The sequence below is a fragment of the Pseudomonas sp. CFBP 8758 genome (assembly GCF_014841725.1).
GTDB lineage: Bacteria > Pseudomonadota > Gammaproteobacteria > Pseudomonadales > Pseudomonadaceae > Aquipseudomonas > Aquipseudomonas baltica.
The window spans coordinates 1-115,343 of record NZ_JACYUK010000010.1 but is presented as its reverse complement, the minus strand read 5'-3'; the positions used below and the strand labels follow the sequence as shown (position 1 = coordinate 115,343).

The 115,343-nt window shown below is 59.4% G+C and carries 90 protein-coding genes, 2 tRNA genes, 1 other RNA gene and 2 pseudogenes (1 of these 95 running past the window's edge); 35 read left to right on the top strand and 60 right to left on the bottom strand.

From position 1 onward, the window contains the following. The 10 genes from IFT75_RS19875 to IFT75_RS19830 form a co-directional block, all read left to right on the top strand. A protein-coding gene (locus IFT75_RS19875) for a sensor histidine kinase (protein ID WP_163007662.1) crosses the window boundary here: on the top strand, positions 1-2,738 show its 3' portion. It extends 217 nt beyond the left edge of the window; 2,738 of the gene's 2,955 nt are visible here — the last part of the coding sequence; its start codon lies beyond the left edge, outside the window; the stop codon is at positions 2,736-2,738. A gap of 22 nt (positions 2,739-2,760) precedes the next feature. Further along, on the top strand, positions 2,761-4,194 hold the full coding sequence (locus tag IFT75_RS19870) for a sigma-54-dependent transcriptional regulator (RefSeq protein WP_192056408.1): 1,434 nt from the start codon (positions 2,761-2,763) through the stop codon (positions 4,192-4,194). A 707-nt stretch (positions 4,195-4,901) separates the two neighbouring features. Continuing rightward, a complete protein-coding gene (locus tag IFT75_RS19865) occupies positions 4,902-6,281 on the top strand; it encodes a polynucleotide adenylyltransferase PcnB (RefSeq protein ID WP_163007663.1) in 1,380 nt (459 codons plus the stop codon). A 2-nt stretch (positions 6,282-6,283) separates the two neighbouring features. Continuing rightward, positions 6,284-6,760: a 2-amino-4-hydroxy-6-hydroxymethyldihydropteridine diphosphokinase gene (folK, locus tag IFT75_RS19860; protein WP_122480172.1), complete on the top strand. Its 477-nt coding sequence runs from the start codon at positions 6,284-6,286 to the stop codon at positions 6,758-6,760. Between the two features lie 200 nt (positions 6,761-6,960). Continuing rightward, positions 6,961-7,761, top strand: coding sequence for a 3-methyl-2-oxobutanoate hydroxymethyltransferase (gene panB / locus IFT75_RS19855; RefSeq protein WP_192056406.1), 801 nt, complete (start codon positions 6,961-6,963; stop codon positions 7,759-7,761). Beyond that, positions 7,758-8,627, top strand: coding sequence for a pantoate--beta-alanine ligase (gene panC / locus IFT75_RS19850; RefSeq protein ID WP_122480174.1), 870 nt, complete (start codon positions 7,758-7,760; stop codon positions 8,625-8,627). Before panB ends, panC begins: the two co-directional genes overlap by 4 nt. Positions 8,628-8,846: 219 nt before the next feature. Continuing rightward, a complete protein-coding gene (gene pgi, locus IFT75_RS19845) occupies positions 8,847-10,511 on the top strand; it encodes a glucose-6-phosphate isomerase (RefSeq protein WP_122480175.1) in 1,665 nt (554 codons plus the stop codon). A 110-nt stretch (positions 10,512-10,621) separates the two neighbouring features. Next, complete coding sequence (locus IFT75_RS19840) at positions 10,622-11,638, top strand: class I SAM-dependent rRNA methyltransferase (RefSeq protein WP_192056404.1); 1,017 nt, start codon at positions 10,622-10,624, stop codon at positions 11,636-11,638. 113 nt (positions 11,639-11,751) lie between these two features. Beyond that, positions 11,752-14,661, top strand: a complete 2,910-nt coding sequence (locus IFT75_RS19835) for a DUF748 domain-containing protein (protein ID WP_192056402.1) — start codon at positions 11,752-11,754, stop codon at positions 14,659-14,661. Continuing rightward, on the top strand, positions 14,658-14,963 hold the full coding sequence (locus IFT75_RS19830; RefSeq protein WP_122480178.1) for a DUF2845 domain-containing protein: 306 nt from the start codon (positions 14,658-14,660) through the stop codon (positions 14,961-14,963). Before IFT75_RS19835 ends, IFT75_RS19830 begins: the two co-directional genes overlap by 4 nt. 98 nt (positions 14,964-15,061) lie before the next feature. Here IFT75_RS19830 and IFT75_RS19825 read toward each other — a convergent pair whose 3' ends face one another. The 16 genes from IFT75_RS19825 to rlmE all read right to left on the bottom strand — a co-directional run bounded on the left by IFT75_RS19825 (position 15,062) and on the right by rlmE (position 31,139). Further along, entirely contained in the window at positions 15,062-15,412 is a 351-nt protein-coding gene (locus IFT75_RS19825; RefSeq protein ID WP_185795384.1) for a BON domain-containing protein, read from the bottom strand. Positions 15,413-15,732: 320 nt separating this feature from the next. Next, entirely contained in the window at positions 15,733-17,838 is a 2,106-nt protein-coding gene (gene pnp / locus IFT75_RS19820) for a polyribonucleotide nucleotidyltransferase (protein ID WP_122480180.1), read from the bottom strand. Positions 17,839-18,089: 251 nt separating this feature from the next. After that, positions 18,090-18,359 (bottom strand): 30S ribosomal protein S15, encoded by a 270-nt coding sequence (gene rpsO, locus IFT75_RS19815; RefSeq protein ID WP_043190760.1) that lies wholly within the window; start codon positions 18,357-18,359, stop codon positions 18,090-18,092. A 143-nt stretch (positions 18,360-18,502) separates the two neighbouring features. Then, on the bottom strand, positions 18,503-19,420 hold the full coding sequence (gene truB / locus IFT75_RS19810) for a tRNA pseudouridine(55) synthase TruB (protein WP_122480181.1): 918 nt from the start codon (positions 19,418-19,420) through the stop codon (positions 18,503-18,505). 5 nt (positions 19,421-19,425) lie between these two features. Then, positions 19,426-19,827 (bottom strand): 30S ribosome-binding factor RbfA, encoded by a 402-nt coding sequence (gene rbfA / locus IFT75_RS19805; protein WP_122480182.1) that lies wholly within the window; start codon positions 19,825-19,827, stop codon positions 19,426-19,428. A 111-nt stretch (positions 19,828-19,938) separates the two neighbouring features. Then, on the bottom strand, positions 19,939-22,458 hold the full coding sequence (gene infB, locus IFT75_RS19800) for a translation initiation factor IF-2 (RefSeq protein WP_122480183.1): 2,520 nt from the start codon (positions 22,456-22,458) through the stop codon (positions 19,939-19,941). Between the two features lie 26 nt (positions 22,459-22,484). Beyond that, positions 22,485-23,966 carry a transcription termination factor NusA gene (nusA, locus tag IFT75_RS19795; protein WP_122480184.1) on the bottom strand — a complete coding sequence of 494 codons (1,482 nt, stop codon included), beginning with the start codon at positions 23,964-23,966 and terminating at the stop codon, positions 22,485-22,487. A 59-nt stretch (positions 23,967-24,025) separates the two neighbouring features. Further along, complete coding sequence (gene rimP / locus IFT75_RS19790; protein ID WP_163007671.1) at positions 24,026-24,484, bottom strand: ribosome maturation factor RimP; 459 nt, start codon at positions 24,482-24,484, stop codon at positions 24,026-24,028. A gap of 131 nt (positions 24,485-24,615) precedes the next feature. Further along, positions 24,616-24,692: transfer RNA gene (locus IFT75_RS19785), tRNA-Met, on the bottom strand. A gap of 96 nt (positions 24,693-24,788) precedes the next feature. Then, positions 24,789-24,874: transfer RNA gene (locus IFT75_RS19780), tRNA-Leu, on the bottom strand. A gap of 54 nt (positions 24,875-24,928) precedes the next feature. Further along, entirely contained in the window at positions 24,929-25,315 is a 387-nt protein-coding gene (secG, locus tag IFT75_RS19775) for a preprotein translocase subunit SecG (protein WP_122480186.1), read from the bottom strand. Positions 25,316-25,319: 4 nt separating this feature from the next. Beyond that, complete coding sequence (gene tpiA / locus IFT75_RS19770) at positions 25,320-26,075, bottom strand: triose-phosphate isomerase (RefSeq protein WP_192056400.1); 756 nt, start codon at positions 26,073-26,075, stop codon at positions 25,320-25,322. A gap of 66 nt (positions 26,076-26,141) precedes the next feature. Then, positions 26,142-27,482: a phosphoglucosamine mutase gene (gene glmM, locus IFT75_RS19765; RefSeq protein ID WP_122480188.1), complete on the bottom strand. Its 1,341-nt coding sequence runs from the start codon at positions 27,480-27,482 to the stop codon at positions 26,142-26,144. Positions 27,483-27,498: 16 nt separating this feature from the next. After that, positions 27,499-28,350: a dihydropteroate synthase gene (folP, locus tag IFT75_RS19760; protein WP_192056398.1), complete on the bottom strand. Its 852-nt coding sequence runs from the start codon at positions 28,348-28,350 to the stop codon at positions 27,499-27,501. Between the two features lie 36 nt (positions 28,351-28,386). Beyond that, positions 28,387-30,297, bottom strand: a complete 1,911-nt coding sequence (ftsH, locus tag IFT75_RS19755) for an ATP-dependent zinc metalloprotease FtsH (protein ID WP_185795388.1) — start codon at positions 30,295-30,297, stop codon at positions 28,387-28,389. 197 nt (positions 30,298-30,494) lie between these two features. Beyond that, positions 30,495-31,139 carry a 23S rRNA (uridine(2552)-2'-O)-methyltransferase RlmE gene (rlmE, locus tag IFT75_RS19750; protein ID WP_185795389.1) on the bottom strand — a complete coding sequence of 215 codons (645 nt, stop codon included), beginning with the start codon at positions 31,137-31,139 and terminating at the stop codon, positions 30,495-30,497. A 100-nt stretch (positions 31,140-31,239) separates the two neighbouring features. On the opposite strand from rlmE, the gene IFT75_RS19745 reads away from it, so the two are divergent. Then, complete coding sequence (locus IFT75_RS19745; RefSeq protein ID WP_049858703.1) at positions 31,240-31,548, top strand: YhbY family RNA-binding protein; 309 nt, start codon at positions 31,240-31,242, stop codon at positions 31,546-31,548. A gap of 139 nt (positions 31,549-31,687) precedes the next feature. Here IFT75_RS19745 and greA read toward each other — a convergent pair whose 3' ends face one another. The 7 genes from greA to grpE form a co-directional block, all read right to left on the bottom strand. Next, positions 31,688-32,164, bottom strand: coding sequence for a transcription elongation factor GreA (gene greA, locus IFT75_RS19740; RefSeq protein WP_122480192.1), 477 nt, complete (start codon positions 32,162-32,164; stop codon positions 31,688-31,690). Continuing rightward, positions 32,161-35,382: a carbamoyl-phosphate synthase large subunit gene (gene carB / locus IFT75_RS19735; RefSeq protein ID WP_122714823.1), complete on the bottom strand. Its 3,222-nt coding sequence runs from the start codon at positions 35,380-35,382 to the stop codon at positions 32,161-32,163. Before carB ends, greA begins: the two co-directional genes overlap by 4 nt. 125 nt (positions 35,383-35,507) lie before the next feature. Next, positions 35,508-36,644, bottom strand: coding sequence for a glutamine-hydrolyzing carbamoyl-phosphate synthase small subunit (carA, locus tag IFT75_RS19730; protein ID WP_122480194.1), 1,137 nt, complete (start codon positions 36,642-36,644; stop codon positions 35,508-35,510). Between the two features lie 325 nt (positions 36,645-36,969). Beyond that, positions 36,970-37,773, bottom strand: coding sequence for a 4-hydroxy-tetrahydrodipicolinate reductase (gene dapB, locus IFT75_RS19725; RefSeq protein WP_122480195.1), 804 nt, complete (start codon positions 37,771-37,773; stop codon positions 36,970-36,972). Positions 37,774-37,790: 17 nt separating this feature from the next. Further along, positions 37,791-38,918 (bottom strand): molecular chaperone DnaJ, encoded by a 1,128-nt coding sequence (gene dnaJ / locus IFT75_RS19720; RefSeq protein ID WP_122480196.1) that lies wholly within the window; start codon positions 38,916-38,918, stop codon positions 37,791-37,793. Between the two features lie 187 nt (positions 38,919-39,105). After that, positions 39,106-41,025 carry a molecular chaperone DnaK gene (gene dnaK, locus IFT75_RS19715; protein WP_192056396.1) on the bottom strand — a complete coding sequence of 640 codons (1,920 nt, stop codon included), beginning with the start codon at positions 41,023-41,025 and terminating at the stop codon, positions 39,106-39,108. 116 nt (positions 41,026-41,141) lie between these two features. After that, entirely contained in the window at positions 41,142-41,708 is a 567-nt protein-coding gene (gene grpE / locus IFT75_RS19710) for a nucleotide exchange factor GrpE (RefSeq protein ID WP_122480198.1), read from the bottom strand. 228 nt (positions 41,709-41,936) lie between these two features. Between grpE and recN the strand changes: the two genes are divergently transcribed. Further along, a complete protein-coding gene (gene recN / locus IFT75_RS19705) occupies positions 41,937-43,610 on the top strand; it encodes a DNA repair protein RecN (protein WP_122480199.1) in 1,674 nt (557 codons plus the stop codon). 157 nt (positions 43,611-43,767) lie between these two features. Here the strand turns inward: recN and fur are convergent, their stop codons facing one another. Then, on the bottom strand, positions 43,768-44,172 hold the full coding sequence (fur, locus tag IFT75_RS19700) for a ferric iron uptake transcriptional regulator (protein ID WP_122480200.1): 405 nt from the start codon (positions 44,170-44,172) through the stop codon (positions 43,768-43,770). Positions 44,173-44,270: 98 nt separating this feature from the next. Here fur and IFT75_RS19695 point away from each other — a divergent pair, with 98 nt between their 5' ends. Next, positions 44,271-44,792 (top strand): outer membrane protein assembly factor BamE, encoded by a 522-nt coding sequence (locus tag IFT75_RS19695; protein ID WP_122480201.1) that lies wholly within the window; start codon positions 44,271-44,273, stop codon positions 44,790-44,792. Positions 44,793-44,853: 61 nt separating this feature from the next. Here IFT75_RS19695 and IFT75_RS19690 read toward each other — a convergent pair whose 3' ends face one another. Beyond that, a complete protein-coding gene (locus IFT75_RS19690; protein WP_185795391.1) occupies positions 44,854-45,165 on the bottom strand; it encodes an RnfH family protein in 312 nt (103 codons plus the stop codon). After that, positions 45,158-45,592, bottom strand: coding sequence for a type II toxin-antitoxin system RatA family toxin (locus IFT75_RS19685; protein WP_122480203.1), 435 nt, complete (start codon positions 45,590-45,592; stop codon positions 45,158-45,160). Before IFT75_RS19685 ends, IFT75_RS19690 begins: the two co-directional genes overlap by 8 nt. Before the next feature lie 257 nt (positions 45,593-45,849). Between IFT75_RS19685 and smpB the strand changes: the two genes are divergently transcribed. Then, complete coding sequence (gene smpB / locus IFT75_RS19680) at positions 45,850-46,332, top strand: SsrA-binding protein SmpB (RefSeq protein WP_043190812.1); 483 nt, start codon at positions 45,850-45,852, stop codon at positions 46,330-46,332. A gap of 45 nt (positions 46,333-46,377) precedes the next feature. Here the strand turns inward: smpB and IFT75_RS19675 are convergent, their stop codons facing one another. Continuing rightward, entirely contained in the window at positions 46,378-47,148 is a 771-nt protein-coding gene (locus IFT75_RS19675; protein ID WP_122714816.1) for a GntR family transcriptional regulator, read from the bottom strand. A 179-nt stretch (positions 47,149-47,327) separates the two neighbouring features. Here IFT75_RS19675 and IFT75_RS19670 point away from each other — a divergent pair, with 179 nt between their 5' ends. The 4 genes from IFT75_RS19670 to IFT75_RS19655 all read left to right on the top strand — a co-directional run bounded on the left by IFT75_RS19670 (position 47,328) and on the right by IFT75_RS19655 (position 51,430). Further along, complete coding sequence (locus IFT75_RS19670) at positions 47,328-49,028, top strand: lactate permease LctP family transporter (protein WP_192056394.1); 1,701 nt, start codon at positions 47,328-47,330, stop codon at positions 49,026-49,028. Positions 49,029-49,244: 216 nt separating this feature from the next. After that, a complete protein-coding gene (locus tag IFT75_RS19665) occupies positions 49,245-49,517 on the top strand; it encodes a hypothetical protein (RefSeq protein ID WP_122480206.1) in 273 nt (90 codons plus the stop codon). Positions 49,518-49,595: 78 nt separating this feature from the next. Continuing rightward, positions 49,596-49,988: a transfer-messenger RNA gene (gene ssrA, locus IFT75_RS19660) on the top strand. A gap of 185 nt (positions 49,989-50,173) precedes the next feature. Then, positions 50,174-51,430, top strand: a complete 1,257-nt coding sequence (locus tag IFT75_RS19655; RefSeq protein WP_192056392.1) for an integrase domain-containing protein — start codon at positions 50,174-50,176, stop codon at positions 51,428-51,430. Positions 51,431-52,014: 584 nt separating this feature from the next. On the opposite strand, the gene IFT75_RS19650 is transcribed toward IFT75_RS19655, so the two are convergent. Genes IFT75_RS19650 through IFT75_RS19630 form a run of 5 tightly spaced genes read right to left on the bottom strand, consistent with a single transcriptional unit; the run spans position 52,015 to position 61,513 of the window. Continuing rightward, positions 52,015-53,904: a hypothetical protein gene (locus IFT75_RS19650; RefSeq protein ID WP_192056390.1), complete on the bottom strand. Its 1,890-nt coding sequence runs from the start codon at positions 53,902-53,904 to the stop codon at positions 52,015-52,017. 5 nt (positions 53,905-53,909) lie between these two features. Continuing rightward, complete coding sequence (locus IFT75_RS19645; RefSeq protein WP_192056389.1) at positions 53,910-56,309, bottom strand: sensor histidine kinase; 2,400 nt, start codon at positions 56,307-56,309, stop codon at positions 53,910-53,912. Positions 56,310-56,351: 42 nt separating this feature from the next. Further along, positions 56,352-57,179, bottom strand: a complete 828-nt coding sequence (locus IFT75_RS19640; protein WP_192056387.1) for a phosphoadenosine phosphosulfate reductase family protein — start codon at positions 57,177-57,179, stop codon at positions 56,352-56,354. Then, positions 57,157-60,615 carry a hypothetical protein gene (locus IFT75_RS19635; RefSeq protein WP_192056385.1) on the bottom strand — a complete coding sequence of 1,153 codons (3,459 nt, stop codon included), beginning with the start codon at positions 60,613-60,615 and terminating at the stop codon, positions 57,157-57,159. The genes IFT75_RS19640 and IFT75_RS19635 overlap by 23 nt, the downstream gene beginning before the upstream one ends. After that, entirely contained in the window at positions 60,608-61,513 is a 906-nt protein-coding gene (locus IFT75_RS19630) for a DUF4007 family protein (RefSeq protein ID WP_192056383.1), read from the bottom strand. The genes IFT75_RS19635 and IFT75_RS19630 overlap by 8 nt, the downstream gene beginning before the upstream one ends. A gap of 471 nt (positions 61,514-61,984) precedes the next feature. Here IFT75_RS19630 and IFT75_RS19625 point away from each other — a divergent pair, with 471 nt between their 5' ends. Next, a complete protein-coding gene (locus IFT75_RS19625; protein ID WP_192056381.1) occupies positions 61,985-62,497 on the top strand; it encodes a hypothetical protein in 513 nt (170 codons plus the stop codon). Then, positions 62,494-63,102 (top strand): class I SAM-dependent methyltransferase, encoded by a 609-nt coding sequence (locus IFT75_RS19620; RefSeq protein WP_192056379.1) that lies wholly within the window; start codon positions 62,494-62,496, stop codon positions 63,100-63,102. Before IFT75_RS19625 ends, IFT75_RS19620 begins: the two co-directional genes overlap by 4 nt. 24 nt (positions 63,103-63,126) lie before the next feature. On the opposite strand, the gene IFT75_RS19615 is transcribed toward IFT75_RS19620, so the two are convergent. Next, a complete protein-coding gene (locus IFT75_RS19615; protein ID WP_192056378.1) occupies positions 63,127-63,555 on the bottom strand; it encodes an N-acetyltransferase in 429 nt (142 codons plus the stop codon). Between the two features lie 589 nt (positions 63,556-64,144). Between IFT75_RS19615 and IFT75_RS21455 the strand changes: the two genes are divergently transcribed. Continuing rightward, a complete protein-coding gene (locus tag IFT75_RS21455) occupies positions 64,145-64,474 on the top strand; it encodes a hypothetical protein (protein ID WP_244652799.1) in 330 nt (109 codons plus the stop codon). Here IFT75_RS21455 and IFT75_RS19610 read toward each other — a convergent pair. After that, positions 64,382-64,567, bottom strand: coding sequence for a hypothetical protein (locus IFT75_RS19610; protein WP_192056376.1), 186 nt, complete (start codon positions 64,565-64,567; stop codon positions 64,382-64,384). The genes IFT75_RS21455 and IFT75_RS19610 overlap by 93 nt on opposite strands. Here IFT75_RS19610 and IFT75_RS19605 point away from each other — a divergent pair. Beyond that, a complete protein-coding gene (locus IFT75_RS19605; protein ID WP_192056374.1) occupies positions 64,566-65,534 on the top strand; it encodes a DUF932 domain-containing protein in 969 nt (322 codons plus the stop codon). The two genes, IFT75_RS19610 and IFT75_RS19605, sit on opposite strands and share 2 nt — an antisense overlap. Before the next feature lie 81 nt (positions 65,535-65,615). Here the strand turns inward: IFT75_RS19605 and IFT75_RS19600 are convergent, their stop codons facing one another. Continuing rightward, positions 65,616-65,861: a helix-turn-helix domain-containing protein gene (locus IFT75_RS19600; protein WP_192056373.1), complete on the bottom strand. Its 246-nt coding sequence runs from the start codon at positions 65,859-65,861 to the stop codon at positions 65,616-65,618. A 124-nt stretch (positions 65,862-65,985) separates the two neighbouring features. Between IFT75_RS19600 and IFT75_RS19595 the strand changes: the two genes are divergently transcribed. Together IFT75_RS19595 and IFT75_RS19590 are read left to right on the top strand one after the other, a co-directional pair. Then, entirely contained in the window at positions 65,986-66,345 is a 360-nt protein-coding gene (locus tag IFT75_RS19595; RefSeq protein ID WP_192056371.1) for a hypothetical protein, read from the top strand. Between the two features lie 174 nt (positions 66,346-66,519). Beyond that, positions 66,520-67,131, top strand: coding sequence for a hypothetical protein (locus IFT75_RS19590; protein ID WP_244652798.1), 612 nt, complete (start codon positions 66,520-66,522; stop codon positions 67,129-67,131). 473 nt (positions 67,132-67,604) lie between these two features. Here the strand turns inward: IFT75_RS19590 and IFT75_RS19585 are convergent. The 4 genes and pseudogenes from IFT75_RS19585 to IFT75_RS19570 form a co-directional block, all read right to left on the bottom strand. Beyond that, positions 67,605-67,921 (bottom strand): annotated as a pseudogene (locus tag IFT75_RS19585) (integrase core domain-containing protein); the annotation flags it as partial. Positions 67,922-68,077: 156 nt separating this feature from the next. After that, positions 68,078-69,067 (bottom strand): YagK/YfjJ domain-containing protein, encoded by a 990-nt coding sequence (locus IFT75_RS19580; RefSeq protein WP_192056370.1) that lies wholly within the window; start codon positions 69,065-69,067, stop codon positions 68,078-68,080. A gap of 368 nt (positions 69,068-69,435) precedes the next feature. Beyond that, complete coding sequence (locus IFT75_RS19575) at positions 69,436-69,633, bottom strand: helix-turn-helix transcriptional regulator (protein ID WP_122425024.1); 198 nt, start codon at positions 69,631-69,633, stop codon at positions 69,436-69,438. Positions 69,634-69,694: 61 nt separating this feature from the next. After that, positions 69,695-71,062, bottom strand: a complete 1,368-nt coding sequence (locus IFT75_RS19570) for a hypothetical protein (protein WP_192056368.1) — start codon at positions 71,060-71,062, stop codon at positions 69,695-69,697. Between the two features lie 161 nt (positions 71,063-71,223). Between IFT75_RS19570 and IFT75_RS19565 the strand changes: the two genes are divergently transcribed. Continuing rightward, positions 71,224-71,895, top strand: coding sequence for a hypothetical protein (locus tag IFT75_RS19565; protein WP_192056367.1), 672 nt, complete (start codon positions 71,224-71,226; stop codon positions 71,893-71,895). Between the two features lie 334 nt (positions 71,896-72,229). Beyond that, positions 72,230-72,751, top strand: coding sequence for a GAF domain-containing protein (locus tag IFT75_RS19560; protein WP_192056365.1), 522 nt, complete (start codon positions 72,230-72,232; stop codon positions 72,749-72,751). Between the two features lie 4 nt (positions 72,752-72,755). On the opposite strand, the gene IFT75_RS21450 is transcribed toward IFT75_RS19560, so the two are convergent. Next, entirely contained in the window at positions 72,756-73,118 is a 363-nt protein-coding gene (locus IFT75_RS21450; protein ID WP_244652797.1) for a response regulator, read from the bottom strand. Further along, positions 73,115-74,272, bottom strand: a complete 1,158-nt coding sequence (locus IFT75_RS19555) for a PAS domain-containing sensor histidine kinase (RefSeq protein WP_342214390.1) — start codon at positions 74,270-74,272, stop codon at positions 73,115-73,117. Before IFT75_RS19555 ends, IFT75_RS21450 begins: the two co-directional genes overlap by 4 nt. Positions 74,273-75,935: 1,663 nt before the next feature. Here IFT75_RS19555 and IFT75_RS19550 point away from each other — a divergent pair. Together IFT75_RS19550 and IFT75_RS19545 are read left to right on the top strand one after the other, a co-directional pair. Next, positions 75,936-78,131, top strand: a complete 2,196-nt coding sequence (locus tag IFT75_RS19550; RefSeq protein WP_192056363.1) for a TonB-dependent receptor — start codon at positions 75,936-75,938, stop codon at positions 78,129-78,131. Between the two features lie 300 nt (positions 78,132-78,431). After that, positions 78,432-79,145, top strand: coding sequence for a hypothetical protein (locus tag IFT75_RS19545; RefSeq protein ID WP_192056361.1), 714 nt, complete (start codon positions 78,432-78,434; stop codon positions 79,143-79,145). Between the two features lie 74 nt (positions 79,146-79,219). Here IFT75_RS19545 and IFT75_RS19540 read toward each other — a convergent pair whose 3' ends face one another. Beyond that, positions 79,220-79,501, bottom strand: a complete 282-nt coding sequence (locus tag IFT75_RS19540; RefSeq protein WP_192056360.1) for a BrnA antitoxin family protein — start codon at positions 79,499-79,501, stop codon at positions 79,220-79,222. A 196-nt stretch (positions 79,502-79,697) separates the two neighbouring features. On the opposite strand from IFT75_RS19540, the gene IFT75_RS19535 reads away from it, so the two are divergent. Next, positions 79,698-80,267 carry an isochorismatase family protein gene (locus IFT75_RS19535; RefSeq protein WP_192056358.1) on the top strand — a complete coding sequence of 190 codons (570 nt, stop codon included), beginning with the start codon at positions 79,698-79,700 and terminating at the stop codon, positions 80,265-80,267. Here IFT75_RS19535 and IFT75_RS19530 read toward each other — a convergent pair. The 6 genes from IFT75_RS19530 to IFT75_RS19505 form a co-directional block, all read right to left on the bottom strand. Then, on the bottom strand, positions 80,180-81,277 hold the full coding sequence (locus IFT75_RS19530) for an ABC transporter ATP-binding protein (RefSeq protein WP_192056357.1): 1,098 nt from the start codon (positions 81,275-81,277) through the stop codon (positions 80,180-80,182). The genes IFT75_RS19535 and IFT75_RS19530 overlap by 88 nt on opposite strands. Then, positions 81,274-82,302, bottom strand: a complete 1,029-nt coding sequence (locus IFT75_RS19525; protein WP_192056355.1) for an ABC transporter ATP-binding protein — start codon at positions 82,300-82,302, stop codon at positions 81,274-81,276. Before IFT75_RS19525 ends, IFT75_RS19530 begins: the two co-directional genes overlap by 4 nt. Beyond that, the gene (locus tag IFT75_RS19520; RefSeq protein WP_122714788.1) at positions 82,299-83,186 is read right to left on the bottom strand and encodes an ABC transporter permease; all 888 of its coding nucleotides are present in this window, start codon (positions 83,184-83,186) and stop codon (positions 82,299-82,301) included. The genes IFT75_RS19525 and IFT75_RS19520 overlap by 4 nt, the downstream gene beginning before the upstream one ends. A 13-nt stretch (positions 83,187-83,199) precedes the next feature. Then, positions 83,200-84,150 (bottom strand): ABC transporter permease, encoded by a 951-nt coding sequence (locus tag IFT75_RS19515; RefSeq protein ID WP_122480235.1) that lies wholly within the window; start codon positions 84,148-84,150, stop codon positions 83,200-83,202. Between the two features lie 60 nt (positions 84,151-84,210). Next, positions 84,211-85,887 (bottom strand): peptide ABC transporter substrate-binding protein, encoded by a 1,677-nt coding sequence (locus IFT75_RS19510; RefSeq protein WP_192056354.1) that lies wholly within the window; start codon positions 85,885-85,887, stop codon positions 84,211-84,213. A gap of 121 nt (positions 85,888-86,008) precedes the next feature. Then, positions 86,009-87,343, bottom strand: a complete 1,335-nt coding sequence (locus IFT75_RS19505) for an NAD(P)/FAD-dependent oxidoreductase (RefSeq protein WP_192056352.1) — start codon at positions 87,341-87,343, stop codon at positions 86,009-86,011. Between the two features lie 138 nt (positions 87,344-87,481). On the opposite strand from IFT75_RS19505, the gene IFT75_RS19500 reads away from it, so the two are divergent. Further along, on the top strand, positions 87,482-88,285 hold the full coding sequence (locus IFT75_RS19500) for an IclR family transcriptional regulator (protein ID WP_192056350.1): 804 nt from the start codon (positions 87,482-87,484) through the stop codon (positions 88,283-88,285). Positions 88,286-88,296: 11 nt separating this feature from the next. Here the strand turns inward: IFT75_RS19500 and IFT75_RS19495 are convergent, their stop codons facing one another. After that, complete coding sequence (locus tag IFT75_RS19495; RefSeq protein ID WP_192056348.1) at positions 88,297-89,598, bottom strand: NAD(P)/FAD-dependent oxidoreductase; 1,302 nt, start codon at positions 89,596-89,598, stop codon at positions 88,297-88,299. Positions 89,599-90,063: 465 nt separating this feature from the next. On the opposite strand from IFT75_RS19495, the gene IFT75_RS19490 reads away from it, so the two are divergent. After that, on the top strand, positions 90,064-91,407 hold the full coding sequence (locus IFT75_RS19490; protein WP_213014972.1) for an MFS transporter: 1,344 nt from the start codon (positions 90,064-90,066) through the stop codon (positions 91,405-91,407). Between the two features lie 9 nt (positions 91,408-91,416). Here the strand turns inward: IFT75_RS19490 and IFT75_RS19485 are convergent, their stop codons facing one another. Continuing rightward, positions 91,417-92,376: a sensor domain-containing diguanylate cyclase gene (locus IFT75_RS19485; protein WP_192056346.1), complete on the bottom strand. Its 960-nt coding sequence runs from the start codon at positions 92,374-92,376 to the stop codon at positions 91,417-91,419. 3 nt (positions 92,377-92,379) lie between these two features. Further along, positions 92,380-93,378 carry a response regulator gene (locus tag IFT75_RS19480; protein WP_192056344.1) on the bottom strand — a complete coding sequence of 333 codons (999 nt, stop codon included), beginning with the start codon at positions 93,376-93,378 and terminating at the stop codon, positions 92,380-92,382. A 560-nt stretch (positions 93,379-93,938) separates the two neighbouring features. Between IFT75_RS19480 and IFT75_RS19475 the strand changes: the two genes are divergently transcribed. The 3 genes and pseudogenes from IFT75_RS19475 (at position 93,939) to IFT75_RS21695 (ending at position 97,635) form a co-directional block, all read left to right on the top strand. Further along, positions 93,939-95,525, top strand: coding sequence for an aldehyde dehydrogenase (NADP(+)) (locus tag IFT75_RS19475; RefSeq protein ID WP_192056342.1), 1,587 nt, complete (start codon positions 93,939-93,941; stop codon positions 95,523-95,525). Positions 95,526-95,718: 193 nt separating this feature from the next. Next, positions 95,719-96,780, top strand: a pseudogene (locus IFT75_RS21700) (methyl-accepting chemotaxis protein); the annotation flags it as partial. Further along, complete coding sequence (locus tag IFT75_RS21695) at positions 96,772-97,635, top strand: methyl-accepting chemotaxis protein (protein ID WP_446731006.1); 864 nt, start codon at positions 96,772-96,774, stop codon at positions 97,633-97,635. The pseudogene IFT75_RS21700 and the gene IFT75_RS21695, both read left to right, overlap by 9 nt. A gap of 104 nt (positions 97,636-97,739) precedes the next feature. Here the strand turns inward: IFT75_RS21695 and IFT75_RS19465 are convergent, their stop codons facing one another. The 6 genes from IFT75_RS19465 to IFT75_RS19440 all read right to left on the bottom strand — a co-directional run bounded on the left by IFT75_RS19465 (position 97,740) and on the right by IFT75_RS19440 (position 104,784). Continuing rightward, positions 97,740-99,158, bottom strand: a complete 1,419-nt coding sequence (locus tag IFT75_RS19465) for a hypothetical protein (RefSeq protein WP_192056338.1) — start codon at positions 99,156-99,158, stop codon at positions 97,740-97,742. A 76-nt stretch (positions 99,159-99,234) separates the two neighbouring features. Beyond that, on the bottom strand, positions 99,235-100,131 hold the full coding sequence (locus tag IFT75_RS19460) for a LysR family transcriptional regulator (RefSeq protein WP_122480246.1): 897 nt from the start codon (positions 100,129-100,131) through the stop codon (positions 99,235-99,237). Between the two features lie 69 nt (positions 100,132-100,200). Beyond that, positions 100,201-100,782, bottom strand: coding sequence for an NAD(P)H-dependent oxidoreductase (locus IFT75_RS19455; protein WP_122480247.1), 582 nt, complete (start codon positions 100,780-100,782; stop codon positions 100,201-100,203). 202 nt (positions 100,783-100,984) lie between these two features. After that, the gene (locus IFT75_RS19450) at positions 100,985-102,199 is read right to left on the bottom strand and encodes an aldose 1-epimerase family protein (RefSeq protein ID WP_192056336.1); all 1,215 of its coding nucleotides are present in this window, start codon (positions 102,197-102,199) and stop codon (positions 100,985-100,987) included. A gap of 158 nt (positions 102,200-102,357) precedes the next feature. Beyond that, positions 102,358-103,248 carry a 3-hydroxyisobutyrate dehydrogenase gene (gene mmsB / locus IFT75_RS19445; RefSeq protein WP_192056334.1) on the bottom strand — a complete coding sequence of 297 codons (891 nt, stop codon included), beginning with the start codon at positions 103,246-103,248 and terminating at the stop codon, positions 102,358-102,360. Positions 103,249-103,257: 9 nt separating this feature from the next. Then, positions 103,258-104,784 (bottom strand): CoA-acylating methylmalonate-semialdehyde dehydrogenase, encoded by a 1,527-nt coding sequence (locus IFT75_RS19440; RefSeq protein ID WP_192056332.1) that lies wholly within the window; start codon positions 104,782-104,784, stop codon positions 103,258-103,260. 100 nt (positions 104,785-104,884) lie between these two features. Between IFT75_RS19440 and IFT75_RS19435 the strand changes: the two genes are divergently transcribed. Beyond that, positions 104,885-105,820 (top strand): LysR family transcriptional regulator, encoded by a 936-nt coding sequence (locus IFT75_RS19435; RefSeq protein WP_192056330.1) that lies wholly within the window; start codon positions 104,885-104,887, stop codon positions 105,818-105,820. A gap of 28 nt (positions 105,821-105,848) precedes the next feature. Here IFT75_RS19435 and recD read toward each other — a convergent pair whose 3' ends face one another. Genes recD through recC form a run of 3 tightly spaced genes read right to left on the bottom strand, consistent with a single transcriptional unit; the run spans position 105,849 to position 115,098 of the window. Further along, positions 105,849-107,930 carry an exodeoxyribonuclease V subunit alpha gene (gene recD, locus IFT75_RS19430; protein WP_192056328.1) on the bottom strand — a complete coding sequence of 694 codons (2,082 nt, stop codon included), beginning with the start codon at positions 107,928-107,930 and terminating at the stop codon, positions 105,849-105,851. Further along, the gene (gene recB, locus IFT75_RS19425) at positions 107,927-111,622 is read right to left on the bottom strand and encodes an exodeoxyribonuclease V subunit beta (RefSeq protein ID WP_192056325.1); all 3,696 of its coding nucleotides are present in this window, start codon (positions 111,620-111,622) and stop codon (positions 107,927-107,929) included. Before recB ends, recD begins: the two co-directional genes overlap by 4 nt. Further along, the gene (recC, locus tag IFT75_RS19420; protein WP_192056323.1) at positions 111,619-115,098 is read right to left on the bottom strand and encodes an exodeoxyribonuclease V subunit gamma; all 3,480 of its coding nucleotides are present in this window, start codon (positions 115,096-115,098) and stop codon (positions 111,619-111,621) included. The genes recB and recC overlap by 4 nt, the downstream gene beginning before the upstream one ends. Positions 115,099-115,343 lie beyond the last annotated feature (245 nt).

The window sequence follows — 115,343 nt, the reverse complement described above, 5'->3', positions numbered from 1 at the left end:
CTTGCTACCTGGGGGTTTCCGGCGCGTTCCTGCTGGCGCCGGTGTTGTTGTATCCGATACTCAAGGTCACCCGTACCTACCAATTGTCGTCGTTGGCAGACCTTTTCGCGTTTCGTTTTCGCAGCACCTGGGCCGGCGCGCTGACCACGGTGTTCATGCTGGTCGGCGTACTGCCCCTGCTCGCGTTGCAGATCCAGGCGGTGGCCGACTCCATTGGCATCATGACTCGCGAACCGGTGCAGAACCACGTTGCGTTGAGTTTTTGCGTGCTGATCACTCTGTTCACGATCTTCTTCGGCTCACGCCACATCGCCACGCGCGAGAAGCATGAAGGCCTGGTGTTTGCCATCGCCTTCGAATCCGTGATCAAACTGATCGCCCTGGGCGGTATTGGCCTGTATGCCCTGTACGGGGTGTTCGACGGCCCGCACGATCTGGAGCAATGGCTGCTGCAGAACCAGACGGCCCTCGCTTCGCTGCATGCGCCGCTGCAAGAGGGACCCTGGCGCACGCTGCTGCTGGTGTTCTTCGCCTCGGCGATCGTCATGCCGCACATGTACCACATGGTCTTCACCGAAAACCTCAATCCGCGTGCGCTGGTCAGTGCCAGTTGGGGGCTGCCGCTGTTCCTGCTGCTGATGAGCCTGGCGGTGCCGCTGATCCTGTGGGCCGGCCTGCGCCTGGGCGCGACGACCAGCCCCGAGTTCTTCACCCTGGGCATCGGTATTGCCGCCAACAGCAAGTCACTGGCGCTGCTGGCTTATGTAGGCGGACTTTCCGCGTCCTGCGGGCTGATCATCGTCACCACCCTGGCGCTGTCGGGCATGATGCTCAACCATCTGGTGTTGCCGCTGTACCAGCCGCCGGCCGAAGGCAACATCTACCGCTGGCTGAAGTGGACACGCCGGGCGCTGATCGTCGCCATCATCATGGCCGGCTATGCCTTCTACCTGCTGCTGGGCGCCAAGCAGGACCTTGCACACCTGGGGATCGTCGCCTTTGTCGCCACGCTGCAGTTTCTGCCGGGCGTGCTGTCGGTGCTGTACTGGCCCACCGCCAATCGACGCGGATTCATCGCCGGCCTGCTGGCCGGCATGGCCGTCTGGCTGGTGACCATGCTGCTGCCGCTGATCGGCAACCTGCAAGGCTTCTACATCCCGCGCCTGAACATGATCTACGTGCTCGACGATACCAGCTGGCACATGGCAGCTATCGCTTCCCTGGCTGCCAACGTATTGCTGTTCACGCTGATCTCGCTGTTCACCGCTGCCAGCAGCGAAGAAGTCAGTGCTGCCGAAGCCTGTGCAGTGGATAACGTGCGCCGCCCGCAGCGGCGCGAACTGCATGCCGCGTCCCCCCAGGAGTTCGCCACGCAACTGGCCAAACCGTTGGGCGCCAAGGCCGCCCAGCGCGAGGTGGAACAGGCCCTGCGCGACCTCTACCTGCCCTTCGACGAGCGCAGGCCCTACGCATTGCGGCGCCTACGGGACCGGATCGAAGCCAATCTGTCCGGGCTGATGGGCCCCAGCGTGGCGCAGGACATGGTGGAAACGTTCCTGCCCTATAAGTCAGGCAGCGAGAACTATGTCACCGAGGACATCCATTTCATCGAAAGCCGGCTGGAAGACTATCACTCGCGCCTGACCGGCCTTGCCGCCGAGCTCGATGCCTTGCGCCGCTATCATCGACAGACCCTGCAGGAGCTGCCCATGGGCGTTTGCTCGCTGGCCAAGGACCAGGAGATCCTGATGTGGAACAAGGCCATGGAAGACCTGACCGGCGTGCCCGCGCAGCATGTGGTCGGCTCGCGCCTGGTAACCATCAGCCAGCCATGGCGCAGCCTGCTGATCGACTTCATCAACGTGCCCGACGAGCACCTGCACAAGCAACGCCTGGCCCTGGATGGGCAGACACGCTGGCTGAACCTGCACAAGGCCGCCATCGACGAGCCGCTCGCGCCCGGCAACAGCGGGCTGGTGGTGTTGGTCGAGGACCTGACCGAAACGCAGATGCTCGAAGACAAGCTGGTGCACTCCGAGCGGCTGGCGAGCATCGGCCGACTGGCGGCCGGGGTTGCCCACGAGATCGGCAACCCGATCACCGGCATCGCCTGCCTGGCGCAGAACCTGCGCGAGGAGCGCGAGGAAGACAGCGAGATCACCGAACTGAGCAGCCAGATTCTCGAGCAGACCAAGCGCGTGTCGCGCATCGTCCAGTCGCTGATGAGCTTTGCCCATGCCGGCGGCCACCAGCACAGTGACGAGCCGGTCAACCTGGCTCAGGTAGCGCAGGATGCCATCGGCCTGTTGGCGCTGAACAGGCGCAACTTCGAGATCCAGTTCTACAACCTGTGCGATCCGGAGCACTGGGCCGTGGGTGATCCACAACGCCTGGCCCAAGTGCTGATCAACCTGTTGTCCAACGCCCGGGATGCCTCTGTGGCCGGAGGCGCGGTGCGGGTCAAGACCGAAGCGTGCGAACACACCGTCGACCTCATCGTCGAGGACGAAGGCAGCGGTATTCCCAAGAACATCATGGATCGGTTATTCGAACCGTTCTTCACTACCAAGGACCCGGGCGAAGGAACCGGACTGGGGCTCGCTCTGGTCTATTCCATCGTTGAAGAGCATTATGGACAGATCACCATCGACAGCCCGGCCGATCCCCTGAGCCAGCGCGGTACCCGAATTCGGGTGACATTGCCGCGTCATGTCGAAGCGACGTCCGCTGTGAACTGAGACCGTCGAGAGAATTGAATCAATGCCGCATATTTTGATCGTCGAAGACGAAACCATCATTCGATCTGCCCTGCGTCGCCTGCTCGAACGCAACCAGTATCAGGTCAGTGAGGCCGGCTCCGTGCAGGAAGCGCAGGAGCGGTTCAGCATCGCATCGTTCGACCTGATCATCAGCGACCTGCGCCTGCCGGGTGCACCGGGCACCGAATTGATCAAGCTGGGCGAGGGCACCCCGGTGCTCATCATGACCAGCTATGCCAGCCTGCGCTCGGCAGTGGACTCGATGAAAATGGGCGCGGTCGACTATATCGCCAAGCCCTTCGACCACGATGAAATGCTCCAGGCCGCCGCACGTATCCTGCGCGATCGTCACAACGCACCCGCGGCAGCGGTGGAGCGCCCGGCGAACAAGGCCGGTGCGGAAAAACCCGCCGCGCAGAATGCCAATGGCGATATCGGTATCATTGGTTCCTGCCCGCCCATGCAGGACCTCTACAGCAAGATCCGCAAGGTCGCCCCGACCGATTCCAACGTACTGATCCAGGGTGAGTCCGGCACCGGCAAGGAGCTGGTGGCGCGGGCACTGCACAACCTGTCCCGGCGCGCGAAGGCACCGATGATCTCGGTGAACTGTGCGGCGATCCCGGAAACCCTGATCGAATCCGAACTGTTCGGTCACGAGAAAGGTGCCTTCACCGGCGCCAGCGCCGGGCGCGCCGGGCTGGTCGAGGCTGCCGATGGCGGAACGCTGTTTCTCGACGAGATCGGCGAGTTGCCTCTCGAGGCCCAGGCGCGCTTGCTCAGGGTTCTGCAGGAAGGCGAGATTCGCCGCGTAGGCTCGGTGCAGTCGCAGAAAGTCGACGTTCGCCTGATTGCCGCAACCCACCGGGACCTGAAAAGCCTGGCCAAGCTGGGACAGTTCCGCGAAGACCTCTACTACCGGCTGCACGTGATTGCCTTGAAGTTGCCCCCCCTGCGCGAGCGCGGCGCCGATGTCGGCGAAATTGCCAAGGCGTTCCTGATTCGCCAGAGCTCACGGATCGGGCGGACCGACCTGCGCTTTGCCGCCGATGCCGAACAGGCCATCCGCCAGTATTCCTGGCCCGGCAATGTGCGGGAACTGGAGAACGCCGTCGAGCGCTCGGTGATCCTGACCGAGAGCACCGAGATATCGGCCGAACTGCTGGGCATCGACATCGAACTCGCCGACCTGCAGGACACCGATGACTTCGTCGGCCTGCCATCTCAGCAGAACGGGGCGAACAACACGGCCCACGATCCTACCGAAGATCTTTCCCTGGAAGACTATTTCCAGCACTTCGTCCTGGAGCATCAAGACCACATGACCGAGACCGAATTGGCGCGCAAATTGGGCGTCAGTCGCAAGTGCCTGTGGGAGCGTCGTCAGCGCCTGGGTATTCCTCGGCGCAAGTCGAGCGTGGCCAGCGAAAGCTGATACGTTTCAGCTCTAGCCCGCGGGTTTGCGCGGGTTGACGGGTAGCCGTGACAAACTGTTACCCTAGGCCTGCGACGTAACAAGACACGGTTCCATCGGTAACGAATACAGGGTCAATTTCAGCCCTCGATCACCGCCCTCCTCCTCGCAAAGCCCCGTTCTTGAGGGGTTTGCAAAAGTTGGCATGGGACCTGCTATATCTCTGGTACAAGAACAACAACAAGCAAGCAAACTCATAACAAGAACAAGACGAATCGACTCACGCATAACAAGAACAACACGGCGGAGGCGCAGCTAACTGATTCTTTTGGAGAGGCGTTGTTTTTGGGGAAACCCGCAGCCAGGCAGAGAACTACAACAACTGCTTTGAAGCAGATGCCAGAACTGGTTGGATCACATTGATCATCACAGCACAGCGACCAAAGCAATCCGTTTGCTCTTGCTCCCGAATAGGGAGACACCCCCGAACCCAGGTTCGGTGGGCAGGGCACTCAACAAAAACAAAAAGCCCGACAAAAAACAAAAACAGAGCATGCAACTACTTCTTGGGGAGCTTCGGCTCCCCTTGTAGTTTCCGGCTTTTGTCCTGCCGCTTGTGCCGACCGGCGCAGCCTCCTACACCATCCCTCGACTAAATGCTAGAATCCCCGCCCATCATGCGGTCGTTCTTCGTATATGGCCGAAAATCCCTTCAAACAGTGCATCCCATGCTGAAGAAGCTGTTCAAGTCTTTGAATACTCCCGCGCGTCATCCGCAGCACCGGCGTACCACGCCCGAAGTGCTCAATGCTGGCCAACACTCGCTGCAGCGCAGCCAGTTCAGCCGCCACGCCGTGGGCATCGTCGAACGCCTGCAGACTGCTGGCTACCAGGCCTATCTTGTAGGCGGTTGCGTACGTGACCTCATGCTGGGCATCGTGCCCAAGGATTTCGACGTCGCTACCAGCGCCACGCCCGAACAGGTACGTGCCGAGTTTCGCAATGCGCGAGTGATTGGCCGACGCTTCAAGCTCGTGCACATCCATTTCGGCCGCGAGATCATCGAGGTCGCGACGTTCCGCGCCAATCACCCGGAAGAAGACGACGAACAGGACGTGCATCGCTCCTCGAGCAGCGAGAGCGGACGCATCCTGCGCGACAACGTCTACGGCACCCTGGAAGACGACGCCCAGCGCCGCGACCTGACCATCAATGCCCTGTACTACGATCCGGTCAGCGAACGCATCCTGGACTACGCCAATGGCGTACACGACGTGCGCAACCGTCTGATTCGCCTGATCGGTGATCCGACTCAGCGCTATCAGGAAGATCCGGTGCGCATGCTGCGGGCCGTACGCTTTGCCGCCAAGCTGGATTTCGGCATCGAGAAGCACACGGCTGCGCCGATTCGCGAGCTGGCGCCGATGCTGCGCGAGATACCGTCGGCACGCCTGTTCGAGGAAGTGCTCAAGCTGTTCCTGTCCGGCCATGCCGCCGACACGTTCGAGATGCTGGTCGACCTTCACCTGTTCGATTCGCTGTTTCCGGCGACCACGCAGGCGCTGGAAGACACGCCGACCTACACCCATACGTTGATCAGCGAGGCGCTGCGCAACACTGACCTGCGCATCAAACAGGGCAAGCCAGTGACGCCGGCCTTTCTGTTCGCCGCCCTGCTCTGGCCGGCGTTGCCGGCACGCGTACTGCGCCTGCAGAGCCGTGGCATGCCACCGATCCCGGCAATGCAGGAGGCGGCCCATGAGCTGGTTGCCGAGCAATGTCAGCGTGTCGCCATTCCCAAGCGCTTCACCATCCCTATTCGCGAGATCTGGGACATGCAGGAGCGCCTGCCGCGCCGCAGCGGCAAGCGTGCCGACCTGTTGCTCGACAATCCGCGCTTCCGCGCCGGCTACGACTTCCTGCTGCTTCGCGAAAAAGCCGGCGAAGAGACCGAAGGCCTGGGTGAGTGGTGGACCGACTATCAGGACTGCAACGACAGTCAGCGCCGCGAGATGATCGCGGACCTGGGCGGCAAGGATGAATCAGGTGCGCCACGCAAGCGTCGCCGCACCGGCACCAAGCGCAAGCGCGCCGAGGGCGACGAATAAGCATGGTGCGCGTGCACATCGGGCTGGGCAGCAATCTGGACAGCCCGCAACGGCAACTGCATGAGGCCCTGCAGGCCTTGGCCGCACTGCCGGACACCACGCTGGCAGCGGTTTCTTCGTTCTACACCAGCGATTCACTGCTGCCCGGCCAGCCCCGCTACAGCAATGCCGTAGCAGCCCTGGACACCGGGCTGGCGCCGCTGCCGCTGCTCGATGCGCTGCAGGCGATCGAGAACGAGCAGGGCCGCGAGCGTGCCGAGCGCTGGGGGCCGCGCACCCTGGACCTGGATATCATCACCTATGCCGACCGGGTGATCGACGAGCCTCGCTTGCAAGTGCCGCACTACCACCTTCAAGCCCGTGCATTCGTGCTGTATCCGCTGGCCGAAGTGGTTGACGAGGGCTTCATGCTGGCGGACGGCCGCAGCCTGCGCGAGCTGCTGGCTGCCTGCCCATTTGCAGGGCTGGAGAGGCTGTAGCGCAGGCAGGCCTCTTCGCAGGCTCTGTTCGCGTAGAAGCCGTCAACCCAATTGACTTCCCCGGTCGTGCTCACGACTATAGGCGGCCCGTTGCACCCCCGAGGTGCCAAACGGCGCGAAACCAACCTTTATGAGTGGGTTTCCAAACATCACGACAGATGATGTTGTGTCGACACAGCGCCAGCCCGAGGATACTTTTCATGCCCGAACTCACCCTGACCGCCCTGCAGAGCCTCAAGCTCAAGGGCGAAAAGATCACCATGCTGACCTGCTACGACGCGACGTTCGCCCACGCCGCCTGCGCGGCCGGCGTCGAAGTATTGTTGGTGGGGGATTCGCTGGGCATGGTGCTGCAGGGGCATGACAGTACCTTGCCGGTGACCGTGGCGGACATGGCCTACCATGTCGGCTGTGTGAAACGTGGCAATCAGGGGGCCTTCATCGTTGCCGACCTGCCGTTCATGGCTTATTCCACCTGCGAGCAAACCCTGGCCAACAGTGCACTGTTGATGCAGGCCGGGGCGCACATGGTCAAGCTCGAAGGCGCCGCCTGGCTCGCCGAATCGGTGCGCCTGCTGGCCGAGCGCGGTATTCCAGCCTGCGTCCACCTGGGGCTGACCCCGCAATCGGTGAACCTGCTGGGCGGCTACAAGGTGCAAGGGCGCCAGGACATCCAGGCACGCCAGATGCGTGCCGACGCCATCGCCTTGGAGCAGGCCGGAGCGGCCATGCTGCTGCTCGAATGCGTGCCCGTCGAGTTGGCTGCCGATATTGCCCAGGCAGTGAAAGTGCCGGTGATCGGCATTGGCGCCGGCAGTGCGGTCGACGGCCAGGTGCTGGTTCTGCACGACATGCTCGGGCTCTCCCTGAGCGGCCGCGTGCCGCGGTTCGTGAAAAACTTCATGGCCGGGCAGAGCGATATTCAAGGCGCACTGCGCGCCTACGTAGCCGCCGTCAAGGCGGTGGATTTCCCCGCACCTGAACATGGATTCGCCTCATGAACACCGTCAAGACCGTACGAGAACTGCGCGCCGCCGTGGCCCGTGCCCGTGGCGAAGGCAAGCGTATCGGCCTGGTGCCGACCATGGGCAACCTGCACAGCGGTCATGCCGCGCTGGTCGCCAAGGCTACCCAGCGTGTCGATTTCGTCGTGGCGAGTATCTTCGTCAACCCGTTGCAATTCGGCGCCGGCGAAGACCTGGACAAGTACCCGCGCACCCTGGCGGCCGATCAGGAACGGCTGGTGCAGGCGGGCTGCAGCCTGCTGTTCGCACCATCGGCAGCGGAAATGTACCCCGATGGCATGGCCGGGCAGACCCGAGTGAGCGTTCCGCAATTGTCAGAGGGCTTGTGCGGCAGCAGTCGTCCAGGCCATTTCGAAGGTGTGGCGACGGTGGTCAGCAAGCTGTTCAACATGGTCCAGCCGGACCTTGCCGTGTTTGGGCAGAAGGACTACCAGCAACTGGCCGTGATTCGCGCGCTGGTACGCGACCTCAATATGCCCATCCAGATCATCGGCGAGCCGACCGTGCGTGCCGAAGACGGCCTGGCGCTGTCTTCGCGCAATGGGTATCTGAGCCAGGAGCAGCGTGCCCAGGCACCTCTGCTGTATCAGGTGCTCAGCCAGGTCGCGGCGCAGATAAGCCAGGGCCGTCGCGATTACCCGCTGCTGCTGGACCATGCCAAGCAGGTCATTGCCCAAGCCGGCTTCGCTCCTGAATACCTGGAAATCCGGCATGCGGTGACCCTGCGTCCGGCCACCGCCGAAGACCGCGACCTGGTGATTCTGCTCGCGGCGAATCTGGGTACCACACGACTGATCGACAACCTGCACCTGGACCTCGATCACGACACTCAACACAGCTGAACCGCGACAGCCGGAAAGTCCCTCGCGCATCGTTCACTAGGCGCAGACAGAACGCGCGCGGCGGTTTAAGGTGGTGCAGCGTCCGAACCGTGCATTGGCAGCCGATCAGCGGCCCGCAACCACCCTGGCCGCCTGCTGGATCTTTCGATGCAGCAGGCACGCAACCGGCCGAGCGTTCCAATGTCCAAAGGCAGTTCAAGAAAAAGGAAATTTGCAGCGATGGCGTACTACCGAACCCCGCATGACGTGACCACCCTGCCCGCTTGGCAGGCGCTAACCCAGCACCGCGCTGCCATGCAAGACTTCAGCATGCGCGATGCCTTCAATGCCGACCCTCAGCGCTTCGAGCATTTCTCCCTGAGCGCCTGCGGGCTGTTCCTCGACTATTCGAAAAACCTGATCGACACGCAGACCCGCGATCTGCTGGTGCAACTGGCCAACGAAGTGGACCTGCAAGGCGCGATCAAGGCGATGTTTGCCGGCGAACTGCTGAACGCTTCCGAAGGCCGTCCGGCGTTGCACACCGCATTGCGCCGCCCGGTGGGCGACAAGCTCAATGTCAACGGTGTCAACGTGATGCCAGACGTGCACAAGGTGCTCAACCAGATCACCGAGCTGGTCACGCGCATCCATGACGGCCTGTGGCGTGGCTACACCGAGAAGCCGATCACCGACGTGGTGAACATCGGTATCGGTGGCTCCTTCCTCGGCCCGGAACTGGTGTCCGAAGCTTTGCTGCCGTATGCCCAGAAAGGCGTGCGCTGCCACTACCTGGCCAACATCGATGGCAGCGAATTCCACGAGCTGTCGGCCAAGCTGCGTGCCGAGACCACTCTGTTCATCGTTTCCTCGAAATCGTTCAGCACTCTGGAAACGCTGAAGAACGCCCAGGCTGCGCGTGGCTGGTACCTGGCCCAGGGCGGTTCGGAAGCCGAGCTTTACCGCCACTTCATCGCGGTGTCGAGCAACAATGCCGCAGCCGTCGAATTCGGGATCCGCGAAGAAAACATCTTCCCGATGTGGGACTGGGTCGGCGGGCGTTATTCGCTGTGGTCGGCCATCGGCTTGCCGATTGCCATGTCGATCGGCATGGCCAACTTCAAGGAGCTGCTGTCGGGCGCCTACACCATGGACCAGCACTTCCAATCGGCGCCGTTCGAACAGAACATGCCGGTGCTGCTGGCCTTGCTGGGGGTCTGGTACGGCAATTTCTGGGATGCCAAGAGCCACGCGATCCTGCCGTACGACCATTATTTGCGCAACATCACCAAACACCTGCAGCAGTTGGACATGGAGTCCAACGGCAAGAGCGTGCGCCAGGACGGCACGCCGGTGAACATCGATACCGGCCCGGTGATCTGGGGTGGCGTCGGCTGCAACGGCCAGCATGCCTATCACCAGTTGCTGCACCAAGGCACCCACATGATCCCGGCCGACTTCATCGTCCCGGTGGTGAGTTTCAATCCGGTCGCCGATCATCACCAGTGGCTGTTCGCCAACTGCCTGTCGCAGAGCCAGGCGCTGATGCTGGGCAAGAGCCGCAGCGAGTCCGAAGCCGAACTGCGCGAGCGCGGCATGGCCGAAGACGAGGTGCAGAAGCTGGCCCCGCACAAGGTCATTCCCGGCAACCGTCCGAGCAACACCTTGGTGGTCGAGCGCATCAGCCCGCGTCGCCTCGGCGCCCTGGTAGCCATGTATGAGCACAAGGTGTTCGTGCAGAGCGTGCTGTGGGGAATCAATGCTTTCGATCAGTGGGGCGTGGAACTGGGCAAGGAGCTGGGCAAGGGTGTCTACCAGCGCCTGATCGGTGAAAACGAATCGCTGGCCGAAGATGCCTCTACCCAGGGCCTGATCAACTATTTCCGCGGTCGTCATCGCGGCTGACCCTGAATATCCCGCGGCGCTGCAAGCCAGCGTCGCGGTGGTTCGATACCCCGTTGCACCGGGCAATTGATGTAGAATTGCCTCCCTTCTTTTTGCGTCAGGCTCCGTGCATGTCCGCTTTGATCCAGGCGCTGCGCGCCGCCCTCGACGTCCGCTCCTCGCTGCTCGAACAACTGCATGAACAGGGCACTGATTGCTATCGCCTGTTCCATGGCAGCCAGGAAGGCGCCGGTGGCTTGACCGTCGACCGCTACGGTCCGCAATTGCTCATCCAAAGCTTCCATCAGACGCTGACACGCGAAGATCTGCTGGCCCTGCACGGCGCCGTCGAGCAACACCTGCAGACGCCGCTGCTGCTGGTGTACAACGACCGTTCGCGGGGTAACTCGCGGATCGATCGGGAAGACACGGTGTATCGTGCCGAAGACGCGGCGCTGGCCGACATGATCGGACACGAATGGGGCTTGAATTATCGCGTGCGCGGACGGCATCCCGGGCAGGACCCGTTGCTGTTTCTCGACCTGCGCAACGCGCGCGGCTGGGTCAAGCGACACAGTGCTGGCAAAAGCGTATTGAACCTGTTCGCCTACACCTGCGGCGTGGGCCTGAGCGCAGCAGCAGGCGGCGCCCGCGAGGTGTGCAACCTGGATTTTGCCGAAGGCAACCTGGCAGTCGGCGCCGAGAACGGTGCACTGAACCCCGACCTTGCGCCCATGCAATTCATCCAGTCGGATTACTTTCCCGCCATCCGCCAACTGGCGGGCTTGCCCATCACCCCGCGTCGCGGGCAGAAGCTGCCAGCCTACCCGCGCCTGCAACAACGCCAGTACGATCTGGTCTTTCTGGACCCGCCCGCCTGGGCAAAGAGTGCGTTCGGTACGGTCGATCTGCTGCGCGACTACCAGAGTCTGCTCAAGCCCGCGATCCTGGCCACGGCCGACAGCGGTGTACTGGTCTGCTGTAACAATTTGGCTAAGGTCAGCCTCGACGACTGGCGTGATCAAGTGTTGCGCTGCGCCGAGAAAGCCGGGCGGCCGGTGCGTGAATGCTCGGTAATGGGCCCGGCGGCCGATTTTCCTTCCAGCGACGGCCAGCCGCCGTTGAAGACGCTGATCCTGAATTTCTAGTTTTCCTACAGCAACTGGTGAAAATTCCATGACTTACGCGGCCTGAGTCATAGGAACCGCATTGACGTGCCATACTCCAAGCACCTCCGATCACGTCAGATGGCCTCTTTTCCATGTCCAAAGGATTGAAACGCACCGCCGCCACGCTTGTGGCGCTGGTAGCGCTGTACGCTCTGCTCGGCTTCCTGATCCTGCCCGGCATCGCCCTGCGGGTTGCCAATCAGCAGCTGGCAGACTATTCCACTGTTCCTGCTCAGCTGCAGCGCCTGGAATTCAATCCGTTCAGCCTCGAGCTGACCCTGTGGGGGCTGAAGATCGGTGAACCCGGCCCGGAGCAGATCGGTTTCGAGCGGTTGTACGCCAATCTGCAATTGGACAGCCTGTGGACCGGCGCGCTGCATCTGGTTGCGGTGGAGCTGGAAAAGCCCCGCACCGAAGTGCTGTTCGACAAGACCGGCAAGCTCAACTTGAGCGGCTTGTTCAAGCTTCCCGCCAGCGACCCTGCTGCGCAGGACGCACCGTCCGAACCTTTCGCGTTGCGCATCGGCAGTATCAAACTGGTTGACGGCTATCTGCATTTCAAGGACTTGCGCCCAAGCCAGCCGATCGAGTTTCTCTACGACTCGATGAATCTGGAGCTGCAGAACCTCAGCACGCTACCGGACGATCATGCCGACATGACGCTGGTAGCCAACAGCCCCCAAGGCGGGCGTATCGACTGGCGCGGACGTATTGGCCTGAGCCCGGTGTCTTCCCAAGGCTCACTGAAGGTGACCGATGCGCAGATGAGCGTCTGGTGGCCGTACGTGCGTGACAGCGTGCCTTTGGCCCTGGAGAAGGGCGTGTTCACCCTCAGTGCCGAGTACAACCTGAACCTGGCCAAGCAGACCGAACTCACCTTGGACAAGGTGGCCCTCACCGTTGCGCCCTTCGCGATCGCCGCTCCCGATGGCCGTCCCTTGGTACGGCTCGAACGCCTTGAGGTCAGCGATACATCGGTGGATCTGGTCAAGCAGTTGGTCAGGGTTGGTCAGATACGCAGTCACGGCCTGGAAACCTGGGCCGCCCGCGAGGCGGATGGACAGCTCGACTGGCAAAAGCTGTTCGCCAGCCCGACGACGGCGCAGGTGCAGGCACAGACGCCGGCCGCCAGCAAGACGGCAGCCGCGTCAGCCAAGCCTTGGCAGGTGTTGCTCAAGGATGTGCAGTTGCGTGACTACCGGGTGCATCTGGCGGACCGTGTGCCGACCGACAACGTGGCGGTGGAGCTCGGGCCCCTCAACCTGGATCTGCGTGATTTCGACAGCCTCAACGGCGCTCCCTTCACCCTCAAGCTGGACACCGGGCTGGGCAAGCAAGGTCACTTGCAGGCCAGCGGCGAGGTCAGCCTGGCCCCGGTTGGCGCACGCCTGAAGGTCAGCACCCAGGACATCGACCTGCGTGTCGCGCAGGCCTACATCAGCCCGCTGATTCGCCTGGAACTGCGCAGCGGCATGCTCGACAGCGATCTCGCTGTGCAACTGAACAGCACTGAACCGCTGGCGATGACGGTGTCCGGCCGCGTCGAAATCGATCAGCTGCACACGCTCGATACGCTCAAGGAGCGCGATTTCGTCAAATGGCAGCACCTGACTCTCGACGGTCTCGACTACCGCCACGGCGATCGCCTGCAGATCGAGCGGGTGCAGCTGCAACAGCCCTACGCGCGCTTCATGATCAACGAGGACCGTACCACCAATATCGACGACCTGCTGATTCCGCAACCGCCGCAGCCCGCCAACTCGGTCAACTCGGGGAAACCCGCAGGTGCCGAAAAACCTCTCGGTATTCGCATCGGCTCCGTGGACATCGACAATGGCTCGGCCAACTTTGCCGACTTCAGCCTCACCCCGAACTTTGCCACGGCCGTTCAGCAACTCAACGGGCGCATAGGTACGATCGACAACCGTCAGGCCAAGCCGGCACGCATCGACATCCAGGGCAAGGTCGACCGCTATGCGCCGGTGACCATCGCCGGTGCGCTGAATCCGTTCGACCCGATGGCCAGCCTGGACATCACGACCAGCTTCAAACGCGTGGAGCTGACCACCCTGACGCCCTATTCGGGCAAGTTCGCCGGCTATCGCATCCGCAAGGGCCGTCTGAACCTCGACTTGCACTACCTGATCACCAAAGGCCAGCTCAAGGCAGAGAACAAGCTGCTGGTGGAACAGCTGCAACTGGGCGACAAGGTCGACAGCCCGGATGCGGTCGATCTGCCGCTGCGCCTGGCCATCGCGCTGCTCAAGGATTCCCAAGGCAGAATCGCCATCGAACTGCCGGTGAGCGGCGATCTGAACAGCCCGCAGTTCAGCGTCATGCCGATCGTCTGGCAGACCCTGCGCAACCTGATGGTTCGTGCCGCTCAGGCGCCGTTCAAGTTCATTGGTGGACTGGTCAGTGGCGGCGGCTCGGAAGACCTGAGCACCGTGTCGTTCCGCCCAGGTTCGGACGAATTGAGCGCAGAGGCCCAGGCGGCCCTGGTGAAGCTGGCGGCGGCCTTGAAGGAGCGCCCGACCCTGCGCCTGGAAATCGAAGGTACCAGCGCCCAGGCCAGCGACGGCCCGCTCATTGCGCAGCAACGCCTGGAGCGCGAATACCAAAGCACCTACTATAAAATGGCCCAGCGCCGTGGCGACAAAGTCCCCGCCACCGCAGCCGAGATGCAAGTGCCTGACGACGACAAGCCGGCAATGCTCGAAGCCATCTACCGTACCCGGCTCAAAGGTCAGCCACCGGTGGAATGGCAACAGCTGGAAAGCAAGGTTCGCACCGACAAGCTACGTGAAGCGGTGCTCAAGTCCTGGGCTTCGAACAATGCATTGCTGCGTCAGCTGGGGCAGGCCCGTGCAGGCAGCATCAAGGACTTTCTGGTCGACAAGGGCCAGTTGGCGGACGAGCGCGTGTACTTCATCGATGCAGCCCTGGGCCAGGCCGAAAAAGATGGGCGCATCATCACCCCCCTGCATCTGGATGCCGAATGAACAAATTGACTTGGATGACCTGCGTGCCATTGCTGCTGGCACTGTGCAATACAGCCAGCGCTGCCTCGACGATGCGCTGTGGCAACACCCTGGTGTCGCTGAACGATCGCACGGTTCAGGTAGAGCAGAAGTGTGGTGCGCCTGCCAGCAAGGCGCAGACAGGCTACGAACGCTCGGGGCCGATCAATCGACGCGTCGAACTGCCGATAGAAGAGTGGGTGTATGGACCTTCCAATGGCATGAGCCAATACCTGAAGTTCGTCGGCAGCAAACTGGTGCAGATCGAAAGCAGCCGCAACTAACGCATTATTCGAGCGCATGAACAACGCCCATAAAAAAAGCCCGGGCGCATGGCGCCGGGGCTCTCAGTGGCCACATCCCTGTGGCCTTCGCATGAAACTTACTCGGCTTTCAGGCCATCGGCGGAGACAGCTTTCACGCCCTTGATGGCCTTGGTGATACGTACGGCAGTAGCCTTCTGAGCGTCGGTCACAGCAACGGTCGACGACAGGGAAACCACACCTTTGTTGGTTTCGACCTTGATGTCGGTGCCTGGGATGCCTTTTTCGGTAACCAGATCGGATTTGACCTTGGTGGTGATCCAAGTGTCAGAGGTTGCTTCTTTGGCTTCAGTCACGTTACTAGCAGCAACAACCATTGGAGCCTGGGTGGACTGTTGAGCGAAAGCAGCGTTGGCCATGGTCAAGGTCAGCGCGGTAGCAGCAGCGGCAGCAATAGCGAACTTCTTCATACGAGTCACTCCTGTTTTTTGAAAGGTCTGCAGACGTTTAATGTCTTGGCTGCAGGTGACAAGTATATTGCAGACCTCATGCCAACCCACCAACACAGATAAAGTCCTTTATTATCAATCAGTTAAGATTCTTGCAAAAAAAGCCATTCGTGCAACTTGCACGTCTGCAGGTAATTTTGCGTGCAAGTTGCAAGTTCGCAAAAGTTCCCTGGCGTTTCTGAACGCCTTGAATGGGCACTTTGAACAAACCCCAGGCTACTGAGCAAACTCTAGTCGAAAAAAAAGAGCCCCGAAGGACTCTTTTTTTCAAGCCGGCGAGGTTAGGCGCCCGAAGCCTTTGCAGCAGCAACGTCCTTGATGGACAGCTTGATACGGCCGCGGTTGTCCACGTCCAGTACCAGTACTTCCACTTCTTCGCCTTCCTTGAGGATGTCGGTCACTTTCTCGACGCGCGCATCGCTGAGCATCGAAATGTGAACCAGACCGTCCTTGCCAGGCAGGATGTTGACGAAGGCACCGAAGTCAACGATGCGCTCGACCTTGCCCACGTAGATCTTGCCGATCTCGGCTTCTGCGGTGATACCCAGAACGCGCTGACGTGCTGCTTCAGCCGCTTCCTTGGATTCGCCGAAGATCTTGATCGAGCCGTCGTCTTCGATGTCGATCGAAGCCTTGGTTTCCTCGCAGATGGCGCGGATGGTGGCGCCACCCTTGCCGATCACGTCGCGGATCTTGTCGGTGTCGATCTTCATCGCGATCATGGTCGGCGCGTTTTCCGACAGCTCGGTACGCGAAGTGCCGATGATCTGGTTCATCTGACCGAGGATGTTCAGGCGCGCTTCCAGCGCCTGGCCCAGGGCGATTTCCATGATCTCTTCGGTGATACCGTTGATCTTGATGTCCATCTGCAGCGCGGTAACACCCTTGGCGGTACCGGCTACCTTGAAGTCCATGTCGCCGAGGTGGTCTTCGTCACCGAGGATGTCGGTGAGGATGGCGAACTTGTCGCCTTCCTTGACCAGGCCCATGGCGATACCGGCAACCGGCGCCTTCATCGGCACACCGGCGTCCATCAGTGCCAGGGAAGCACCGCAGACCGACGCCATGGAGCTGGAACCGTTGGACTCGGTGATTTCCGATACCACGCGGATGGTGTACGGGAACACGTCGGCGGCTGGCAGCATGGCCTGTACCGAACGACGGGCCAGACGGCCGTGGCCGATTTCACGACGACCCGCGCCGCCCATGCGACCACACTCGCCCACCGAGAACGGAGGGAAGTTGTAGTGCAGCATGAAGGGGTCTTTCTTCTCGCCTTCCAGGGTGTCCAGCAACTGAGCGTCGCGGGCAGTGCCCAGAGTCGCCACGACCAGCGCCTGGGTTTCACCGCGGGTGAACAGGGCCGAACCGTGGGTTTTCGGCAGAACACCGACTTCGATGTTCAGCGGGCGCACGGTCTTGGTGTCGCGACCGTCGATACGCGGCTTGCCGTTGACGATGTTTTCACGAACGGTGCGGTATTCGATCTCGCCGAAGATTTCCTTCACTTCGGCTGCGGTCGGCTTGCCTTCTTCGCCGGAGAACTTGGCGATCACCTGGTCACGCAACTCGCCCAGCTTGGCGTAGCGATCGGCCTTGACGGTGATGGTGTAGGCCTGGGAAACGGCATCGCCGAATTCGCCACGGATCGCGCCCAGCAGCTCGGTGTTCCAGGCTTTCGGGGTCCAGCTCCAGGTAGGCTTGGCGGCTTCTGCAGCCAGCTCGCCGACGGCCTTGATGACCGACTGGAACTCATCGTGGGCAAACAGCACGGCGCCCAACATCTGGTCTTCGGTCAGCTCTTTGGCTTCGGATTCAACCATCAGCACGGCGTCTTTGGTACCGGCCACGACCATGTCCAGGCTCGAAGCCTGCTGCTGCTCGTAGGTCGGGTTCAGCAGGTAGCCAGTGCTCTCGTGGAAGGCCACACGCGCAGCGCCGATCGGGCCGTCGAACGGAATGCCGGAAATAGCCAGGGCCGCCGAGGTACCGATCATCGCAGCGATGTCCGGATCGGTTTTCTTGCTGGTGGAAACGACGGTGCAGACGACCTGCACTTCGTTCATGAAGCCTTCGGGGAACAGCGGACGGATCGGGCGATCGATCAAACGCGAGGTCAGGGTTTCTTTCTCGGAAGGACGGCCTTCACGCTTGAAGAAACCACCGGGAATCTTGCCGGCAGCGTAGGTCTTTTCCTGGTAGTGCACGGACAGCGGGAAAAAGCCTTTGCCTGGATCGGCTTGCTTGGCACCTACCACGGTCACCAGTACGGTCACGTCGTTATCGACGGTGACCAGCACGGCGCCGGAGGCTTGACGGGCAATACGGCCCGTTTCGAGGGTTACGGTCGATTGACCGAATTGAAACGTCTTGATTACCGGGTTCACGGTTTCCTACCTTCTGTTGGCTCTTGGGGGAACTGGTTTCTTGCGAAATTCTTGGGCAGAGCGGGGAATCGGCCCCGTTGACCGTCCAGATACAACTTGAGGCTGGAAACCTGCCCGCCCCCGCGGAAAACCCGCTGGGGTACGACAGACAACCAACCTCAGGATTGCGCGTGGCGCCCTCGCAGGCCCGGGCTTGAGCCCAGGCCTGCGAACATGGCAAACCACGCTTGTCACCGCGTGTCGAGCCGCTATTAGCGACGCAGACCCAGACGACCGATCAGGGCGCTGTAACGGGTGACGTCCTTGCCCTTCAGGTAATCCAGCAGCTTGCGGCGCTGGTTGACCATACGGATCAGGCCACGACGCGAGTGGTGGTCCTTGCCGTTGGCCTTGAAGTGACCCTGCAGCTTGTTGATGTTGTGCGTCAGCAGTGCAACCTGCACTTCTGGCGAACCGGTATCACCAACGGCTTGCTGGTAGTCGGCAACGATTTGAGCTTTGTCTTCAACGCTAAGAGCCATGAGGCATCTCCACTATCAAGGGCACTGCATGCAGTGTCCAACAGGCCAGGGCAAAACCCTGTTTTCATGAGAAGAGGCGCGACCGTGCCTGTTGACAGCCGTCCTCGACCAGCCGCCACGAATACCGTGACGACCGGGATCGGTCATTCCGACCGAATCAAGCGACGTGGCGCAATGCGCCCGTCTTCGCTCACTTCACCGATTCCGATGAAGCGACCATTGTGATCCTGTACCCGCACCATGCCGAACTTGGGAGCTTCGGGAGCCCTCACCGGCTGGCCGTGGAGCCAGTAGAACGCGCTGTGCTCCGAAAACTGCAGCAGAGGCCAATCCTGCAGGCCGCTGTCCGATGGCAGCAGGAACCTGTCCACTGCCTCGTTACCGCCTTCGGCATGCACGGCTTCGAGCTCTTCGAGCGTGACCGTCTGCGCCAGGCTGAACGGGCCCGCTTGCGTGCGACGCAGTTCTGCAACGTACGCACCACACCCCAACGCCTCGCCGATGTCTTCGACCAGGGTCCGAATGTAGGTGCCTTTGCTGCAGTCCACGGCGAACCTTGCAGTGGTCTGCTCGCAGCCAAGCAATTGCAGCCGCGCAATAGTAACAGAACGCGGCTCGCGCTCCACTACTTCACCGGCACGCGCCAGCTTGTACAGTGGCTGCCCATCGCGCTTGAGCGCCGAGTACATCGGCGGTATCTGGCTGATCTGGCCACGGAAACGAGGCAATACCGCCTCGATGTCGGAGTGACCGACGGTCACCTCGCGGGTCTGCAGAACCTCGCCCTCGGCATCGGCCGTGGTCGTGGTCTTGCCCAGTTGCGCCAGGGTCTCGTAGCCTTTGTCGGATTCGAGCAGGTACTGGGAAAACTTGGTCGCCTCGCCAAAGCACAGCGGCAGCACACCGGTCGCCAATGGATCGAGACTGCCGGTATGACCGGCCTTCTCGGCATTGAGCAGCCAGCGCACTTTCTGCAGCGCGGCGTTGGAAGTGAACCCCAGTGGCTTGTCCAGCAGGATGATGCCACTGACATTGCGACGGATACGCTTGACCTGAGCCACCGGGATTACTCCTTGGTCTCTTTGGCCGACTCGTCCGCGTGATGCTGGCTGTCCTCGGCCACGGCACGCTCGATCAACGCCGACAGATGAGCGCCACGGCTCACGCTTTCGTCGTAGTGGAAGTGCAACTGCGGCACGCTGCGCAGCTTCATTTCCTTGGCCAACTGCATGCGCAGGAAACCGGCGGCCGAGTTCAACACCTTGATGCTCTGGGCGATGTCGGCAGCGCTGTCCTGGCCCATGACGGTGATGAAGATCTTGGCATGACCGACATCGCGGCTGACTTCGACCGCTGTGATGGTGACCAGGCCAACGCGTGGATCCTTAACTTCGCGACGGATCAGTTGCGCCAGCTCGCGCTGCATCTGATCGCCGATACGCTGGGTACGGCTGTATTCTTTTGCCATGTTTCATTACCTGTAACTAGAGCGGCAAACGCCCGATCAGGCTGGGCCGGATCGGGCGTTGCGTTTAGAACCGGCCCGGCGCTGGCCGGACAGGTTCCTGGAGGTCGCAGCTTAGAGAGTACGAGCCACTTGGACTTTCTCGAAGACTTCGATCTTGTCACCGACCTTGACGTCGTTGTAGCTCTTGACGCCGATACCGCATTCCATGCCGGCACGCACTTCGGACGCATCGTCCTTGAAGCGACGCAGCGATTCCAGCTCGCCTTCGAAGATCACGATGTCTTCGCGCAGTACACGGATCGGACGGTTGCGGAAGACCACACCCTCGATGACCATGCAGCCGGCGATTGCACCGAACTTCGGCGAACGGAACACGTCACGCACTTCGGCGATACCCAGGATGTTCTCGCGAACATCGCTGCCCAGCATACCGGTCAGGGCTTTCTTGACGTCTTCGATGATGTCGTAGATCACGTTGTAGTAACGCATATCCAGACCTTCCTGCTCGACGATCTTGCGCGCGCCGGCATCGGCCCGCACGTTGAAGCCGAACAGTACCGCTGTCGAAGCCAGCGCCAGGTTGGCATCGGATTCGGTGATACCACCGACGCCGCCACCGACCACACGCACTTGCACTTCGTCGTTGCCCAGGCCATTCAAGGCACCCTGCAACGCTTCCAGCGATCCACGGACGTCGGATTTGAGGACGATGTTGAGCGTCTTCTTCTCTTCCTGGCCCATGTTTTCGAAGATGTTTTCCAGCTTGCCGGCGTGAGCACGGGCCAGCTTGACTTCGCGGAACTTGCCTTGACGGAACAGAGCCACTTCACGGGCTTTCTTCTCATCGGCAACCACGCTCATCTCGTCGCCGGCATCCGGGGTACCATCAAGGCCCAGGATCTCGACCGGAATGGCCGGACCGGCTTCCTTGATCGGCTTGCCGTTCTCGTCGAGCATGGCACGTACACGGCCGTAGTTCGAACCGACCAGCACCATGTCGCCCTGACGCAGCGTACCGTCCTGAACCAGCACGGTGGCAACCGGGCCACGGCCCTTGTCCAGGCGCGATTCGACGACCACACCACGGCCAGGAGCCGATGGCGTTGCGGTCAGTTCCAGTACTTCAGCCTGCAGCAACACGGCTTCGAGCAATTCGTCGACGCCGGTACCCTGCTTGGCCGAAACCGGTACGAACGGGGTGTCGCCGCCCCACTCTTCCGAAGTCACACCGTGAACCGACAGCTCGCTGCGGATACGGTCCAGGTCGGCGCCCGGCTTGTCGATCTTGTTCACTGCAACCACCAGCGGCACGCCAGCGGCTTTCGCATGCTGAACGGCTTCGATGGTTTGCGGCATCACGCCGTCGTCCGCCGCGACCACCAGGATCACGATGTCCGTCGCCTTGGCACCACGGGCACGCATCGCGGTAAACGCGGCGTGGCCCGGGGTGTCGAGGAAGGTGACCATGCCGCGTTCGGTTTCGACGTGGTAGGCACCGATGTGCTGGGTGATACCGCCGGCTTCGCCTGCAGCAACCTTGGCACGACGAATGTAGTCGAGCAGCGAAGTCTTGCCGTGGTCGACGTGGCCCATGACGGTCACGACCGGTGCACGAGCGAACGCCTCACCCTCGAACTTCAGCGATTCGGCCAGGGAATCTTCCAGGGCGGTGTCGCTGACCAGGGTCACCTTGTGACCCAGCTCCTCGGCAACCAGCTGGGCAGTTTCCTGATCCAGCACCTGATTGATGGTGGCTGGCGTGCCCAGCTTGAACATGAACTTGATGATCTCGGCAGCCTTGACCGACATCTGTGCGGCCAGATCGCCAACAGAGATGGTCTCGCCAATTTTCACGTCACGCACCAGCGGGCCGGTAGGGCTCTGGAAACCGTGAGCGTTGCGCTTCTTCAGCTTGCCCTTGCCACGACCGCCACGACGGAAGCCATCGCTCTCTTCGTCGGTGGTACGCGGTGCGGCACGCGGCGTCGGAGCCTTTTCCTTGACGGTGGCACGGTGAGGCTGGTTCTTGCGCTCGCCATCACTGTTGCCACTGCCGCTGCGACGGTCGTCGTTGCGCGGCTTGTCGGGACGCCGAGGCTCTTCCTTCTTGCGCTCAGGCGCCGGTGCAGGTGCCGGGGCGACCGCAGCCACATCGACGCTTGGCGCCGAAGGAGCTTGGGTTGCGGCGGCAGGGGCGTCGGCCTGAGCGGTGCTGCCAGGCTGCTTGCGCGTTTCTTCGTCGGTACGCGAACGGGTGTCCTGCTCGACCTTCTGGCGGGCAGCATCATTCGCTGCGCGACGCTCGTCGAGCTCGCGCTTCTGCTCGGCCTGGATCTCTTCCGGGCTGCGCTGAACGAATACCTTCTTCTTGCGTACTTCTACGCTGATGCTCTTGCTACCGGCCACACGCAGGGTGCTTTGGGTCTTGCGCTGCAAGGTAATCTTGCGCGGTTCTTCCGCTTTCGCCTTGTGGCTGCTTTTCAAATGAGCCAGCAGAGCCTGCTTCTCATTGTCGGTCACAACTTGTCCGGCGTCGGTGTGCGGCAGACCTGCCTCACGCATCTGCTGAAGCAGGCGCTCTACCGGTGCGGCGACCTCTTGGGCCAATTCTTTCACCGTGACTTGCGTCATGCACTTCTCTCCTCAGGCCGCGCCAATTACTCGAACCAATGGGCTCGGGCGGCCATGATCAACTTGCCGGCACGATCTTGGTCAATGCCGTCGATGTCGAGCAGGTCGTCAATCGACTGCTCGGCCAGGTCTTCGCGGGTAACTACGCCGCGCACCGCCAGTTCCATCGCCAAATCCTTGTCCATACCCTCAAGCGAGAGCAGGTCTTCGGCCGGATGGGCGTCTGCCAGCTTTTCCTCTGTAGCGATGGCTTTGGTCAACAAACGATCCTTGGCCCGAGCGCGAAGCTCGTTGACGATGTCTTCGTCAAAGCCGTCGATGTTGAGCATCTCTTCCAACGGTACGTAGGCAATTTCTTCCAGGCTTGTGAAGCCTTCGTCGACCAGTACCTGGGCCAGCTCTTCATCGACTTCCAGCTCGTCGATGAAGTTGCGCAGGATGTCACCGGTTTCCGCTTGCTGCTTGGCCTGAATGTCCGACTCGGTCATCACGTTCAGTGTCCAGCCAGTCAACTGGCTGGCCAGACGCACGTTCTGCCCGCCACGGCCAATTGCCTGGGCCAGGTTGTCGGCACCCACGGCGATGTCCATGGCATGGGCGTCTTCGTCGACGATGATGGCCGCGACTTCCGCCGGGGACATGGCATTGATGACGAACTGTGCCGGGTTATCGTCCCAGAGGACGATGTCGACGCGCTCGCCGCCCAACTCGCCGGACACAGCCTGCACACGCGAACCGCGCATGCCGATACAGGCACCTTGCGGGTCGATGCGCTTGTCCTTGGAGCGAACGGCGATCTTGGCGCGCGAACCCGGATCACGGGATGCGGCCATGACTTCAATGAGGCCTTCAGCGATTTCCGGCACCTCGATGCGGAAAAGCTCGATGAGCATTTCCGGCGCGGTACGCGAAAGGATCAGTTGAGGACCCCGGTTTTCGGTACGAATTTCCTTGAGCAGCGCGCGCAGGCGCACACCGACACGGAAGGTTTCGCGCGAAATGATATCTTCCCGAGCCAGCAAGGCCTCGGCGTTGTTGCCCAGATCGACGATGACGTTGTCGCGGGTCACCTTCTTGACCGTGCCAGAGATGATCTCGCCCAGTCGTTCACGGTAAGCATCCACCACCTGGGCGCGCTCGGCCTCGCGAACTTTCTGCACGATCACCTGCTTGGCGGTCTGGGCAGCGATGCGACCGAACTCGATGGAGTCGATCTTCTCTTCGATGACATCACCCACCTTGGCTTCGGGGTGTGTCAGTACAACCTTGCTCGGCCAGGTTTCGATGGCCGGATCGTCCAGGTCGTCTTCTTCGACGACCGTCCAGCGACGGAAGGTTTCGTAGGAGCCGGTGTGGCGATTGATTTCCACACGAAGATCCACTTCGTCTTCGAAGCGTTTCTTGGTCGCGGTCGCCAGAGCAATCTCCAGCGCTTCGAATATTACGCCTGCCGGTACACCCTTTTCATTGGATACCGACTCAACAACCAGCAGTACTTCTTTGCTCATCGTACGCCTCGCCTTTCGCAAGCCATTGGATCCGCGGGACCCGCAGTATCTGGCACGTCTCAGTCAAAACTGGGAATGATATTGGCCTTGTCGATCGAATCGATCGGCAGCAGGAATTCGTGTTCGTCTACTCGAATCACGACATCCTGGTCCTCCACACCATGGAGAAGGCCCTGAAAGTTGCGTCGTCCTTCGAAAGGGGCGCGCAGCTTTATCTTTACTTGTGCTCCGGCGTACGCGGCAAACTGTTCGATGTTGAACAGCGGGCGTTCCATGCCTGGAGAAGAAACTTCAAGGGTGTATTCGACGGTGATTGGATCTTCAACGTCCAGTACACCACTGAGCTGGCGGCTGACAATGGCGCAATCGTCCACCAGCACTCCGCCCTCTTTATCGATATAGACACGCAAAAGTGAATGGCGGCCTTGAGCCGAAAACTCAATACCCCAGCATTCATAGCCAAGGGCCACGACCACCGGGGCCAACAAGGCCTGCAACTGTTCTAGCTTGCTCGACACCTGAACCCCCTCGTGCATGCTGTGCAAATAAAAAATGGGCGAAGCGCCCATCCCGGATACGCCGTTGAATACCGGCGCTAAGAACTGTCCAGCTAACAAAAAGCCCCTTTGAAAAGGGGCTTTGCTAAAACTGGTTGCGGGAGCTGGATTTGAACCAACGACCTTCGGGTTATGAGCCCGACGAGCTACCAGACTGCTCCATCCCGCGACAAAGCTGGGGCAAAAGTATACGACCGAACCCGTTTTGGGTCAATCCAAGCTTCCACCGACAAGAAAGCCCGCAACAGCGGGCTCTCCTGATAATTGGTACCGAGAAGGGGACTCGAACCCCTACACCCTATGGGCACAACCACCTCAAGGTTGCGTGTCTACCAATTCCACCACCTCGGCAATACAACGTGTGAAACCCTTACCGCTTTTGTAACCCTGACACTCTTGCGAGTATCACTTTTGCCCTTGAGCCTGAGGAACGTCGGTAGCAGGAGCTACGTCGGTCTTTTGCTCTTGGAGCACCGGAACATCATCTGCTGCCGGCTTCTGCCTAGGTGCTTCGATGACCGCTGGATCTGGCAAACCTACTTGAGTCAGCTGTTGAGCTTTCTCTTTAGCAAAGTAACCTAAACCCAGGCTGGTTATGAAGAAACAGGCGGCAAGTATAGCAGTAAACTTACTAAGAAAGGTAGAGGAACCTTGGCTTCCGAAGACAGTATTTGATGCCCCTGCCCCGAATGACGCGCCAGCGTCCGCACCTTTGCCCTGTTGCAGCAAAACCAGAGCGACAACGCTCAGTGCACCCAACAGATGAAGAACGACTACGACTGTTTCCAGCATTTTCTCAGTTTCCCGCGGCGCGACAGATCGCACCGAAATCATCTGCATTCAGGGAAGCACCACCAATGAGCCCCCCATCGATATCCGGCATGCCGAACAGTTCGGCCGCATTGGCCGCTTTGACGCTACCGCCGTACAACAGCCGCACAGCTTGTGCGACCTTGGCATCTTCTGCCGTCAACTGAGCCCGGATGGCGGCGTGCACATCCTGAGCCTGTTGCGGCGTGGCAGTCAGCCCGGTGCCAATGGCCCAGACCGGCTCGTAGGCAATCACCGCATGGGTGAAAGCTTCGATACCCAAGGCTGCAATGACGCTGCCCAGCTGACGACCTACAATTTCCAAAGTCTGACCGGCTTCGCGCTCTTCAAGGGTTTCCCCCATGCAAAGCACTGGCGTCAGGCCGGCCGCTTGCGCGGCGCGGAATTTCTCGATCAGTTGCTGCTCGCCTTCGCCGATGACCTGGCGACGCTCAGAGTGACCGATCAGAACCAGCGAACAACCGGCATCGACCAATTGGCTCGAGGCGGTTTCGCCGGTCAATGCACCTTGCTCGGCCTGAACCGCGCAGTTCTGCGCACCGACAGCGATATGGCTGCCCTGCAGACCCTCGACCACACGGTCGACGAACAACAGGGGCGGGAACACCGCAACCTCGACAGAGTCGGACAAGGACTGTTCGGACAGACCCTTGATCAGCTCGGCGACGCTGGCGCGGGTACCGTGCATTTTCCAGTTACCAGCTACCATGGGGCGACGCATGCTGTACCTCGTCGATCAAAGTGGGCGCAGATGTTACCCAACGCAACGTTCACTGGCAAGCCGTATTCAGGCGCAAACTTCACTCACCAGCCTGGCAAGCTCATCGGCGTAGCCACGCACGACTTTTTCGTCGTCGCCTTCGACCATTACCCGCACCAGCGGCTCGGTTCCGGACTTGCGCAACAGCACGCGCCCGCGACCACCCATGGCCTCGGTCACCCGCGCGCAGGCTTCCTTGACCGAGGGGTGCTCGACCGGATTGACGTCGCCGCCGGCAAAGCGCACGTTGACCAATACCTGAGGGCACTTGCGCAGCCCCTGACGGGCATGTGCGAGGGTTTCGTCACGGCGCTTGAGGGCCAGCAGCACCTGCAGCGCAGCGATGATCGCATCGCCCGTGGTGGTGTGATGGCAGCAGACGATGTGGCCCGAATTCTCGCCACCCAATTGCCAGTCACGCTCCTTGAGCTCGGCCATCACGTAGCGGTCGCCGACGCTGGCGCGAACGAACGGGATGGACAGGTCCTGGAAGGCCAGTTCCAGGCCCAGGTTGCTCATCAGGGTACCGACCACGCCGCCGTGCAGCTTGCCGCGCTCGTGGAGATCGCGGGCGATGATGAACAGCAAGTCGTCGCCATCAACGATGGCGCCCGTATGGTCGACCATCAATACGCGGTCACCGTCCCCATCGAAGGCGATGCCCAGGTCGGCATGGCCTATCAGCACGGCAGCCTGCAACGCTTCCATGTGGGTCGAGCCGCAGTTGTCGTTGATGTTCAGGCCATCGGGCGCGGCAGAAAGCACGGTGACCTGCGCACCCAGCTCGCGAAAGACATTGGGTGCGACCTTGTAGGTGGCGCCATGGGCACAATCGATCACCAGCTTGAGGCCAGCGAAGTCGGTGGTGGTGGGCACGCTGCTCTTGCAGAACTCGATGTAGCGGCCAGCAGCGTCGTTGATGCGCGAAACTTTGCCCAGCTTGCTGGACTCGGCCACCGTCATCGGCGCATCCATGAGCTCTTCGATCATCGACTCGACTTCGTCGGGCAGCTTGGTGCCCTGACCGGAGAAGAACTTGATGCCGTTGTCATCGTGCGGATTGTGCGATGCACTGATGACGATCCCGGCTTCGGCATGGAACGTACGCGTCAGGTAGGCAATGGCGGGCGTGGGCATCGGGCCGAGCAACAGGACGTCGGCGCCGGCCGCGGACAGGCCGGCCTCCAGCGCCGATTCGAACATGTAGCCAGAGATCCGCGTGTCCTTGCCGACCAGCACGCGGCAAGCACCCATCTTGCGGAACGCCATGCCGGCCGCCCAGCCCAGCTTGAGCATGAAATCAGGGGTAATCGGGTACTCGCCGACACGACCACGAATGCCGTCGGTGCCAAAATATTTCCTGCTCATAAGTACTCCGTAATTCTTATTCGGCCGCTTCAACGGCGGCGATCATCCGAACGACATCAATCGTTTCGGCCACATCGTGGACGCGCAAGATCTTCGCACCCTTGGTCATCGCCAAGGCCGCCAGGGCCAAGCTGCCATTGAGGCGTTCGGCCACTGGCTTGTTCAGGGCCAACCCGACCATGCTCTTGCGCGAAACACCTACCAGCAAGGGCCGCCCAAGCGCATGCAGCGCCTGCATATGCTTGAACAGGCTGAGGTTGTGCGCATGCGACTTGGCGAAACCGAAGCCTGGGTCGAGCAGTATACGCTCTGCAGGGATGCCGACCGAAGCACAGGCATGCATGCGTTCGGACAGAAAGCCCGCCACCTCGCCCAGCAGGTCGTCGTAGTGGGGATGGTCCTGCATGGTGCCGGGCTCGCCCACCATGTGCATCAGACACACCGGAAGGCCGGTGGCCGCAGCGGCGTCCAGCGCGCCGTCGCGGCGCAGCGCGCGCACGTCGTTGATCAAACCGGCGCCGAGCCGTGCACTTTCGCGCATGACTGCCGGCGTGGAGGTGTCCACCGAAATGATCACATCCAGCTCGCGGCTGATCGCCTCCACCAGAGGGGCTACACGCTCAAGCTCTTCCACCGCAGACACCGCTCGAGCGCCGGGGCGTGTCGATTCGCCACCGATGTCGATCAGGGTTGCGCCGGCATCGACCATCGCCTGCGCATGGCGCAAGGCCAGATCGCGCTGGTTGAAGCGGCCACCGTCGGAAAAGGAGTCGGGAGTGATATTGAGAATGCCCATGACATGCGTCTGGGCCAGATCGAGAACTCGGTTGCCGCAAGGCAACCGAGTGGGGTATTGCGAAGGGGTCATGTCAAACCTTAGGTATCGAGCGTTGAGGCGTCTGTATCAGACCTCGGCCGCTGGCCCACCGATGGGTGTTTCAGGACGTGGATCCGGGGCGATGGTAGTGCCCGACGAACCTGACCCACCGCCGGACCAATCGCGAGGCTCACGTGGTGTGCGGCCTGCCATGATGTCATCGATCTGATCGGCATCGATCGTCTCGTACTTCATCAGTGCGTCCGCCATTGCATCCAGCTTGTCACGGTTGTCCGTGAGGATCTGCCTGGCCGTGCCGTAGCACTGGTCGATGATGCTGCGCACTTCGGAGTCAATGACCTTGGCAGTCTCGCCCGACACTGCTGCCGCACCACCGCCGCCGCCACGACCCAGGTAACCCTGGTCTTCGTCTTCCGCATAGAGCAGCGGCCCGAGCTTCTCGGACAGGCCCCACTTGGTGACCATGTTCCGAGCGATCTGGCTGGCACGCATGATGTCGTTGGACGCACCGGTGGTAACGCCATCGAAGCCCAGCGTCATTTCCTCGGCAATGCGCCCCCCGTACAGCGAGCAGATCTGACTGATCAGGGCACGCTTGGAGAGGCTGTAGCGATCTTCCTCAGGCAGGAACATGGTCACACCCAGCGCGCGACCGCGCGGGATGATCGAGACCTTGTAGACCGGGTCGTGCTCGGGCACGACGCGACCAACGATGGCATGGCCCGCTTCATGGTAAGCCGTGTTCTGCTTCTCTTTCTCGGACATGACCATGTTTTTGCGCTCGGCGCCCATCATGATCTTGTCCTTGGCGAGCTCGAATTCCTTCATCTCGACAAGGCGCTTGCCATTGCGGGCAGCGAACAGCGACGCTTCGTTGACCAGGTTGGCCAGATCGGCACCGGAGAAACCCGGTGTACCGCGAGCGATGACCGCAGGGTTCACGTCGTCGCCCAAGGGCGCTTTCTTCATGTGAACCTTGAGGATCTGCTCGCGACCGCGGATGTCCGGCAGGCCCACCACGACCTGACGGTCGAAACGGCCAGGGCGCAGCAGCGCAGCGTCGAGCACGTCCGGACGGTTGGTCGCGGCAATGACGATGATGCCGTCATTCATTTCGAAGCCGTCCATTTCGACCAGCAACTGGTTGAGCGTCTGCTCGCGCTCGTCGTGACCACCGCCCATGCCGCCGCCACGATGGCGACCCACGGCATCGATTTCGTCGATGAAGATGATGCAAGGCGCGTGCTTCTTCGCCTGTTCGAACATGTCACGTACACGGCTCGCACCGACACCGACGAACATCTCGACGAAGTCCGAACCGGAAATGGTGAAGAACGGTACCTTGGCTTCGCCGGCAATGGCCTTGGCCAGCAGCGTCTTACCCGTACCGGGCGGGCCGACCATCAGCACACCGCGGGGAATGCGACCGCCCAGGCGCTGGAACTTGCCTGGATCGCGCAGGAACTCGACCAGCTCGCCGACTTCCTCCTTCGCTTCGTCGCAACCGGCCACGTCGGCCAGGGTGGTCTTGACCTGGTCTTCGGAGAGCAGGCGCGCCTTGCTCTTGCCGAAGCTCATCGGGCCGCCCTTGCCACCCGCCCCGCCCTGCATCTGGCGCATGAAGAACATGAACACCGCGATGATAACCAGGATCGGGAAGCTGGCCACCAGAAGCTGGGTCCAGATGCTTTGCTGTTCAGGCTGCTTGCCCTCGACCACGACCTTGTTGTCCACCAGGTCGCCGATCAGGCCGTTGTCCTGAATGGCGGGCCGGATGGTCTTGAAGGCATCGCCATCGGTACGCTTGCCGGTGATGACATAGCCATCCACGGCAACGCGCTCGACCTTGCCGTCCTTCACCTGCTGGATGAAGTCGGAATAGTTGAGGGTCTGCGGCTCATTGGGGCTGGAGAAGTTGTTCATGACCGTCACCAGGACGGCGGCGATGATCAACCACAGGATCAGATTCTTTGCCATATCGTTCAATTCGCTACCCTCTGAAGCCTGCTACCCGCAACCCGCGCAGGCGTGCTTCGCATGATGTTCACCGGCCAAACTTACTACATTGCCTACGGCTCCGCAGGCGGCGTCTGTAACCTTTTGTGAAACTTTGACTGCGTAATCTTCGTTTATGCTCAGCATGCCGCGCCATTTAATAAAAGCTATCGACAGCCTCAGACCTCATGGTCCGGCTTTTCCGCGCCCTTGAAACCACGGCCCAGCAAGTACTGCTCGCGTGAGCGGTCACGGGACGAGGAAGGCTTGCGCATCTGCACCTTGTCGAACATCTGCCGAACGGTCTTGTGATACACGTCGAAGCCTTCACCCTGGAAGACCTTGATCAGGAAATCACCGCCCGGACGCAGGACCCGGCTGGCCAGGTCGAGCGCCAGCTCGCAGAGGAACATTGCACGCGGCATGTCGACTGCGGCCAGTCCACTCATATTGGGGGCCATATCGGAAATCACAAGGTCGACCTGCGAATTACCGACGGCCTCGAGGATCTGCGCCAGCACTGCATCCTCGGTGAAGTCGCCCTGAATGAAGGTGACATCGGGGATGCTGTCCATTTCCAGGATATCGGACGCGATGAGTCGACCCTGGCCACCAATCAGACGACTGGTCACCTGGGACCATCCGCCAGGCGCGGCGCCCAGGTCGATGACACTCATGCCGGGGCGGATCAGGCGGTCGCGCTCCTGTATTTCCAGCAGCTTGTAGCTTGCACGCGAACGATACCCGTCTTTCTGCGCCATCTTGACGTAGGGATCGTTGAAGTGTTCTTTCAGCCAATTGAGGCTTGTCTTGGAACGGGCCACGGGGCACCTCGAATAACGGGTCGTGATTAACTGGGCGGAGCCGAGGGCGCTCGGGTAAACTGGCCGCCGCTTTTTACAAGATCAGATGAAGGGTCAGATTATGCCGCTCACTCAAGAGCAGAAGAAACAGTACAAATCGATTGGTCACCATCTGAAGCCGGTTTTGATGGTTGCCGACAATGGTTTGACTGAAGGTGTTTTAGCAGAATTCGAACGCGCCTTGAGCGATCACGAGCTGATCAAGATCAAACTCAACATCCTCGACCGCGAACAGCGCCTGCAAGCCGTTGCCGAATTGTGCAAGGTCGGCCGTGCCGATCTGGTCCAGGTCATCGGCAAGATGGCCCTGGTTTACCGCAAGAACCCGCAAGTGAACAAGCAACTGTCGAACGTGCATCGCTTTCGCTGATGCCCGGGCCGACCCTCGAGGTCGCGCCCTGCGCGCCGCCGAGGGGCCCGGCTGCCCTACCAACACCAGGCTAACGCCCAACAGCTGGTAGCACCACAGCTGCCAGATGGCGGCGCTCACGCGCCGCCACGGCAGTCGATCAAACGTGGGCGACTTCGACGATCTCGTACTCGATCACGCCGCCGGGGGTTTTCACCGTGACCACGTCGCCTTCTTCCTTGGCGATGAGAGCACGTGCGATGGGCGAGCCATGGGACAGCTTGCCACCCTTGATATCGGCTTCGTCCTCACCGACGATCTTGTACTTCACGCGCTCGTCGGTTTCGACATTGGCGATTTCCACGGTCGTGCCGAAAATCACCTTGCCGGTTTTCGGAATCGTGGTGACGTCGATTACCACGGCGTTCTGCAAACGCCCCTCGATGTCACGGATACGCGCCTCGACCATGCCCTGCTCTTCGCGGGCCGCATGGTATTCGGCGTTTTCCTTGAGGTCGCCCAGCTCGCGCGCCTCACCGATGGCCTGGCTCAGGCGCGGACGCTCGACCTTGCTGAGTTTTTCGTGTTCTTCCTCCAGGGCACGATGGCCCTGGACGGTCATTGGGTACTTGATCATGCGTTGAGTCCTGCGTGGAGATCCTGCAAACGGCGCACGGTCTTTTCAGGACCGAACTTGAGCGCTTCACAGATCGCTTCGCCAGCGGCAATGGTCGTGGTGCAGTAGATCTTGTGCTGCAAGGCGTTGCGACGGATCGAGTAAGAATCGGCGATCGACTGACGGCCTTCGGTGGTGTTGATGATCAAGGTGACTTCGTCGTTCTTGATCATGTCGACCACGTGCGGGCGACCTTCGGTCACCTTGTTGACGCGACGTACCTTCAAACCGGCTGCTTCGATGACGCGTGCGGTGCCTGCGGTGGCGACCACTTCGAAGCCCAGTGCGATCAGGTCGCGGGCCACGCCAGCCACCAGCGGCTTGTCGTCGTCACGCACGCTGATGAAGGCCGTGCCGCCGGTCGGCAGCACTTCGCTGGCGCCCATCTGCGCCTTGGCGAAGGCTTCGCCGAAGGTGTCGCCGACACCCATCACCTCACCCGTGGACTTCATTTCCGGGCCAAGGATCGGGTCGACGCCAGGGAACTTGGCGAACGGGAACACCGCTTCCTTGACGCTGTAGAAGTTGGGAATGATTTCCTTGGTGAAGCCGATTTCCTTCAGGGTCTTGCCGGCCATGACGCGCGCGGCAATCATCGCCAGCGAGGTGCCGATGCACTTGGACACGAACGGTACGGTACGCGAGGCACGCGGGTTGACTTCGATCACGTAGATCTTGTCGCCCTGCAGGGCCAGCTGCACGTTCATCAAGCCGATGACACCCAGTTCCAGGGCCATCTTCTTGACCTGCTCGCGCACTTCGTCCTGCACGTGGGCCGGCAGCGAGTACGGCGGCAGCGAGCACGCCGAGTCACCGGAGTGAACACCGGCCTGCTCGATGTGCTGCATGATCGCGCCGATGACCACGTCGGTGCCGTCGCACACTGCATCCACGTCCATCTCGATGGCGCAGTTGAGGAAATGGTCGAGCAGTACCGGGCTGTCGTTGGACACCTGTACGGCTTCACGCAGGTAGCGCTTGAGCTCGTCGAGTTCGTAGACGATCTCCATGGCGCGGCCGCCCAGCACGTACGACGGGCGCACGACCAGTGGGTAACCGATCACGCCAGCGGCGCGAATGGCTTCTTCTTCGCTGCGCACGGTCGCGTTCGGCGGCTGCAGCAGGTTCAGGCGCTGGACCATCTGCTGGAAACGCTCGCGGTCTTCGGCGCGGTCGATGGAATCAGGGCTGGTGCCGATGATCGGCACGCCGGCTTCTTCCAGGGCGCGGGCCAGTTTCAGCGGGGTCTGGCCGCCGTACTGGACGATGACGCCCTTGGGCTTCTCGACGCGCACGATTTCCAGCACGTCTTCGAGCGTCAATGGCTCGAAGTACAGGCGATCGGAGGTGTCGTAGTCTGTGGACACGGTCTCCGGGTTGCAGTTGACCATGATGGTCTCGTACCCGTCGGCGCGCAGGGCCAGGGCCGCGTGAACGCAGCAGTAGTCGAACTCGATGCCTTGGCCGATACGGTTCGGGCCACCGCCCAGGATCATGATCTTGTCGCGGTCGGTCGGGTTGGCCTCGCACTCTTCCTCGTACGTGGAGTACAGGTAGGCGGTGTCGGTGGCGAACTCGGCGGCGCAGGTGTCGACGCGCTTGTAGACCGGGAACACGTCCAGCTTGTGGCGGTGACGACGCAGATTCTTGTCGGTGATGCCCAGCAGCTTGGCCAGGCGCTGGTCGGAGAAACCCTTGCGCTTGAGGCGGAACATCAAGGCCTTGTCGATATCGGCCAGACCCAGGGTCTTGACCTTCTCTTCTTCCTTGATCAGGTCTTCCATCTGCACCAGGAACCAGCGGTCGATCATGGTCAGGGCGAAAATGTCGTCCACGCTCATGCCGGCGCGCATGGCATCGGCGACGTACCAGATGCGCTCGGCGCCAGGCACGGTCAGTTCGCGCTTGAGGATGCCGTTGGCTTCGGGGCTGCTCAGGTCGACTTTAGGGTCCAGACCACTGACGCCCACTTCCAGGCCGCGCAGGGCTTTCTGCAGGGATTCCTGGAAGGTCCGGCCGATGGCCATGACTTCACCCACGGATTTCATCTGGGTGGTCAGGCGCGCGTCCGCTTTCGGGAATTTCTCGAAGGCAAAGCGTGGCAGCTTGGTGACGACGTAGTCGATGGACGGCTCGAACGACGCCGGGGTCTTGCCGCCGGTGATGTCGTTCTGCAGTTCGTCGAGGGTGTAGCCGACGGCCAGCTTGGCCGCGACCTTGGCGATCGGGAAGCCGGTGGCCTTGGAAGCCAGTGCCGAGGAACGCGACACGCGCGGGTTCATCTCGATCACGACCATGCGGCCGGTGTCCGGGCAGATACCGAACTGTACGTTGGAACCGCCGGTTTCCACGCCGATCTCGCGCAGCACTGCCAGCGAGGCGTTGCGCAGGATCTGGTATTCCTTGTCGGTCAGGGTCTGCGCCGGTGCGACGGTGATCGAGTCACCGGTGTGCACGCCCATCGGGTCGAAGTTCTCGATGGAACAGACGATGATGCAGTTGTCCTTTTTGTCGCGGACCACTTCCATCTCGTACTCTTTCCAACCGATCAGCGATTCGTCGATCAGCAGTTCCTTGGTCGGCGACAGGTCCAGGCCACGGGCGCAGATCTCTTCGAACTCTTCACGGTTGTAGGCGATGCCGCCGCCGGTACCGCCCATGGTGAACGATGGACGAATGATGCACGGGAAGCCGAGCTTCTCCAGCACGGCATTGGCTTCTTCCATGCTGTGGGCGATACCCGAGCGCGGGCAGGCCAGGCCGATGGACTTCATGGCCTTGTCGAAGCGCGAACGGTCTTCGGCCTTGTCGATGGTGTCGGCATTGGCACCGATCATTTCCACGCCGAACTTGGCCAGAACGCCTTCGCGCTCCAGGTCCAGGGCGCAGTTCAGGGCAGTCTGGCCACCCATGGTCGGCAACACGGCGTCCGGACGCTCTTTCTCGATGATCTTGGCCACGGTCTGCCACTTGATCGGTTCGATGTAGGTAGCATCGGCCATGTCCGGGTCGGTCATGATGGTGGCCGGGTTGGAGTTGACCAGAATGACGCGGTAACCCTCTTCGCGCAGGGCCTTGCAGGCCTGGGCGCCGGAGTAGTCGAATTCGCAGGCCTGGCCGATGACGATCGGGCCGGCGCCAAGAATCAGGATGCTTTTCAAGTCTGTACGTTTTGGCATGGTTCTCACTCAATTGCGCAGTTCAGCCGGCTGCCCGCCTGAACTTTATTGGGCGGCGCCCTGGCGGCCTGTCCGTCTTCGACGGGGCCAGCCGGGGCGCGCGTTACACACGGGTCCGACAGTGATCAGCGGCGCTTGGCCATCGATTCGATGAAGCGGTCGAACAGCGGCGAGACGTCGTTCGGACCGGGGCTGGCTTCAGGGTGACCCTGGAAGCTGAACGCGGCCTTGTCGGTCAGCTCGATACCCTGCAGGGTGCCGTCGAACAGCGATTTGTGGATCGCGCGGACATTGCTCGGCAACGTCGCTTCATCCACCGCGAAGCCGTGGTTCTGGCTGGTGATCATCACCACGCCGCTATCGATATCCTGCACCGGGTGGTTGGCACCGTGGTGACCATGACCCATCTTGACGGTCTTGGCGCCGGCGGCCAAAGCCAGCAACTGGTGGCCCAGGCAGATGCCGAAGACCGGAATCTCGGTCTGCAGCACTTCCTTGATCGCCTGGATAGCGTAGTCGCAGGGCTCTGGATCGCCAGGGCCGTTGGACAGGAACACGCCATCGGGGTTGAGCGCCAGCACGTCGGCGGCCGGGGTTTGCGCAGGCACCACGGTGAGGTGGCAGCCGCGCTCGACCAGCATGCGCAGGATGTTGACCTTGACGCCGTAGTCGTAGGCGACCACATGGTAAGGCAGCTCGCTGTTGGGCACATCGGGGTGGCTGTCGGATTTCAGCTCCCAGACACTGGAGCGCCACTGGTAGGTGTCCTTGGTGCTGACTTCCTTGGCCAGGTCCATGCCCTTGAGGCCGGGGAAGGCGCGCGCGGCGGCGATGGCGGCCTCTTCGCTGATGTCGTCACCGGCCATGATGCAGCCGTTCTGCGCGCCTTTCTCTCGCAGGATGCGGGTCAGGCGGCGGGTGTCGATGCCGGCGATGGCAACCACGTTGTTGGCTTTCAGGTAGTCGTCCAGGGCCATGGTGTTACGCCAGTTGCTGGCCACCAATGGCAGGTCGCGGATCACCAGGCCTGCGGCCCAGACGCGATCGGACTCGGCATCTTCCGGGGTGGTGCCGGTGTTGCCGATGTGGGGATAGGTCAGGGTGACGATTTGCTGGGCATAGGAAGGATCGGTAAGGATTTCCTGATAGCCGGTCATGGCGGTGTTGAACACCACCTCTCCAACGGTTTGCCCGTCGGCTCCAATGGCTTCGCCGCGAAAGATGCTGCCATCGGCAAGGGCGAGTATGGCTGGCTTAGTCAAGAAGACCTCCCGTAAATAAAGCCTGAAAGGGCGATCGCAGGTTGTAAAAAAGCGGAATGCCGTATGGATACGTCACCCCGCTTCTTTTCATCGAATTATCTGCGCGCTTTTAGTGGACACACTAAAGCTGTAGCTTACAGAAAAGAGGGGTTTTGGTCTACCGCGAATGCGGTGCGGACTTGAGGGAATGCGACTTTGGCGCGCTTTCCCCTCTAGGAGCGGTCATTGGCCGCGAATAGGCACCGCGGTGTGTCAGCAAGGCTGCGGCGTCTGGTTCGCGGCCGATGACCGCTCCTACGGGAGGAGCGAGCCGGGCGCAGCTGGGTCAATGCAGGTCCAGCACGTCCTGCATGTCGTAGAAGCCTGGGGCGCGGCCGTCGAGCCAGAGGGCAGCGCGTACCGCTCCCTTGGCGAACGTCATGCGGCTGGACGCCTTGTGAGTGATCTCGACGCGCTCGCCGTCAGCGGCGAACAGTACGGTGTGGTCACCCACCACGTCACCCGCGCGCACGGTGGCGAAACCAATGGTCTGGCGCTCGCGCGCGCCGGTCTGACCTTCACGGCCGTACACCGCCACCTTTTTCAGATCGCGACCCAACGCGCTGGCAATCACTTCGCCCATGCGCACGGCCGTGCCCGAGGGCGCATCGACCTTGTGCCGGTGATGGGCTTCCATGATCTCGATATCGACGTCGTCGCCCAACACGCGCGCAGCGGTGTCGAGCAACTTCAGGCACAGATTGACGCCGACACTGAAGTTGGCGGCGAAGACGATGGGGATATCCTTGCCCGCCTCGGCCAGCAACGCCTTTTCTTCGGCACTGAAACCGGTGGTGCCGATGACCATGGCCTTGCCCGCCTTGCGGCAGAACGCCAGGTTCTTCAGCGTTACCGTTGGGTGGGTGAAGTCGATCAACACATCGAACTCCTCCGCCACCTTGGCCACGTCGCCCGACAGCGGTACGCCGATCCGCCCCAGCGCAGCCAGCTCGCCGGCATCGGCGCCGACCAGTGTGCTGTCCGGCCGATCGACCGCCGCCGTCAAACCGGCGCCGGGCGCCAGCTGGACCGCTTCGATCAAGGTCTTGCCCATGCGCCCGGCGGCGCCCATCACAGCTATACGTCGCATGCTCGAATCCTTATGCCTTACAGGTCGCCGAAGAAACGCTTCACACCCTCGAACCAACCATTGGCCTTCGGCGAATGGGATTCGTTGCCCTCAAGCGAAGTGCGGAACTCTTCCAGCAACTCACGCTGACGACGATCGAGGTTGACCGGCGTTTCCACCGCCACCCGGCACATCAGGTCGCCGGCACCGCCGCCGCGCACAGGCGCAACGCCCTTGCCGCGCAGGCGGAACTGCTTGCCGGTCTGGGTGCCTTCCGGGATCTTCAGCTTGACCCGACCGTCGAGGGTCGGCACTTCCAGCTCGCCGCCCAATGCCGCGTCGGTGAAGCTGATCGGCACTTCGCAGTACAGGTGCTTGCCGTCGCGCTGGAAGATCGCGTGCTCGCGCACGTTGATCACCACGTAGAGGTCGCCGGTCGGGCCACCCTGCATGCCCGCCTCGCCTTCACCCGACAGGCGAATGCGATCACCGGTGTCAACGCCCGAAGGCACCTTGACCGAGAGGGTCTTGTATTCTTCGACACGGCCTTCGCCATGGCATGAATCGCACGGGTCAGAGATGATCTTGCCCTGGCCATGGCAGCGCGGGCAGGTCTGCTGCACCGAGAAGAAGCCCTGCTGCATACGCACCTGGCCGATACCGCCACAGGTCGGGCAGGTGATAGGCGCCGAGCCTTTCTTCGCGCCACTGCCGTCGCAGGGCTTGCAGTTGACCAGCGTCGGCACACGGATGCTGACCGTGGTGCCGCGCACGGCTTCTTCCAGGTTCAGTTCGAGGGTGTAGCGCAGGTCGCTGCCACGCTGGGCGCCACCGCGGCCATTGCCGCCGCGACCGCCACCGAAGAAATCGCTGAACACATCGCCGAAGATATCGGAGAAATTCTGGCCGCCGAAACCCTGGCCACCACCCCCCATGCTCGGGTCGACGCCGGCATGACCATATTGGTCGTACGCCGCGCGCTTGCTCGCATCAGACAGCACTTCATAGGCCTCGTTGGCCTCTTTGAATGCTTCTTCCGATTCCTTGCTGTCGGGGTTGCGATCCGGGTGATGCTTCATCGCGAGGCGGCGATAGGCCTTCTTCAGATCTGCTTCGCTGGAGCCGCGCTCCACCCCCAGAACCTCGTAATAGTCACGCTTTGCCATAAGTCTTTTTACTCTTTTGGGAGCCAGCACGCAGGGGCGCCGCTGACCGCGCCGCCAACATCCGATCGCTGTCGCATGTTGTTAAAATTCGTGTATTCCAGACACGCCAACGCGGGAGCAAGCCCCCGCGCGGCGACATCCTACCAGTCACCGTGCAAGCACAGTCAACCGGCCGACCAACAAGTGTTTACTTGTTGTCTTTGACTTCTTCGAACTCGGCATCGACAACGTCGTCGTGCTTGCTGGCTTCTTCCGCTGGCTGGGCAGCAGCACCTTCAGGCTTCTCGGCCTGGTCGGCGTACATCTTCTGCGCCACTGGAGCGGAGACCTTGGACAGCTCTTCGACCTTGGCATCGATGGCAGCCTTGTCGTCGCCCTTGACCGCAGCTTCCAGCGCCACGACGGCCGCTTCGATGGCAGTCTTCTCGTCGGCAGTGACCTTGTCACCGGCGTCGGCAACCATCTTGCGCGTCGAGTGCACCAGTGCATCACCCTGGTTGCGGGCAGCAGCCAGCTCTTCGAACTTGCGGTCTTCCTCGGCGTTGACTTCAGCGTCACGCACCATCTGCTGAATCTCGTCCTCGGACAGACCGGAGTTGGCCTTGATCACGATCGACTGGGTCTTGCCGGTGGCCTTGTCCTTCGCGCCGACATGCAGGATGCCGTTGGCGTCGATGTCGAAGGTCACTTCGATCTGCGGCACGCCGCGTGGCGCTGGCGGGATCTCGGCCAGGTCGAACTTGCCCAGCGACTTGTTCTGCGCGGCTTGCTTGCGCTCGCCCTGCAGGACGTGAATGGTCACGGCGCCCTGGTTGTCATCGGCCGTCGAGAATACCTGCGATTTCTTGGTAGGAATCGTGGTGTTCTTCTCGATCAGCGCGGTCATCACGCCACCCATGGTTTCGATACCCAGGGTCAGCGGGCTGACGTCGAGCAGCAGCACGTCTTTCACGTCGCCGGCCAGTACGGCGCCCTGGATGGCAGCACCCATGGCAACGGCTTCGTCAGGGTTGACGTCCTTGCGGGCTTCTTTGCCGAAGAAGTCGGTGACCAGCTTCTGAACCAGCGGCATGCGGGTCTGACCACCGACCAGGATCACGTCGTTGATCGCGCCAACGTCGATACCGGCGTCTTTCATGGCGATGCGGCAAGGCTCGATGGTGCGCTGAACCAGGTCTTCGACCAAAGATTCCAGCTTGGCGCGGGAGATCTTAACGTTCAAGTGCTTCGGACCGGTCGCGTCTGCAGTGATGTACGGCAGATTGACGTCGGTCGACTGGCTCGAGGACAGCTCGATCTTGGCTTTCTCAGCGGCTTCTTTCAGGCGCTGCATGGCCAGCGGATCACCCTTGAGGTTCATGCCGCTTTCTTTCTTGAATTCGTCTACGAGGTAGTCAATCAAGCGGATGTCGAAGTCTTCGCCGCCCAAGAAGGTGTCGCCGTTGGTGGCCAACACTTCGAACTGGTGCTCGCCGTCTACTTCGGCGATTTCGATCACGGACACGTCGAATGTACCGCCACCCAGGTCATAAACGATGACGGTGTGGTCGCCCTTGGCCTTGTCCATGCCGTATGCCAGTGCAGCGGCAGTCGGCTCGTTGATGATGCGCTTGACGTCCAGACCGGCGATACGACCGGCGTCCTTGGTGGCCTGACGCTGGCTGTCGTTGAAGTAGGCCGGTACGGTAATGACCGCTTCGGTGACCGCTTCGCCGAGGTAGTCTTCGGCGGTCTTCTTCATCTTTTTCAAGATTTCAGCCGAGATCTGCGGCGGTGCCATTTTCTGGCCGTTGACTTCGACCCAGGCGTCCTTGTTGTCGGCTTCGACAATCTTGTACGGGACCATCTGGATGTCTTTCTGCACGACGTCTTCGGCGAAACGACGGCCGATCAGGCGCTTCACTGCATACAGCGTGTTATGCGGGTTGGTGACGGCCTGACGCTTGGCCGATTGACCGACGAGAATTTCGCCGTCGTTGGCATAAGCGATGATCGAAGGTGTGGTCCGAGCGCCTTCGGCGTTCTCGATGACCTTGGCCTTGCCGTTTTCCAGAATGGAGACGCAGGAGTTGGTGGTCCCCAGGTCGATACCGATAATCTTGCCCATGTTTCTTCTCCTGGCACTAAGGCCCGAAAATTTTGGATTTGGTTGCCGCAGCAGTGGTGGCTGTCTGCGGTAGCACTTAAACGCTTGACACTAAGATGGGGGCCACTTGGCCGATTTCAAGCCTGCTCGTCGATCGAAGGCGAAACCGGTGCGGCGGCCTTGCTGACCACGACCATGGCCGGGCGCAGCAGGCGTCCATTGAGCTGATAGCCCTTCTGGAAAACCTTCAAGACACTGTTGGGCTCGACATCCGCGCTTTCCTGCATCGCCATGGCCTGGTGATGCTCGGCGTTGAATGGCTGGCCGTGCGGGTCGATGGCTTCCAGGTTGTAGCGCTTGAGGGTGTCCTGAAACATCTTCAGGGTCAGCTCCATGCCTTCGCGCATCGGACGAATGCTTTCGTCGTCGGCGCTGGACAGCTCGATACCGCGCTCGAGGCTGTCGAGCACGGGCAGCAGGTCGCCGGCGAACTTCTCGAGGGCGAACTTGTGCGCCTTTTCCACGTCCTGATCGGCGCGGCGGCGAACATTCTGCAGGTCGGCCGCTACACGCAGCGACTGGTCCTGAGCGGTGGCGAGCTGCTCTTCGAGCAACTGCACGCGCGCGGTGAGGTCTTCGGCGCCAGCGCTGGCAGCCTGATTAGCGTCTAGATTCTGATCGTCCAGATTCTGTTCATCAGCCATTGGTTCTCTCCTCTCGATAACGTCCGCGAGGTCGACTCGCGCTTCTGACCGGTATATGGGGTCGCAAATTCGCGCTTCAAGGGCTGACGACCAGCGGCTGAGTGTGGGCTTTCGAATGAAGCGATAAAAAACCCAGGCATCAGGCGAAAACGAGCTAAGGACCAATATTGTCAGCCCTGTATAAAACACTGTATAAATAACCAGACATTCATGCCTGGGGGCGGTCTTATGCTGGTGCACCTGTCCGTACACAACTATGCCATCGTCGAACATCTCGACCTCGAACTCGAGCGCGGGATGAGCGTGATCACGGGCGAAACCGGCGCCGGCAAATCGATCATGCTCGACGCGCTGGGCTTGGCCCTGGGCGACCGCGCCGACAGTGGCGTGGTCCGGCCCGGAGCAGACAAGGCCGACATCCTTGCCACTTTCGATCTGGTCGATATCCCCGAGGCCAGCACGTGGCTTGCCGAGCGCGACCTGGAAACCGACGGCCCCTGCATCCTGCGCCGGGTGATCACGGCCAAGGGCGGTTCGCGCGGCTATATCAACGGCACCCCCTGCCCGCTCGGCGACCTCAAGTCGCTGGGTGAGCTGCTGATCGATATTCATAGCCAGCACGAGCACCAGTCGCTGCTCAAGACCGATACCCATCGCCGCCTGCTGGATGAATACGCCGGTGCCAGCGATCTGGCCCGGCAGGTGCACCTGGCTGCGCAGAAATGGCGTCAGACCCGCCAGGAACTCGAACGCCTGTCGGACTCGGGTGACGAACAGCGCGCACGTCACCAGTTGCTCAGCTACCAGCTGGAAGAGCTGGAGAACCTCGGGCTGGGCGAGAACGAGCTGGAGCAGCTGGAACAGGAACACAAGAACCTGACCAACGCCGAAGCCTTGTTCGGTATCTGCCGCCAGGTCATCGACCATTGCAGCGAAAACGATTCGGGCAACGTGCTCAGCGCGCTGACTGCTAGCTTGAACCGCCTGGGCGGCGTCAGCAATGCTCCGAACGCGCTGGGCGAAGCGGCCTCGATGCTGGCAACGGCGCAGATCCAGGTCGAAGAAGCCGTGGGCGAACTCAATCGCTTCCTCGACCACTTCGAAGCCGATCCGGCGCGCTTGCAGCATATCGAGGAGCGCCTCGACACCATCTATACCCTGGCGCGCAAACACCGCGTTCACCCGACCGAAGTGGTCGCGCTGCAACACCGCTTGCTCGAAGAGCTGGAAGGGTTGAACGCCAGCGACGAATCAATCGAGCAACTGGGTGAAGAGCTGGCGGCCTATGCACGCCACTACCAGGAAAAAGCCGGTGAGCTGACCGGACTGCGCACCCATGCCGCCGCGCAACTGGCGGCCGCAGTGGAGGTGGAAATCCAACGCCTGGGCATGCCCGGTGGGCGCTTCACCATCGAACTGCGCGCCAATGCCCACGAGGACTTGCACCCCAATGGCCTGGAGCAGGTCGAGCTGTTGGTCAGCGCCAACCCTGGCCAGCCGATGAAACCCTTGGCCAAGGTGGCCTCGGGTGGCGAGCTGTCGCGGATCAGCCTGGCAATCCAGGTGATCACGGCGCAGACCTCGCGGGTTCCGACGCTGGTGTTCGACGAAGTGGACGTGGGCATCGGCGGGCCGACAGCCGAGATCGTTGGGCAGTTGCTGCGACGCCTTGGTGAGCGTGGGCAAGTGCTCACTGTGACCCACCTGCCGCAGGTGGCGGCGCAGGGGCACCATCATTTGTTCGTGCACAAGGTGCGCGGCAGTGACGAGACGCGCACGGCCGTGTCGAACCTGGGCAAAGGTGAGCGCGTGGAAGAGGTGGCGCGGATGCTGGGCGGGATTGACCTGACCAAGGAATCGCTGGCACATGCGAAGAAGATGGTGGTGACGGCCAAGGGGTGATGGTGGCTGGGGGGGCCTCTTCGGGGGCACTGCCCCCTCCTACAGGAGGTGTGGCGCTGACCTGTGGGAGCGGGCTCTGCCCGCGAAGAGGCCCTGACTGATTCACCCCCAACAAAAAAAGCGACCCCAGGGTCGCCTTTTTGCATCACTCCTGAAGTTACTTTGGCTTGCGCACGTACAGCACCAGGTTGTGATCCACCAGCTCGTAACCATGCTCGCTGACGATTTCCTTCTGGCGGCGCTCGATCTCGTGGTCGGTAAACTCGATCACATCACCCGAGTCGACATCGACCATATGGTCGTGGTGCTCGCCGTCTGCCAATTCGAACACGGCATGGCCGCCATCGAAGTTGTGACGTGCTACCAGACCCGCCGCTTCGAATTGGGTCAGAACACGGTAAACCGTGGCCAGACCCACATCTTCGCCCGCTTCCATCAGCGCCTTGTAGACTTCCTCGGCGCTCATGTGGCGTTGCTGTGCCGACTCCAGCATTTGCAGAATCTTGACCCGTGGAAGGGTCACCTTGAGGCCGGCTTTACGCAGTTCGCTATTATCAACCATGGTCAGCTTTCTCAACGATGCGGCTTCGCAGCATCTCTTAATACGGGTATGATCGGGGTTTACGTTGTCCCAGCCAAGATAGTGGAAGTCGCCCACCGATGCAAAACACCAAGCACTTGCTAACCAGCCTCACCTTCGTGGGACTGCTCGCACTCGCCGGTTGTTCATTCCCCGGGGTTTACAAAATCGACATCCAGCAGGGCAATGTCGTCACACAGGACATGATAGACCAGTTACGGCCCGGAATGACCCGTCGGCAAGTAAGGTTTATCATGGGCAACCCCCTGTTGGTCGACACGTTTCACGCCAATCGCTGGGATTACCTGTACAGCCTGCAGCCAGGCGGCGGCGAACGCCAGCAGGAACGCATGAGTGTCATGTTCAACGGCAACGACCAATTGGTCGGCCTCTCTGGCGATTTCATGCCGGGCGTCAGCAGGGACCAGGCAATTCTGGGCAGCGACACCGACACCACCGCTACGCCCCAGCAGGGCGAGCCGCAGAAGGCCGAAGAGCCACCCAAGCCTGGCTCGATGCTCGACGACATCCAGCGCGACGTGGACGGCGTGAAGACCGTCCCCGTCCCGGCACCCCAGCCGCTGGACGTTTCGCCGCAGTAAGCAGGCGGTACGAAAAAAGCCCGGTCATGCCGGGCTTTTTCATGGGCGAAGGAAAGTTATCTCAACGCGCTTTGCGCACTTGCGCCGCCTTGGCCGCGCGCAATCGTCGCACCTCTTTCGGGTCCGCGAGCAACGGGCGGTAGAGTTCGATGCGGTCACCGGATTGCAGCACATGCTCATCTGGAGAATCCAGCAGCCTGGCGAAGATGCCTACCGGGCACTGACTGAAATTCACACCTGGGAAGCGCTGGGCAATGCCTGACATCTCGATCGCCTGCGCGACGGTTGTGCCCTCAGGCACTCGCAACCCGAGCAATGCCTGCTCGTCGACCGCGGCATAGGCCACTTCGATATGGATGGACTGCTCAGCCATGCAATTGCTTGGCGCGCTGGCAGAAGGCATCCACCAAGGTGTTGGCGGCCTGATTGAACAGCGGCCCCAAGGTGGCGCGAATGATCGGGCCGGCGTAGTCGAAGGACAGATCCAGGCTGATCTTGCAGGCCTTCTCGCCCAGCGGCTTGAACACCCACACTCCGTGCAACTGGTTGAACGGACCTTCTTCCAGGTTCATTTCAATGGAGCTACCGGGCACCAAGGTATTGCGGGTCACGAAATGCTGACTCAGCCCACCCTTGGCAATGTCCAGGTTGGCGCGCATCAGGGTGTCGGTTTCTTCGAGGATGGTGGTGGACGAACACCAAGGCAGAAACTCGGGGTAGCGGGACACGTCGTTGACCAGGTCATACAGGGCCTGAGCAGGATAAGGCAGCAGGGCCGAGCGTTGAATATGGGTAGTCATGCGGGCGTCACTTCCAAAGCTGGGCGGCGGACGCGAGAATCCGCGTCGGCCGAACGACGCCAACGGCGCCTTGAAAATAAGGTAGGCATGCCAGCAGACAGAGGGCACGCCAACGAAATCACGGGGCTTCTTTGTCGACAGCGGCAAAGCGCAGGCTATCCATAAAGATCAGGTATTGTCCGGTATTCATTGCAAGCGCTCAAGCGCATAGCAATACCGTAGCCGAGAGCGCAACGACTGCCTATAATGCGCGCCCTATGGCCAAATTAAAGAAACACCCTACAGGGACCATCGCGCAGAACAAGAAAGCGCGACACGATTACTTCATCGAACACCGTTTCGAGGCTGGCTTGGTCCTGGCCGGTTGGGAAGTAAAAAGCCTGCGTGCCGGCAAGGCGCAACTGGTGGACAGCTACGTGCTGCTCAAGGACGGCGAAGCCTGGCTGATGGGTAGCCACTTCACCCCCCTGACCACGGCCAGCACCCATGTGATCGCCGACCCCACGCGTACCCGCAAACTGCTGCTCAACCGCCGCGAGCTGGAAAAGCTGTTCGCCCAGGTTCAGCAGAAGGGCTATGCCTGCGTGGCCTTGTCGATCTACTGGAGCAAGCACTTGATCAAGTGCGAAATCGCTCTGGGCAAGGGCAAGAAGGAATACGACAAGCGCGATACCGAGCGCGAACGCGATTCCAACCGCGAGCTGCAGCGTGCCGTGCGCAACAAGGGCAAGGAAGACTGATTCCTTCCCCTTGCAGCGCCAGCTTTGCCGTCTTTACCGGCTTGATTACTGCAAGCCGCTGCGTCGCTGTGCGCGAGCGGTGCGTTGCACCGTCTGCCGTGCCTCGTCGAGCACGCCCTGCACATAAGTGATATGCAGACTGGCCAATTCACGTGCCTGCTCCGCCTGACCGCTCACGATGGCCTGAAACAGCTGGCGATGCTGCGCGATCAACTTGTCTCGGGTTTCCCCGCTGTGCCGGTGCATGCCACCGATGTTCACCACCATGTTGCGCTTGAGCATGTCGAACAGCCCACGCACGGTGTGCAGCAACACCGCGTTGTGACTGGCTTCGGCAATCGCCAGGTGGAAGTTGGCATCGGCGACGCCCTCCTCTTCCCGCGTGGCGTCCTCGACTCGGCGGTAACAATCTTCCAAGACATCCATGGCCTGCCTCAATCGATCGCGATCGATCTCGGTGGCGCGCTGCGCTGCATAGAAGGCGCACGACGCTTCCAGGGTATGGCGAAACTCGAGCAGGTCGCGCTGGCTTTCCGGATTGCTTTCCAGCAACGCCAACAGCGGATCGCTGAAGGTTGAGCCGAGCGTGTGGCAGACGTAATTGCCCCCGCCCTGACGGCTGACCAACATGCCCTTGGCCACCAGCTTCTGAATGGCCTCGCGCAAGGAAGGCCGCGACACGCCGAACTGCTCGGCCAGTGCCCGCTCGGCCGGCAAACGCTCGCCTGCCCTCAGCGTGCCCTCGAGAATCATGGCTTCCAGACGCTCAACGATGCCATCGGACAAACGCCGCTGACGGACTTGCTCAATACCCATGGGTGGCTCCAACACACGATTGCCCTGGCCGCACTCGACCAAAGTCATAGACAAGGAAATTGACAGCCCCACGGCTGCGTCCTAACCTGACCGGAACTTATTGTAAATTGGTATTACCAATTCCTGCAATACAGCGCCGTAGCGCCAAGCCTTCCAAAAAAAACAAGGGGCCTCAGTCTATGCAAACCTGGCAGCAGATCTACAACCCGCTCGGCAGCCTTGGGCTATCCGCCCTAGTCGCCGTCATACCCATCGTGTTCTTCTTCCTGGCGCTGGCCGTATTCCGCATGAAGGGGCACGTCGCCGGCAGCATCACCCTGGCGCTGTCCATCGTGCTGGCGATCTTCGCCTACGGCATGCCGGCCGACATGGCACTGGCGGCCGCTGGCTACGGCTTCATGTACGGGCTGTGGCCGATTGCCTGGATCATCGTCGCCGCGGTGTTCCTGTACAAGCTCACGGTCAAGAGCGGCCAGTTCGAGATCATCCGCAGCTCGGTGCTGTCGATCACCGACGACCAACGCCTGCAGGTATTGCTGATCGGCTTCTGCTTCGGCGCGTTTCTGGAAGGCGCCGCAGGCTTCGGCGCGCCGGTCGCCATCACCGCGGCCCTGCTGGTCGGCCTGGGCTTCAACCCGCTGTACGCGGCCGGCTTGTGCCTGATCGCCAACACCGCACCCGTGGCCTTCGGCGCACTGGGCATCCCGATCATCGTCGCAGGCCAGGTGACCGGCATCGACCCATTCAAGATCGGCGCCATGACCGGCCGCCAACTGCCGCTGCTGTCGCTGATCGTACCGTTCTGGCTGGTGTTCATCATGGACGGCCTGCGCGGCGTCCGGGAAACCTGGCCGGCGGCACTGGTTGCAGGCCTGAGCTTCGCCATCGTGCAGTACCTGACCTCCAACTTCATCGGCCCGGAGCTGCCCGACATCACCTCGGCACTGACCAGCATCGTCTGCCTGACGCTGTTCCTGAAAGTGTGGCAGCCCAAGCGCAGCGCCAGCACTGATCAAGTGGCCGTGAGCGGTGGTGCTGCCGTAATGGGTGACCGGCCTGCGGGCAAAACCTCGGCGGTCGGCGGCTCTACACCGACGCCCTACAGCCTGGGAGAGATCCTCAAGGCGTGGTCGCCGTTCCTGATCCTGACCGTGCTGGTCACCATCTGGACCCTGAAGCCATTCAAAGCCATGTTCGCCCCGGGCGGCGCCATGTACAACTTCGTGTTCAACTTCGCCATCCCGCACCTCGACCAATTGGTACTGAAGACCGCGCCCATCGTCGCCACATCCACACCGATGCCCGCCGTGTTCAAGTTCGACCCGATCTCGGCCACTGGTACAGCGATCCTGTTCGCCGCGATCATCTCGATGATGGTGCTGCGCATCGACATCAAGACCGCATTGAAGACCTTTGGTGAAACCCTGTTCGAGCTGCGCTGGCCGATCCTGTCCATCGGCATGGTGCTGGCGTTCGCCTTCGTCACCAACTTCTCGGGCATGTCTTCCACCATGGCGCTGATCCTGGCCGGCACCGGCTCCGCGTTCCCGTTCTTCTCGCCGTTCCTGGGCTGGCTGGGCGTGTTCCTGACCGGCTCGGACACCTCGTCCAACGCCCTGTTCGGCTCGCTGCAAGCCACCACCGCGCACCAGCTGGGCGTCAGCGACGTACTGATGGTGGCGGCCAACTCCAGCGGCGGCGTGACCGGCAAGATGATCTCGCCGCAGTCCATCGCCGTGGCCTGCGCTGCCACCGGCCTGGTGGGCCGCGAGTCTGACCTGCTGCGTTTCACGCTCAAGCACAGCTTGTTGTTCGCCACCATCATCGGCTTGATCACCCTGGCGCAGGCCTACTGGTTCACCGGCATGCTGGTGCACTGATCCCTGGCCAATATGCGTCCAACACACCCAACCTGGGGGCGATGTCGCCCTCTTTTGGTGCTAACTGAATTTATTTACATCCGCACACGTTTTCGACAGAACCCCTGCAAAAGGGCGAAGTCCATTCATCAGGCCCGCAAGCAATTGGGCTATTTCTGACTGCGGACGCCGATCCTACCGAGGAGCGCCGAGTCCACCTTGAGTAAGGAGATTCTTATGAAGCGTACCTATCTGTCCGGCCTGATCGTAGCCTCCGCCCTGATCGCATCCCCTGTGTTCGCCGCTGACGACCTGTGCGAAGTGAACATGCAGAAGCTGAACGACGCCAAGACCACTTCGATGCAGCTCGGCGACCCAGCCAAGAGCCAATACGACGACGCGTACAAAGCCGCCATGGCCGCCCACGCTGCCAAGGACGAAAAAGCCTGCATCTCGCACTCCACCGATGCCATGAACATCTTGATGGATGCTCAGAAAAGCAAAGGCTGATCGCCAAGCCAACCATGGGGTTGGCCTGACGCCGCAAAATGACGTAGACTACGTCTCCCCTGCCTAACCGCAGGGACTGGGGCCGATTAGGATTCGACGCCGGTTGCGAAACTCTAGGTGCATGCCGACTTGGTAACAGAAGTCGTAAATCAACTGTTGCAACTTTCTATAGTTGCCAATGACGAAACCTACGAGGGCCAAGCTCTCGCTGCCTAACGGTAGCTGAGCCGCTCTTCTGGCTACTTCGGTGCCAGCGATCATCAGGGGATGCCTGTAAACCCAAAGTGATCGTCACGCAGAACAGGATCGTCGTGTAGCACGCTGTGGGCAAAGCGACTAAAACTTACACAGCTCGTCCAATGCACCCTGCCAGTCGGGCGGCTGCGGATTAACTCAGTAGACACGGCTAAGCATGTAGTACCGACAGCGGAGTACTGGCGGACGGGGGTTCAAATCCCCCCGGCTCCACCACTTCATCATCTAAAGACGTCCACGGACGTCTTTTTTTGTGCCTGAAATCCAGTAAAACCAAGGCTTTAGGGTCTATTGGCGTCCATAAACGTCCGACACAATCCACGACACCGGGTATTCCAGATGGTATTCCAAGCCCTTCGGTGGTAATTTTTGGAATACCAATTGATGTCATGGAATACCTCATGTGCGCCCAAGCCACCCGCCTCTCTGACCGCCAGCTCAAAGCGGTAAAGCCGAAAGACAAAGACTACGTGCTCAGCGATGGAGACGGTTTACAGCTGCGCGTGAGGGTCAATGGTTCGACGCTCTGGAATTTCAACTATCGGCAGCCGATCACCAAGAACCGCATCAATATGGGCCTCGGCACCTATCCAGAGCTCTCACTCGCGCAAGCCAGGAAGAAGACGGTCGAAGCCAGAGAGCTTCTCGCCCAGGGCATCGATCCGAAAGAACAACGTAGCGAGTTGGAGCAGACAAAAAGGCAGGCAACCGAGCACACGTTCGAGAACGTGGCATCTGCTTGGTTTGAACTGAAAAAAGATTCGGTCACTCAGGCGTATGCCGAAGACATCTGGCGCTCGCTTACGCTGCATGTCTTTCCATCGCTGGGAACAACACCTATCTCGCAGATCAATGCCCCGAGGGTCATCGAGCTGCTGCGCCCTTTGGAAACCAAAGGCAGCCTGGAGACAGTGAAGCGACTGACCCAACGACTCAACGAGATCATGACCTACGGTGTGAACTCGGGAATGATCTTCGCCAACCCGCTTAGCGGCATCCGAGCTGTTTTCAAAAAGCCGAAAAAGCAGAACATGGCCGCCCTTCGCCCTGAAGAGCTGCCGGAACTGATGGTCGCCATTGCCAATGCAAGCATAAAAAGAACAACTCGTTGCCTGATCGAATGGCAGCTTCACACCATGACCCGTCCTGCGGAAGCCGCGACGACTGCCTGGGCTGACATCGACCTCGACAAGAAAACTTGGACGATTCCAGCCGAGCGGATGAAAAAACGACGCGCTCACATCATCCCGCTGACTGAGCACGCCCTTGCTCTCTTAGAGACAATCAAGCCTTATAGCGGCCACAGAGAGTACGTGTTCCCAGCAGATAGAGATCCACGGGATCACTGCAACAGCCAGACAGCGAACATGGCACTGAAGCGTATGGGCTTTGAGGGGAGACTGGTGAGCCATGGAATGCGCTCCATGGCCAGTACCATCCTGAACGAACAGGGATGGGACCCGGAGCTGATCGAAGTGGCACTTGCTCACGTGGATAAAGATGAGGTCCGTAGTGCCTACAACCGCGCAGATTACATTGAACGCAGAAGACCGATGATGAGGTGGTGGAGTGAGCACATCCATGAAGCGGCGAATGGCAATTTGTCTGTATCAGCCATAAGAGAAAATCGAGGTAAAAAAATGGTTTCAGTTCGCTGATGGAATCCGAGCAGTAGCCTTAATTAGCAATGCGACTCAAAGTGTCGCACCATCGCAACTATCCCCCAGGGTTCTGCAAAAATTCGTGAATTTCGCTGAAAGGGAATGATTGATTGTAGTTCCGTTTCTGGGGGAGTTGTATCGCACTGAACTCGCCGTGCCCAGATCCTCGCAAAAATGGTCCGATTATACTATCTTGGAGACTAAAGGAGTTAAATCGAAACACTACTGAAGTATCCGGCAACGGACTGAAACAGCTAGGGTCCTGCAGAGCACTCGCAACTTCTGCACCATAAAAAGGCGCCTCAATATAACTGTCTTGAAAAGAGATGAATCTATGTATCGAATACGTGCAATCTACAATCGCAAAGGTCAACTCAGAGGCAATGAACTGCTTCTGAAAAGCAAAACATGAGACTACGCCCGTGATTTAGTTCCGGACGTACGCCCACTAAGCGAGCATTGGCCTACATTAGGAAAAGGTAGAGTCTCAGGCCAGGAGCCCACTCGCGGCATCGAATAATGTCAAATACAACAAAACTTTTCGCTACAACATACTAAGGCGGCGACATGGAATCATGCAGTTATATAGATTCGTAAGGAGTAAGCCAGACCTCAAATCCCGAACCTAAATCCGGTATAGACTCAGCTGAAACAACATATTTAATCTTGATAGCGCCAGACTCAATATTCTTACCACTGATGACTCTCAGGTTTTTCGGATCGCCGAAAAAGTTTAAGATTTTGTCAAACTTTCCACGATCAACCCCTACAGGTAGCTTTTCCCCTTCCTCATGTAAAATATCTAAAATCCACGAATGAAACTGAGCAGAAAACAAAATAGTTTCCTGTAAGGGAGCAGCATCAGAATCCTCTTCGCCAGTGTTAGCCTCTCGCCCCATAGACAATATTGCGGAAACAAAATCTTTATCACTTAAATCATAAAAAAACTCTACAGCCGCCTCCTTAGAAAGTTTGATTTTACAACGCACTAATGCTTTCAACGCAACAGAAAAAGAAGGATCTATAGGCGTTCCTACTCGTGCCAAATGCGAAAGTGCTAACTCTTTAACTTCATTTGCAAACACCTCTGACAACCTTGCCAGCCGAACATAAACCTCCTTATTATTAAAATCCCGGCGCTTAATTGTACAAAGCTTTTTCTTATCCCAAGAAATCTTGCTATAAACAGTCTGACCGTCGACTAAATGCTTTAGAACTAACTGCCCCTTACCAAATGAGTAAGACTTTCCCAAAAGCTCAGAGAGCTCAGAACTAGTATCTAGCAGAGCTCCCCCTACGCAAACCACATCGTAATCTGAAGAGCATCGCATGAGGTCACATGCAGGAGCAATAACCAACCTTAATTCGCGTCCCGAGCTAGCCTCTGAACATACCTCAAACACATCGCCCATTACCAAATGATCGTCCGCATCATCCGCGATTGGTGCCGCAGCAATTTCTGAATAAAGTTCAAAAAGGACGCTTTGAGGAAGCAGTTTTCCATCAATCGGAATATACGAATTTTGGTGAGGAATAAGAGAAGCCTTAAGCTCGGGCGCAGAACGGACTTTAGCCGCTAAGGCCTCAGCAACCAACCACGTCAGATAAGACTGAACAGACTCACTCTCGGCGTCCAATCGCAATGACTTCAACGCGACGAGGTCATGCAACTCCAATCTTTCAATCTCTCTTAAAATTGTTTTACTTGCAGAGGTGATAGCATCATGCACTGTATCGAGATAACGACTGAGTTGCACAGATATCGGATATTGATCAATACAACCGCACATTAACCTCTGAACGTATCTAAGCTCAATATTTTTCTTATCCAATGGAACAAAAAAAGCGCTTTTAATCCCAGTTAATTGGCGAAAATTTGCGAGCCCTGAAGGCGATGGTAATGCATGCGAAATTAAAAATACGACTTTAGGCCAATCGGCGCCTTCATAATTAAATTTTGCACATAATACATCTTTATACTCGACATGCAAATTCGTTGCAGCAGTATCATTATCAATTTCAGCTGACGCGTAGTAGTCAACAAATGCGATAGCACATGAACCAAGCGCCTCTCGTGCCGCGCTTAAAGAAGGATAGGTGTTTGGGACAATTCCAAACAACTCCGAAAGAATTTTTATAAGGCTATCAACACGATATCTTTTACTATTATATTCTGACGCAAAATCTGCGAAAAGAGGAGATAGTAATTCAGTGTGCTTCGCTAAAATAAAGTGCTCCCACAACTCGGCAGCTTTGGCTTCCGCGACTTCAACAGCAGCACCAGGATCAACAGAACCATCAAGCCCCAATAGGCTTGCTAATAACTCTAATTGTTCTCCGTCCTCATCAACCAAGGAGAAAAGCGCTGTAAGCGCATTGCTCGATAAGGATTTGAAATCTGGAGGCATCAAAGAATCATCAACCACCACCACCGGGCTAGTAATGCTCTGAATTACGCGATCAAGCTGCATTCTACTTACTTCCCTGTAAACTTAATAATGAAACCACGATGGATAGCGCCTTCTGCTGGAGCAAGCGTCAATTCAATGTCGTTTTCTTTTGAAAGTCGACGAGCAATATAGAGCCCCAAACCTCGCCCGCCCTTAGGCTTAGTAGTATAGAACGGGGCAAAAATTTTCTCGCCAATTGTGTCTGGAATTCCAGGACCGTTATCAAAAAAGCTAATAATGCCTGTTGCGGAATCAGCATTCACTGTAATTTTAGGTCCTGCAACTCTATCTAGTCTACGAGCTAACCAGTAGGCGGAATTGCTAATTAAATTATCGAAAATTTGTAATATCTGACCCTTCTCAACACGCTTCGAAAATCCTTTCCCTGGACTTACGTTCATCTCAAACTCAATACCGTGCCTTTGGAACTTCGCACTATAAAACTCAACTATCAACTTGATAAGCTCGGGGATATCAAATAAAGCCTTACGCTGCCTACCAGGGATGCTTAACTCGTCAATCACCCGAACACGCTTATTTAAAGTCTTGAGGAGTGCCTCAAGAGCCTCAAGCTTAACAGGGTCTCCTGAGGTTTTCTTATCCTGGAGCATATCTAGAGCTGTATCAGTTGATCGTGCTAGCTCATGCGCTAGAAGTTCAACCATCAATCCAACACCAGCAAGATGAGCATACTGCTCCACTTCATAATCTTTAGCTGCAAGGGCCTCCTTTGCACGCCCCCATGCATCCTGCACTTCATTAAGTTCAACTAAGATCCCTTGGATCGAGTTGGATTCAGCCGGGATACGTAGCTTTAATGCTCGGAGGTTAGACACAGCGGACTCGCTCGCGTCAGCAATTCGTTCATCAATATCCCGTACCGTTTCTTCGTCAGCCTTTTTATTTTCTTTTTCAATGCGCTCCAGAAATGTCCTACAATCGGACGCTATCGCATGACGCAACAATCTCTTGATAGCCTCCTTTTCAGGACAATCCCTGAAACCCTCACGATTTGTCTGATCCTGCAGTCGACTGTTGTGCTCCGAATCTATACGTAAATACCCAACAATCTGTGCACGGTTCAGTTTATATGCCGAACTCGCTAAAGCTTTTCTATCGAGATCTAACCAATCGTCAGCTGCTGCCCCGTATGGGTATACACGAAAGCCATCCCTGTAAACAAGAAGCCCGCCACTCCATGCTCGAACAAAATCATGAAGCCCGCCCCTCCATAGATCTTTTTCAGTTTTCTGTAAACGGCCACGGTTGAACCACCAAAACTTAGCCTCAAAATCGCCCAAGGTATCTAGCGCAGCAATAAGTTCATCAGACTTCGCAAGTTTATCGGTGGCTTTAGGTCTTGAGCGTCTATTTGGCTGCTGACTAACGAGATCAGCTAAATGTGCACCGCTATATGTTAAAACCTCCGCTTTATCGTGCAGTGAGTACAAAGTTTCTACACGAAGACGGGCCAATGAATTTTCGCCATCAACCGTTCCATCAGACTCGATACCTCCGCTTCGAAAACTGATAGTGCATGAAGCATCAGAGTATTGAAGACTTGAAGTCTTAAAACCGTCTATTAAAGATAAACTCTGACCTTGAAAATTAATCTTAATGAACTGATTCGCATAGCCCGATTTAAAAGGATCAGCGAGCTTGGCCAAATCAACATTCGCCATTTCTCTCAGCTTTTCCTCATTCCAATCAGATTGAATATCTTTAATAAGAATTTGAGTACCTGGAGACACGCTAAGATCATCTCGGATTTTGCGCGGCTCGAAGTCCAGTGCATCAGCATCCAATGTGGGATCTGCAAAAACTGGTCGCCAATCTAGTTCCAGCTCAAAAATCGACCCTAGTTGTTTTGTCTCGTGACTCGTCCGCACTCGAACAAAATGGCCAACACGCATCGCGGCTAGTCGACCGATTCCTTTTTCTCCGAGAGGTACTTTTCCAGCACTCCCGAGCATCTTTTCTTTCTGAAGAAGCCTTGTCGGAGTTCCAATAGTTAGATAACAAGTCGTCAGATCACTGTCATCCATCCCATGCCCGGAGTCTCTAACTTTTATAAAGTTAAATTTAAAAAAAGCATCGTACAATTTATCGAGAGCTTCGACTTTATTGCCGTTTTCTGACATATATTCTAAAAAATCTGAGCGAAGCTCGTCTGACGCTGTCGGCTCCAAGGCATCAGATATATCTGATCTAAAATCCGCATCATTCCAGATTTTATTGACATTCTCCCATCTCTGTCGCAACGCGCGATATGCCGATGGCTGTAACACCATCGAAATATCAATAAAAATCTTCTTCGAGCCAGCATCAATTCCATTCTTTATCAATTCATATAGCGCAACTGAATCGGAACTGATCAACTCAGCACCAAGCTCAAGTAAAACTCGTGCTTTAAATGATATAGCCAAGAATTCCCCTCCTGGAAAATCTAATCTTATTTCCGAAGCTCACTACAACTGGCATACCAAACAACCTTGATCATCATCATCATCTGGCGCTTCGGTTGAATCAAGATCAGAAAATACAGCTATGAGCGTTGAGTTATCTTTTCGTTGCGCCATTCTTTCCACACGAAGCGCATGATCACGCTTAATTTGAGCCATTCGCTCTGGCTGCTCGAGCTCTGCGAGACTTTCCCCTTGGCTCCAAGTGAAAAAATTACCTGTTTTTTCAAAGGGTACTTCATACTCTTTTGCTTTTTCGTATAGATCAGGATGAGTCTCTTTTAACTTCACCCATTCAATTTTTTGCTGATAGAAACAAAAATAACACCCTGAACGAGTTCTTCCCCATTTAGTGTAGGGTGGCATGCCTACCCCAGAGACTCGAAGAATTTCCTCAATGTCACGCAGGATCAACCCGTCCTCCTGAAATGGATAGACAGCTTCAATATTGGCCTTGTGACTAATATACCCCGTCCGATTTTCATCAGCTCGGAGCCCGACATAGTTAATTATCGGCTGATCACCGCAGAAATCCTCAAACGGCTTCAGCTTGAGCATTTTCGTGCACCAACGACGATGATTGGAAGGAATCATTCCTCCATACATGTCATACCAATGGTCGAAGCCAAGGTCAGCGTTCAGCCGATGCAGTGGTTTCCCGAGGTAGTTTTCCAGGCGCTGCAAATAGTCGTAAGTCTCTGGCAGCTCTTTACCGGTATCGCTAAAGATGTACTCCATTTCGGGCACGCGATCTCGCATGTAAATAGCTAAAGCGGCGCTGTCCTTACCACCAGAGAGGCTAAGGATGTGTCTAACCTGCGGTTCGTTGCTCATCGCTCAACTCTTTCTCATCGTGTTCTGTGGAGCCCTGCTGCAGTTGGAGCAAAGCTTGAGCAAGGGCTGAAGCGGCTAAATTCAAATTGCCACCCGCTTGCTTAGTGAGAGTTTTTAGCAGGCCATTGGCCATGATCTTCGTCTCGGGGTCGGAGGTCAACAGCATCGCTGCTTCCTCGCCACTTGGGAGTGTCAATGTCACCCCGACGAAGCGTTGCGCCTGTCGCTCGAATTCGCCTTTACGCATAGCGACTCTAAGCCATCGTTTGTAGCGGCCACATAGCTCAAGCACGGCCTCCGCAAACATCGGTGCATCACTGTCTTTCCAGATATCTAATGGCCTGTGAACGACTACACTCGCAATGGAATCCATCCACTTGTCGTCAGTCAGCGTGATATCAGAACAGCGCATGATGAAAGCTTTAAGATCTACCTCAGCAAGAGATTGCGCAGTATCAGCGCACTCCTCTTGGAGCTGCGATCGAAGAGCCTTAAGAGGGCCTGTGATCTCAAAAGCCTGAGCCATGGAAAGGCTAACCTCGTCCTGCAACCGTCGGTATGCCATACCAAGCTCAGTAAGGCTTTTCGCCAGTAGATCGGGGAAACTATTACCGTCCTTACCCTTCCCAGCCATCACCACACGTGGCATATCGATGGCGAGCAACGAAACCGGATCGGTTGCTCTTTTGATTACGTCACGAAGGGCTTTGGTTTGGTTTGTAAGTCGCAGTGTTTCTTGCGAATACTGCGGAAGACGCCCGTACCAGCGGATCAACTCCCGCGCGGCATCCAGATAAGATGCATTCAACCCCAATTGCACACCTACCGCTCCAAATGCCTTTGCGTAATCTTTGATCAGGTCTTTGCGCTCTGCCGCAATATCGAAGCGGCGGAAGCTAAAGGTGTGAGGGCTTCTGAACATCCGTTGCTGATGATCGGAGGTCAGCTCCAAGATCAGACTTCCTCGTTCGAAAATCGCGCACGATTCTTTGTTAACCAGAAGGTAAACCATGAACCACACGCTAGCCGGTCCATTTCGAACCCCTAGTGGCGGTAGAGCTAGGCTAGAAATAACCTCAGCAAAAGTGACCTGCCCATCAATCATCAGTTGCTTATCAAGCTCTGCCCAAACTTTACGTATACCGGCAGGGGAATCACCGTCTGGTGCGCTTAATAACCAACGCTCGCCAGCCCCTTTACGATGCAGTCCAGTGGATTGAAGCAGAGAGCTGTAGAGCAATCGCTCGGGTGGGAAGTCGACGATACCGAGCAACTCTGAGTCAACTGTTTTATCCAGCAGATCAAATAGACGCTGACGAGCTGCATTGATAGCAGACGACGGCTTATCTTTGTTGATCAACTCGTTAATGATAACCGGAGCCGCTTTGTAAACCTTATCGAACAACCAAGAGGCTGCTTGGCTAAGGTTCATTGCGCCACTTTCGGCAATCACCTTTCCTCCGTGCCAATATTCCATACCGGACGATCCTTTAGCTTGCCGGTTGAGCAACGCCAAGACCAGTCGACTAACACACTCACGTGCCGTGCTGAACCTCAATTCGACATAGCGCTCAGTCCAAGGATCCAAATGGCGACGCTTGACCTGGTCATGAACCATCAGCCAGCGGGAATATTCAATCAGAGCATTACGCTCATCCGGACCGACTTTGACAATTGCAGTGAGGGATAAAACATCCTTGGTAGAGCGAGCCACCTCTTCAGCAGCATTAACTAAAGCAGAAGACTCAGCGTCTACAAATATCAGCCCCACACTGCCATCATGGCGACCATGAGTACCGATGGTCTGCTTAATTTTATCCGACGTGCCCGCAGTCACTTTTACCGAGCGGATTGTTCCCGTCTGCTGATAGTGACGACTTGCTATAACGCTTCTTTCAGATAGGGCTTGTGAAACGCCATTGAACATCAGTTCATCAGCCGAGCGCTGCATAGTTTGCTCGTACAAAGCCTCGACGTTGATAGCGTGACTAACGGCAAAACCATAATCATCACTCGCATGACGATGTACCAGGATCGCTTTGGCAGCTAGCTCACTCAAAGCTTCGGAGATAGCTTTAAGATCCTCCCCCGTAACAAATCTGAGGAGTTCAACGGTCAATGCGACATGGAGGACTTGAGCAACCAGTTCAATGACGGCAATCGACTTGAGCAAGTCAAGCTGCAGTGCCGTCATCTCCGCGTCATTTCGCTCTATAACAGCGCGAGCGAAGTCCCAACGCCGCTCAGCCTCAAGATCACGAAAGCGAAGCCCTACCCCCGTCGTGAGGTAATCAAAAAGCTCGCTCATTCCATACCAAGAAGAATGATCGAGGACATTGTGCTCTGCGAAGTCTCTAAGCGCTCCGGATTCATATCCACGCATAAATGCGTGGAATGAACGCTCACTCTGGCCAAATCGCTTAGAGATGACCGCTAAGCAAGCCAGCGCTGCTGGGTGCAATGGATACAAGCGCTCGGCTTGAGAGAACAGCTCACTCTCACCAGTCCCCCGGAAAAAGTTGAAACCAATTGCTTGCTTGTAGATGCACCGGGCATCTTTTTTCAGGGCAACTGACTCAGTAATAGTTGCATCGGCGCCTAGGGCATGAAGGGCGAAATGGGCATACCGCTCGACCGGCTCATCAAAAGGCACTTCATCGAAACGTGCAGAGACCTTGTGCCACTCATCGGAGAGGGTGCGACCGACACCTTTAGCATAAGCATCAAAATGCTGGTGCAGCATTGATATGACTAAAAGACCATCATCCGTAGGGTGCGACGCGACTTCAGCGATTTGCTGCAAAGACATCAAATCACCGGCTTCCGGGTTTAGAGCTGCGTGTTCAATGAATTTACCAAGCTCGTCAATGAGCAATAGGACACCACAACACTTAGAATCCTTGGTGATTAAAACAAAATCACTTAGCAACCTACTTGTTGCCGCATTAAGGGGTATATCACGATAGGTTTGAGCCTTCCTATCCAACTGGCGCTTCAACTCAGCGGCAAGCTTGCTTTTTGGAAGGTGCTCGAGTGCCTCAAGAATAGACTGTGCTAACGCATCACCCAACGAGACACGCGAACCGCTTATTGCCAGTGCAAAGCGGTTTTGCGCCTGAGGGAAAAGCTCGACGACTTCATTGGAGGCCTCAGCGAGTTGTTCGTAAATTGCCTGAGAGCTTTTTTGCCCTTCTAATAAACGAGCGAGCAGCAACCCTAACGCCGATTTGCCACTGCCGTAGGGTCCCATGATTTTCCAGGCGCGTTGCGCGCTTCCCGACTTCAGCGCTCCGCCAATCTGGCGAAGCACTGCCAGGACCGCAGGAGTGATCAGATAACTATCGAGCGAGTCTTGTGACCTCAAATCCCTAGCCAGCGAAATGGAGCGCAGGAATTTGGAATCCAACTCAAGGTGATTTATCAGTCGGTCAGACATTCAATTCTTCTCCTGCGCCCAGCAAGCAATCAGCCCAAACAGGCGATAGAGTTTTATCCAAAATTATTTGCTGGGTATCAGCCGTATCAATAAATCGCACCACACCACCAAACTCTTTTTCTATACCTTCGATCAAGCTACCTACTTGGAAGTTATCCAACCTAAACACACTGCCGGGGCTGAATTCACCATGCACAATCTGGTTGAGACTGAGAGAGTTGGCATCCTGACGTTGGAAGTAATCGATCAAAGAAAAAAGAAAAACTCGCGGAGACAGACCTAAGGGAGCATTTCGACCTACTAGGTAAACAGTTTTACCGTCGTCAGCAGTGACCTCTTCAAAAAGCCCCAAATCCTGCAATGGGCACCACGAGGTATCGTCCCCTGCTGACTCTTCGCGCTTATACGAATGAAGGAAAATGCTCGCGTGTTGCTCAAGGGTCGAAACTGCTAGCTTTTTATTACTGGCTAGCGCCTGTCGCTCGAGCCCCGCGATGAGTTCCTTTCGATCAAAACGTGAATAAGTCGCGCTCCCGAAGACCAGATTCCAAACCGCAATCTCCGCGTGGGACGAGATCCACCAGTGGAGTAACCAGAGCGACTCAGGCTGCTCGAGATACGGATCCCAACCGGCTTTCGATAGCAGCAAACGTCCAATGGGACCAGATTGCAGACCCGCAGCATCACGACCGCTGACAATCCCGAACGCTTCGCCCCAAAACTGTATTGACTTGACCATGTTGCGGCCGATACCCAACGTAATTGTCGCCTGGGCTTCATCTTTCAGAGCCAGGGAATTACTGACAATTGCTTGGTGTAGCTTTGGCAGCCATCCGTAACGGCAGACGAAGGACTCATGCCCTGAGAAGCGCTCATCTCGTCGTTGCATGCTTGACATTACCCCTTCCTCCCTGAAGCCATTTTCTCCGCAGCGGCTGGAGCTGCTGGCTCGATAATGATCCGTTTCGTTGCGGCATCAAAGTAGAGATCTACCTGATCGCCCTCGTGCAGACCGGCATTGCGCAGCAATTGCTCGCTGAGAGAAACTCGTCCTAGCTTTTGGATCCTACGCGTGTCAAACAAAACCTTCATCCTACGTACTCCAAGCCTCGTGGCAGGCTTCATCAATACTCGTAGAATACTTTATTGAGAGACCTAACGCAGGGTATCGGGCTGTCCAAAGGGGTTCATTTTTTCGATATTTCAGTCGATTAGGCTAATCTTGACCTAAGGCGAATGTCACTCGCGCGCACCACTGGGGTGCGATAGCAGGCCTTACTGCGCAGGATCCTATCCAATCGTCATTGCGGCGCCAGCACGAATTCCAGTTAGACTGGGACACCTCACGACAAGAAAGACTGTAACGTTGATGAACGACCCGGATTTCGAAGCTATCAAGCATGAAAACGCAAAAGAGCTTGAGCGAATAAAATGGCAGTTTAAAAAAGAAGAGCTTAGCTACCTTGAGGCAGGCCAACATTTGAGGTCGCTCAATCAACAGCTATGGCAGGTCCCTAGCATGGTCATCGCGATCACTGGCGGTATTTGGTATGGCACAGCATCTATCAGTGGTGATTTGCCAAAGGTTTTGGCGCTTTCTTTTGCGGCGACGGTCAACATTCTGACTATCCCTATCATTGTTCGACTTAGACAATTAATAAAAAAACATATAAATCTCCAGCTGGCCTTTAACCAGCAAAACGACAGCAAAGGAAACTACACTGTAATCACGTGCTGGATTCTGCTTCTACTTACAGCTGCATGTTTGAGCATCGCAGGCGCTAGCAATACCGAAAAGATAAGCACTGAGAATAAAAAACCCGAACCACAAACCACGAACAACTACCTCTACCCTCAAAAAATAGAAGTATTCAATAAATGAATTCGAAAAATAGCACGACATGGGCGAGCTATGACTCTGATAGTGACAAATACTTTGACGACTATAGCAAGCTGTACTTCTCTAACATCCACAGACAATTTATAAAATTCCTACCAATTCAGACCGGCGCGAAAATTTTGGATATAGGATGTGGTTCCGGGCGCGACGCGCTTTCACTTGCACGCCGTGGTTATCAGGTAACCGCTGTTGAGCCAAGTAATAAAATGCTCGCGCTTGCGCAGAAAAAAAACAACCACAAGAATATAACTTGGACAAATGACTGCCTTCCGTATCTTTTAGCATTGAACAATAACGCTTATGACTTTATATTAATTAGTGCCGTATGGATGCACATACCACCTGACGAGAGAGAAACATCAATAAAAAGAATTAGCGACCTCTTAAAAGCAGGCAAGCATTTAGCCGTCACGCTTAGAATCGGAACACCAGATACGAAAAGAATTATGTACCCGGTATCCATAGAGGAACTCTTAAAACAATCAAGCAAGTTCAACCTCAAACCAATCTATATCAGCAGAGAAACAAAAGACTCTTTAAGCCGAAAAGAAATCATTTGGAAGAAGATTGTATTCGAAAAAGAATAACATCAACAACAATAAGAACACAGGCTATAAGCTGGCATGCTGGCTCTCCGTAAACTCGTCTAAGCCAGTTCGATCAGGTGCTGCAGATATCACCTTTTCCGCTACCTTCCTGGATGAGATGATTGACTCTCCCACAACGGCCTCAATGTAAATTTTCTGAATGCCATTGCGAGCCAACCTGCGTTTTATTTCAGCAATATTTTTAACCAATATTTTCGAGGCAAGGCATTGCCGCCTAAATTTTCCATGAACTGCGTAACCCACGCCGAAATATGGAGCCCCATTTATCGGATCTGCAGACACGTAAGTCACAAAGGCACGAACGCGCTCGAAATCAACCATGCCATAGGTAATGCGAGCTCCACCATTAGGCAGACTCAGCACAACTTGAAAATCACACAGGGATTCAGCTGAAATCCATTTTTTATAACGCACTGAAGCTAAAAAGACCATTCATTGAATCAGTCATTCGAGACATATGTCCCTCCCCAGAATAGTTGTGGCGCGATCTATTAGTGTATAAGTCATCGCTTTAGGTCATCCCCTAAGTGAGTAAAGAAAAGTTTTCACGTATTTCCAATGCTTGTATTTTTTTTCGGAGACCATGCTGCACAAGGACTTCAGCCAAAATCTACTGACCAGAAAAACGCGAAATCTCTATCCTGGCACTTAACAATGATCACCATATCAGCGCCCCAAAACGCTTTCTTTTAAGTGTCGTATCAATCGATGCTGCATGGGCTAATCCAGAATCTTATCTATGTCCAAATTGCGTAAAAGCTCCACCTGAGAATTTTCCGTGCATCCATGGAATGCGATTACATCTTGCCTTCAGTCAATTGCAAGCCACCTTGCCGTTATTCCTTCGACCGTCGGCGCGGTTGCAGGCCACGCCCCCGATGCACATTGATTCGGCAGTAGTCTGCGCTGAGTCGTCTACAACCGTACCGATCAAATCACTCATCAAAAACGCATATTCGATTCGAAAAAAACTCAACCCTACATCACTGCTATGACACCCCCACCCATGGAGCTTCAAACCATGTCATTGCAGTGCCCTCGCTGTAACTCACCAAAAATTGCCTCTTTCCACCAAGCCATGAAAATTGCAGCTGCCCTGGGTACGGTCGGCGGCGCAGCACGCGGCGTCAGTGCCGCACTTGCGGGCGGTCAAGCGGGTGCCACCGTGGGTGCAGTTGCCGGACCGTTCGGAGTCACTCTCGGGGCCGTTTCTGGCGCCATTCTAGGCGGTCTTATTGGCGGCGCTGGCGGCTGTGCATTAGGCGCTCAACTCGGCGACAAGCTTGACCGCCATGTACTCGCCCACAACCTCTGCCTGATTTGCGGGCATCGCTTCAATCTCCCTGCTTAATCCGTCTTCTACTCCTTTCTTTCTATTACGTCCGGACAGCGCCACGCGATACGTGGCGTTTATGCCGATCTGCACCCAAGGAACCTCAATCATGGCTCATCAAATCGAACAAATGGCTTACGTTGGAGCAACCCCGTGGCATGGCCTCGGCAGCCAATTGACTCATAAACAGCCTATTGAAATCTGGCAGCGTGAGGCTGGCATGGACTGGCAGATTCAAGAAAGCCCAGTTCACTTCAAAGCCGAATCTATCGGCCATTTGGGCAGCATTCACTCTTTCCCTGAACAAAAAGTGCTATACCGCTCCGACACGAAGGCACCGCTATCGGTGGTTTCCAACCGCTATCAAATAGTTCAGCCACGTGAGGTGATGGAGTTCTATCGTGACCTGACTGAAGTGTCCGGCTATGAACTGGAAACCGCTGGCGTGCTCAAAGGCGGTCGTAAGTTCTGGGCGCTAGCCCGTACCGGGCAGAACGCCACCTTGAAGGGCAACGATCAGGTCAATGGCTATTTGTTGCTGGCGACCTCCTGTGACGGCACGCTCGCCACCACAGCCACGCCTACCACCGTTCGCGTGGTCTGCAACAACACTTTGACCATCGCCGTGAATGGAGCAAGCCGCGCCATCAAGGTGCCGCACAGCACCCGGTTCGATGCTCGGGCGGTCAAAAAGCAATTGGGTGTAGCCGTCTCGCAATGGGACGAGTTCATGTATCGCATGCGCGTGCTGGCCGAGCGTAAAGTCCATTGGCATGAGGCTATGGGGTTCTTCATGAACGTACTGTGTGACGTAACGCCCAATAGCAAATTACCTGAAGTCCTGCCCAACGAACGCGCCCTGCGCAAGGTACAAAGCCTGTACGAGGGACGCGGCCGTGGCGCAACGCTTGAGTCAGCGCAAGGCACTGCCTGGGGCCTGCTCAACGCAGTGACCGAGTATGTCGATCACGAGCGCAGAGCACGTAGCAACGAGTACCGCATGGACTCCGCCTGGTTCGGCCAGGGGGCGCTAATAAAGCAACGTGCATTGGATGTCGCCCTGCAAATTGCTGCCTGAAACGCCTCCCCTCCTCAACCATAACGCCCGTTCAGCATCCAGCTCAACGGGCGCTTTTATGTCCGCAACCCTATGGCGAAATCACAAGCCTGCCTCGAAAAGCAAATCTGACGGTTTACATTGCAACGCAGTAGCAATTCGGAGAATGTTCAAAAAAGTAACATTTCTCTCTCCCCGCTCAATTTTCCCCATGTGGGAACGATCAATCCCAGCGGCATCGGCCAAGGCTTCTTGCGAGAGCATTTGTCCTAGTCGCCGCGCACGTACTACCGCACCAAGCGCTACTAGGTCACCGTCTTTATCGTGGTTTGCAGAGATTCTTGCCATGGCGAAAATCGTCGCGCTATGATGCTTTCACGACCACGGCATTTACGACCCTTTTTGATGTTTCTCTGACGTTGAGCAGAGCTAGCAGAAGGCCCTCCTATCCCCGATACAGAGAATTTGAAATATGCCTCTATCAACAGTAAATGGATTAAACGAATCTCAAATAGAAACTTTTCTAAAAGCCAAAAAATCTTTTGAAATTGTAGGGTTACGAGGCCAATTTACTAAGAGCGTGGTGATTGTCGAAAAAAAGATAGAAAATCTAGGTTTAAAGTGCCGAGTAAAATCCGACATAAAAGGTGCCATAACCCAAGGGGGTATATTGGGTGCTGTTATTGGAATAGCCTCCCTACCCATAGGGGTCGCTATAGCAACCGCCGCTACCGTGGCCAGCACTGGTCACACTCTAGTCACCTACAATCCAGACTACGAAATCATAAAAGACTACGTCAATAAAAAACTGAAAGTCATCTACAAGAAATAGCAGACGACCGAATCAATCCGCGCTCCTGCATACACTTCAGAGTTTAATAAATTGAAAACAAAATCATTTATACTAAAAGCAGCCAGCTGTATTGCCCTCGCACTTTCATTGAACGCACAAGCCGAAGTTGACTACGGGTACATGTATCCACCCATGCTACCAAATGAACAAAACATGAACGACTTGCCCTATGCCATTCCCTGCGCAGAGGCTAAAAATCAGTATGGTGCAAAATTCTACCGCTGTACCTGGTACACGCTGCCTAGGAACATTACTCAGTGGAATGCACAACAGCAGCGCAACATTACCTTTAGCAACCACATCAGCGGCAAATGCATGCGAGGTACTTGCCGTGCATCCAATGGCTCAGGTATCTACGGAATGTACGGCCAAGACCTCAGCTTTAGTCTCTCCATTTACTATTACATCTATGAAAGTGAGGATGGTTATCCGATTGCCTATCGCATGGATGGCGGGCCAAATAAAAAGGGGAAAGAGGTTACCTACGCTCAAGCCCGGAAATTACTTCAGGACTTCTTGCTTGATCACGGCATCAGCAAAACTAACGCAAAAGACGCTATTGCTGCCTACTCGTTGGATGCGAATGCAACGAGTGATTCTTCAGTCGATGACGAGCCACAGACCGAAAATACGCCCATGACAAAACCCACAAAAGACATCGAGGTAAAAGAAGCCTGGTGCAACCCGCGCGAAGACGATGACTGCACCATCAATGGCAAGAAAGTACTAAAAATGGAGCTCAAGCAATACCTGCCAGCAGTCTAAGAACTGGAAGTACTCAATGCCGGCGGATACTGCGAATATCCTATTTGCTATGATAAAAATGATAAGCCTGTCGGAATTCGTTAGAAACAAGGGCACGGTTCAACTCCGTGCCTTTATTTTTTAATTAGACCTGAAACCGAGTGCCCTCCCTGTAAACACAGTCATCATAGGCCTTCGATGAGTCTGAGTGCAGTAACGGCCATCAAGGCTCCTTCAATAGAACTCCATGATTGTGGACCGGGTTTGTTAGAGGTCGCGACAGGGAAACAGGTAACTGCTCTCCCTACTGCGAGCGCATCGCGTCCAGTTACTCGCCTGATCAAAGAGGATTCTTCCATGCCCACATGCGCAATGGCCTCTTACGTATACCTGCAGGCTTCACTCTCAAGTGCTGTGTATCCTCGCCCTAGGCCAGATAGTGCACAGCTTTGTGTGCCTTGCTTCGGATATGGACATCATGCCGATTGTAGTGGTCAACTAATCCCAGACACGACGTTAAGTTTTTCTTCGGCCCGAGCTGGCGCCAGCCCACCATTGAACTGATGGGGTCGAACCCAGTTGTACCGATGCATCAAGAAATGGCTGATATCGCGCTGGGCTTCTTGAGCCGTTCGGTAACCCGTGGTCGGTATCCATTCCGTTTTCAAGCTGCGGAACACGCGCTCCATTGGCGCATTGTCCCAGCAATTCCCCCGGCGACTCATGCTTTGGCGCCTGCGATAACGCCAGAGCCGCTGGCGAAATAAACGACTCGCATACTGGGCCCTTGATCCGAGTGAAACACCTGGCCCTGGTGCACATATGCTGAGTCGGGCTGATACGCTCACGCCGTATAACTACGCTGTCCCACCTCCAAACTTAGGTAAACGTCTGGGAAGCTAAAAACGGTGCCTACCGAGCAGATAGTGCATCGCCCGGTGGACATCAACCTAACCTACTCAATAGATTACGTCCCCCGGACAATAGATCGATTGATCGCACCAGAAACCTTTCTTACCAGCCCCTTACGCAAGCAACGAGCCCCTACAGGCTTGAGCCGCAGATGCTGATCATTCTTGACCAGGTAACGCATGGCGTAATGCACGTTAGCCCGTGCACTCAAGTCACTTCTGTGGATTAAGCCAACCCCCAGCCTATCTTTATATTTTTCTTTTTCGAGGTTGCAGCTGTTGAAGTAACCCTGACCACGGGTAATACGCTCCCACAGCTGACCGATTTGTTGCGCCCTGTAGATATCTGCACGCACTTCAGCGCCATTGAAGAAGAAGGCAGCATGGACGTGATACCCCCGGTCCTCACCCTGCTCAACGCTGCATATGTAGCCGATCTCATGATCAAAAATCAGGTTACGTTCACGCTCAGCAATCAGCCGACTGAGGTCGTCAAAGACGTGCTCCACACGCAACCTAGCTTGTGCCTCTCTACGGTAATACAGATCAACCCGAATCACGCAAGTGCGGGCGTAACGATCATGTACTGCATCAACGTAGCGGCCAACTTCGATCTCCTGCTTAATCGCTTGGTAACGCTGATCGTGTCCCCAGCGCCTGTATCTCTTTTTGGTGAGAAGCGTTCGGACCTGCTTGGTCAGTTCGTTCAACGTCTCGCTGGCGCTCAGATAGCGTGTTTCACACTCACCCAAGCAGGTAATGCCACATGGACTGCGCTCAACCCCAATTGCATGGCAAGCCTCTAGGAAAAGGTTCAAATGCCAGCTGTACTGATACTCCTCGTCACATTCGAACAGATCGACCATCTGCTCGATCCCATCGAAGTACTTTGACAGTTTGGTTGCATCGACCTGCTCATCCCCGTGCTTCGAGTATGTAATTCGAAAGGCTTGACCATCTGTACGTTGAATGGCGTTGATCAGTCGCTCAATCCGGATAGCGTTATCGGACTGTGAGCGGTAGGTGTAGCTGGTTCGTTCAGTCATCGTGATGCACCTGATTAGTTGTTGGCATATCAGGTGCGTGATGAGGATTTATTTAATCGATGGTCTGTCGCATCAATTGGGTGGTAGTGGCTGTATAGCTCTCAGTGTTCAGCCTATTGATTGATGATGGATTGATAGTTCAAGAGCTATATAACTAGATCCCGAATCGAGCCCAGGTCTCCATCCCGGAATAGCAAGGAAATGGAGAGCAACATTGCCTTGATAGCCAAGAGATTTGCCAAACTGCGGTTTGAGGAGGTTAGTTGAGAATCATCTACACCATCCGGCATAAACGCCATGATCGGCAGTGAGCCGATCATGGCGCATCATGGATAATCGTTACTCAGACCCGTCACCGTGGGGCCGGCCTACATCCCTGCAGCCAAATCACGCGCACTGATCCGCGCTTCGATCCAAGCCTCGACCTCACTCTCCACCCACGCGACCGCACGCTCCCCCAATGACACTGGTTTCGGGAATCTGTCCTCGGAGATGTATTTGTACAGCGTCGAATTCTTAAAGCCTGTAGCCGCCAGCACGTCTTTCTTACGGAGCAATTTCTTCATGGCCGCAGCCCTCTGATTGGTTCAGAGGATGGGGAAGCCTTATAAAAAATGACCGGTCCCTCTAAGGCCTGAGCCGTGGCGCGGTAAGCAGTCCCAACGCATAGAGCTGCTCCAGAGGAATATCCGCCTCGCGCTTGAACGCCGTCACACTCCCCACGGCCTCATATCCAAGGACTAAACAGCCCTGTTCAGTAGCCTCCAGAGCCAACAGAGTAATAGCTTCATAGCCTCGCTCAGCAGGCACAGGGATGACGCACAACTCTAACCAGTCGAAGAAAACTTCAGACGTCTCCTGGAATCGTGAGCGGTACTCCTTCGCCAGCTCCACCGCCAACTCACGGAAGTGCTCAATGATCACCTCCCAGCCACTCTCTCCCAGCTCAGCATCCAGCGGTGATGACGGCGCAGGCTTGCGCAAATCCCTAGAGATCCTTTTTCGCAGCTCATCATCGACGTGGCCTGCGTGCGCTCCGAGAGCAGACCAGTGATGCGATAGTAGGTACGAGGCGTACCGTGACAGTAGCAACTGCAAGACTGCAAAGACTTGTGGGCGCTGCCGCCAAAGAAAGCGGACTACAGGCCTAGGGGTCGTGATTGCGTTACCCAATGACTTTTTAGCCGCGCTGACGTCATTGCGAAGCCTATCGCCATGATGCTGAAACCACCGATCACTCGATTCGTGGGTCCAATGACTCAATACCTGAACATCCGTCGTTTGAGTCAGTTGACGATGACCCAAGTTGAGAAAATAGGTACTCATGGCCTTCCTGGCAAAAATCGACGAAGACACTCCGGGTACGCAGCTACGAATAAACCCCAGATCCATCAGCCTACGGATCCTTTGCCTCAAACTGGCGGGCGCCAGCCCCGTCAACTGAACCAGCTTCACGCTCCCAAGCTGACTGACCACCCCAAAAGCATCTGCGTAGCTCAAGAGGGTAGCCAGCAACAGTCGGTTAGCCAGACTGAGGTTGCCCCGGCGTCCCGGCGGAACCGGTTTACCGAACTCATTAACCGACTTCAAGGACTGGACTACTTCCGCACCATCACCGCCCTCTTCAGGCCCCACCGCACGAATGACCGGGCCAGCGATCAGGCGCTTAATGAGTCCCTCGTGGATGACGGTCGGCACCATAGCCTTCTCGAGCGCGACCGCAAGAGCGGCTTGAACCTTATAAGTGTGATTGGGCCTTCCGGAAGACCCAGGCGTTGACACCGGCAGTTTAACAAGCCATCCGGAATCAACGAGCTGCGCTAAAGCCGATGCAACAACGCGAAGCGGAAGACCGAGTTGACTCGCCCGCACCTCACCACTGCACGGGCCTCCTTCGGCCAGTCCGTAACGCTGCACAAACGCCACCAAGACAAACTTCACCTCCGGCTCGACGTGCTTGAGTGGCATAGCTAAAACGCCAAGGTAGTAGCTCAACTCGCTCTCTCAATCATTAATTTATTACCGTTAATATACCCTATATGAATGCTCTCGTGCTGACAGTAATAAAAACGCATAACATAACGCATAACGTAACGCATAACAGGTTACAAAAATCCTCTATTCGGGTATAAACCATCCCTGAGAGGAGTACCTAAATGGCTATGAAAAAAACCGGACTGGACTGGCTGAATCATCGCGATAAAGCCCAGCTCATGTGGGCCACTGAATACCTAAGACGCCGCGGCGTTAATAGCCTCTTCGGCCGTGGAGCGGTGACCCACAACGATTTATTAGAAGCGGGCAAAGCACTTGAAAGCTCACCTAGCGGACTGATCACACTCAACGCCATGAAAAATGCATGGCGCCAGAAGCAGTACCGCAGCGCTGACAACGGCAGACAAGCGCGAACGTTTTCACTTCCAAGCACTGCGATAAAAGCCCTTTCACTACTAGCGAAGAACAACGACGGCCAGAGCAATACGGCCCAACTCATTGCTCTGATCGAGAATGCGGATGAAGGACGCCGCAAAATGCAGGAGGATGTTCGGCAGCAGGCCATTAAGGAAAAAGCAGCACTTCGCAACGAGCGACTAAAGTCGGCCCGCTATAAAGCGCAATTGGAGATCACCACACGACACCTGGAGCAATGCTTGAACGGACTGGCAAAATGGGAACTGTCTATGGCGGAAGCCCTGCCTCCATTCAATGGGAATGAAGCAGAAGCAGACAGGTTGGCAAAGAAGAAGTTGGATCAGGTAAGGCGGGACATTCAGAAAGCAATCCTGAAACTGGACATTGCGACGCCCAGAGATGGAGTATCACTATAATTTTTACCAATGCGCTTATGCCAAGGCCAGTACTGTCATAGCTTCAGACACCCTTGCTAAGGACAGATCATGATCCGGTATTCCAAATAGTATTCCAAAGAAAATTCAAAACCTAAAATATCTATATAAATCAAATACTTATTACTTCAGTTCAGATTACCCCGGTCCAAGCAACCCTCACACCCCTATCACTTCGCGTAGCTCGCCAATGCTTTTTCTGTGCCTGAACCGATGGCTTTGGCTCAATCGCACCAGTGCCGTAACATCGCTCCAGCCGCCCCCCTTGCAGAACCTCAATCACAAGCCGAAACTCCCCAAAACGACGAGGTACCCCATGGCACTCGACTACCCGCCCACCCTCCTGTCCCAGGAAGAACGCGCAGCCATTGCTGAAATCGAAGCCACCACCAACATCCTGCGGTTGGTGACCAGGCTTACCAACATGCGCTTCGCCGCGATCACCAAATTTGGCGACGCTGAGTTGGTCATCTGCTCCGTGCACGATTCCGCCGACCTGGGAATCGGCGCAGGTGAGGCCTTTCCGCTGGAAGACACGATCTGCAGCGAGTTCCAGCGGGATCCTGCGCCGTTGCTGATCCCGAGAGTGAGCCATGACCAGAGCTTCGCCTCACGACTGATCGTCAAGACCTATGATCTGGACAGCTATGTAGGCGTGCCCATTTTTCTGCCTGATGGCCGGTTGTACGGAGCGCTCTGCGCGATCGATTCGCGGCCTGTGCTGTTTGAAGATCCGGATGTGTGCGAAACGCTGGAGATTTTTGCCCGTTTGATCGGGTGTATATTTTTTGCGAGCTTGGCGGTGAAGGTGGCGAGTGTCGGGATTGAATTGGAGTGATAGATCAGGTCACCTTCAAGCGATGTGTACACACCGCCCCACACAACAGGCGCGACAACTGCTCCACTGAATACGGTTTATGCAACAACTCGAATCCATCGGTTCCCTTCTCTGCCAGCACATGGCTGTATCCCGATGTCAGCACTACAGGTAATCCTTCGTATCGCCGACGAATCTCATGGGCGAGTTCGATACCGGTCATGCCCGGCATTACCACATCGGAAAACACCACTTTGAATCGGCTGGCGTCGCGGGCCAGCTCGGCCAATGCTTCCTGTCCATTGATGGCAAGGATCGGCCGGTAGCCCAAATCCGACAGTGATTGCATCGCAAAGGCGCCCACCTGAGGGTTGTCTTCGACGATCAATACACCGGTGCCGTGTCCGTGTACCAACTCATGGGTCGCCTCGACACTCCGTGGCTCGCGCGGCTCGGATGCCTGGGGCAGGTAGAGTGTGAAAGTGGTGCCTGATCGACTTCACTGTCCACGGTGATCTCGCCACCCGATTGCTTGGCGAACCCAAATACTTGCGACAGGCCAAGGCCCGTGCCCTGCCCCACGCCTTTGGTGGTGAAAAAGGGCTCGAATATCCTGCCCAGGTGCAACGGCGCGATGCCGCTGCCGGTATCGGTCATCGAAATCACCACTTGAGGCTGTTCGCCAGACTCGGCCCCCCGGCTAGCCGGGCCCACTCGGATGATAAGGCACCCCTGGCCGACCATGGCGTCACGCGCGTTGACGGCCATGTTGACGATTGCCATGTCGAACTGAGAGGGGTCGGCGATCACGAAGTGGCTATGTTCGGGGATCTCCATCACCAGCTCCACTTCGGCGCCCACCAGTATCTTGATCATACTGGCCAGGGCCCGCAGGTTCTCGGCAGGCGCGAACACCGTGGGTTGCAGTGCCTGGCGCCGGGCGAAGGCAAGCAGTTGCGAGGTAACTTTGGCAGCTCGTTCGACGGTGTCGGCGATGGCTGAGACATAGCGCGCGCGTCGCTCGTGGGAGAGATCAGGCCGTTTGAGCAGGTCAGTCGACGACTTGATCACGGTCAGCAGGTTGTTGAAGTCGTGGGCGACGCCACCGGTGAGTTGGCCGATGGCTTCCAGCTTCTGCGATTGACGCAGGGCCTCCTCGGCGGCGGCCAGGACGTTGGCGCTCTCCCGCTCGGCGGTGAAGTCGCGGCCCACGGCGTTGATCTGCTGCTCGTCTGGCTGGGTCGACCAGGATATCCAGCGGTAGCTGCCGTCCTTGTGGCGGTAGCGGTTGTCGAACCGGGCGTAGGCATGGCCATCAGCGGAAAGACTGGCGCCCTGCTGGGTGTGCGCCAGGTCGTCGGGGTGGATCAGTTCGAAAAGCGACAGGCCGTAGGCGTCGTTGTAGAGCAGCCATTGCTGGGGCCCCCAGTAAAGTGCTGCGATGCCTTTGGTGTTCAATACCAGCGACAACGAAGTGCGCAGGGATGCAGGCCATGAGCGGTAATCGGCCAAGGCGGTGCTGGACCAATCCGTGTCGCGCACCAAGTCCCCCATTTCTCCGCCACCGATCATGGGCGGGACAGGAGCAAGCGTATTGGGGGAGTTCGAGCAAGTCTCCTTAACGACCCACGAGCCTCTTTGTATTTATGCTCGGGACACTGCTTGCAAACAATCAACCGGCGCTGGTGCCCGGGCTAGATGCATCACAGTTGACCTCCCCACCCACCCTGCCTATCCTCCCGCTCGTCACGCCACATGCGTGACCAGGTTTGACGGCCTGTCCTACATACGAACGCGCAGTCTCAAGACTCGGCACGGGCGCTCTTGCACCCGCTCCGGACTCTATGGCGGCTGTGCGTGGGGCACCTTCGGGTGCGCCGGGTTCGTATGTGACCGGTCCGTCAACCCATGCACAGCTGCCACCCACTCGTTTGACGGCGAGTGCTGGTAGATCTCCCCTTACATACGGAAGTCGCCACCCATGAAAGATCAAACGAATCTCGTTGCTTACCAATCCCTTCAACGCGCTAGCCAATTGCTAGATACCGCGTCTGTGCTTGCCGCGGAAACGAGCGATGCGAATCAGCAGCTCTGTCGCGCGCTTAACCAGGCTGTGGCCTTGCTGACGGAGACGAGCAGGACGTTGGTGGAGGATTCTCTGCTTGAAATGAAGTTGCGGTTCTAACCTCACGCCTGATCGGTCAGACGCAAAACTGAGTGCCTGTCGATCGCGAATGGTGCCGCTTTGAACATAAGCGGCCCCTCACTGGACTGGCCTCCCTACCCCATTGGACTAAACCCCGAACCCGCTGAACAATACCGCTCTCGCAGTGCCTCACTCCCCCCTCGACGGCACTGCTCCTTGAACCACTGCTTCGCACCTTTCCTGCACTCGCGGTATTCAATCGACCCACTTCGGTAACCCCCACAGACACTGCCGTAGTCGATCCGGTTATCGCTGACACTCCATGAAGCGGTGTATGAATTCTTCCTGTCCCAACCGAGTATTTGGTGAGACTCAGAGCTACTGCTGCTACCAGCGCGCCGAACCGGCGTAGAACCCTGCCCCGCCTTGTACTCCGCCAAATACTGCGCCGACACCATCCCCTGCACGGCTCGTTCCTCCCGCGCAGGCCGAGGCGCATCGCCATACCGACAGCGCAACGTCTGATCAGTAATCGCATTGTCCCCGCCCATGCACTCCTGCAGGCTTTTTGGCGCAGCTGGAGCCACTGCTCGCACAACGGGCGCAGATACAGGCGCAGGTTCAACAACGGGCCGTTCCAACCGCTCAACCGGTTGAGGCATCGGAGCCGTGCGCGCCGGCTCCAGATACGCCGCAATCCGCGACCAGTTCATCCCCACTGCCACCACTGGCACCAACAGCCAACACCACCACCCTGGATGCACACGTTGTTGAACACGCGATCGCGGCGCTATGGGCTCGTCGAGCAGGTCGTCTTGAGGGCTCATTTGAATTCCATTTCCCAGACAAAGGTAAAAACACCATCACTGAACTACCTATCGGTAGACCTTTGCCATTCTTTAGAATCACCCCTGCTCTGCACCGTCATGGTGCCGTGTGAAAATCCCCTCAAAAAATCGTTAACGCTTTGTGAAACTCTTGTTAGGATATTCGACTGAGATTCATTCGCACCTGCCAGGAAGGCGCCCCTTAACTTCTATCTTCGTCGGAAATCCTTCCATGGTCCTTCGTTTTCCTTCTCGCCCTACTCTTCTGGCGGTGTGCTGCTCTGTGAGCATCGGCGCCCACGCGGCGGACGCTCTCGTGCTCGATGCCACGTCGATCGACGCGCAAACCAACAAAACCACCAAAGGCGCTTCACCCGATGTGTTTGCCGGTGGCCAAGTCGCGCGCGGTGGGCAGATGGGTGTGCTAGGCAATCAGGACAACATGGATGTGCCGTTTACTCTGACCAGCTACACCTCGAAGCTGATCGAAGATCAGCAGGCGGAGGACGTGGGCGATGTGTTGCTCAATGATCCGTCGGTGCGTCAGTCGTTCGGTTTCGGCAACCAAGCGCAGGTGTTCGTGATTCGTGGTTTGCCGCTGTCGAGCGATGACATTTCCTACAACGGTTTGTATGGGGTGTTGCCGCGGCAGATCATTTCCACTGATGCGGTGGAGCGGGTCGAGGTGTTCAAGGGGCCGAACGCGTTCATCAATGGCGTGAGCCCGACGGGGACCGGGCTGGGCGGCAGTGTGAATCTGGTGCCCAAGCGGGCGGGTGATGATCCTATCCGGCGTTACACGCAGGACATCAGTACCGATGGCCGCGTGGGCGAGCACCTGGACCTGGGCCAGCGGTTCGGCGAGGACAACCGTTTCGGTGCGCGGGTGAACCTGGCGCAGCGCGAGGGTGATACGGCGATCGACGACGAGGCGCAGCGCACCAAGCTGTTTACGCTGGGACTGGATTATCGGGGTGACAACTTCCGCCTGTCTGGCGATTTTGGTTATCAGAAGCAGCGCATCAACAACCTGCGCAACTCGGTGCGCCTGGGCACGATCACGAGCATTCCACGGGCACCGGATGCCAGCCACAACTATGGTCAGGATTGGACCTACAGCCAGACCGAGGACACCTTCGGCATGTTGCGTGGCGAGTGGGATCTCAACGAGGACTGGACGGCCTACGTGGCGGGCGGCGCGAAGCACACGCGTGAGAACGGCGTGTACGGAACGCCGGTACTGACGGATTCGAGCACGGGTGCGGCGACCATCGGCGGGTCGAAGATTCCGCACGACGAAGACAATGCCACGTTCATGACCGGGATCAACGGCAACCTGCAGACCGGGCCGGTCAGCCATCAGATCAGCCTGGGCGCGTCGAGCATCTGGACCGAGCAGCGCAATGCCTATGAGTTCTATCAGTCCACGGGTACCACCAATATCTACAACACCGCCTCGTTGGCGAAGCCGACGGCGGTGAGCTTCGCGGCCGGTGACATGAGCGATCCGGGCATCACCGGCAAGACGCGCAACCGCAGCCTGGCGGTGTCGGATACTTTGGGTTTCTTTGACGACAAGGTACTGGTGACGGCCGGGCTGCGGCGCCAGCAGTTGCTGGTGCAGAACTATGCCTATGAGTCGACCACAGGTGTCGGCGGCTCGCGCACTTCCATGTACGACGAGGCGATCACCACGCCGGTGTATGGCATCGTCTACAAGCCAGTAGAGTCGGTGTCGCTGTTTGCCAACCGTATCGAGGGGTTGTCGGCGGGGCCAACGGCGTCGGGTCAGGTCGTCAACGTGGGTGAGGCGTTTCCGCCGGGGCGCACCAAGCAGGTGGAGGCCGGGATCAAACTGGACAAGCAATCGTGGGGTGCCACGCTGGCGGCGTTTCGCATCGAGCGGCCAACCGATGGTTTCACGCAGAGCTTTGCAACGCCCGGCGGCGGCAGCGTCGATGTGTACGTGCGCGATGGCAAGCAAGTCAATCGCGGGGTCGAGTTAAGTGTGTTCGGCGAGCCGGTGGAAGGCTTGCGCTTGATGGCCGGCGGTACACGCCTGCAGTCTGAGCTCCAAGACACGGCGGGCGGCTTGAACGACGGCAACCACGCCATTGGCGTGCCGACGTTCCAGCTCAATGCAACGGTGGACTGGGACGTGCCGGGGCTGAACGGCCTGGCACTCAACGCCCGTGCCCTGCGCACCGGCGGGCAGTATGCCGACCAGGCGAACACTCTGAGCCTGCCCACCTGGAACCGCTTCGACGCGGGCGCGCGTTACACCTTCAAGGTCGAGCGCAAGGCGGTCACCCTGCGCATGAACGTGGAGAACATCACCGACAAGAACTACTGGGCCTCGGCCAACGGCGGCTACCTGACCCAGGGTGAGCCACGGCTGGTGAAGTTTTCCGGGACGGTGGATTTCTAACGGGTGATGTTTATGGGCGTGGATGATGCAGGAGCAACTCCTGGTCCACGCCCAGCGCGTCGATGCACTGCAGTGCGTTGTATGCGCGTAATGCTTGGCTAACTACCACGTCACACCATTTCAGTTTCGAGTTATTGCCCCGCCCTTCTCTTGGAAAACAGCCCTGTTAGGATGCCCCCCCCTTTTGCTGGCCTGGCAGGACAAAACACCTCCAGCCACATCGGACAGGGTGGCCAACAGCTGGCCATGTTCTGTGACTCAATCTTCATCGATCCCCCGGGTAAGGCTCCAGGTACAGATATGCAATGGTTGAAGGACAAGTACGCGGCTACTTCAGTGGCACATCGGCTTTATATGGTTTCGATAGTTCTAGTCTTCTTGGGTTTGTTACTGTCCAGAAGCTGGGGCACTGCCGCTTTGGATGTGACCAGCATGATCGCTGCTGGCTTCATGATTGCGGGCTTCATCATGTGGTGTCTGCCAGTGGCCCGCTGGATGCGGAAGAAATGGCATAAACCTTTGTACAAGACGCCTATCGTTCTGCTGCACTTGCTGGCACTGCTGGTCGCAACCGGGTTGTCGCGCTTTGCTGTTTCCGAAGCATTGGGCTTGCCGCCGCAGTCTTTCGATCTGACGGTTGGCCTGCTGGCGTTGTTCCACTCCGGAGGCGCTATTGCAGCTGGCATGGTGCTGGTTGCGTGCTATTCGTTCTTCACTGACAGTTATCAGCCTTGGGTGCTGTCGGCGATCAGAACGACTGCCGTGATCGCCGACTTTCACCCCGCCCCGAATTACCCCGGTGTAAGACCCGGCGAGAGAATTCACCCGTTGGATAACGGTTACACGGCCTATGCACAGGAGCAGCCTGACCACAGCATCGTGATCGGCGTCAGGACGCAGGAGAACAGCGCACATGATCAGCCGTTGGCCAATCCCATCCCCTCTCCGGGGCAGGTGATGAAGCCGCTTTTTGAGCGGTTGTCTGTTCCGGTAGAGCCGGGAAAGGCGTCCTGAACGACGCAACAGAACTGCGCTTGCATCGGTGAGAAGCTAGACATGGCCACGACGTCCACTACGAAAACCCGCCGTTAACTCTGCAGATCCGAAGGGTCATGGGTCTTGAGCCAATCCGCCAATGCCGCATTCATGCGCGTCTGCCAACCAGGTCCGGAGGCTCGGAATTCAGCAAGCACGGCAGGTTCGATGCGGATCGAAATACGCTCTCGCACAACACCGGCCTTGGGCCGGCCACGACGGATCACTCGAGTACCTTCGTACTCGTCGGCGCGCTCGAAAAAGGCGTCGGTCAGCTCCGGGGCATCGTCAGGGTCGATCCAGTCGATGTCGGTAGCGGTCTTGTTCTCGCTCATTGGCTTTCCTCATGGAAATGATGCGGCGCACGGGATCCACACCTCGAGGATCACTCGCGCGTGCACAGGCCTGCGGCGCTGAAGATCATAGCTGTTTCAGGTACGCCTGCCACGCATCCCACCCCCACCCCCCATTGAACGCCCCTGCCCCTTACCGCACACTGCCCCCCATTCTTTTCCAATCAAACGGCCTTCCATGAGCGACCAGCCCAACCCGATCCCTCTCATCATCCTCGACGTGCAAGACGCCATCGACCAGCCGAGGTGGAATGGCAAAAGCAACCCCGGCTACCTGGAAACCATTCAGCGGCTGCTGCAGCTTTGGCGTACGAATGGTTGGCCGGTAATGCACGTGAAGCACGATGAACCAACGCCCACATCGACGTACCACACTCACGGGCCGTGGAATGGCATCAAGCGGGAAGTTGCCCCCTTGGACGGTGAACCGGTGATCACCAAACAGCAGAACTGTGCGTTCATTGGCACCGAGTTGGATGCCGTGCTCAAGGCCATGCAGGTGACACGCTTCGTGCTGACGGGCGTGGTCGTTCATAACAGCATGGATGCCACCGTTCGCGCCGGGAAGGCGCTGGGTTACAGCATCACCCTCCCCTCGGACGCCACTACTGCGGTACCCGTGACGGGGGCGGATGGAACCGTTTGGGATGCGGGCACCGTTCATGATCTGACGCTGGCGATACTCGGCAGCGAGTACGCCGAAGTGGTGCTGGCCAGCGATATCGTCGAGGCGCTCGGGCTGGCGTGATCGGTGAGCGGCGAAACCAACTCCAAATCATCCCGAATACACGCCACCCCATGCGCCACCCCCACCTCCCTCAACAGCGGACGATCCTGCGCGCAGGCGGGCAGCACGTACGGGCAGCGGGTGCGAAACGCACATCCCGAAGGCGGTGAAATAGGGCTCGGGATATCCCCTTGCAGCACGATCCGCTGCCGCCGCTGCCCCGGTTCGGGCATGGGGATCGCCGACATCAGTGCTTCTGTGTATGGATGGCGCGGATTGCTGAACAGCTCGCGGGTGGGCGCGATTTCGACGATGCGGCCCAGGTACATCACGGCGACGCGGTCGGCGATGTGGCCGACCACGGCCAGGTCGTGGGTGACGAACAGCATGGTCAGGTTCATCTGTCGGCGGATGCGCGCGAACAGGTTGAGCACCTGGGCCTGGACCGATACGTCGAGGGCGGACACCGGTTCGTCGGCCATGATGAATTCGGGTTCCAGGGTCAGGGCGCGGGCGATGCCGATGCGCTGGCGTTGGCCGCCGGAGAATTCGTGGGGGTAGCGGTCCAGATACTGCGCCGCGAGGCCGACGGTTTCCAGGGCCTGCCCGGCCTTTTCGCGGCGCCCGGCGGCATCGAGTTCAGGGTTGTGGAAACGCAGGGGCATGGCGAGGATTTCGCCGACGCTCATGCGCGGATTGAGGGAGCCGTAGGGGTCCTGGAAGATCATCTGCATGCGCTTGCGATAGGGTTTAAGCAGGCGGTCGTTGAAGGGCGTGATCTCGGTGTTGTCGAAGACGATGTGTCCGTCGGTGGGTGGGTCGAGCATCATCAGGCTGCGGCCCAGGGTGCTCTTGCCCGAGCCGCTCTCGCCCACCAGGCCCAGCACTTCACCACGGGCGATGCTCAGGTCGACGCCATCCACCGCGCGCACCAGGTTGTCGTCGCGGTCGCGGCGGCTGGCGAGAAACGTCTTGCGCACGGGGAAGTGTTTTTTCAGGCCGACGACGTCGATCAGGGGACGTTCTTTCATCGTGCACCTCCGTGTTCGACGGGCAGTTCGCGCCAGCGCACGCAGCGCAGGTCATGGCCCAGTTCGATTTCTTCGAGATCGGGCGCCTGGCTGTCGCAGCGGCCGGCGATGCTGTAGGCGCAGCGCGGGTGGAACGCGCAGCCGCTGGGCGGCGAGCTGGGGTCGGGGACGAAGCCGGCGATGGTGCCCAGTTCACCCTGCGCCAGCCCGGCCTGTTCGAAGCGCGGCACGGCGGCCAGCAGGCCGCGGGTGTAGGGCATGCGCGGCGAGGACAGCACCTGGCTGACGCTGCCCTGTTCGACGATACGCCCGGCGTACATCACCATGACCCGGTCGGCGATTTCCGCCACAACGCCGAAGTTGTGGGTGATGAACAGGATGGCCATGCCGTTCTTCTTCTGCAGGCTGCGCAGCAGGTCGAGAATCTGCGCCTGCACAGTGACGTCCAGTGCCGTGGTGGGCTCGTCGGCGATCAGCACGTCCGGCTCCATGGCCAGGGCGATGGCGATCATAACCCGCTGGCGCATGCCGCCGGACAGCTCGTGCGGGTAACAGTCCAGGCGCTTGACCGGCTCGGGGATGCCGACCTGCTCCAGCAGTGCCAACGCACGGGAGCGGGCGTCGGTCTTGCTCAGCGATTGGTGGAAGCGGATCGCTTCGGCGATCTGGTCGCCCACGCGGTGCACCGGGTTCAGCGAGGTGAGCGGTTCCTGGAAGATCATCGCCACCCGATTGCCGCGCACATGGCGCATCTGCTGCTCGCCCATGGCCACCAGGTCGATGGGTTTGCCGTGGTGGTCGGCAACGATGGCGCTGCCGTCGATACGGGTTTTCGGCGCCTCGGCGAGCAGTTTCATGATGGCCAGACTGGTGACACTCTTGCCTGAACCGCTCTCACCCACCAAGGCGAGGGTTTCGCCGGCGCCGATGGTGAAGTTGATGTCGTGCACCACAGGGACGTAGCCGGCCCCCTTGCGGAAGGCGACGTTGAGGTGCGCCACGGCAATCTTTTCATCTGCGTTCATTTCAGGTCGCTCCTGCCGTCCAGCGCATCGCGCAGGCCGTCGCCGATGAAGTTGAAGCTGGTCACCGCCAGGGTGATGGCCAGCCCGGGAATGATCGCCAGCCAGGGCGCCTTGCCCAGGTACTGCTGGGCGGCGTTGAGCATGTTGCCCCAGCTGGGCAAGGGCGGCTGGATGCCGTAGCCCAGAAAGCTGATATAGGCCTCCAGCAGGATGGCGTTGGCGATGGTCAGGGTGGCCGCGACGATGATCGGGCCGATGGCGTTGGGCATCAGTTCGCGGAACATGATCCAGCGGTTGCTGGCGCCGATCATGCGTGCGGCCAGGGTGAAGTCGCGCTCGCGCAGCGAACGGATTTCAGCCTCGACGATGCGCGAGATTTCCATCCAGCTGGTCACGGCGATGATCAGGGTGATCATCATCGGGCTGGGCTTGGTGAAGGCTGCCAGTACCAGCACCAGGAACACGCTGGGAAAGGACAGGAAGGCATCGACGAAGCGCATCAGGCCGGCGCCGACCCAGCCGCGGTAGTAACCGGCGATGACGCCGATCAGGGTGCCGATGACGATGCTGATGAGCATGGCGCAGAAACCCACCATCAGCGAGATGCGCCCGGCGTTGAGCAGGCGCGCGGCGGTGTCGCGGCCCAGGGCATCGGTGCCCAGGTAGTGATTGCCCGTGAGCGGTGGCGCGAAGCGGTTGCGGATGTCGATGGTCAGGTCGTTGTAGTGCAGCAGGTAGGGGCCGAACACGCAGGCCAGCACCAGCACGGTGATCATCACCACGCCGAGCACGGCCAGCTTGTGGCGCATGAAACGGCGCAGGGTGGGGTTGGCCAGCCACGCCCAACGGGGCGAAGCGGGCAGGTAACGAGTGGCAGTGGTCATCGGCAATACTCCTTCAGGCCAGCCGCACGCGGGGGTCGGCGACGCCTATCAGCAGGTCGGCAAGCAGGTTGCCCAACAGCACCAGCACCGCCGAAAACATCAGAATGCCCATGATCACCGGGTAGTCGCTGTAGCCCAGGCTGTCGAGAAACAGCCGGCCCATGCCGGGCCAGGTGAACACCGTTTCGGTGACCAGCGCGCCCCCGAGGATGGTGGGTATCTGCAGACCGGCCAGGGTGATCATCGGCAGCAGGGCATTGCGAATGACGTGGTGGGTCAGCACGCGGCGATAGGGCACGCCCTTGGCGCGGGCGGTGCGGACGAAGTCCTGGTCGATCACGTCCAGGGTGGCGGAGCGCATGTAGCGGCTCCAGATCGCCACGTTGACCAAGGCCAGCACCAGCACCGGCAGCACCAGGTGAATGGCGTAGTCGCCCAGGGACTGGTCACCGATGGTGTACATGTTGCCCGCCGGCAGCCAGCCCAGGTGCAGGGAGAAAAAGAAGATCGCCACCAGCCCGAACCAGAAGGTGGGAATCGACAGCGCCACCATCGCGCCGACCGTGGCCAGGGTGTCGAACACCGAATAGCGGCGCACCGCGCCCAGTACGCCGACCCAGGTGCCGATGACGATCGACAGCACGGTCGAGGTGCCCATCAGCAGCAACGTCGCGGGCAGGTGTCCGGCAATCACGCTGAGCACCGGGCGGCCGTCGCGAAACGAGTGGCCCCAGTCGCCGACGAACAGGTGGCTGAACCAGTCGATGTACTGCACCAGCAGCGGCCGCTTCAGGCCCAGTTGCTCGGCGATGCGGTCCAGCTCGGCCTGGCTCATGCCGGGGTTGAGGGCGAATTGCGACATGGGCCCGCCGGGGGCCAGGTTGAGCACCATGAAGCCGATCAGCGAAACCAGCACCAGCACCACGGCGCTCTGCCCCAGGCGGTTGAGAATGTAGTTGGGCATGCGTCAGATCCTCTGCGGTACGAACGACGCCCGGCCGTGCGGCCAGGCGTGGGCGTGCATTCAGGTCCAGGACCAGGTGTTGACGTTCCAGGGTTCGATGCGCAGGTTGATGTTGCCGGTGAAGCCCTTGAGGCCCGACTTGTAGCCGCGCACGTAGGTGTACTGGAACAGCGGCAGAATGGGCAGGTCCTGGCGGATGAGGTCCTGCACCTGCACGTACACCGCCTTGCGCTGGGCGACATCCTGCATGGAGGCGCCCTGGGCGAGCAGTTCGTCGACCTTGGCGTTGACGTACTGCGAGTTGTTCTGCCCGGCGCCACCTTTGGCATTGGTCGACTGCGACCCGAAATAGTCGCGGGTATCAGGGTCGGCCCCGGTGAGGAAGTTGTTGCCGACGATCACCGAGTCGAATTTGGACTGCACCCAGTACTCGCCCCACATCACGGCGGGTGGCAGGTTGGAGATTTTCATTTCCACGCCGATGGCCAGCCAGGTCTGCTGGATGAACTGCTGCGCCTGTTCACGGATCTGGTTGCCAGCGGTGGTGGAGTTGGTGAACGACAGGCGCACCCCGCCCTTCTCGCGAATGCCGCCAGCGCCCGGTTTCCAGCCCGCGTCATCGAGCAGTTTGCTGGCCGCTTCGATGTTGAAGCTTTGCTTGGGCAGGTTGGGGTTGTAGTAGGCCGACTGTTGCGGCATGTAGGTTTCGGTGGGCAGCACCAGGCCGAAATACAGCTCGTCGATGATGGTCTTCTTGTCGATGGCCATGTACAGCGCCTGGCGCACGACGGGGTCCTTGAACTGCGGGCACTCCATGTTCAGCGTTACCGATTCGATGGTGGCCACCGGCAGGATCACCACGGTGCGTCCGGCCAGGTCCTTGGCTTCCTCGTAATGGTCGGGGGTGATGCCCTGCATCGCGGTGACGTCGATGTCGCCGGTCTTGAACTGGGTGTAGAGCACGGTGAGGTCCGGGATGTACTTGAAGATCACGCTTTCAAGCTGCGGTTTGGTGCCGTAATAGTCCGGGTTGGCCTTGAGCTGGATATGGTCGCCCGCCACCCGCGTGCCCCACTTGAATGGGCCGGTGCCGATCGGCGCATTGTTGAACGGCGCGGTGTTGACGTCGGCGGCAGCCGAGAGGATGTGCTTGGGCAGCATGAACGTGGACGACAGAATCGACGCGTAGGGCGCGTAGGACTTCTCCATGCGCCAGTGGATTTCGGTGGGCGACACCACGGTGATGTCGCGCAGCAGGTCATGCCCCGCGCGGCGGCCGCTGCGGAAATTCGGCGAGACGATCAGTTCCAGGGTGTACTTCACGTCATCGGCGGTGAAAGGCCGACCGTCGTGCCATTTGGCGTCGCTGCGCAGTTTGATCTTCCACTGCAGGCCGTCGGCGGAGATGCCGCCATTGGCCACGGTTGGCACTTCAGTGGCCAGGGCCGGGATGAATTCGCCCGTGGGCGCAATGCCGAACAGCGGGTCGAACACGTTCCAGTGGATGCCGTCATCCACCTCGATGTGCGGCATGTGCGGGTTGAACACCGTGGGCTCCTGGGACAGGCCGATGATCACCTGACCGGACGGCGGCGCGGCCATGGCCGCGAACGATTGGCTGCTGCGGCCCAACGGCAGCAGAGTCCCCGCAGCACCGATGATGGCCATGGCCAGCGCCTGGCGGCGGGTTGGGTTCAACAGAGCGTTGCTTTTATCCGAGTCATCGCGTTGCGACATGCTGAAGCTCCCACTGTGAGGAAGAAAGGGCAGGTGGCAGGCGCTGGAAAGCGTCAGGGACGCTGGACCCGGGCTCGTTCGGGCGAGCTTCTGAAGGGTATTGCCGGGTGAACGGGTGGCTCTAGAATCCGGAAATGGGCCGTGGGTTGGAGCCGTCGGTGAAGCGCGAGAGACGGAACGCTTGCGGGTCGACGATCGGGGTTTCGCCGGTGACCAGGTTGGCCATCAGCCGCCCGGCCGCCGGGCCGATGCCGAAGCCATGACCGGAGAATCCGGTGGCGATGAAAAAGCCAGGTACGCCCTCCACGGCCGAGATCACCGGCACGGCATCGGGCGTGACATCGATCATGCCGCCCCAGCGCTGCGCGATCCGTACGTTGGCGAACACCGGAAAGGCGCGGGTGAGGCTGGCCAGGGCGCGGTTGGATTGGCGGATCGACGGCACCGGGTCGAGCACGCGGCGGTATTCGAAGGGGCTGGCTTCGTCCAGCGCCCAACGCTTGGGCAGCACCGCTTCCTGGAAGAAACGCTGGCCCAGGCGAAACGACAGGGACTTGTGTTCCTGCTGCAGAGCAGGCCAGAACGGCCGCGCGTAGCGAAAGGAGTCGGGTACGATGTCAGCAATGTTCTCGTGGCCAGAGGCAACCGTGTAGCCACCGTCCTGACGCTTGCGCACGGCAAAATCCATCGCCCAGATGGCTGCTTCCGGACCACCCTGCAGCGGCGTGGTGCGGATCACTGAATTGAGTACCTTGAGCTGGGGCAGGTGCACCTTCAATGGCGAGCAGAACAGGCTCGACCAGGCGCCGCCGGCCAGCACCACGGACGTGCAGGCGATCGGGCCACGCTCGGTGATGACGCCACTGACCCGGCCCGCCGCGCGCTCGATGCCGCGCACCGCGCATTCGGTGAGGATCACCGCGCCCCTGGCCCGGGCCGCTTCGGCAATCGCCGGGGCCGCCTGCTGCGGCTCGGCACGACCGTCGTCGGGGGTGTACAGCGCGCCCTTGATCGGTAGCCGCGCGACACCGGGCAGCAAGCCGGCCAGGTCGGTGCCCGAGACCATCCGCGCACGCACCGGGTACTCGTCCAGGTTGGCCTTCCAGCGCTCGTGTTCGGCGTAGCTTTGATCATCCGCGCAGGTGAAGAGGATGCCGGCGCGGGTGTAGCCGACGTCCTTGCCGATGCGCGCGGCCAGGTCGTTCCAGATGTTCAGCGCATGGGCCATCAACGGCAACTCGCGAGGATCGCGGCGCGAGATGCGCACCCAGCCCCAGTTGCGGCTCGACTGTTCGTGGCCAATGCCGCCTTTTTCGCACAAGGCCACTTTCAAGCCGCGTTCGGCCAGCTCCAAGGCGGTGGATGCACCGACGATGCCGCCGCCGATCACCACCACATCGACTCGGGCCGGCAGGTGTTCATCGCCCTGTACAGGTACTACGCGAGGTCCAGGCATCGGTTGCTGTCATCCCTATGGATCGTGGTGAGAAGGGCCGTGAGGGCCCGGATATTGCACTGCACTTTCCGTGCCTGCCAGACCCAGCCTTGTGCTCGGTGCGGGTTCGGCCATTGTCGTTTCCAGGGAGAGCCACACATGCCCCAAACCGACTCATCCCCAGCTCGTCTGCCGCGCTGCACGACCCAGGGCACGCAAACGCTGGACCGCTCCTTCGACATTCTTCAGGCGATTGCCGCACGCGGCGCGCCGGGCGCGACTATCGAAGAACTCAGCGCCGATACCCAGCTTAGCCGCGCGACCCTGTATCGGCTGCTCAAGGCGATGAAATCCTACGGCTTCGTGCGCCTGCCACGGCTGCGCGGGCCTTACTTCCTGGGTTACCAGTTGCTCAGCCTGGGTGCCCAGGCCGGCAACACCGGCGGCGTGCGCGAGCTCGCCCGCCCAGCCCTGCTGCGCCTGTGCGAAACCTTCCAGGACAGCTTCTTTCTGTTCGTTCAGGATGGCTACTACGCCTTGTGCCTGGAACTGCACGAAGGAGCCAACCCTACCCAGAGCTTTGCCGATTGCGTGGGCGCGCGCGTGCTCAGCGGCGTCGGCCAGGGCTCGCTGGCATTGCTCAGCCACCTGCCCACTGCGGCACGCGCGCAGATTCTGGAACACAACGCACCGCGCCTGCTGCGCGAATACGCCATCAGCGACAGCGCCCTGCGCTCCACCTTCAAGCAGGTGCGCCAACAGGGTTACGCCTGTGGCCTGGCCGATCGCGTGCTGCCGCTGCACACCGGCGTGGCGGTGCCGATCCTGGACGCCGACGCGGCCCCCGTGGGCGCGCTGAGCTGCGCCCTGCCGAGTGTGCGCATGACCCCGCTTTATCAGCAGCGGCTGGTGCAAGCCATGCGCCAGGAAGCGGACCGCATCGCGCAACGGCTCGGGGCTTGAATATGAGCGTGTCATCGGGCGAACCGAGCGAAACGAAACGGCGCGGGATCGACCAAAGGCGCGCTGCCGGTGATCAGGTCCGCCATCAAATGCCCAGCGCCCGGCCCGATACCGAAACCGTGCCCGGAGAAGCCCGTGGCCAGGTAGAAACCGGGCAGGCTCTGCACCTGGTCCATCACCGGCACGATATCGGGCGTGACATCGATCAAGCCGGCCCAGCGCTGCTCGATCCGGGCCTGGGCGAAGATCGGAAACTGCTCGGCAAGCATGCTCAAAGCCTGGTCGAGGTAGGCATCCACCGGCTTGGGGTCATACAGGCGCTGTGTCTCGAACGGTGAAGCCTGGGCATTGCTCCAACGCCGGGGCGTGTTGAGCTCCTGCCAGCTCTGGCGGGTCACGCGCAGGCGGTATTCAGGGTGGTGAGCCCTGACCATGGGCAGAAAATCGGGCAGGTAGCGAAAGCTGTCCGGTACCAACGCCGCGACGTTGGCGTTGCGCAGAGCCACGGTGTAGCCGCCATCGGCGCGCTTTCTGAACGAGACCTTCTCGGTCGCCACCGCGCACTCCGGGCCGCCTGGCAAAGGTGCGGTGCGCATCACCGACCCCAGCACCCGCAGCTGTGGCAGGCGGATACCCAGGTTGCCGCAGAACAGGCTTGACCAGGCACCGGCCGCCAGCACCACGCTGTTGCATCTGATTTCGCCCAGCTCGGTAACCACGGAGCTGATCTTGCCGCCCGAGGTTTCGACACTGCGCGCGGCGCAGCGCACGAACAGCTTCGCGCCGCGTACTCGGGCGCCTTCGGCGATGGCCGCGGTGGCAATGTCCGGCTCGGCGCGGCCGTCGCTCTCGGTGAACAGCGCGCCGGTCCAGGAGGACGGCACCTTGGCCTGCAGGCGACCTTGAATCTGCGCGGTGTCGAGCAGCCGCGCCTCGATGCCCAGCGGTTTCGCCTGATCCAGCCAGGCGACCTTGGCCGCCAGCTCCGCGGCGGACTCGCAGGCGTAGAGAATGCCGGAGCGGGTGAAGCCGGTGTCGTGCTGCAACTTCCCCGCCCAACCGTCCCACAGCTTGAGACTGGCGATAGCCAACGGCACCTCGGCCACATCGCGACCCATGGTGCGCACCCAGCCCCAGTTGCGCGACGACTGCTCATGGGCGATGCCACTCTTTTCCACCAGCACCACCGACACGCCCCGTTCGGCCAGGAAGAACGCGGTGCACACACCGACAATGCCGCCACCGATGATCACCACATCGGCGCTGTCGGGCAGTGAGGTGTCGCTGTCGACGTGGGAAATGAGCGGGTACATGGGACTTCCTGCCGAGGTCGATACCCGAGGTTTACGCTCCGGCACGGCCAACGGCAACCCTTCTGGCAGGGATGCGGCCATGCTCTCACATGCTGAGACGAAGGCATGACCCGGGCTGATTCTGCGATTTTTTTTCAGTCATTTTTTGCAACACCTTAGCCGCCATGAGACGTGGCCTGCGGCCATTACCACCGGGCACGTTGTCGCAGGCAATGCCAGTCCAAGCGGTTGCGCTGAATCGTTTCAGATGCGATAACAAATAGGCAAACGGCACGAAAATCTCGAATAAAGCAGATTAAAGGGCCCATGCACGCCGTACATCGGCGATCCTCATGTGCCCGCCTTCGCCGTTTGTGCCACGCCTTCGTGGCGTTCTCCTGCTCCTGACCGAGCCTGCCTTTCAACCTCATCGAGGCCATTCATTCGGCGCGCCCAAGCGCCGTGCTGCACACAAGGAACGGACCATTGAGCAATCAATCCACTCCGAACACCCCCCTCTCTCGCCTGTGCGACAAGATCGGCATTCCCTATCCCCTGTTCTGGGGCTTCGTCGGCCTGCTGATTTTCATGATCGGCGACGGTGTCGAACTCGGCTACCTCTCCCCTTTTCTCAGCGACCGCGGCATGCCCGACGGTGAAATCGCCATGGTGTTCACGCTGTATGGCGTCACCGTGGGTATCTCGTCATGGCTGGCCGGTGCCCTGTCCAATATCTGGGGCCCGAAACGGGTGATGATGCTCGGGCTGTTGATCTGGAGCGTGTTCGAAGTGTTGTTCCTGATCTACGGCCTGGAAACCCTGAGCTACCAGATGATCTTGCTGACCTATGGCCTGCGCGGCTTTGGCTATCCGCTGTTCGCCTACGGATTTCTGGTGTGGATCGCCGCGGCGACGCCGTCGCGCAAGATGGGCCTGGCCGTGGGCTGGTTCTGGGTGGCCTATGCAGCCGGTCTGCCGACCCTGGGTTCATTGGTGGCGAGCGTGAGCATTCCACTGATCGGTGCGCTGCAGACGTTCTGGCTGTCGTTCGCGCTGGTGGTGGTTGGCGGCGTGATCGGTCTGGTCGGCATGCGTGAGGCCCACGGCCTGCGGCGCCTGGCACCCGAAGGTGAAAAGCCGCTGGTGTCGATGGCCAAGAACGTCACCATCATGTGGTCGCACCCCAAGGTCACGCTCGCCGGTGTGGTGCGCATCATCAATACCTCGTCGATGTTCGGCTTTCTCGTGGTGCTGCCGGGGTTCTTCATGGACACGGTGGGTTTCACCCTGGAGCAATGGCTGCAGCTGCTGACCATCGTCTTCGTGTTCAACATCATCGGCAACATGGGTTCCAGCGTCATCAGCACGCGCATCGGCTACCGCAATACCATCCTCTGGCTGGGTGCGGTGGGCAGCACGATCACCACGCCGCTGTTCTTCTTCATGCCGCAAGCCTTCCCGGATAACTTCCTGCTGGCCTCGGTGTTCGGCGCGCTGTATGGCCTGACGCTCGCGTGCTTCGTGCCGCTGTCGGCACTGGCACCGGCACTGGCGCCCCACAACAAGGCTGCGGCGCTGTCGGTGCTCAGCCTGGGCGCGGGTGCTTCCACCTGGGTGGGGCCTGCGGTGGTGGCGATCTTCAACGAAAGCTTCGGCCTGGAAGGTGTGGTGTGGGCGTTTACCGGCCTGTACGCGTTGAGTGCGGTGCTGACGGTGTTCCTGAAGGATCCGGAGCCGGTGCACGAGCCGTTGTTCAGCAAGGCCAAGCGCCGGATCAAGGTGCGCGCGCCACGCCTGGATTATCGCTGGGCGCATGCCTCGAAAGATTGATCGGCACCGTCAGGGCCGCTCGTAGACGCTTACACGATTGCGGCCGGCGCGCTTGGAGGCATACAGCGCCTGGTCGGCCCATTCGATCAGTTGCTGGTGCTCGTTGCTAGGGTAGCCCAGGTCGGCGACGCCCAGGCTGATGGTGAACCGCACCGGGCCGCTTTCGTGCTCGACCACTTCGGCTTCGATAGCCAGCCGCAGGCGATCGGCCAATATGGCACCGCCCGCCTTATCGGTGTCCGGCAGCAGCACGGCGAACTCTTCGCCGCCGTAGCGTCCGGCGATGTCCGAGTCACGAACCATGGCGCGCAGCACCTGCGCCACGCGCTGGATGACCTGGTCGCCCACCTGGTGGCCATAGGTGTCGTTGACCCGTTTGAAGTGGTCGATGTCGAACATGATCAACGAGGTCGCGTGGCCGTAGCGCCCGTGTCGTGCGTACTCGACCTTGAGTGCTTCCTCCCAGTGACCACGGTTGTACAACCCGGTCAGGCGATCGGTGCTGGAAAGCTTCTGCAGTTGCAGGTTCGACGCCTGCAACTGACGGCGGTTGGTGGCCACGTCGGTCACGTCGTAGATGACCACGCAGATGTGCTTGATCTCGCTGTTGGTGGAGCGCAACGGCAGGATGGTGGTGTTCTGGTACATGAACGCTTCGTGCCCGGTGATCGGCTGATAGTTCTTGAAGCGCACCAGGTACGGGCGTTGTTCCCAGATGGTGAAGGCCGGCGTGCCGAGGGTGACCACGCTGCTGACCTTCTTGCGGAACCACTCGCGGTCGATCTCCGGGAACAGGCTGAAAAAGGCCTGGCCGATGGCGTCCTTGGGTTGCACGCCGGAGCGGTTTTCCATGAAGGTGTTCCAGACCTGCACCTGGTAGTCGCTGTCGAGCACCACCACGCCAACGTCGATGCTCTGCGTGATCGCCAGCAGCCAGTGAAATTCGTCCAGTTCGATAGGTCTGTTCATGGCTCAGTTCATCAGGTAGTCGAGCTTGTCGCGCAGCAATTGCACCGAGTCTTCGGTGAACAGCAACAGCAAGTCGAAATGAATGCAGTGGCCTTCCAGCGCGTAGCTGATTTCGACAGTCAGGGTCTTTTTCCAGCGGTGCCTGCCGACTTCGATCAGGTCGTCGATCGCCCCGTGGTCGCCGAGAAGGTGCGGATGGCTCTGGGAGAACATCACGTCCAACTGCTGGGCCAGGCCGCTGAGGCAGGCGCCGATGATGACCGACGAGAGGTCCAGAAGCATTTCCTGGTCGGAGTAGTCCAGCGCACTGCGGTTCATCAGTCGAGCCAGGTCGGCGATGTCGCAGTCGTGGAAGATCAGCATCGCTTCACCGGCGATGCCGCCGCCGATGAAGCCTTGGCAGATTGCCGTGATCGGCTGTGTACTCTGCACGTCGGCCAGGACCATGTGCAACTCGCTGGCTTCGAGCAGGTTGACGTTGGGTACGGGCAAGTGGATGAACACGCCGAGCACCTTGGCCAGCATGGCAGCAGCCTGGCCCATGGCAACGTTGATGGCCTCGCGCAGAGCGTCGATGAAGCCGATGTGGATGGTGCTGTCGCTGCCGCCGCGCAAGGGGCCGCCGCTGGTCTTTTCCAGCAGGCCGGCCTGGAGCAGGACTCGGCGCAACTCGTCGGGCTCGGCCGGCTTCTTGATGAAGGCCAGCGCACCGAGTTCGCGTACCCGGCGCAGGGCCTGATCCTGCACGTCGCCGGAGACGACGATGACCTTGCAACGCAAACCGTGCTCACGCAGTGCCGCCAGGACTTGATAGCCGTCCATGTCGGGCATGGTCAGGTCGAGCAACATGACATCGCCCTTGCCCTCGCGAATGGCCTCGAGCGCCTGGCGGCCGTTCACCGCTTGGGTGATGGTGGTGTCCCAATCCGCTGGCAGGGCGCGCAGCAGCTGCTTGCGGGCCATGTTCGAGTCATCGCAGATCAGCAGGGGAATGGGCGGCATGTCCTCTCGTTCTCTTCATGGGGCGACGCGCATGATCGCCATTGATGCACCATTGCTCACCTTACCTCTAAGGCCCTGTTCGCCGCTACCTTGCGTGCTGGCTATTTGCTTTCTTTCGGCGCGAATGCCGAGGTGGCTTACCGCGTTCAGCCTGATTCACCGCCTCAACCNACAGGCCTCTGTAGCAGCGGCGCAAGCCGCGTCCGGGCTCACCGCGTTCAGCCTGATTCACCGCATAGACCGCCGACGCGGCTTGCGCCGCTGCTACAGGGGTTGCGAATCGATCACGACAGGCCTCTGTAGCAGCGGTGCAAGCCGCGTCCGGGCTCACCGCGGTCTGCCTGATTCACCGCCTCAACCGCCGACGCGGCTCACGCAGCCTCTGTAGCAGCGGCGCAAGCCGCGTCCGGCCCTGCTGCGTTGTACCTGATTCACCCCATCAACCACCGACGCGGCTCGCGCCGCTGCTACAGTAGGGGGTTCGGGGGGCAACTTGCCCGGTATATGCTCAAGTTGTATGATGTCTGTTAACAACCCGCCCACAGGACACGGAGACAACAATGCCTAACATCCTCGGTCACAACTTCATCGGCGGCAACCGCAGCGCCAGTGGCGAGCCCAAACTCAAGAGTGTCGACGCCACCACTGGCGAGGCGCTTCCTTATAGCTTCTACCAAGCCACCGATGCCGAAGTCGACGCCGCCTGCCAGGCGGCCGACGATGCTTTCCTGGAATATCGCCAGCTGAGCCCCGCTCGCCGCGCTGAATTCCTCGATGCCATCGCTGACGAACTCGATGCGCTGGGTGATGATTTCGTGGCAGTCGTCTGCCAGGAAACCGCCCTGCCTGCCGGCCGCATCCAAGGCGAACGCGGTCGCACCAGCGGCCAGATGCGTCTGTTCGCCAAAGTACTGCGCCGTGGCGACTTCCTCGGTGCCCGGATCGACCTCGCCCTGCCCGACCGCAAGCCGCTGCCGCGCGTCGACCTGCGCCAGTACCGCATCGGCGTCGGCCCGGTTGCCGTGTTCGGCGCCAGCAACTTCCCCCTGGCGTTCTCCACGGCCGGTGGCGACACCGCCGCCGCGCTGGCCTCGGGTTGCCCGGTTGTATTCAAGGCCCACAGCGGGCACATGGCGACAGCCGATCTGGTCGGCACCGCCATCATCCGTGCTGCAGAAAAGACCGGCATGCCCAAGGGCGTGTTCAACATGATCTTCGGTGCCGGCGTCGGCGAGCCGCTGGTCAAGCATCCGGCCATTCAAGCGGTCGGCTTCACCGGCTCGCTGAACGGCGGCAATGCGCTGTGCAAAATGGCCGCCGAGCGTGCCCAGCCGATCCCGGTGTTCGCTGAAATGTCCAGTATCAACCCGGTCGTCCTGCTGCCGGACGCCTTGGCCACCCGCGGCGAAACCGTGGCCAAGGAACTGGCGGCGTCCGTGGTGATGGGCGGTGGCCAGTTCTGCACCAACCCGGGCCTGGTGATCGGCGTTCGCTCGCCGGCCTTCAGCGCTTTCCTCGAGCAGCTGCAAACGCAGATGGCTGCCCAGGCGCCGCAAACCATGCTCAATGCCGGTGGTCTGCGCAGCTACAGCAAAGGTGTCGAACACCTGCTGGCCCATGAAGGCATCACGCACCTGGCCGGTAACCCGCAGGAAGGCCAACAGGCTCAGGCGCAACTGTTCAAGGCTGATGTGAGCCTGCTGCTCAATGGCGACGAACTGTTGCAGGAAGAAGTCTTCGGCCCGGCCACCGTGGTGATCGAAGTCGCCGACGATGCCGAGCTCAAAACCGCGCTGCAATCGCTGCGCGGACAGCTGACCGCCACCCTGATCGGCGAACCGGCCACCGACCTGGTCAAGTACCAATGGCTGGTGCCGGTGCTGGAACAGAAAGTCGGCCGCATTCTGGTCAACGGCTACCCGACTGGTGTGGAAGTGTCCGACGCCATGGTCCACGGCGGCCCTTACCCAGCCACCTCGGATGCGCGCGGTACCTCTGTCGGCACCCTGGCGATCGACCGCTTCCTGCGTCCGGTCTGCTACCAGAACTACCCGGACGCGCTGCTGCCCGAAGCGCTGCGCAATGCCAACCCGCTGGGCCTGCAACGCCTGGTGAACGGTGAGTGGAGTTCGCAGCCGATCGCTTGATGCAACGGCCGCAACAGCCAGACGGCGCGATCTCGATCGCGCCGTTTTTTTTTGCCTCGGTGATCCGACTTTTTGTTTCAGCTCTGCGACGAGGTGCCGATATGGGGGGATCAAGAAGACCTTTTCATGGCGACCACCCATAACCACAACGACGGTCGTCCAGGTCTGATCCTTTACTGTCAGGAGCACATTTATGAACGGCTGGTTCGGCAATATCAGCGTTACCCGAAAACTTGCACTGGGCTTTGGCCTGGTGCTGGTATTGACCGCGCTGCTGGCGCTGACCGGCTGGACCAGCTTGAGCAGCCTGATCCAGCGCAGCAACTGGATGAGCGACATTTCCGAACTGAACAACAGCCTGACCAAGCTGCGCATCGTGCGCCTGCAGTACATGCTCGCCAACGGCGATGATGCATCTGCGCAAACCGTGCAGACCCAACTGGACGCTTTCGAGACCCAGCAGAAGAAACTGATCGACGGCTTCAAGAGCCCCGAGAACCTGCAGCGCCTCAAGGCCCAGTCCGAGCAGATCGACGCGTATCAGAAGTCGTTGAACCAGATGCGCGACGGCTACAAGGCCAGCAATGTCGCGCGGCAGAACATGACCGCCACGGCGACGGCTGCCACCGAGCTGGTCAACCAGATCAATCAGGCGGTGCTTGCAGTGCCCGACGGCGACCTGCGCTTCGACGAATTCCAGGCCATTACCCGCGTCCGTGAACTGATCCAGCAGACGCGCTACGACGTGCTCGCCTATACCAGCAACGTCAATGAAAAATCCGAACAGGCCGCCTTCGCCCAGATGGACCGCGCCGTGGCCGAGCTGCAGCAGCTGTCCGCCCGCCTGCCCACCGAGCAGTCCCGCTTCCAGCAACTCAACGCCGCGCTGGGCAACTACCGCACTGCAGTCGCCGGCTTCAAGGCGGCAATCGCCAACATCGCTACGGCGCGTGCCGAGATGACCGTGGAAGGCGCTGAAATCGTCCGCCTGAGCGACGAGCTGTACAAGATCCAGATTCAGCGACGCGATGCCGAAAGCGCCGAAGCGCGCAGCTATCAAATCGGCGCCGCGCTGCTGGCCCTGATCTTCGGGATCCTTGCCGCGTGGATCATTACCCGCCAGATCACCCGCCCGCTGCAGCAGACCCTGGAAGTTGTCGAGCGCATTGCCGGCGGCGACCTGAGTCAGAACCTGCAAGTCACCCGCAAGGACGAGCTGGGCGTGCTGCAACAAGGCATCCAGCGCATGGGCGCAACCCTGCGCGAGCTGATCGGCGGCATCCGCGACAGCGTCACCCAGATCGCCAGCGCTGCCGAAGAATTATCCGCCGTCACCGAACAGACCAGTGCCGGGGTCAACAACCAAAAGGTCGAGACCGATCAGGTCGCCACCGCCATGCACGAGATGACCGCGACCGTTCAGGAAGTGGCGCGCAACGCCGAACAGGCCTCGGTGGCCGCCACCACCGCTGACGATGAAGCGCGTGAAGGTGACAAGGTGGTGGGCGAAGCCATCGCGCAGATCGAGAAACTGGCCGACGAAGTCCGTCGCTCCACCGAAGCGATGAACGCCCTGCAGAAGGAAAGCGACAAGATCGGCAGCGTCATGGACGTGATCAAGGCAGTCGCCGAGCAGACCAACCTGCTGGCCCTCAACGCAGCCATCGAGGCGGCCCGCGCAGGCGAGGCCGGACGTGGCTTTGCCGTGGTGGCCGATGAGGTTCGCGGCCTGGCCCAGCGCACGCAGAAATCCACCGAGGAAATCGAAGGTCTGGTGGCCGGTCTGCAGATGGGTACGCAACAGGTCGCCAGTGTGATGTTGAGCAGCCGTGGCCTGACTGACAGCAGTGTCGAGCTGACACGCCGCGCCGGCACTTCGCTTGCGAACATTACCCGCACGGTGTCCAGCATCCAGGCGATGAACCAGCAGATTGCAGCTGCAGCCGAACAGCAAAGCTCGGTTGCCGAGGAAATCAGCCGCAGCATCATCAACGTGCGCGATGTATCGGAGCAGACGGCCGCCGCCAGTGAAGAAACGGCCGCCTCAAGCGTCGAGTTGGCACGCCTGGGCAATCAGTTGCAAATGATGGTCAGCCATTTCCGCGTCTAAGAAAGCACGCTCACATCCTGATGCGGCTCGCGCCGCTGCTACGGAAACCGATCCCCTGTAGCAGCGGCGCAAGCCGCGTCCGGCCGCAACACGACCCAACCTGCTCACTCCACTTCCTTCAACACCCGCTCTTCATGAAAGAACGCGTTCGGGTCCACACCCGCGCGGAAAAAGTACCCGTAATCCTCCAGGTAATACAGCGTCTCCACCCGCTTGAGGTTGTCTTCCAGGTGCGCACAGCGCAGCTTCTTCGCCTGACCGCTCAGGCGGCCATTGACCTGGGTCGCGGGCAACTGCTGCTCGACACGGCAGTCGAACGCCTGACGCGGCTTGCCGTACTCGCCGACCACGCTGTTGCTCATCCTGCCATCGGTCACATAGCCCAGCTGCGCACCCACCGGCATGTTCTTCCAGTCCCCGCTGAACGCAATGGCATTCAAACCGACGTTGTCCACCATCGGCGCTTCGCCGCTGTACACGGTTTGCTGGGCCAACGCGACCAAGCCGCGAAAGCTCACCGCCTGCCCCTCGAAATTGCTGCCTTTAGTGCGCACCGAGAGCAACCCCGACGCCTTGTCCTGGCTGAACGATTTTTCCTCGGTGAACGGTGCGCTCTGCCCTTTGAGATGGGCCGTACCGGTTTCCACTACCCGTTTCAGCACCTTTGCCGGTTTCGGCAGGTTTAACTGCTTGACCGCCGACAACGCCGGCGCCTGCACCCGTGGGGTGGCCAGCACCAACGGGGCCTTGGTCCGTGGCTTGAACGCCGGCAATCCGGTCAGGCCTTCGGGCTTGCCGCAGGCAGCGTCGAACACCCGTCGATAATCCGGGTCGCTGTCCTTCACGTGGTAAGTCTTGGGCTCGAAGAACACGCCACCATCGGTCACGGTGTTGTGCTCGTCCAGGTCATACCCGGCCAGCAAACTGAACGTCTGCTTGGCGCAGTCCAGGGCATAGCGCTCGCGTTTCTGTGCGTAGGGCGCGTTGTGTGGCTGATCGTGACCGATGGTCGGCGAGTCGTAGGCCGCCCAGAACTGCAACTGCCCGTCGACGGTAGCCAGACTGTTACGGTCGATCAGCACCCATTGCTCATCGCCCTTGCCCAACAGCACCCGCCAATCGGGCTGGGGAGTGGCGGCGCAGGCGTGCTGGAAAGCGGGATTGGCATTCAACGCCGCTACCTGCGCAGCCGGGATCGGACGGGCCGGCGCATACTTGCCATCGGGGCTGGCGAAATAGATGCGTTTTACCCCGTCCAGATAGATGAGGCTGGCGCTGGGGCTGGAACACGCCGCCTCGACTTGCAGCAGAAAGCCGAACGGCGACGTGTCGGTCTTGGGCTGCAGCAACATGAAGCTCAGGCGATCACCGTTGCGCAGCACACTCTGCGGCACGGGCGGCTGCGACATCGCCTCCTTGAACATGTCCTGCGCCTGTTCGTTGCCAAGGCTGCCGTCGTCGGGCCCCTTGCTGGAACAACTGGCCAGAGTGACGAGGGCGGCGAGCAATGCGATGCGCTTCATGATGAGTCCCGGGAATGGCGATCAGGCGTCATGGTAAGCGGCGTATCGAAAGCGGCGCAATCCATCCCCCGCCGCTTCAGCAGGCGTAGGCCGCCAACTTGTCCTGGATGAAGTCCAGAAAGCACTGAATCCGCAATGCCAGCTGTGAGTTGCGGTAGTACACCGCATTGATCGGCTGGCGGTAACCGCTGTTGGCATCGGCCAGCACCACCTGCAAGCGGCCCTGGCGAATGTCTTCGTGGGTCATGAAGTGCGAGAGGCAGACGATCCCCTGCCCTTCCAGCGCCAGCTGCCGTAACGTTTCGCCACTGGACGCCGCCATGCGTGGCTGGATCTGCAGTCGATCGCCCTCGGCATGGCGCAACGGCCAGTGGTTGAGCGTTTCGGTCTGGGTGAAGCCCAGCAGCACGTGCTGACTCAAGGCTTCGACCGTTTCCGGCACGCCGTGGCGCTCGAGGTAGGCGGGGCTGGCGAGGATGTTCAGCGGGCTGCAACCCAGCGACCGGGCGTGCAGGGTAGAGTCGGCCAATACCCCGATACGGATGGCGACATCGGTGCTGTGCTCGATCAGATCGATGATCAGATCATTGCTGTTGAGCTCCAGCAGAATGTCCGGGTAGCGCTGACGAAACTCCGCCACGTACGGCACGATCGCGTGCAGCATGAACGGTGACGCGGCATTGATGCGCAAGCGCCCGGCCGGCGTCTGGTGACGCAGCGACAAGCGCTCTTCCAACTCATCCATGCGCGCCAGGATCTCCTTGGCCTGCTCGAAGAAAAACCGCCCCTCTTCGGTCAGGTCCATGCGCCGCGTGGTGCGGTTGATCAAGGTGGTGTCCAGCTTGGCCTCGAGCTTGGACAAGGTACGGCTGACCGCCGAAGGGGTCTGACCGAACTGCTCGGCGGCGGCAGAAATGGAGCCGCTCTGAATGACGGCGACGAAGACTTGCAGCTCATCGGATCGAGATTTCAACGCAGGCCTCATCGGATCTACCAGGACCTGCGAAACATACACCAATCCTCGCCCCTGGCGAGCGTGCCGTCAGCCCAGCACCTTGGCCAGGTGTGCCTGATACCGCGCGACATCGTTGTCGATGTTCGGCATCTTCATCACGTCGACGCTGAGGAAGGTCGGCAAAGCGGTCATGTCGAGAAATTCGTTGGCCTTGTGGAACGGGAAATACACCGCGTCCACGCCTTTGCCCTCGAAGAAGTCGGCCGGATCGTCGAACGCCTGCTGCGGCGCGTTCCAGGTGGCCGAAATCATGTACTGCTTGCCCTTGAGCAAGCCACCGCTGCCATATCGCTGCGACGCATCGGAACGCGTCCGGCCGTCATTGGCATACAAGCTGCCATGGCCTTCGGTGAACACCTCGTCGATGTATTTTTTCACGGTCCATGGCGCCCCCATCCACCAGCCCGGCATCTGGTAGATGACCACGTCGGCCCAAAGGTATTTCTGCACTTCTTCGGCAATGTCGTAGCCACCGTCGATGAAGGTCTGCTTCACGTCGAAGCCGGCGCGGTCCAGGTAGGCCACGGCGGCGTCATGCAGGGTCTGGTTGTAGCGACCGTCGGAGTGGGCGAACTGCTTGCCGCCGTTGAGCAGAAGAATCTTTTTCATGAATGTGGCCTCGTTGACTGTGCGAGAAATATCGATGGGCGCAGTCTAGAGGCCTTGCCCGCAGGGAGTAAGCGGGCAGTGCGCAAATCTCTCTTGCTTGAGAGTCACGAATGAATAGCCATTGTTGCGTGGATGTTGGTGGGACCAGGTTCTGGTCCCACCGTCGCGGAACATGGTTTTTCGGTTGCCGCCAACGCTGTTGCTACTCCTTGGTCAGGTCCACCAGCGGCGTCTGCCGCACTTCGGTCTGGCGCTCGCCTTGAATCGTCTGGATGGTTTTCAGCGCCTTGTCCACGGCTGGCTTGTCCGCCAGCAGGCTGTAGCTGATGCTGAAGTGCTTCTGCTGTTTGGGCTCGATGGTCGGGACCAGATTCAAAGGCCGCTGGTAACGGCGGTTATAGGAAAAACTGGTGCCCGGCTCCAGCCCGGTCACATAGCCCTGGCCTTGCGTGTCGGTGTTCTTCCACAATGAAAACACCGGCAACTGCTGGACGTTGAAACCCACCGCCACGCCCAGGCTGCCGGCCTTGTTGTGCAGCACGGTCAGCGTGTCGCCCTTGGCATCGCCATAGGGCACCACGTTGTACACGGTTTCGTCATAGTCCCTGGTGGGTGCGCGATAGGTCTGCCAATCGCCCAGATCAGCCTTGGCCTTGTCGTTGAAAGGCGACACCTGCTTCACCGCCGCCGCAAAACGCGCGCCCTCTTCCAGGAACGGCGTGCTGAAATTGCTGTGATACAGCGCCTGGTATTCCTTGGGGTAGTCGCCGTTGTTGGTCAAGGTGTCGTTGAGCACGAAACGGGCCGTCCCCGGCTCGGTCACCAGCTCGGTCTGCGCGGTGAAATCGACCTTCTTGAAAGCCTGCTCCTGCAGCTCGCCACGCACATGAATCGCATACGGCGGCGCCTCGTCGATGTGCACCGTGACCTTGCTGGCCGGAATGTTCGCGGCACGACCGTGCAGGGTCAGCAGCTCACCGTTGTCCATGCCCGGATGGCCGACCCATTCGTAGCCGCAGCGCGTCACCAGTTCGTTGAAGCCCTCCAGCCAGCCCAGGCCTCCCCGGCTGTTGAGCTCGATGAAGGCCGGATTGACCACTTCTTTCACGGGCGAATCCCAGCCCATGCGCGCGTCGCCCACCTGGGCGTGGAGCACGTTCATGCCCCGTGTGGGCACCAGCGTCAGCTTCATGGTGCCGTTATCAATGTCTATCAGGCTGACACCTTCCTGGCGACCCCCGTGCAGGGTGCGCATCGTGATGGAGAACGGCTTGTCGACCTTGACGCCCAACTGTTCGCTGGTGATGCGCTGGTTCTGCGCAGGCTTGTCGCTGTCCAGCAACACGAAGTCCCAGGCCAGAGCGTGGGCGCTGAGGGTGAGTGCGGAGATGGCACAGGCGAGGGGAAGCAGTTTCATGGGGGGGCCCTTTCTTGGAGTTATGGATCATACGGTGAATCGATTCAGCTATCAGCCGAGTCTAGTCCCCTTGCGCCCATTTGGAAATCCGCGTGTAGCAGCGGCGCAAGCCGCGTCCGCTGCACCGCGCACCCTCCCCCGTTTGCTATGCGACCGTGTTACTCGGCAGGACGCTGATACCCCTTCACGATCGCAGAAAAATCCAGCTGCCCCTCTCCCCGCAAGCTCATTGCCTGATACAGCTGTTGGGCTACGGCACCCAGAATCACCGGCTGGCGTGCCTGCTTCGCCGCTTCGGTAGCCAGCCCCAGGTCCTTCAACATCAGCTCGGCGCCGAACCCCCCACTGTACCCGCGGCCCGCGGGCGCTGTTTCAATGACCCCCGGCCAGGGGTTGTAGGTATCCGAACTCCAGCAACGCCCGGTCGAGCTGTTGATGATGCCCGCCAGCACCTGTGTGTCGATGCCCAGGGCATTGCCCAATGCCATGGCTTCCGACACGCCGACCATGGAGATGCCCAGCAGCAGATTGTTGCAGATCTTGGCGATCTGTCCGGTGCCGACCTCGCCACAGTGGACGATGTTGCGGCCCATCTGCGCCAGCACCGGCTGCAGCTGGCCGAACAATTGCGCCGACGCACCGACCATGAAGGTCAAGGTACCCGCCTGAGCGCCACCGGTGCCGCCCGACACAGGCGCATCGGCCAGATCAACGCCCTGCCTGGAGGCTGCGGCAGCGATATCGCGCGCAGTCTGCGGATCGATGGTGCTGCAATCCACTGCTGGCGTACCCGCGCGAATGCCAGCAAGCACGCCTTCCTCACCCAGGTAGACGCTGCGCACGTGCGCCGCTGCCGGCAACATGGTGATCACCAGTTCGCCCTGGGCAGCGGCGTTCTTGGGCGAGGCACTGACGTGGCCGCCCAACTGCGCCAATTCCGCCAGTACGTCCTGGTTCAGATCGAACACATGCAGCGTGTGGCCTGCCTTGAGCAGGTTGCGCGCCATGGGCGCGCCCATGTTGCCCAGGCCGATGAAAGCAATGTTCATGGCAATGCCCTATTTCAAGTTGATAGTGGTGTTGACGCCGTCGTTCACGCTGTCATCGTCGAACCAGCGCGCCGTGACCGTCTTGGTCTGCGTGTAGAACTGCACCACCTGCTTGCCGTAGGGCCCCAGGTCGCCAAGTTTGGAACCGCGCGACCCGGTGAAGCTGAACGACGGCACCGGCACGGGAATCGGGATGTTGATGCCTACCTGGCCCACGTCGATCTCGCTCTGGAACTTGCGCGCCGCCGCGCCGCTCTGGGTGAACAAACCCACGCCGTTGCCGAACGGGTTGGCATTGACCAAAGCGATGGCTTCATCGAGGGTATCCACCTCCAGGGTGATCAGCACCGGCCCGAAAATCTCCTGGGTATAGATCTGCATGTCCGTGGTGACCCCGCTGAACAAGGTCGGGCCAACGAAGTTGCCCTGCTCGTAGCCAGGCACCTGCACACCGCGACCGTCGAGTTCCAGCGTCGCGCCTTCCTCGACGCCACTGTCGATCAAGGCCGTCACACGCTCGAGCGCACGGCGGGAAATCACCGGGCCGACGTCAGTGCCCGGTTCATTGCCAGCGTTGACCTTGAGCTTCTGCGCCAGCGCCTTCATATCGGGAATCCACTCGCGCGACTTGCCCACCAGCACGGCGACCGAGGTGGCCATGCAACGTTGCCCGGCTGCACCGAAGGCGGCGCCGACCAGGGCGTTGAGCGTTTGCTCGCGGTTGGCGTCCGGCAATATCACGGCGTGGTTCTTCGCGCCCATCATCGACTGCACGCGCTTGCCATGCCGGCCGGCCAGGTCATACACATGGGTGCCCACAGCGGTCGAACCGACGAACGACACCGCCTTGATGTCGGCATGGGTGCACAGCGTATCGACGACGTCCTTGCCACCGTGCACCACGTTCAATACACCCGGCGGCACGCCCGCTTCCAATGCCAGCTCCACCAGCTGAACCGTGGACAGCGGATCCTGCTCCGAAGGCTTGAGCACGAAGGTATTGCCGCAGACGATCGCCATGGGGAACATCCACAGCGGAATCATCGCCGGGAAGTTGAACGGCGTGATTCCCGCGCACACACCGATGGGCTGACGCAGCGTGTAGGTATCGACGCCACCGGCGACGTTCTCGGCGAACTCGCCCATCTGCAGGCTGCCGATGGAGCAGGCATGCTCGACCACTTCCAGGCCGCGGAAGATATCGCCCTCGGCATCGGCAATGGTCTTGCCCTGCTCGGCACTCAAGGTCTGCGCAATGCGCTTGGAATGTTCCCGGATCAATGCCTGCAGCTTGAGCATGATGCGCATGCGCGCACCCAGTGGCGTCAGGCGCCAGGTCTTGAATGCACGCTGCGCGGCGGCTACTGCGGCATCGACCTCGTCGGTCGTGGCGAAGGGCACCCGCGCCAGCACTTGCTGGGTGGCCGGGTTGACGATGTCGAGCCATTCCTGGGTGGTCGAGGCGACCCACTGCCCATCGATCAGCAGTTTTACATCGTCGATCTTGCTGGCATTCGGTTGAACGGACACGCTCATGGATGACCTCCGCGTATTTATTGTTGTGGCGAGACGGTTCTGCGATGGAGTATAGATGCTGCAAACATCTAACAAGAACTCACAATAAAGCCGGTCCAACATGCAAAAAGACCTTAGCAGCCTGAACTGGGACGATCTCAAGTTCTTTCTCGAAGTGGCTCGTACGCGCAAGGCCAGCATCGCGGCCAAGCGCCTGGGCGTGGACTACACCACCGTATCGCGGCGCATCGGCTCGCTGGAAAATGCCTTGGGTACCCTGCTGTTCGAGAAGTCGCGGACCACAGGCTTCGTCCTTACTGCCGAAGGGCAGCGCCTGCTCGCTTCGGCCGAGTCGATTGAAAGCACCCTGCACATGGCCTGCGAGCAGGTTTCCGGGTCCGGCGTGGCGCTGTCAGGGCATATCCGCATGGGCTGCACCGAAGGCTTCGGCAGCTTCTTCATCACCCCGCAGCTCAGCCATTTCGTCGACACCTACCCGGCCATCTCGGTCGATATCCTGCCGCTGCCGCACTTCATCAGCCTGTCCAAACGCGAAGCCGATATCGTCATCGCCCTGGAGCGCCCCGAACATGGGCCCTACGTCTGCTGCAAACTCTGCGACTATCGGCTCAAGCTGTATGCCACGCGGACCTATCTGGATCGTCACCCCCCCATCGAAAGCAGCGTCCAACTCAGCGAGCACCGGTTCATCAGCTACGTCGACGACCTGGCCTTCAGCTCCGAGCTGCTGTACCTGAACAAACTGCTGCCCAACGTCAACGCCGGGCTGCGCAGCACCAGCGTGATTGCCCAGTACACCGCAGCGCTCCAGGGGCATGGGCTGGTCATACTGCCGTGCTTCCTCGCCGCCCAGGACGAACGCCTGGTGGAAGTCCTGCCCGAAGAAGTCGATATCACTCGGCAGTTCTGGATGTACTGCCGAGAGGACCTGAGGAAACTCAAGCGGATCATCCTGCTGTGGGATTACATCCGTGACGTCACCGACCGCAACGCTGCACTGCTGATGGGACACTCGCGCACCACCGAGCCCCTGTAGCAGCGGCGCAAGCCGCGTCACACACGTCTCACGACTTCCACTCGAGCATCAGCCCACTGAGTCTCTTGACCCTGCGCCGCACAGCCTCTTCGAACACACCCCTGCGGGTTTCGATCAAGGTGAACCAATGCTTGGCCCGCGTGATACCCGTATAGATCAGCTCCTTGGTCAATACCGGATTCAAGGCATCAGGCAGGATCAGCGCCGTGTGGGCGAACTCCGACCCTTGGGATTTGTGCACCGTCATCGCATAGACCGTCTCGACGTCATTCAAGCGACTTGGCAGCACGAAGCGGATGCCGCCCTGCCCGTCGTTGCGCGGAAAGGCCACGCGCAGCACCATTCGATCGCGCTCGCCACCCTCGGGCAGCATCAGCGCAATGCCGATGTCGCCGTTCATCAAGCCCAGGCCATAGTCGTTGCGTGTCATCAATACGGGCCTGCCCTCATACCAGGGTTGGCCACCCTCAATGAGGCGCGCATGGGTCAAGGCCTGGGTCGCGCGAGCGTTCAGGCTTTCCACACCCCAAGGCCCCTTGCGCACGGCGCACAGCAACTGGAACTCATCGAACGCGTTAAGCAACCCACGGGCCCAGGTGGCCCAGGCTTGATCTTCCAGACGCGTGTCGGCCGGCGGCCGAGAGGTACCGATCTGCTCCAGATAACGTCGGTAGCCTTGTGGTCCGTCGGCGTCGCGACCGTGTCCGTCCAGCAGCAGGCGCAGCAACGCCACATCGTGCTCGCCCTTGAGCGGCAGCCAATGAACATCTGAATACTGGCCTTCCTGCAGCAAGGCACGCGCGCCGTCGGCGTCCTGCAAATTGACCCTGGCTGCCAGCTGGCCAATGCCGCTGTCCTCGCCGAATCGGCGCGAGTGCCGCAGCATGACCACCTGCTGCGCGAGGGCGTGATCACGTTCGTTGCCTTCGAGCAGCCCGCTGCGTGCGAGGTCCTCGCCGCTGACCTGCTCCAACCAGGCGCGCGTCGCCGGGCTGTAGTAGCCGGACTCGGCCTGGCTGCACAGGTCGCCCAGCACCGCACCCGCCTCGACCGAGGCCAACTGGTCCTTGTCGCCCAGCAGCACCAGCCGGGCATGGGCCGGCAGCGCATCGAGCAGGTTGGCCATCATCTCGAGGTCGATCATCGAGGCTTCGTCCACCACCAGTACGTCCAAGGGCAAAGGGTTGGCTGCATCATGACGAAAATGCCGCGTGCCCGGACGGCTACCCAGCAGGCGATGAACCGTGGTCACCTCGGTCGGAATACGCGCCTTGATTGCGGCGTCTACCTGCAGGCTCTGCACCTGCAAGCTGATCGATTCGGTCAGCCGCGCCGCCGCCTTGCCGGTCGGTGCCGCCAGCCGGATACGCAACGGTTTGTCCTGCGCCACCGCGGGCCCTTGCAGGAGTGCCAGCAGGCGCACCACCGTGGTGGTCTTGCCCGTTCCCGGGCCGCCCGTGACGATACTGAAAGCACCCCGCACGGCCAGTGCGCAAGCCAGTTTCTGCCAGTCGATCCGAGCCCCGTCGGTGGCCCCGAACAATTGCGTGAGACGTTGTGCAAGGTCCTCCGGTACCGGCTCGCGCGCGTCCAGCCGCTGACGCAGCGCATCACCGATACGCCGCTCGTACGCCCAGTAACGACGCAGGTACAGGCGCTGGCTTGAAAGCACCAGAGGTGAGCTGCCTGTCGGGTCATCGGCGCCCCCCACCAAGGAGCTGTTCGCCAGGCTGGCCAGCCAGGCCTCAGCACCCAGGCCCTGAAGCAACTGCGATGGCAGCAGGGCCACGCCCCCTTGCAAGTCGCCCTCGGGTGGCAGGGACAAGGCAAAATCCGGTGCCTGCAGCGTCGCCGCCAGATCCAGGCAGACATGCCCGTGTCCCAGCTGGTGGCTGGCGAGGGCGGCAGCGAGCAGTACCAGAGGGTCGCCCTGCGGGTCGAGGTCGGCAAGAAACGCTACGAAGGCTTTGTCCAGCGCACGCAGCCAACCGCGCTCCACCCAGCGCTCGAGCAACGCCAACAGGTCGGGCGTGCGTGTTCGGGGCTGCAGCTGAGCAAGGCTGTGTGCATCCAGAGGGGTGGGCAGCAGGTCGGCAAACGAGCGGGTCATGGTGCACTTTCCTCGAACAGGTCGGCCTGGACATCACGGTGTCCGCATTTGAACAGCGCATCGAGCTCCTCGATGAGCTCACGGGGTGGCCGGGTGAAGTACACACCCTGGCTGGGCGCCCCAAGGCCGCGCAGAAACACGAACGCCGCACCGCCCACGTGTTCGTCGTAGTCGTACCCTGGTAGCCGCGCCTTCAACTGGCGGTGCAAGGCGAGCAGGTACAGCACGTATTGCAGGTCGTAGCGGTTGGCCAGGATGCATTCGGTCATCGCAGCGTGGGTATAGGCGGCATCATCCGGACCCAGCCAATTGGATTTGTAGTCGGCAACGTAATACTGCCCCTGATGCTCGAAACACAAGTCGATGAAGCCCTTGAACATGCCGTTGAGCATGGCGCCTTCGGCTGGCATTCGAAGCACGCCGGGATGCGTGTACTGGCGCACCAGGGTATCGAGACGGCTTACGTCGACCTTGTGGCTGGCGAACCAGAACTCCATCTCGATCTGGTATTGGTCGAGATCGGCCATGCGTACCGGGGCTCGTTCGGACCCAAGCTGCAATGGCTCGTCGATGAAGCGCCGCAACCAGTCGTCCAGGGTAGGGATCCAGCCGCTCCAGCCGCGCCGACTGCAACGCCGCGCGACGTTGTCGGCCAGTCGCTCCGGGGCCGCGGCAACGCTGGCAAAACCTTCGCGCCCTGCCCATTCCAGCAAGCCGTGCAGAAAAGTGCCCGGCCCGGGGCCACGGGGAAAACGGTGAATGTCGCCACTGGTGGCCGGCACCTCGCGCGGCACCTGCGCGTCCAGACGCTCGTCGTCCATCAGTTTCTGCTCGAGAGCGCTGTCGGGCGCCTGGTCATCATCCGCGCCCAGGGTGTCGCTGATGCGCAACGCGCTGTAGGACGCTATCCACCAGTTCTCCCGCGCACTGCGCTTTGGCAGCCGCACCTTGAGCAGCGCGGCGTCGCTGCGCAAGGGTACGTAACGGCTATCGTCCACCTCTGGCACTGGCACACTCACGATGTCTGCGCACCCCGCACTCGACGCCTGCAGCCAACTCGCAAGCTGGCCTGCATCGGCAAGCGGCTGCCCGCCGCCAAGCAGGTACCCGATGGCCGAGCGATGGAACACCGACTCCTTGGTCGTACCGCGCTTGAGGTCGGCGATGCCGAGCCAGCAGCCGTGCTGAGCCCGGGTCAGGGCCACGTAAAGCAAGCGCAGGTCCTCGGCCAAACGTTCGTCGTCGGCCAAGGCCACCTGTTCGGATGTAGGGTTGAGCGTCAATTGCACGCGGTGAGCCGCGTCGTGGTAAACCAACGGCAATCGCTTGCCGTCGACCGGTTTGCAACTGCAGATGAAAGGCAGGAAGACCAGTGCGTACTCGAGCCCCTTGGACTTGTGGATAGTCACCACCTTGACCAACTGCTCGTCGCTTTCCAGACGCAGGATATGCTCCTCCGCTGCGCTGCCGGAAAGTGCCAGCTGTTCGCTCAGATGACGGATCAGCGCCTGCTCGCCGTCCAGTTCGCTGGACGCCTGCTGCAACAGTTCGCACAGGTGCAGCAGGTTGGTCAGGATACGCTCGCCATCGTCACGGCCGATCAGCGCCAGTGGCAGGTCGAAATCGTGCAGCAGGCGGCGCAGCATCGGCAGCACGCCCTGGGTGCGCCAGATGTTTCGATAGCCACGGAACTGCATGACCCGCGCTTCCCATTCCAGCTCACTCAGGTTCAATTGCTCCAACTCGTGCAAAGAGCGGTTCAATGTGACGCTCGCCAAGGCGGCGCGCAATTGCCGCTCCGAGTCAGGCTCGGCGCACGCCTTCAGCCAGGCGAGCAAGTCATGGGCCTCCTGAGCGGCAAATACCGAGTCCTTGTCCGACAGGTACACACTGCGGACTCCACGGTTGGTCAACTCAGCACGCACGGCCTGGGCCTCTTTGCCATCACGCACAAGAATGGCGATATCCGCCGGCCGAACACCGCTGGCCCTGCCTTCCTCCACCTGAAAACCGGCGTGCCCAGCCTGCCCTGCATTCAACAGGCGCACGATTTCCGCCGCGCAGGCACTGGCCAGCGCCTTGCGGTACGCGACGCTGGAAATGGGCTGGTCGCTGGGCAGATGCCAGAGCGTCAAGGCCGGTACGGCCTGACCGTCCACGATCAAGGACTCCTTGCGCCCCTGGGCCCGCACATCCAGAAATGGCACAGGGTTGTCATCGCCTTGGCGGAACAGGAATGCACCTCGCCCCTGCGCACGCTGCTCGGCCTGCATGAACATATGGTTGACCGCGCCGACCATGGCCTGGGTAGAGCGGAAGTTGGTACCCAACGTATGCAGCCTGCCCTCGGTCGCCCGACGCGCCTGCAGATAGGTATGGATATCGGCACCCCGAAAGGCGTAGATCGCCTGCTTGGGGTCACCGATCAGAAACAGGCCGGTCTCCTGCTCGTTTCGCTCGATGTAGTAGATGCGTTCGAAGATGCGGTACTGAACCGGATCGGTATCCTGAAACTCATCGATCAGGGCCACGGGAAACTGTTCACGAACCAGCTCGGCCAACTGTTCACCACCAGCGCCCTGCAAGGCCCGGTCCAGCCGCACCAGCATGTCGTCGAAGCCCATCTCGGCACGCCGGCGCTTTTCTTCCTCGAAGCGCGCGCCGATCCACTGCGCTGCATGCCTCAGAACCGCGCTCTCAGGCGTCGGCAAAGCCGCCAGTGCCGCAGGCAGCTCGACCATCGCGTGCAAGCCGGCGTGCTCCGGCGCATCGCCTTTCCAGGCTTCGGCCATGCCGTCGGGGGTCAAGCGAGTAAAACCGGTACCGATATCCAGGTCGTGCTGATCTGGATCCGTAGCCCAGGCGGTGATCTTTTCAAACCAGGGTTCGAAGTAGCGTGCCTGCATCTTGCGGCCATCGACTGCCTTGGCCGCCACCGCCTGCAGGCAGATTTCACGCAACTGAGTGGCCCACTGAGGCCAAGGTTCCTTGAGTTCGACCAAGGCTCGCTCACGCTCGGCCAGGCAGCGTTCGATCAACTGGCCGGGCTCATCGCCCGATGCATCTTGCTGTACATGCGCGAACAGCCCCCGCACCCGACCAAGCAATGCCGCAGGCCCGCCAAGATGAGCGCGTACCCAATCCAGCGCAGCGCCATGCATCGGGTAATAGAACCGCCGCCAATAGTCGCGCACCACCTCGCCCAGCAGTTCGCTGTGATCGGTTTCCAGGCTCTGGGTGAACAGGCTGCCGCTGTCGAACGCGTGTTCGCGCAGCATGCGCTGGCACCAACTGTGAATCGTGGAAACGGCAGCCTCGTCCATCCACTGGGCAGCGATATCCAGTCGGCTGGCACAGGCCGGCCACTGCCCAAGTTCGAATTCGTCGCGCAACTGCTCGACGAGCGCATCCGGTGCCGTTATCTCGTTTCGGAAAAACCGCGCGGCTTCAGCCAGACGGATCCGAATGCGCTCGCGCAGCTCCTTGGTTGCGGCATCGGTGAAGGTCACTACCAGAATCTGCGGGGGCAGCAGTTCGCGTCCGAAGCCGTTGATATCTCCACCATGGCCAAGTATCAAACGCAGATAGAGTGCGGAAATGGTGAATGTCTTGCCGGTGCCGGCACTGGCTTCGATCAGTTGGCTGCCACGCAGTGGAAAAGCCAATGCCAGTGGACGTTCGAGCGATGTCATGAGCGAGCCTCCTTGTCATCGACCGATCTCCAGGGCGCCTCCAGCATGGGCTGGTACAAGGCTTGCGCCCAGCCTTCGAATTCTTCCCCGTCCATCAAGGCATCGAAATCAGCGAACTGGCGCATCAGTGCCATCGCTTCCCTACGCTCGCCATTACTGGTCACGCCATCGCCCTCGTACGCCTTGCGTGCTGCCACCAAAGCCTTTTCCTCATCGGTGTGCGAAAGCCAGGCCACGGCCGTTTTCACGGCTACCGGCAGGGGCCGGGTCATGCCCGCTTGCCAGGCCAGCAGCAGATCGCTCAGGGCGTTCCGAGCCTGGTCCAGGGGCAGTGGCTCGAGCAGCAGGGTATCGTCACTGGCAACTACCGCAGTGGTCAGCGGCAATCCAACGGCGCAGGATGCCAGGTGCAAGACCCAAGGGCGTACCAGCCGATGCCATTTGCGCGAGCGCACGCCGCCAATGGCGTTGGCAATCGCTGAAACGCTGAGGTAGCTGCCGTCTTCACGCTGGTAGACACCCGCCAGCCATCCCTCCAGTACGACGCCCTGGGCCTGGAAAGTGATCGGCAGGGCACTGTCCAGTCGCGACGGCCACATGACGAGCAACTGACGGTAGCGCTCGAGCAGATCGGGCAGTGGCTCGATCAACTCCTCGCGCAACCGAGTGCCGAATTCCGCCATGGGCAACAGGCCGCTGCCCTGCAACTTGCGCGCATGGCTTTCCAGCGTCTCGGCAATGGCGTCGGCACTGGCCATGCCGGCACCGAGCAGGCTGTCACTGAGCGTGTAACGCTCCAGCGCATCGAGCACGAAGGGCTCGATGTCGGCCACAGGCTTTTCCGCCGACTCGAAGAAGACTTTCAGCCGCTGGCTGAAGAAATGCCTGACGGGATTGCGCAGAAAGTCCTGCAACTGAGCCACGCTCAGCGGCTCATCCTGACGATGAGCCTGCAGAGGCGACTGCGCATGGGGTGCCGCCACTTGCGCATGCAAGTGCTGCCACTCCCTGGCAAAGCTGAAAAGAGCTGGGTTGCCCTGATGAAAATACCGGGCGCTGAAAGGTTGGAGGGGATGCTCCAGCGCGAGCGCATGCAATAGCTTCTCCCCGCTGGCCGAGTTGTCCAGCGCCTCATCGCCCGCCAGCCTCCAGCCATTGGCCAAATGATCTCGCAGTTGCCCGACCAGTACCGATGGCGGCCGTTCGCTGTTGTCTCTGATACTGCGTCCAACCCAACTGATATACAGCTGTTCGCGGGCCGAGAGCAGTGCTTCCAGTAGCAGATAGCGATCGTCCTCGCGCCGCGAACGGTCACCGGGGCGATAATCGCTGCCCATCAGGTCGAAATCGAGCGGTGGTTGCGCCCGAGGGTAATCGCCATCATTCATGCCCAACAGGCACACGATCTTGAATGGAATTGCACGCATCGGCATCAAGGTGCAGAAGTTGACGGAGCCAGCCAGAAAACGCTGGCTCAAGCGTCCCTGATCCAGGCCCGCGAGCCAGGCTTCACGCACCACCGTCAGCGGCAATGCTTCGACCAGTCCCACGGCTTCGCAGGTTTGCAGCCACTCTTCACGCAGCTCTTCGAGCTGGTTGAGTAGGTACTCGTCATGCTCGGTATCGGCAGTGAAGAACAACTGCAGCATCTGATGCAGACGCACACCCCACTCGGCCGGGCTGGCCGGGCGATCAAGTTGCTGGCAGGCTACTTCCAGGGCATCCAGCAGCGCTGCCAGCGGGCCGATAAGCGCTGCGTCCAGGCCGCCGATCTCGTCGTAGGGCTCGATATCACTGCAGCCCACACCGGTTCCGACGGCATAGCCGAGCAACATTCGCCGCAGCCCAAAGCGCCAGGTGTTCTGTTCCAGCTCGATCGGCAAGCCCAGGTGCTGGCGGTGCGCCGCGTGAAGGCCCCAGCGAATGCCTGCGCCTTCGATCCAGCGACGCAAGGTCGGCAGATCACGTTCCTGAATCGCGAACCGACGCCGCAGGGCAGGTACGTCCAGAAGGTCGAGGATCTCGCTCACGGGGAAGCGGCTGTCCGGCAGCTTGAGCAGGTGCTCGACCGCTATGAGCAGAGGATCTCGCCCGCGCTGCCCCTGGTCGGTCAGCGTAAAGGGAATGAATCGGCGGTCTTCCCGGTCCAGTTGGCCAAACACTGCGCGAATGTGCGGCGCATAGCTGTCGATATCCGGCACCATCACGATCACGTCACGGGGGCGCAGTCCGGCATCGGCACTGAACCGTGCCAACAACTGGTCGTGAAGGATTTCCACTTCGCGCTGCGCACCATGCGCGACGTGGAAGCGGATGCTCTTGTCGGTCTTGATATCCACGGGTGGCCAGGTGGATTGCGTTTCACCCAGAGGGCGCAGCTCCAGAATGTCGTCCTGCAACTGACCCAGTAGATGCTGTGGCTCGCTTTCGCTGAAGAGGTCGATGCGACCATCCCGAAAAGCCGACTGATAGCTGGCGGGATCATCATAGCTGTCGAGCAGATTGATGTAGTCACGGCCTTGCTTGCCCCAGGCAGCTAGCAATGGGTGTGCATGCTGATGAAGGCTGTCGGTGTCCAGCACCGCTGGCATGCCCTGCTTGCGAGCCTGGCGTTTGTATTGATGACGCAGAAGGTCTTTGTCCGCCACGATATCTGCCCAGTGGTGCCTGCAGGGATTGTGCACGCACAACAACACCTGGCTGAATCTGCCCAGCGCCGCCAGTGCCTCCAGACCCTGTGCAGGCAACGAAGAGATACCGAACACGATGACCCGCGAGGGTAGCGCTGCCGGCGGCTTGTCGAGCGCCGCCGCAGCTTCCATGAAACGTTGATGCACCCCTGCACGGCTTTGCGCCATGCCTTCGGAGCCTACATCCTGCAGCAGTGCCCGCCATAACTCCGCCTGCCAGCAATTGCCTGCCGGCAGAGGTTTGCTCAGCCCGCGGCCATTGCGCAGCTGATGCTTGCCTTCCGCCCAGTCCTGCAGCCAGTCCGCGCGGTAGACCTGGTATTGGTCGAACAGGTCCGCCAGACGCTCGGACAGCTGGTAGCGCTTGCGCAGGTCGTTGTCGTCGAGCAGGAAGCGCTGCAGGGGTTCGAAATGGGGCTGGTCAATCAGTTGCGGCAGAAGACGCATCAAGCGCCAGGTGAGCGGCGCCTTGTCGAGCAGCGAGGACGACGGGATCTGGTCCTGCCCCAGTACGCTTCGATACAACTGCCACATGAAACTACCCGGCAACTGCACGTCTACCGCCGCAGAAATGCCTACGCCGCCCTCGTCATCCGGGCCTTCGTCCGCAGCAAGCGCGAGTTTGAGCCACTGGGCGATACCGTTGCTCTGCACCAGGATGATTTCATTTTCCAGAGGACGCAGTGGGTACAGGCGCATCCAGCTCACGACAAGGCTGCGCAGTTCGTCCAGACGATTGCCGTGTACGACCATGAAACCGGGGGTAAGGGGTGACACAGCCGACATGGGCGAAGTCCTTGAAGTGAGCGTGAATCAAGGGTCAACCTTATCAGATGTGGCTTTGCGAGTTGAGCCAGCTGGATCTCCCCCGCCTGTAAGAGACAGCTGAATGTTGAATTGATAAGTAGGAGGGGTCTTACAAAAAATGCCGCACAAAAGACAAAACCCCTACCTGCTTGCGCAGATAGGGGTTTCGGAATTGAATCTTGACGATGACCTACTCTCACATGGGGAAACCCCACACTACCATC

Excerpts from the sequence above, each read along its gene's own strand:
- IFT75_RS19840 (WP_192056404.1), top strand. The coding sequence starts at position 10,622 with ATGTCCGCTTTGATCCAGGCGCTGCGCGCCGCCCTCGACGTCCGCTCC.
- IFT75_RS19635 (WP_192056385.1), bottom strand. The coding sequence starts at position 60,615 with ATGTCTGACCGACTGATAAATCACCTTGAGTTGGATTCCAAATTCCTG.
- glmM (WP_122480188.1), bottom strand. The coding sequence starts at position 27,482 with ATGAGCAGGAAATATTTTGGCACCGACGGCATTCGTGGTCGTGTCGGC.
- IFT75_RS19550 (WP_192056363.1), top strand. The coding sequence starts at position 75,936 with ATGGTCCTTCGTTTTCCTTCTCGCCCTACTCTTCTGGCGGTGTGCTGC.
- IFT75_RS19515 (WP_122480235.1), bottom strand. The coding sequence starts at position 84,150 with ATGCCCAACTACATTCTCAACCGCCTGGGGCAGAGCGCCGTGGTGCTG.
- IFT75_RS19485 (WP_192056346.1), bottom strand. The coding sequence starts at position 92,376 with ATGAACAGACCTATCGAACTGGACGAATTTCACTGGCTGCTGGCGATC.
- IFT75_RS19480 (WP_192056344.1), bottom strand. The coding sequence starts at position 93,378 with ATGCCGCCCATTCCCCTGCTGATCTGCGATGACTCGAACATGGCCCGC.
- IFT75_RS19510 (WP_192056354.1), bottom strand. The coding sequence starts at position 85,887 with ATGTCGCAACGCGATGACTCGGATAAAAGCAACGCTCTGTTGAACCCA.
- recN (WP_122480199.1), top strand. The coding sequence starts at position 41,937 with ATGCTGGTGCACCTGTCCGTACACAACTATGCCATCGTCGAACATCTC.
- recB (WP_192056325.1), bottom strand. The coding sequence starts at position 111,622 with ATGACATCGCTCGAACGTCCACTGGCATTGGCTTTTCCACTGCGTGGC.
- IFT75_RS19465 (WP_192056338.1), bottom strand. The coding sequence starts at position 99,158 with ATGAAGCGCATCGCATTGCTCGCCGCCCTCGTCACTCTGGCCAGTTGT.
- IFT75_RS19530 (WP_192056357.1), bottom strand. The coding sequence starts at position 81,277 with ATGAAAGAACGTCCCCTGATCGACGTCGTCGGCCTGAAAAAACACTTC.
- IFT75_RS19630 (WP_192056383.1), bottom strand. The coding sequence starts at position 61,513 with ATGTCAAGCATGCAACGACGAGATGAGCGCTTCTCAGGGCATGAGTCC.
- dnaK (WP_192056396.1), bottom strand. The coding sequence starts at position 41,025 with ATGGGCAAGATTATCGGTATCGACCTGGGGACCACCAACTCCTGCGTC.
- IFT75_RS19440 (WP_192056332.1), bottom strand. The coding sequence starts at position 104,784 with ATGAGCGTGTCCGTTCAACCGAATGCCAGCAAGATCGACGATGTAAAA.
- IFT75_RS19650 (WP_192056390.1), bottom strand. The coding sequence starts at position 53,904 with ATGCAGCTTGATCGCGTAATTCAGAGCATTACTAGCCCGGTGGTGGTG.
- IFT75_RS19675 (WP_122714816.1), bottom strand. The coding sequence starts at position 47,148 with ATGGGTATTGAGCAAGTCCGTCAGCGGCGTTTGTCCGATGGCATCGTT.
- IFT75_RS19865 (WP_163007663.1), top strand. The coding sequence starts at position 4,902 with ATGCTGAAGAAGCTGTTCAAGTCTTTGAATACTCCCGCGCGTCATCCG.
- recD (WP_192056328.1), bottom strand. The coding sequence starts at position 107,930 with ATGACCCGCTCGTTTGCCGACCTGCTGCCCACCCCTCTGGATGCACAC.
- fur (WP_122480200.1), bottom strand. The coding sequence starts at position 44,172 with ATGGTTGATAATAGCGAACTGCGTAAAGCCGGCCTCAAGGTGACCCTT.
- IFT75_RS19870 (WP_192056408.1), top strand. The coding sequence starts at position 2,761 with ATGCCGCATATTTTGATCGTCGAAGACGAAACCATCATTCGATCTGCC.
- IFT75_RS19600 (WP_192056373.1), bottom strand. The coding sequence starts at position 65,861 with ATGGCAAGAATCTCTGCAAACCACGATAAAGACGGTGACCTAGTAGCG.
- smpB (WP_043190812.1), top strand. The coding sequence starts at position 45,850 with ATGGCCAAATTAAAGAAACACCCTACAGGGACCATCGCGCAGAACAAG.
- IFT75_RS19595 (WP_192056371.1), top strand. The coding sequence starts at position 65,986 with ATGCCTCTATCAACAGTAAATGGATTAAACGAATCTCAAATAGAAACT.
- IFT75_RS19580 (WP_192056370.1), bottom strand. The coding sequence starts at position 69,067 with ATGACTGAACGAACCAGCTACACCTACCGCTCACAGTCCGATAACGCT.
- tpiA (WP_192056400.1), bottom strand. The coding sequence starts at position 26,075 with ATGCGTCGCCCCATGGTAGCTGGTAACTGGAAAATGCACGGTACCCGC.
- IFT75_RS19655 (WP_192056392.1), top strand. The coding sequence starts at position 50,174 with ATGTGCGCCCAAGCCACCCGCCTCTCTGACCGCCAGCTCAAAGCGGTA.
- IFT75_RS21695 (WP_446731006.1), top strand. The coding sequence starts at position 96,772 with ATGGGCGCAACCCTGCGCGAGCTGATCGGCGGCATCCGCGACAGCGTC.
- infB (WP_122480183.1), bottom strand. The coding sequence starts at position 22,458 with ATGACGCAAGTCACGGTGAAAGAATTGGCCCAAGAGGTCGCCGCACCG.
- IFT75_RS19545 (WP_192056361.1), top strand. The coding sequence starts at position 78,432 with ATGCAATGGTTGAAGGACAAGTACGCGGCTACTTCAGTGGCACATCGG.
- IFT75_RS19575 (WP_122425024.1), bottom strand. The coding sequence starts at position 69,633 with ATGAAGAAATTGCTCCGTAAGAAAGACGTGCTGGCGGCTACAGGCTTT.
- greA (WP_122480192.1), bottom strand. The coding sequence starts at position 32,164 with ATGATCAAGTACCCAATGACCGTCCAGGGCCATCGTGCCCTGGAGGAA.
- IFT75_RS19500 (WP_192056350.1), top strand. The coding sequence starts at position 87,482 with ATGCCCCAAACCGACTCATCCCCAGCTCGTCTGCCGCGCTGCACGACC.
- IFT75_RS19590 (WP_244652798.1), top strand. The coding sequence starts at position 66,520 with ATGAACGACTTGCCCTATGCCATTCCCTGCGCAGAGGCTAAAAATCAG.
- IFT75_RS19670 (WP_192056394.1), top strand. The coding sequence starts at position 47,328 with ATGCAAACCTGGCAGCAGATCTACAACCCGCTCGGCAGCCTTGGGCTA.
- carB (WP_122714823.1), bottom strand. The coding sequence starts at position 35,382 with ATGCCAAAACGTACAGACTTGAAAAGCATCCTGATTCTTGGCGCCGGC.
- IFT75_RS19690 (WP_185795391.1), bottom strand. The coding sequence starts at position 45,165 with ATGGCTGAGCAGTCCATCCATATCGAAGTGGCCTATGCCGCGGTCGAC.
- IFT75_RS19605 (WP_192056374.1), top strand. The coding sequence starts at position 64,566 with ATGGCTCATCAAATCGAACAAATGGCTTACGTTGGAGCAACCCCGTGG.
- IFT75_RS19625 (WP_192056381.1), top strand. The coding sequence starts at position 61,985 with ATGAACGACCCGGATTTCGAAGCTATCAAGCATGAAAACGCAAAAGAG.
- IFT75_RS19520 (WP_122714788.1), bottom strand. The coding sequence starts at position 83,186 with ATGACCACTGCCACTCGTTACCTGCCCGCTTCGCCCCGTTGGGCGTGG.
- pgi (WP_122480175.1), top strand. The coding sequence starts at position 8,847 with ATGGCGTACTACCGAACCCCGCATGACGTGACCACCCTGCCCGCTTGG.
- IFT75_RS19610 (WP_192056376.1), bottom strand. The coding sequence starts at position 64,567 with ATGATTGAGGTTCCTTGGGTGCAGATCGGCATAAACGCCACGTATCGC.
- IFT75_RS19540 (WP_192056360.1), bottom strand. The coding sequence starts at position 79,501 with ATGAGCGAGAACAAGACCGCTACCGACATCGACTGGATCGACCCTGAC.
- IFT75_RS19450 (WP_192056336.1), bottom strand. The coding sequence starts at position 102,199 with ATGAAACTGCTTCCCCTCGCCTGTGCCATCTCCGCACTCACCCTCAGC.
- IFT75_RS19495 (WP_192056348.1), bottom strand. The coding sequence starts at position 89,598 with ATGTACCCGCTCATTTCCCACGTCGACAGCGACACCTCACTGCCCGAC.
- IFT75_RS19475 (WP_192056342.1), top strand. The coding sequence starts at position 93,939 with ATGCCTAACATCCTCGGTCACAACTTCATCGGCGGCAACCGCAGCGCC.
- IFT75_RS19665 (WP_122480206.1), top strand. The coding sequence starts at position 49,245 with ATGAAGCGTACCTATCTGTCCGGCCTGATCGTAGCCTCCGCCCTGATC.
- panC (WP_122480174.1), top strand. The coding sequence starts at position 7,758 with ATGAACACCGTCAAGACCGTACGAGAACTGCGCGCCGCCGTGGCCCGT.
- IFT75_RS19825 (WP_185795384.1), bottom strand. The coding sequence starts at position 15,412 with ATGAAGAAGTTCGCTATTGCTGCCGCTGCTGCTACCGCGCTGACCTTG.
- IFT75_RS19685 (WP_122480203.1), bottom strand. The coding sequence starts at position 45,592 with ATGACTACCCATATTCAACGCTCGGCCCTGCTGCCTTATCCTGCTCAG.
- IFT75_RS19525 (WP_192056355.1), bottom strand. The coding sequence starts at position 82,302 with ATGAACGCAGATGAAAAGATTGCCGTGGCGCACCTCAACGTCGCCTTC.
- folK (WP_122480172.1), top strand. The coding sequence starts at position 6,284 with ATGGTGCGCGTGCACATCGGGCTGGGCAGCAATCTGGACAGCCCGCAA.
- IFT75_RS19505 (WP_192056352.1), bottom strand. The coding sequence starts at position 87,343 with ATGCCTGGACCTCGCGTAGTACCTGTACAGGGCGATGAACACCTGCCG.
- IFT75_RS19535 (WP_192056358.1), top strand. The coding sequence starts at position 79,698 with ATGAGCGACCAGCCCAACCCGATCCCTCTCATCATCCTCGACGTGCAA.
- IFT75_RS19560 (WP_192056365.1), top strand. The coding sequence starts at position 72,230 with ATGGCACTCGACTACCCGCCCACCCTCCTGTCCCAGGAAGAACGCGCA.
- folP (WP_192056398.1), bottom strand. The coding sequence starts at position 28,350 with ATGACCCCTTCGCAATACCCCACTCGGTTGCCTTGCGGCAACCGAGTT.
- IFT75_RS19695 (WP_122480201.1), top strand. The coding sequence starts at position 44,271 with ATGCAAAACACCAAGCACTTGCTAACCAGCCTCACCTTCGTGGGACTG.
- rpsO (WP_043190760.1), bottom strand. The coding sequence starts at position 18,359 with ATGGCTCTTAGCGTTGAAGACAAAGCTCAAATCGTTGCCGACTACCAG.
- recC (WP_192056323.1), bottom strand. The coding sequence starts at position 115,098 with ATGTCGGCTGTGTCACCCCTTACCCCCGGTTTCATGGTCGTACACGGC.
- dnaJ (WP_122480196.1), bottom strand. The coding sequence starts at position 38,918 with ATGGCAAAGCGTGACTATTACGAGGTTCTGGGGGTGGAGCGCGGCTCC.
- mmsB (WP_192056334.1), bottom strand. The coding sequence starts at position 103,248 with ATGAACATTGCTTTCATCGGCCTGGGCAACATGGGCGCGCCCATGGCG.
- panB (WP_192056406.1), top strand. The coding sequence starts at position 6,961 with ATGCCCGAACTCACCCTGACCGCCCTGCAGAGCCTCAAGCTCAAGGGC.
- dapB (WP_122480195.1), bottom strand. The coding sequence starts at position 37,773 with ATGCGACGTATAGCTGTGATGGGCGCCGCCGGGCGCATGGGCAAGACC.
- IFT75_RS19565 (WP_192056367.1), top strand. The coding sequence starts at position 71,224 with ATGGCTATGAAAAAAACCGGACTGGACTGGCTGAATCATCGCGATAAA.
- IFT75_RS19620 (WP_192056379.1), top strand. The coding sequence starts at position 62,494 with ATGAATTCGAAAAATAGCACGACATGGGCGAGCTATGACTCTGATAGT.
- IFT75_RS19835 (WP_192056402.1), top strand. The coding sequence starts at position 11,752 with ATGTCCAAAGGATTGAAACGCACCGCCGCCACGCTTGTGGCGCTGGTA.
- grpE (WP_122480198.1), bottom strand. The coding sequence starts at position 41,708 with ATGGCTGATGAACAGAATCTGGACGATCAGAATCTAGACGCTAATCAG.
- IFT75_RS19455 (WP_122480247.1), bottom strand. The coding sequence starts at position 100,782 with ATGAAAAAGATTCTTCTGCTCAACGGCGGCAAGCAGTTCGCCCACTCC.
- IFT75_RS21455 (WP_244652799.1), top strand. The coding sequence starts at position 64,145 with ATGTCATTGCAGTGCCCTCGCTGTAACTCACCAAAAATTGCCTCTTTC.
- secG (WP_122480186.1), bottom strand. The coding sequence starts at position 25,315 with ATGCTGGAAACAGTCGTAGTCGTTCTTCATCTGTTGGGTGCACTGAGC.
- ftsH (WP_185795388.1), bottom strand. The coding sequence starts at position 30,297 with ATGGCAAAGAATCTGATCCTGTGGTTGATCATCGCCGCCGTCCTGGTG.
- rbfA (WP_122480182.1), bottom strand. The coding sequence starts at position 19,827 with ATGGCAAAAGAATACAGCCGTACCCAGCGTATCGGCGATCAGATGCAG.
- nusA (WP_122480184.1), bottom strand. The coding sequence starts at position 23,966 with ATGAGCAAAGAAGTACTGCTGGTTGTTGAGTCGGTATCCAATGAAAAG.
- IFT75_RS19830 (WP_122480178.1), top strand. The coding sequence starts at position 14,658 with ATGAACAAATTGACTTGGATGACCTGCGTGCCATTGCTGCTGGCACTG.
- IFT75_RS19435 (WP_192056330.1), top strand. The coding sequence starts at position 104,885 with ATGCAAAAAGACCTTAGCAGCCTGAACTGGGACGATCTCAAGTTCTTT.
- IFT75_RS19640 (WP_192056387.1), bottom strand. The coding sequence starts at position 57,179 with ATGAGCAACGAACCGCAGGTTAGACACATCCTTAGCCTCTCTGGTGGT.
- IFT75_RS19615 (WP_192056378.1), bottom strand. The coding sequence starts at position 63,555 with ATGGTCTTTTTAGCTTCAGTGCGTTATAAAAAATGGATTTCAGCTGAA.
- IFT75_RS19745 (WP_049858703.1), top strand. The coding sequence starts at position 31,240 with ATGCCGCTCACTCAAGAGCAGAAGAAACAGTACAAATCGATTGGTCAC.